At 64.3% G+C, this 110,677-nt stretch carries 113 protein-coding genes and 1 pseudogene (1 of these 114 cut by a window edge); 56 read left to right on the top strand and 58 right to left on the bottom strand.

The window, feature by feature from the left end:
* Both AC0L2F_RS23685 and AC0L2F_RS23680 read left to right on the top strand, forming a co-directional pair.
* Positions 1-725, top strand: partial view of a M23 family metallopeptidase gene (locus AC0L2F_RS23685; RefSeq protein WP_473250042.1) — the 3' portion only. Its footprint begins 634 nt before the window's first position; 725 of the gene's 1,359 nt are visible here — the last part of the coding sequence; the start codon falls outside the window, past its left edge; the stop codon is at positions 723-725.
* Positions 726-824: 99 nt separating this feature from the next.
* On the top strand, positions 825-1,310 hold the full coding sequence (locus AC0L2F_RS23680; protein ID WP_473250041.1) for a low affinity iron permease family protein: 486 nt from the start codon (positions 825-827) through the stop codon (positions 1,308-1,310).
* A 104-nt stretch (positions 1,311-1,414) separates the two neighbouring features.
* Here AC0L2F_RS23680 and AC0L2F_RS23675 read toward each other — a convergent pair whose 3' ends face one another.
* The 7 genes from AC0L2F_RS23675 to AC0L2F_RS23645 form a co-directional block, all read right to left on the bottom strand.
* Positions 1,415-2,650, bottom strand: a complete 1,236-nt coding sequence (locus AC0L2F_RS23675; protein WP_473250040.1) for an ABC transporter substrate-binding protein — start codon at positions 2,648-2,650, stop codon at positions 1,415-1,417.
* A gap of 106 nt (positions 2,651-2,756) precedes the next feature.
* Positions 2,757-3,668, bottom strand: a complete 912-nt coding sequence (locus tag AC0L2F_RS23670; protein WP_473250039.1) for a DMT family transporter — start codon at positions 3,666-3,668, stop codon at positions 2,757-2,759.
* Positions 3,669-3,806: 138 nt separating this feature from the next.
* Positions 3,807-4,688 (bottom strand): NAD(P)-dependent oxidoreductase, encoded by an 882-nt coding sequence (locus AC0L2F_RS23665; protein WP_473250038.1) that lies wholly within the window; start codon positions 4,686-4,688, stop codon positions 3,807-3,809.
* Positions 4,688-5,819, bottom strand: a protein-coding gene (prfB, locus tag AC0L2F_RS23660; protein ID WP_473250037.1) for a peptide chain release factor 2 whose coding sequence is annotated in 2 segments (ribosomal slippage) — positions 4,688-5,749 and positions 5,751-5,819 — 1,131 coding nt in all. Because the reading frame shifts where the segments join, the coding sequence is not laid out codon by codon here. Before prfB ends, AC0L2F_RS23665 begins: the two co-directional genes overlap by 1 nt.
* A gap of 111 nt (positions 5,820-5,930) precedes the next feature.
* Positions 5,931-8,435, bottom strand: coding sequence for a penicillin-binding protein 1A (locus AC0L2F_RS23655; protein ID WP_473250036.1), 2,505 nt, complete (start codon positions 8,433-8,435; stop codon positions 5,931-5,933).
* A 250-nt stretch (positions 8,436-8,685) separates the two neighbouring features.
* Positions 8,686-9,978, bottom strand: a complete 1,293-nt coding sequence (locus tag AC0L2F_RS23650; protein WP_063992553.1) for an N-acetylmuramoyl-L-alanine amidase — start codon at positions 9,976-9,978, stop codon at positions 8,686-8,688.
* A 616-nt stretch (positions 9,979-10,594) separates the two neighbouring features.
* Positions 10,595-11,530 (bottom strand): hypothetical protein, encoded by a 936-nt coding sequence (locus tag AC0L2F_RS23645; protein WP_473250035.1) that lies wholly within the window; start codon positions 11,528-11,530, stop codon positions 10,595-10,597.
* Here AC0L2F_RS23645 and AC0L2F_RS23640 point away from each other — a divergent pair.
* Together AC0L2F_RS23640 and AC0L2F_RS23635 are read left to right on the top strand one after the other, a co-directional pair.
* Positions 11,516-13,762, top strand: a complete 2,247-nt coding sequence (locus AC0L2F_RS23640) for an Rne/Rng family ribonuclease (RefSeq protein WP_473250034.1) — start codon at positions 11,516-11,518, stop codon at positions 13,760-13,762. The two genes, AC0L2F_RS23645 and AC0L2F_RS23640, sit on opposite strands and share 15 nt — an antisense overlap.
* 64 nt (positions 13,763-13,826) lie before the next feature.
* Entirely contained in the window at positions 13,827-15,059 is a 1,233-nt protein-coding gene (locus AC0L2F_RS23635) for an NAD(P)/FAD-dependent oxidoreductase (RefSeq protein ID WP_473250033.1), read from the top strand.
* A gap of 63 nt (positions 15,060-15,122) precedes the next feature.
* On the opposite strand, the gene AC0L2F_RS23630 is transcribed toward AC0L2F_RS23635, so the two are convergent.
* A complete protein-coding gene (locus AC0L2F_RS23630; protein ID WP_473250032.1) occupies positions 15,123-15,959 on the bottom strand; it encodes a helix-turn-helix transcriptional regulator in 837 nt (278 codons plus the stop codon).
* Between the two features lie 88 nt (positions 15,960-16,047).
* Here AC0L2F_RS23630 and AC0L2F_RS23625 point away from each other — a divergent pair, with 88 nt between their 5' ends.
* Positions 16,048-16,926, top strand: a complete 879-nt coding sequence (locus tag AC0L2F_RS23625; RefSeq protein WP_473250031.1) for an SDR family oxidoreductase — start codon at positions 16,048-16,050, stop codon at positions 16,924-16,926.
* Between the two features lie 28 nt (positions 16,927-16,954).
* Here the strand turns inward: AC0L2F_RS23625 and AC0L2F_RS23620 are convergent, their stop codons facing one another.
* The 3 genes from AC0L2F_RS23620 to AC0L2F_RS23610 all read right to left on the bottom strand — a co-directional run bounded on the left by AC0L2F_RS23620 (position 16,955) and on the right by AC0L2F_RS23610 (position 20,201).
* On the bottom strand, positions 16,955-18,289 hold the full coding sequence (locus AC0L2F_RS23620) for a dicarboxylate/amino acid:cation symporter (protein ID WP_473250030.1): 1,335 nt from the start codon (positions 18,287-18,289) through the stop codon (positions 16,955-16,957).
* Between the two features lie 83 nt (positions 18,290-18,372).
* The gene (locus AC0L2F_RS23615) at positions 18,373-18,927 is read right to left on the bottom strand and encodes a biotin transporter BioY (protein WP_063992558.1); all 555 of its coding nucleotides are present in this window, start codon (positions 18,925-18,927) and stop codon (positions 18,373-18,375) included.
* Between the two features lie 86 nt (positions 18,928-19,013).
* Positions 19,014-20,201 carry a pyridoxal phosphate-dependent aminotransferase gene (locus AC0L2F_RS23610; RefSeq protein WP_473250029.1) on the bottom strand — a complete coding sequence of 396 codons (1,188 nt, stop codon included), beginning with the start codon at positions 20,199-20,201 and terminating at the stop codon, positions 19,014-19,016.
* A gap of 220 nt (positions 20,202-20,421) precedes the next feature.
* Between AC0L2F_RS23610 and AC0L2F_RS23605 the strand changes: the two genes are divergently transcribed.
* The 10 genes from AC0L2F_RS23605 (at position 20,422) to aat (ending at position 30,337) form a co-directional block, all read left to right on the top strand.
* Entirely contained in the window at positions 20,422-21,822 is a 1,401-nt protein-coding gene (locus AC0L2F_RS23605) for a M48 family metalloprotease (RefSeq protein ID WP_063992560.1), read from the top strand.
* 126 nt (positions 21,823-21,948) lie between these two features.
* The gene (locus AC0L2F_RS23600; protein ID WP_473250028.1) at positions 21,949-22,716 is read left to right on the top strand and encodes a DsbA family protein; all 768 of its coding nucleotides are present in this window, start codon (positions 21,949-21,951) and stop codon (positions 22,714-22,716) included.
* A 209-nt stretch (positions 22,717-22,925) separates the two neighbouring features.
* Positions 22,926-23,774: a DUF1236 domain-containing protein gene (locus tag AC0L2F_RS23595; RefSeq protein WP_473250027.1), complete on the top strand. Its 849-nt coding sequence runs from the start codon at positions 22,926-22,928 to the stop codon at positions 23,772-23,774.
* 260 nt (positions 23,775-24,034) lie between these two features.
* A complete protein-coding gene (gene aroQ, locus AC0L2F_RS23590) occupies positions 24,035-24,502 on the top strand; it encodes a type II 3-dehydroquinate dehydratase (RefSeq protein WP_473250026.1) in 468 nt (155 codons plus the stop codon).
* A 37-nt stretch (positions 24,503-24,539) separates the two neighbouring features.
* Entirely contained in the window at positions 24,540-25,028 is a 489-nt protein-coding gene (gene accB, locus AC0L2F_RS23585) for an acetyl-CoA carboxylase biotin carboxyl carrier protein (RefSeq protein ID WP_007609736.1), read from the top strand.
* Between the two features lie 60 nt (positions 25,029-25,088).
* Entirely contained in the window at positions 25,089-26,447 is a 1,359-nt protein-coding gene (gene accC, locus AC0L2F_RS23580; protein ID WP_007609734.1) for an acetyl-CoA carboxylase biotin carboxylase subunit, read from the top strand.
* 105 nt (positions 26,448-26,552) lie between these two features.
* Entirely contained in the window at positions 26,553-28,070 is a 1,518-nt protein-coding gene (locus AC0L2F_RS23575; RefSeq protein ID WP_473250025.1) for a sensor histidine kinase, read from the top strand.
* Positions 28,067-28,507, top strand: coding sequence for a response regulator (locus tag AC0L2F_RS23570; protein ID WP_007609730.1), 441 nt, complete (start codon positions 28,067-28,069; stop codon positions 28,505-28,507). The genes AC0L2F_RS23575 and AC0L2F_RS23570 overlap by 4 nt, the downstream gene beginning before the upstream one ends.
* Positions 28,504-29,607 (top strand): sensor histidine kinase, encoded by a 1,104-nt coding sequence (locus AC0L2F_RS23565; RefSeq protein ID WP_473250024.1) that lies wholly within the window; start codon positions 28,504-28,506, stop codon positions 29,605-29,607. Before AC0L2F_RS23570 ends, AC0L2F_RS23565 begins: the two co-directional genes overlap by 4 nt.
* Before the next feature lie 49 nt (positions 29,608-29,656).
* Entirely contained in the window at positions 29,657-30,337 is a 681-nt protein-coding gene (aat, locus tag AC0L2F_RS23560; RefSeq protein WP_473250023.1) for a leucyl/phenylalanyl-tRNA--protein transferase, read from the top strand.
* A 35-nt stretch (positions 30,338-30,372) separates the two neighbouring features.
* Here aat and AC0L2F_RS23555 read toward each other — a convergent pair whose 3' ends face one another.
* Positions 30,373-31,416, bottom strand: a complete 1,044-nt coding sequence (locus AC0L2F_RS23555; protein ID WP_473250022.1) for a DUF2155 domain-containing protein — start codon at positions 31,414-31,416, stop codon at positions 30,373-30,375.
* A gap of 249 nt (positions 31,417-31,665) precedes the next feature.
* On the opposite strand from AC0L2F_RS23555, the pseudogene AC0L2F_RS23550 reads away from it, so the two are divergent.
* Both AC0L2F_RS23550 and AC0L2F_RS23545 read left to right on the top strand, forming a co-directional pair.
* Positions 31,666-31,803: pseudogene (locus AC0L2F_RS23550) on the top strand (alpha/beta hydrolase); the annotation flags it as partial.
* Between the two features lie 13 nt (positions 31,804-31,816).
* A complete protein-coding gene (locus AC0L2F_RS23545; RefSeq protein WP_473250021.1) occupies positions 31,817-32,833 on the top strand; it encodes a Na+-dependent transporter in 1,017 nt (338 codons plus the stop codon).
* Positions 32,834-32,894: 61 nt separating this feature from the next.
* On the opposite strand, the gene AC0L2F_RS23540 is transcribed toward AC0L2F_RS23545, so the two are convergent.
* Entirely contained in the window at positions 32,895-33,071 is a 177-nt protein-coding gene (locus AC0L2F_RS23540; RefSeq protein WP_007609723.1) for a hypothetical protein, read from the bottom strand.
* 129 nt (positions 33,072-33,200) lie between these two features.
* Positions 33,201-34,142, bottom strand: a complete 942-nt coding sequence (locus AC0L2F_RS23535) for a GlxA family transcriptional regulator (RefSeq protein WP_473250020.1) — start codon at positions 34,140-34,142, stop codon at positions 33,201-33,203.
* 91 nt (positions 34,143-34,233) lie between these two features.
* On the opposite strand from AC0L2F_RS23535, the gene AC0L2F_RS23530 reads away from it, so the two are divergent.
* On the top strand, positions 34,234-34,920 hold the full coding sequence (locus AC0L2F_RS23530) for a DJ-1/PfpI family protein (protein WP_473250019.1): 687 nt from the start codon (positions 34,234-34,236) through the stop codon (positions 34,918-34,920).
* A 488-nt stretch (positions 34,921-35,408) separates the two neighbouring features.
* On the opposite strand, the gene AC0L2F_RS23525 is transcribed toward AC0L2F_RS23530, so the two are convergent.
* Positions 35,409-35,816, bottom strand: coding sequence for an NADH:ubiquinone oxidoreductase subunit NDUFA12 (locus AC0L2F_RS23525; RefSeq protein WP_007591635.1), 408 nt, complete (start codon positions 35,814-35,816; stop codon positions 35,409-35,411).
* Positions 35,817-36,062: 246 nt separating this feature from the next.
* Here AC0L2F_RS23525 and AC0L2F_RS23520 point away from each other — a divergent pair, with 246 nt between their 5' ends.
* The 3 genes from AC0L2F_RS23520 (at position 36,063) to AC0L2F_RS23510 (ending at position 39,607) form a co-directional block, all read left to right on the top strand.
* Entirely contained in the window at positions 36,063-36,695 is a 633-nt protein-coding gene (locus AC0L2F_RS23520; protein ID WP_473250018.1) for a BA14K family protein, read from the top strand.
* 240 nt (positions 36,696-36,935) lie between these two features.
* Positions 36,936-37,358: a response regulator gene (locus AC0L2F_RS23515; protein ID WP_473250017.1), complete on the top strand. Its 423-nt coding sequence runs from the start codon at positions 36,936-36,938 to the stop codon at positions 37,356-37,358.
* The gene (locus tag AC0L2F_RS23510) at positions 37,355-39,607 is read left to right on the top strand and encodes a CHASE3 domain-containing protein (RefSeq protein WP_473250016.1); all 2,253 of its coding nucleotides are present in this window, start codon (positions 37,355-37,357) and stop codon (positions 39,605-39,607) included. Before AC0L2F_RS23515 ends, AC0L2F_RS23510 begins: the two co-directional genes overlap by 4 nt.
* Before the next feature lie 108 nt (positions 39,608-39,715).
* On the opposite strand, the gene AC0L2F_RS23505 is transcribed toward AC0L2F_RS23510, so the two are convergent.
* The 3 genes from AC0L2F_RS23505 to AC0L2F_RS23495 form a co-directional block, all read right to left on the bottom strand.
* Positions 39,716-40,012, bottom strand: coding sequence for a putative quinol monooxygenase (locus tag AC0L2F_RS23505; protein WP_007609699.1), 297 nt, complete (start codon positions 40,010-40,012; stop codon positions 39,716-39,718).
* Positions 40,013-40,079: 67 nt separating this feature from the next.
* Positions 40,080-40,748, bottom strand: coding sequence for a type 1 glutamine amidotransferase domain-containing protein (locus tag AC0L2F_RS23500; RefSeq protein ID WP_473250015.1), 669 nt, complete (start codon positions 40,746-40,748; stop codon positions 40,080-40,082).
* A 160-nt stretch (positions 40,749-40,908) separates the two neighbouring features.
* Positions 40,909-41,667, bottom strand: a complete 759-nt coding sequence (locus AC0L2F_RS23495; protein ID WP_084777290.1) for an alpha/beta hydrolase — start codon at positions 41,665-41,667, stop codon at positions 40,909-40,911.
* A 238-nt stretch (positions 41,668-41,905) separates the two neighbouring features.
* Here AC0L2F_RS23495 and AC0L2F_RS23490 point away from each other — a divergent pair, with 238 nt between their 5' ends.
* Positions 41,906-44,785, top strand: coding sequence for an ATP-binding protein (locus AC0L2F_RS23490; protein ID WP_473250014.1), 2,880 nt, complete (start codon positions 41,906-41,908; stop codon positions 44,783-44,785).
* 36 nt (positions 44,786-44,821) lie between these two features.
* Here the strand turns inward: AC0L2F_RS23490 and AC0L2F_RS23485 are convergent, their stop codons facing one another.
* Positions 44,822-45,718 carry a DMT family transporter gene (locus tag AC0L2F_RS23485; RefSeq protein ID WP_473250013.1) on the bottom strand — a complete coding sequence of 299 codons (897 nt, stop codon included), beginning with the start codon at positions 45,716-45,718 and terminating at the stop codon, positions 44,822-44,824.
* Between the two features lie 761 nt (positions 45,719-46,479).
* Between AC0L2F_RS23485 and AC0L2F_RS23480 the strand changes: the two genes are divergently transcribed.
* The 3 genes from AC0L2F_RS23480 to AC0L2F_RS23470 all read left to right on the top strand — a co-directional run bounded on the left by AC0L2F_RS23480 (position 46,480) and on the right by AC0L2F_RS23470 (position 52,928).
* Positions 46,480-50,244, top strand: a complete 3,765-nt coding sequence (locus AC0L2F_RS23480) for a vitamin B12-dependent ribonucleotide reductase (protein WP_473250012.1) — start codon at positions 46,480-46,482, stop codon at positions 50,242-50,244.
* A 160-nt stretch (positions 50,245-50,404) separates the two neighbouring features.
* A complete protein-coding gene (locus tag AC0L2F_RS23475; RefSeq protein WP_473250011.1) occupies positions 50,405-52,165 on the top strand; it encodes an AIPR family protein in 1,761 nt (586 codons plus the stop codon).
* 247 nt (positions 52,166-52,412) lie between these two features.
* Positions 52,413-52,928, top strand: coding sequence for a ParB N-terminal domain-containing protein (locus AC0L2F_RS23470; RefSeq protein WP_473250010.1), 516 nt, complete (start codon positions 52,413-52,415; stop codon positions 52,926-52,928).
* Positions 52,929-53,042: 114 nt separating this feature from the next.
* Here AC0L2F_RS23470 and AC0L2F_RS23465 read toward each other — a convergent pair whose 3' ends face one another.
* Positions 53,043-53,339 (bottom strand): HdeA/HdeB family chaperone, encoded by a 297-nt coding sequence (locus AC0L2F_RS23465; RefSeq protein ID WP_231170936.1) that lies wholly within the window; start codon positions 53,337-53,339, stop codon positions 53,043-53,045.
* A 124-nt stretch (positions 53,340-53,463) separates the two neighbouring features.
* Positions 53,464-53,823: a c-type cytochrome gene (locus AC0L2F_RS23460; RefSeq protein ID WP_473250009.1), complete on the bottom strand. Its 360-nt coding sequence runs from the start codon at positions 53,821-53,823 to the stop codon at positions 53,464-53,466.
* Between the two features lie 271 nt (positions 53,824-54,094).
* On the opposite strand from AC0L2F_RS23460, the gene AC0L2F_RS23455 reads away from it, so the two are divergent.
* Positions 54,095-55,108, top strand: a complete 1,014-nt coding sequence (locus AC0L2F_RS23455) for a hypothetical protein (protein ID WP_473250008.1) — start codon at positions 54,095-54,097, stop codon at positions 55,106-55,108.
* A gap of 55 nt (positions 55,109-55,163) precedes the next feature.
* Here AC0L2F_RS23455 and AC0L2F_RS23450 read toward each other — a convergent pair whose 3' ends face one another.
* The 6 genes from AC0L2F_RS23450 to AC0L2F_RS23425 form a co-directional block, all read right to left on the bottom strand.
* Entirely contained in the window at positions 55,164-55,382 is a 219-nt protein-coding gene (locus AC0L2F_RS23450; RefSeq protein ID WP_007609614.1) for a hypothetical protein, read from the bottom strand.
* The gene (locus AC0L2F_RS23445) at positions 55,376-55,594 is read right to left on the bottom strand and encodes a hypothetical protein (RefSeq protein ID WP_473250007.1); all 219 of its coding nucleotides are present in this window, start codon (positions 55,592-55,594) and stop codon (positions 55,376-55,378) included. The genes AC0L2F_RS23450 and AC0L2F_RS23445 overlap by 7 nt, the downstream gene beginning before the upstream one ends.
* 311 nt (positions 55,595-55,905) lie before the next feature.
* Positions 55,906-56,913, bottom strand: a complete 1,008-nt coding sequence (locus tag AC0L2F_RS23440) for an acyl-CoA desaturase (protein ID WP_473250006.1) — start codon at positions 56,911-56,913, stop codon at positions 55,906-55,908.
* 244 nt (positions 56,914-57,157) lie between these two features.
* Positions 57,158-57,433, bottom strand: coding sequence for a hypothetical protein (locus tag AC0L2F_RS23435; protein ID WP_473250005.1), 276 nt, complete (start codon positions 57,431-57,433; stop codon positions 57,158-57,160).
* Positions 57,434-57,683: 250 nt separating this feature from the next.
* On the bottom strand, positions 57,684-58,337 hold the full coding sequence (locus tag AC0L2F_RS23430) for a cell envelope biogenesis protein TolA (RefSeq protein ID WP_473250004.1): 654 nt from the start codon (positions 58,335-58,337) through the stop codon (positions 57,684-57,686).
* A 307-nt stretch (positions 58,338-58,644) separates the two neighbouring features.
* Entirely contained in the window at positions 58,645-59,181 is a 537-nt protein-coding gene (locus AC0L2F_RS23425) for a helix-turn-helix domain-containing protein (protein ID WP_473250003.1), read from the bottom strand.
* Positions 59,182-59,372: 191 nt separating this feature from the next.
* Between AC0L2F_RS23425 and AC0L2F_RS23420 the strand changes: the two genes are divergently transcribed.
* Positions 59,373-59,723: a zinc ribbon domain-containing protein YjdM gene (locus AC0L2F_RS23420; RefSeq protein ID WP_027569793.1), complete on the top strand. Its 351-nt coding sequence runs from the start codon at positions 59,373-59,375 to the stop codon at positions 59,721-59,723.
* Positions 59,724-59,881: 158 nt separating this feature from the next.
* A complete protein-coding gene (locus AC0L2F_RS23415) occupies positions 59,882-60,067 on the top strand; it encodes a hypothetical protein (RefSeq protein WP_275171869.1) in 186 nt (61 codons plus the stop codon).
* 22 nt (positions 60,068-60,089) lie between these two features.
* On the opposite strand, the gene AC0L2F_RS23410 is transcribed toward AC0L2F_RS23415, so the two are convergent.
* The 5 genes from AC0L2F_RS23410 to AC0L2F_RS23390 form a co-directional block, all read right to left on the bottom strand.
* Positions 60,090-61,010: a DMT family transporter gene (locus AC0L2F_RS23410; protein ID WP_063992611.1), complete on the bottom strand. Its 921-nt coding sequence runs from the start codon at positions 61,008-61,010 to the stop codon at positions 60,090-60,092.
* A gap of 56 nt (positions 61,011-61,066) precedes the next feature.
* Positions 61,067-61,213 carry a hypothetical protein gene (locus tag AC0L2F_RS23405; protein ID WP_167552239.1) on the bottom strand — a complete coding sequence of 49 codons (147 nt, stop codon included), beginning with the start codon at positions 61,211-61,213 and terminating at the stop codon, positions 61,067-61,069.
* Between the two features lie 244 nt (positions 61,214-61,457).
* Positions 61,458-61,712 (bottom strand): hypothetical protein, encoded by a 255-nt coding sequence (locus AC0L2F_RS23400; protein ID WP_007609605.1) that lies wholly within the window; start codon positions 61,710-61,712, stop codon positions 61,458-61,460.
* Positions 61,713-61,883: 171 nt separating this feature from the next.
* Complete coding sequence (locus tag AC0L2F_RS23395; RefSeq protein WP_063992613.1) at positions 61,884-62,087, bottom strand: hypothetical protein; 204 nt, start codon at positions 62,085-62,087, stop codon at positions 61,884-61,886.
* Between the two features lie 61 nt (positions 62,088-62,148).
* Complete coding sequence (locus AC0L2F_RS23390; protein WP_007609602.1) at positions 62,149-62,319, bottom strand: Flp family type IVb pilin; 171 nt, start codon at positions 62,317-62,319, stop codon at positions 62,149-62,151.
* A 334-nt stretch (positions 62,320-62,653) separates the two neighbouring features.
* On the opposite strand from AC0L2F_RS23390, the gene AC0L2F_RS23385 reads away from it, so the two are divergent.
* Entirely contained in the window at positions 62,654-63,964 is a 1,311-nt protein-coding gene (locus AC0L2F_RS23385) for a M15 family metallopeptidase domain-containing protein (protein WP_473250002.1), read from the top strand.
* A gap of 3 nt (positions 63,965-63,967) precedes the next feature.
* Here AC0L2F_RS23385 and pdxY read toward each other — a convergent pair whose 3' ends face one another.
* From pdxY to AC0L2F_RS23370, 3 genes are all read right to left on the bottom strand, one after another.
* A complete protein-coding gene (gene pdxY / locus AC0L2F_RS23380) occupies positions 63,968-64,780 on the bottom strand; it encodes a pyridoxal kinase (protein WP_473250001.1) in 813 nt (270 codons plus the stop codon).
* Between the two features lie 48 nt (positions 64,781-64,828).
* The gene (locus tag AC0L2F_RS23375) at positions 64,829-65,470 is read right to left on the bottom strand and encodes an FMN-binding negative transcriptional regulator (protein ID WP_007609597.1); all 642 of its coding nucleotides are present in this window, start codon (positions 65,468-65,470) and stop codon (positions 64,829-64,831) included.
* 101 nt (positions 65,471-65,571) lie between these two features.
* Positions 65,572-66,204 carry a TetR/AcrR family transcriptional regulator gene (locus AC0L2F_RS23370; protein ID WP_007609596.1) on the bottom strand — a complete coding sequence of 211 codons (633 nt, stop codon included), beginning with the start codon at positions 66,202-66,204 and terminating at the stop codon, positions 65,572-65,574.
* Positions 66,205-66,301: 97 nt separating this feature from the next.
* Between AC0L2F_RS23370 and AC0L2F_RS23365 the strand changes: the two genes are divergently transcribed.
* Entirely contained in the window at positions 66,302-66,967 is a 666-nt protein-coding gene (locus tag AC0L2F_RS23365; protein WP_473250000.1) for an O-methyltransferase, read from the top strand.
* Positions 66,968-67,146: 179 nt separating this feature from the next.
* Positions 67,147-67,491: a DMT family transporter gene (locus tag AC0L2F_RS23360; protein ID WP_473249998.1), complete on the top strand. Its 345-nt coding sequence runs from the start codon at positions 67,147-67,149 to the stop codon at positions 67,489-67,491.
* Positions 67,492-67,543: 52 nt separating this feature from the next.
* On the opposite strand, the gene AC0L2F_RS23355 is transcribed toward AC0L2F_RS23360, so the two are convergent.
* Both AC0L2F_RS23355 and AC0L2F_RS23350 read right to left on the bottom strand, forming a co-directional pair.
* The gene (locus AC0L2F_RS23355; RefSeq protein ID WP_473249997.1) at positions 67,544-67,888 is read right to left on the bottom strand and encodes a hypothetical protein; all 345 of its coding nucleotides are present in this window, start codon (positions 67,886-67,888) and stop codon (positions 67,544-67,546) included.
* Between the two features lie 100 nt (positions 67,889-67,988).
* The gene (locus tag AC0L2F_RS23350; protein WP_063992619.1) at positions 67,989-68,195 is read right to left on the bottom strand and encodes a hypothetical protein; all 207 of its coding nucleotides are present in this window, start codon (positions 68,193-68,195) and stop codon (positions 67,989-67,991) included.
* 110 nt (positions 68,196-68,305) lie between these two features.
* On the opposite strand from AC0L2F_RS23350, the gene AC0L2F_RS23345 reads away from it, so the two are divergent.
* Positions 68,306-68,497, top strand: coding sequence for a DUF3551 domain-containing protein (locus AC0L2F_RS23345; RefSeq protein ID WP_371449358.1), 192 nt, complete (start codon positions 68,306-68,308; stop codon positions 68,495-68,497).
* 87 nt (positions 68,498-68,584) lie between these two features.
* Here the strand turns inward: AC0L2F_RS23345 and AC0L2F_RS23340 are convergent, their stop codons facing one another.
* The 3 genes from AC0L2F_RS23340 to AC0L2F_RS23330 all read right to left on the bottom strand — a co-directional run bounded on the left by AC0L2F_RS23340 (position 68,585) and on the right by AC0L2F_RS23330 (position 72,113).
* Positions 68,585-68,812 (bottom strand): hypothetical protein, encoded by a 228-nt coding sequence (locus tag AC0L2F_RS23340; RefSeq protein ID WP_473249996.1) that lies wholly within the window; start codon positions 68,810-68,812, stop codon positions 68,585-68,587.
* 225 nt (positions 68,813-69,037) lie between these two features.
* Complete coding sequence (locus AC0L2F_RS23335) at positions 69,038-70,036, bottom strand: SH3 domain-containing protein (RefSeq protein WP_473249995.1); 999 nt, start codon at positions 70,034-70,036, stop codon at positions 69,038-69,040.
* A gap of 154 nt (positions 70,037-70,190) precedes the next feature.
* A complete protein-coding gene (locus AC0L2F_RS23330) occupies positions 70,191-72,113 on the bottom strand; it encodes an FAD-binding monooxygenase (protein WP_473249994.1) in 1,923 nt (640 codons plus the stop codon).
* 103 nt (positions 72,114-72,216) lie between these two features.
* On the opposite strand from AC0L2F_RS23330, the gene AC0L2F_RS23325 reads away from it, so the two are divergent.
* A complete protein-coding gene (locus tag AC0L2F_RS23325; RefSeq protein WP_247499413.1) occupies positions 72,217-72,681 on the top strand; it encodes a MarR family winged helix-turn-helix transcriptional regulator in 465 nt (154 codons plus the stop codon).
* A gap of 179 nt (positions 72,682-72,860) precedes the next feature.
* On the top strand, positions 72,861-73,289 hold the full coding sequence (locus AC0L2F_RS23320; protein ID WP_473249993.1) for a COG4315 family predicted lipoprotein: 429 nt from the start codon (positions 72,861-72,863) through the stop codon (positions 73,287-73,289).
* Positions 73,290-73,296: 7 nt separating this feature from the next.
* Here AC0L2F_RS23320 and AC0L2F_RS23315 read toward each other — a convergent pair whose 3' ends face one another.
* Positions 73,297-73,893 (bottom strand): L,D-transpeptidase, encoded by a 597-nt coding sequence (locus AC0L2F_RS23315; protein WP_473249992.1) that lies wholly within the window; start codon positions 73,891-73,893, stop codon positions 73,297-73,299.
* 376 nt (positions 73,894-74,269) lie between these two features.
* Here AC0L2F_RS23315 and AC0L2F_RS23310 point away from each other — a divergent pair, with 376 nt between their 5' ends.
* The 4 genes from AC0L2F_RS23310 to AC0L2F_RS23295 all read left to right on the top strand — a co-directional run bounded on the left by AC0L2F_RS23310 (position 74,270) and on the right by AC0L2F_RS23295 (position 76,728).
* On the top strand, positions 74,270-75,277 hold the full coding sequence (locus AC0L2F_RS23310; protein ID WP_473249991.1) for a hypothetical protein: 1,008 nt from the start codon (positions 74,270-74,272) through the stop codon (positions 75,275-75,277).
* 377 nt (positions 75,278-75,654) lie between these two features.
* Positions 75,655-75,885, top strand: coding sequence for a DUF6894 family protein (locus tag AC0L2F_RS23305; RefSeq protein WP_007591727.1), 231 nt, complete (start codon positions 75,655-75,657; stop codon positions 75,883-75,885).
* Between the two features lie 92 nt (positions 75,886-75,977).
* Positions 75,978-76,367: a hypothetical protein gene (locus tag AC0L2F_RS23300; protein WP_035974054.1), complete on the top strand. Its 390-nt coding sequence runs from the start codon at positions 75,978-75,980 to the stop codon at positions 76,365-76,367.
* A gap of 109 nt (positions 76,368-76,476) precedes the next feature.
* Positions 76,477-76,728 (top strand): hypothetical protein, encoded by a 252-nt coding sequence (locus tag AC0L2F_RS23295; protein ID WP_007609563.1) that lies wholly within the window; start codon positions 76,477-76,479, stop codon positions 76,726-76,728.
* A 13-nt stretch (positions 76,729-76,741) separates the two neighbouring features.
* Here the strand turns inward: AC0L2F_RS23295 and AC0L2F_RS23290 are convergent, their stop codons facing one another.
* The 5 genes from AC0L2F_RS23290 to AC0L2F_RS23270 form a co-directional block, all read right to left on the bottom strand.
* A complete protein-coding gene (locus tag AC0L2F_RS23290; protein ID WP_007609561.1) occupies positions 76,742-76,927 on the bottom strand; it encodes a hypothetical protein in 186 nt (61 codons plus the stop codon).
* A 176-nt stretch (positions 76,928-77,103) separates the two neighbouring features.
* Positions 77,104-77,385, bottom strand: coding sequence for a cell division topological specificity factor MinE (gene minE, locus AC0L2F_RS23285; protein WP_007609560.1), 282 nt, complete (start codon positions 77,383-77,385; stop codon positions 77,104-77,106).
* Complete coding sequence (gene minD, locus AC0L2F_RS23280) at positions 77,382-78,197, bottom strand: septum site-determining protein MinD (RefSeq protein ID WP_007591740.1); 816 nt, start codon at positions 78,195-78,197, stop codon at positions 77,382-77,384. Before minD ends, minE begins: the two co-directional genes overlap by 4 nt.
* Positions 78,198-78,215: 18 nt before the next feature.
* Positions 78,216-78,914 (bottom strand): septum site-determining protein MinC, encoded by a 699-nt coding sequence (gene minC, locus AC0L2F_RS23275; protein WP_473249990.1) that lies wholly within the window; start codon positions 78,912-78,914, stop codon positions 78,216-78,218.
* A gap of 194 nt (positions 78,915-79,108) precedes the next feature.
* The gene (locus AC0L2F_RS23270; protein WP_473249989.1) at positions 79,109-80,125 is read right to left on the bottom strand and encodes an ABC transporter substrate-binding protein; all 1,017 of its coding nucleotides are present in this window, start codon (positions 80,123-80,125) and stop codon (positions 79,109-79,111) included.
* Between the two features lie 101 nt (positions 80,126-80,226).
* Between AC0L2F_RS23270 and AC0L2F_RS23265 the strand changes: the two genes are divergently transcribed.
* The 6 genes from AC0L2F_RS23265 (at position 80,227) to AC0L2F_RS23240 (ending at position 85,437) form a co-directional block, all read left to right on the top strand.
* Positions 80,227-80,874 carry a TetR/AcrR family transcriptional regulator gene (locus AC0L2F_RS23265; protein WP_473249988.1) on the top strand — a complete coding sequence of 216 codons (648 nt, stop codon included), beginning with the start codon at positions 80,227-80,229 and terminating at the stop codon, positions 80,872-80,874.
* An 84-nt stretch (positions 80,875-80,958) separates the two neighbouring features.
* Positions 80,959-81,729: an ABC transporter permease gene (locus AC0L2F_RS23260; protein WP_007609553.1), complete on the top strand. Its 771-nt coding sequence runs from the start codon at positions 80,959-80,961 to the stop codon at positions 81,727-81,729.
* 30 nt (positions 81,730-81,759) lie between these two features.
* Entirely contained in the window at positions 81,760-82,797 is a 1,038-nt protein-coding gene (locus tag AC0L2F_RS23255; protein ID WP_473249987.1) for an NAD-dependent epimerase/dehydratase family protein, read from the top strand.
* Positions 82,784-83,605 carry a GNAT family N-acetyltransferase gene (locus AC0L2F_RS23250; protein WP_473249986.1) on the top strand — a complete coding sequence of 274 codons (822 nt, stop codon included), beginning with the start codon at positions 82,784-82,786 and terminating at the stop codon, positions 83,603-83,605. Before AC0L2F_RS23255 ends, AC0L2F_RS23250 begins: the two co-directional genes overlap by 14 nt.
* Before the next feature lie 6 nt (positions 83,606-83,611).
* Positions 83,612-84,667, top strand: coding sequence for a dihydrodipicolinate synthase family protein (locus AC0L2F_RS23245; protein WP_473249985.1), 1,056 nt, complete (start codon positions 83,612-83,614; stop codon positions 84,665-84,667).
* On the top strand, positions 84,655-85,437 hold the full coding sequence (locus AC0L2F_RS23240; RefSeq protein WP_473249984.1) for an ABC transporter ATP-binding protein: 783 nt from the start codon (positions 84,655-84,657) through the stop codon (positions 85,435-85,437). The genes AC0L2F_RS23245 and AC0L2F_RS23240 overlap by 13 nt, the downstream gene beginning before the upstream one ends.
* A 138-nt stretch (positions 85,438-85,575) precedes the next feature.
* Here AC0L2F_RS23240 and AC0L2F_RS23235 read toward each other — a convergent pair whose 3' ends face one another.
* From AC0L2F_RS23235 to AC0L2F_RS23225, 3 genes are all read right to left on the bottom strand, one after another.
* The gene (locus tag AC0L2F_RS23235; protein WP_354203819.1) at positions 85,576-86,667 is read right to left on the bottom strand and encodes a TRAP transporter substrate-binding protein; all 1,092 of its coding nucleotides are present in this window, start codon (positions 86,665-86,667) and stop codon (positions 85,576-85,578) included.
* Between the two features lie 145 nt (positions 86,668-86,812).
* The gene (locus tag AC0L2F_RS23230) at positions 86,813-87,070 is read right to left on the bottom strand and encodes a hypothetical protein (RefSeq protein ID WP_007609546.1); all 258 of its coding nucleotides are present in this window, start codon (positions 87,068-87,070) and stop codon (positions 86,813-86,815) included.
* A 95-nt stretch (positions 87,071-87,165) separates the two neighbouring features.
* Positions 87,166-88,116, bottom strand: coding sequence for a DUF2778 domain-containing protein (locus AC0L2F_RS23225; RefSeq protein ID WP_473249983.1), 951 nt, complete (start codon positions 88,114-88,116; stop codon positions 87,166-87,168).
* A 211-nt stretch (positions 88,117-88,327) separates the two neighbouring features.
* Between AC0L2F_RS23225 and AC0L2F_RS23220 the strand changes: the two genes are divergently transcribed.
* Together AC0L2F_RS23220 and AC0L2F_RS23215 are read left to right on the top strand one after the other, a co-directional pair.
* Entirely contained in the window at positions 88,328-88,768 is a 441-nt protein-coding gene (locus AC0L2F_RS23220) for a DUF1810 domain-containing protein (protein ID WP_473249982.1), read from the top strand.
* 87 nt (positions 88,769-88,855) lie between these two features.
* On the top strand, positions 88,856-90,937 hold the full coding sequence (locus AC0L2F_RS23215) for a methyl-accepting chemotaxis protein (RefSeq protein ID WP_473249981.1): 2,082 nt from the start codon (positions 88,856-88,858) through the stop codon (positions 90,935-90,937).
* Positions 90,938-91,042: 105 nt separating this feature from the next.
* Here AC0L2F_RS23215 and AC0L2F_RS23210 read toward each other — a convergent pair whose 3' ends face one another.
* Positions 91,043-91,633: an NADPH-dependent FMN reductase gene (locus AC0L2F_RS23210; RefSeq protein ID WP_085353019.1), complete on the bottom strand. Its 591-nt coding sequence runs from the start codon at positions 91,631-91,633 to the stop codon at positions 91,043-91,045.
* 50 nt (positions 91,634-91,683) lie between these two features.
* A complete protein-coding gene (locus tag AC0L2F_RS23205; RefSeq protein ID WP_473249980.1) occupies positions 91,684-92,631 on the bottom strand; it encodes an AraC family transcriptional regulator in 948 nt (315 codons plus the stop codon).
* Positions 92,632-92,933: 302 nt separating this feature from the next.
* Here AC0L2F_RS23205 and AC0L2F_RS23200 point away from each other — a divergent pair, with 302 nt between their 5' ends.
* From AC0L2F_RS23200 to AC0L2F_RS23190, 3 genes are read left to right on the top strand one after another with little or no spacing between them, the layout of a single operon-like run.
* Entirely contained in the window at positions 92,934-94,031 is a 1,098-nt protein-coding gene (locus AC0L2F_RS23200) for a DUF2336 domain-containing protein (protein WP_473249979.1), read from the top strand.
* The gene (locus AC0L2F_RS23195; protein WP_473249978.1) at positions 94,028-94,348 is read left to right on the top strand and encodes a PilZ domain-containing protein; all 321 of its coding nucleotides are present in this window, start codon (positions 94,028-94,030) and stop codon (positions 94,346-94,348) included. The genes AC0L2F_RS23200 and AC0L2F_RS23195 overlap by 4 nt, the downstream gene beginning before the upstream one ends.
* A gap of 50 nt (positions 94,349-94,398) precedes the next feature.
* Entirely contained in the window at positions 94,399-95,520 is a 1,122-nt protein-coding gene (locus AC0L2F_RS23190) for an HD-GYP domain-containing protein (protein WP_063992635.1), read from the top strand.
* 362 nt (positions 95,521-95,882) lie between these two features.
* On the opposite strand, the gene AC0L2F_RS23185 is transcribed toward AC0L2F_RS23190, so the two are convergent.
* Positions 95,883-96,560 carry a nitroreductase gene (locus AC0L2F_RS23185; protein ID WP_027517616.1) on the bottom strand — a complete coding sequence of 226 codons (678 nt, stop codon included), beginning with the start codon at positions 96,558-96,560 and terminating at the stop codon, positions 95,883-95,885.
* A 143-nt stretch (positions 96,561-96,703) separates the two neighbouring features.
* Here AC0L2F_RS23185 and AC0L2F_RS23180 point away from each other — a divergent pair, with 143 nt between their 5' ends.
* Positions 96,704-97,666, top strand: a complete 963-nt coding sequence (locus AC0L2F_RS23180) for an alpha/beta hydrolase (RefSeq protein WP_035974970.1) — start codon at positions 96,704-96,706, stop codon at positions 97,664-97,666.
* 4 nt (positions 97,667-97,670) lie between these two features.
* On the opposite strand, the gene AC0L2F_RS23175 is transcribed toward AC0L2F_RS23180, so the two are convergent.
* Complete coding sequence (locus tag AC0L2F_RS23175) at positions 97,671-98,138, bottom strand: cupin domain-containing protein (RefSeq protein WP_007609526.1); 468 nt, start codon at positions 98,136-98,138, stop codon at positions 97,671-97,673.
* Positions 98,139-98,344: 206 nt separating this feature from the next.
* On the opposite strand from AC0L2F_RS23175, the gene AC0L2F_RS23170 reads away from it, so the two are divergent.
* Positions 98,345-98,593, top strand: coding sequence for a hypothetical protein (locus tag AC0L2F_RS23170; RefSeq protein WP_473249977.1), 249 nt, complete (start codon positions 98,345-98,347; stop codon positions 98,591-98,593).
* Between the two features lie 222 nt (positions 98,594-98,815).
* The gene (locus AC0L2F_RS23165) at positions 98,816-99,907 is read left to right on the top strand and encodes a type II asparaginase (protein ID WP_473249976.1); all 1,092 of its coding nucleotides are present in this window, start codon (positions 98,816-98,818) and stop codon (positions 99,905-99,907) included.
* Positions 99,908-99,921: 14 nt separating this feature from the next.
* Here AC0L2F_RS23165 and AC0L2F_RS23160 read toward each other — a convergent pair whose 3' ends face one another.
* Positions 99,922-100,797, bottom strand: coding sequence for an MBL fold metallo-hydrolase (locus tag AC0L2F_RS23160; RefSeq protein WP_473249975.1), 876 nt, complete (start codon positions 100,795-100,797; stop codon positions 99,922-99,924).
* Between the two features lie 133 nt (positions 100,798-100,930).
* On the opposite strand from AC0L2F_RS23160, the gene AC0L2F_RS23155 reads away from it, so the two are divergent.
* On the top strand, positions 100,931-101,464 hold the full coding sequence (locus tag AC0L2F_RS23155) for an REP-associated tyrosine transposase (protein WP_473249974.1): 534 nt from the start codon (positions 100,931-100,933) through the stop codon (positions 101,462-101,464).
* A gap of 40 nt (positions 101,465-101,504) precedes the next feature.
* On the opposite strand, the gene AC0L2F_RS23150 is transcribed toward AC0L2F_RS23155, so the two are convergent.
* Complete coding sequence (locus AC0L2F_RS23150) at positions 101,505-103,127, bottom strand: ABC-F family ATP-binding cassette domain-containing protein (RefSeq protein ID WP_007609520.1); 1,623 nt, start codon at positions 103,125-103,127, stop codon at positions 101,505-101,507.
* A 122-nt stretch (positions 103,128-103,249) separates the two neighbouring features.
* Positions 103,250-104,857: a multicopper oxidase family protein gene (locus tag AC0L2F_RS23145; RefSeq protein WP_473249973.1), complete on the bottom strand. Its 1,608-nt coding sequence runs from the start codon at positions 104,855-104,857 to the stop codon at positions 103,250-103,252.
* A gap of 234 nt (positions 104,858-105,091) precedes the next feature.
* Between AC0L2F_RS23145 and AC0L2F_RS23140 the strand changes: the two genes are divergently transcribed.
* Genes AC0L2F_RS23140 through AC0L2F_RS23130 form a run of 3 tightly spaced genes read left to right on the top strand, consistent with a single transcriptional unit; the run spans position 105,092 to position 109,010 of the window.
* Positions 105,092-107,863, top strand: coding sequence for a xanthine dehydrogenase family protein molybdopterin-binding subunit (locus tag AC0L2F_RS23140; protein ID WP_473249972.1), 2,772 nt, complete (start codon positions 105,092-105,094; stop codon positions 107,861-107,863).
* The gene (locus AC0L2F_RS23135; RefSeq protein ID WP_473249971.1) at positions 107,860-108,384 is read left to right on the top strand and encodes a (2Fe-2S)-binding protein; all 525 of its coding nucleotides are present in this window, start codon (positions 107,860-107,862) and stop codon (positions 108,382-108,384) included. The genes AC0L2F_RS23140 and AC0L2F_RS23135 overlap by 4 nt, the downstream gene beginning before the upstream one ends.
* A gap of 8 nt (positions 108,385-108,392) precedes the next feature.
* Entirely contained in the window at positions 108,393-109,010 is a 618-nt protein-coding gene (locus tag AC0L2F_RS23130) for an Isoquinoline 1-oxidoreductase subunit (RefSeq protein ID WP_473249970.1), read from the top strand.
* Between the two features lie 138 nt (positions 109,011-109,148).
* On the opposite strand, the gene mhpD is transcribed toward AC0L2F_RS23130, so the two are convergent.
* Together mhpD and AC0L2F_RS23120 are read right to left on the bottom strand one after the other, a co-directional pair.
* The gene (gene mhpD, locus AC0L2F_RS23125) at positions 109,149-109,931 is read right to left on the bottom strand and encodes a 2-keto-4-pentenoate hydratase (protein ID WP_473249969.1); all 783 of its coding nucleotides are present in this window, start codon (positions 109,929-109,931) and stop codon (positions 109,149-109,151) included.
* Positions 109,932-109,942: 11 nt separating this feature from the next.
* A partial coding sequence (locus tag AC0L2F_RS23120) for an alpha/beta fold hydrolase (RefSeq protein WP_473249968.1) occupies positions 109,943-110,677 on the bottom strand: 735 nt, incomplete at its 5' end.

Below are 110,677 nucleotides of genomic sequence, written 5' to 3'. Positions count from 1 at the left end.
CCAAGAACCAGGGATTCGACAACGTCGTCGTTCGGCTCACGACCTCGCTGGACCAGGTCGAGCGCCGCCAGATGGCGGCACTCAACGCCGTCGAGGAAGGCATGGATTCGCGCATGCGCCGGATGCGCGGCGTCGTCAGCGATCTCGGCCTGAACCTCGCAAGTCTCGAAGCCGCCGTGCCGCGCACGGCGATGGGCGGGCCTTTCGTACCCGTAAAACTCACCGCCAGTTCGGGGCCGTTCGAGAAGCAGCTCTATCGCATCAACAGCACCCGCGCCGAGATGGACCGGCTCAATCGCACGCTCGCACTAGTGCCCTATCGCAAGCCCGTCATCGGCGAGGTCGAGTTCACCTCCGGCTTCGGCGTGCGCAGCGATCCATTCCTTGGCCGGCCCGCGATGCACACCGGGCTCGACTTCCGCGCCGCAAGCGGCGATCCCGTTCGCGTCACCGCCAACGGCAAGGTCGTCTCGGCCGGCTGGTCGGGCGGCTACGGCCGCATGATCGAGGTCGATCACGGCAATGGTCTTGCGACCCGCTATGGCCATCTCTCCGAGATCAACGTCAGGGTCGGCGAGATCGTGAAGATCGGCCAGGTCGTCGGTCTCGTCGGGTCGACAGGCCGTTCCACCGGCCCGCATCTGCATTATGAAACCCGCATCGACGGCGAAGCAGTCGATCCGCAGAAATTCCTGCGCGCCGGCGTGCGGCTCAGCGCGGGCTAGACTCGTTGGGAGCGCTCTCGCCTAGTCCGGGTTTACACGGCGGAACTTCGGAGTTCCCTCCGCGTTAGGTCGTTAGGTCCTCAATGGCGCGATCTTCTGATGCAAAAGACCGATACGAAAGCTCGTCCGGCCGAGGGCAAGGCGGACCAGCCACGCAACAGCGCGGCTCAACTCTTCAGCGATATTGCTAACCGAACATCTCAAGCTGCCGGGCGCGCGCTGACATTCATGATTGCCGCCGGCGTCGTCCTGGTTTGGGCGGTCACCGGTCCCGTCTTCCATTACTCCGATACATGGCAGTTGGTGATCAACACCGGCACCACGATCGTGACGTTCCTGATGGTCTTCCTGATTCAGAATTCCCAGAATCGCGACAGCGCGGCCATCCAGGTGAAACTCGACGAACTGATCCGGGTGAGCGCGGCGCACAATTCCTTCGTGGGAATTGAGCATTTGACCGACGACGAGCTCGACGAGATCCGCACCAAGTGTGAGCTTCGCGCCGAGGCCGAAAAGGTCGGAGAAGAGACGGTCAAGAATGCCGGGAAGAAGGCGAAACGCGCCGCCGATCTCGTCACCGAATAAGCTGGGGAAACACCGGAAAACGACGAGGCGCAGCTTCGTTCGGAATCGCACTGCTTCGGCAGGCTCTACTCGCCAGCGCCTCCCTTGTGATCAGCCAGCCTTGACTACTGGCCGCGCTCGTGGCCGACCTCACCGGTGATGACGTCGCCGAACAGCTCCCAGGCCTGCCCGTTGAAGCGCATCAGCTGCATCTGCTCGATCGGGAAGTAATCGTCGGCCGAGGTGTTGACCATGATGCCCGGCAGCATCAGGTCGGTGTGGAAGTCCTTCAGGTTCGTGGCCTGCTTCATCACGTTGTCACGTGTGAGGTTGTCGCCGCACTGCTTCAGCACCTGCGCCATCGCCTCCGCCTGGACGTAGCCATAAAGGTTGTTGGCGTTGGTCTTGTCCCCTTCGGGATAGTACTTGTCCATGAAGGTGCGCCACGCGATGACGGCCGGGTCCTTGTCCCAGGTCGGGTCGGTCGGATCCTTCAGATACGCGGTCGAGATGATGTCCTTGGAATAGTCGAGCCCGGCCGGCTTGAGCACAGAGGCAATCGACGTCGCCGTATTGGCGAGGAAGAATTTTGGCTTCCAGCCGAGCTCGCCGACCTTCCGGATCGCCTGTGCCGAGCCTTTCGGCGCGGCCCATGAGAAGAAGATGTCGGCGCCGGAATCGTGAAGCGCAACGATCTGCGAGTCGATCGAGGGATCGCTGACCTCATAGGATTTGTCGGCGATGATCATGCTGGCCTTGTCGCCGAGCCCGTCCTTAAGGCCCTTGAACTGGTCCTTGCCAGCGTCGTCGTTCTGCCAGAAAACCGCGATCTTGCTGTTCGGAAACTTGTCACGGATATATTTCGCGTAGATCCGCCCCTCGCTCTGGTAGTTCGGCTGGAAACCCATGGTCCATGGGAAATTCTTGGGGTCGCCGAACTTGGTGCCGCCGGAGGCGACGAAGAGCTGCGGCACCTTCTTGGCGTTCATATATTTCATGATCGCGGAATTCGAGGGCGTGCCGAGCGGCTGGAAGATCAGCAACACCTCGTCGCTTTCCACCAGCTTGCGCGCCTGCTCGATCGCCTTCGGCGGCGAATAGGCGTCGTCATAGCTGATGAAATTGATCTTGCGCCCGTTGATGCCGCCCTGATCGTTGATCATCTTGAAGAACGCGGCCTCGGTCTTGCCGATCACGCCATAGGACGATGCCGGCCCGCTATAGGGCATGATGTTGCCGAGCTTGATTTCGGTGTCGGTGACGCCGGGATCGTATTTTTTCTGCGCCAGGGCCGGTGTCGTGACGAGCACGCCGGCAGCAAGAATGGCGAGGGCAGCAAGGTTATTGCGACGACCCGGCATCGTTCTCTCCCCTGTTTTGTAGTCTTGTTTTGCCGAGAGTGTCGCAAGGCCGCCTGCAGCTGGCAAGCGCCGCGATTTTCCGTGAGGTGAAACGACGGCTTCGGAACTATGTGCCGCGCCGCAGCAGGTTCAGAACGCGCCCATCGATCACCAGCAACGCGCTGCCGATCACGATCGCGCCCGCGATCTCGCGCATGGAGATCGCTTCGCCCAGCACAAGCCATCCCAGAAGAACGGCGGTGACGGGAATGAGCAGTGTCACCAGCATCACATTGGTCGCGCCCGAGCGCCGCAGTATCTGGAAGAAGACGATATAGGCGAGCGCCGTTGACAGGCCGGCAAGGCCAAGCACCGCGAGCCAAATCGTCACGCCCGGCATCGGCAGACGCCACGGCTGCTCCATGGCGCCGGCGACGATCGCCATCATCACCGTGGAAGCCATCAGTTGAAACGCGGCCGTCCCCAGCGGGGCTGCGTCCTTCAACAACCGCCGCGCCGCCAGCGCCGCAAAGCCATAGCTGAAGGCGCCGCCGAGGCAGAGCAGGATGCCGAGTCCCTGCCCGGCCCGTGTTTCAACGCCCCATCCGCGCAGGATGATCACGCCGGAGAGGCCCAATGCCACGCCGGCGACGCGCCGCAGCTGTAGGGCCTCTTCGCCTGCCGCCGCCATCACGATCACCGTGAACAGCGGCGTGGTGGCATTCAGGATCGACGCCAGCCCGCTCGGAATGAAAGTCTGGCCGATCACGATCAGCGAGAACGGGATGACGTTGTTGAGGAGCCCGATCGCGACGAACGGCTTCCAGCCGGCTATGCCCCGGGGAAGACTGGTGCCCTGCATGCGGAGCAGCGGCAGCAGAAGGGCCGAACCAAGTGCAACGCGCAAAAACACCAGTGTGAGTGGCGGCAATTCCCGCAGCGCCGCGCCATTGAAAAAGAACGAGCCGCCCCAGAGCACCGAGAGCACAGCGAGCAGCGACCAGTCGCGCGCATCGATACGGTTGTCGTTCGGGGACATGGCATCTCATGACGGTGGCCGAGACAGCCGCCTAGGACAACACGGCGAACCGCGCCACCCGATTTCCGACGACGCACCCGTTTACAAGACTGATGCTCGAAGGAGGCGAACGAGGCTGCCCTGTGTCGATGTGATCCGCTAGGACGGCTTCTTCGGCCGCGACACCAACTCGATCATCTTACCTTCGTCGTCGTCAGGCATCGCGGCCTTCGCTTGCGCGTAGGCCTCCACCGCGGCGCGCGCGACCAGCGGCTTGTCGGCCAGCAGGCTCTCGGCGAGCTTCACTGCGTAGGCGGCATCCTTGTGCCGCAGCGCCGCCGTGAACGTCGCGCCGGAAAAATCGCGGGCGACCATGCGCCTGGAGTGACGCTGCACCTGCGGGCTCGCGGCAACGCCAGCCTGGATCGAGTCCAGCACGAGGTTCATGTCGAGCCCGGCCTGCTCGGCAATGGCAAGCCCCTCGGCGAGGCCCGCGATCTGGATCGCGCCCATCAGATTGTTGATCAGCTTGTAGACCGTGCCGGCGCCGACCGCGCCGAAATGGCGGATGGTCGAGCCGATCGGTGTCAGATAGGGCCGCGCGCGTTCGAGATCGGCGGCATCGGCACCAACGAGCAGCGTCAGCTTTCCGCTGGCGGCAGCATCCGGCAATCCCGTCACGGGGCAATCGATATAGATCAGCCCGCGCGCGTTCATTTCGCGGCCCATCTCGCGCGCATGGTCATAGGAGACGGTGGAACATTCGATCGCGATGGTGCCGGCCTTCGCCGTCTTGGCCGCGCCCTTCGGCCCGAGCCAGACCGCACGCGAGGCCTCGTCATCGGCGACCATGGTCACGACGGCGTCGGCGTCGATCGCCGCGTCCTCAGGCGAGGTCGCCCACTGCGCGCCGCGCGCGATCAGGTCTTCCGCCTTGGCCTTGCTGCGATTCCAAAGCGTCACCGTGAAGCCGGCATCGAGATAGCGCCCGGCCATGCCATGCCCCATCCGCCCAAGCCCGATGAAGGCGATGCGGGGCATCAGTCGACGTCCTCGATGTCGGCGCCGGGAGTGCCGAAGGCGCGCTGCGCCAGGGTCGCGGCCATGAAGTCGTCGAGATCGCCGCCGAGCACGCCTGATGTGTCGGAGGTCTGCACACCCGTGCGCAGGTCCTTCACCATCTGGTAGGGCTGCAACACGTAGGAGCGGATCTGGTGGCCCCAGCCGATGTCGGTCTTGGCGGCCTGGTCGGCGGCGGCTTTCTCTTCGCGCCGCTTCAGCTCGATCTGGTAAAGCCGCGCGCGCAGCATGTCCCAGGCCTGCGCCTTGTTCTTGTGCTGCGAGCGGCCGGCCTGGCAGACCACGGCGACGCCGGTCGGGATATGCGTCAGCCGTACCGCGGACTCGGTCTTGTTGACGTGCTGGCCGCCGGCGCCACCGGAGCGCATGGTATCGACGCGGACGTCGGATTCCTTGATGTCGATCTTGATGGTGTCGTCAATGACGGGAAACACGGCAACCGACGAGAACGAGGTGTGCCGCCGCGCGTTGGAATCGAATGGAGAGATCCGCACCAGGCGGTGCACGCCCGCCTCGGTCTTGAGCCAGCCATAGGCATTGTGACCGGAGACCTGAATGGTCGCGGACTTGATGCCGGCCTCTTCGCCCTCGGACTCTTCCAGCATCTCGACCTTGAAGCCGTGGGTTTCGGCCCAGCGCGAGTACATGCGGAGCAGCATCTGCGCCCAGTCCTGGCTCTCGGTGCCACCGGCGCCGGCATGCACTTCGAGATAGGAATCGAAACTATCGGCCTCGCCAGACAGCAGCGCCTCGAGCTCGCGCCGGGCAACTTCCTTCTTGAGGGTCTTCAGCGCGGCTTCGGCTTCCTTGACGACGCCCTCATCGCCCTCGGCTTCGCCGAGCTCGATCATGCCGATGTCGTCTTCGAGCTCCTGCTCGACCTTGCCGATGCCGGAGAGCGCATCCTCGAGCGAGGTGCGCTCCTGCATCAATTTCTGGGCTTTCTGGGGATCGTTCCAGAGGTTGGGATCTTCTGCGAGCTTGTTCAGCTCAGCGAGGCGCGCCGTCGATTTCTCGACGTCAAAGATGCCTCCTCAGCAGCCCGACAGACTGCTTGATCTCTTCTACCAACCGTTCGACTTCGGCGCGCATGGGATTCTCTGGTCTCGCGGAATTGTTCCGCGTCTCATGACAACGGGATGTAGCGGCGGCGGCTGCAAAGCGCAACCGCCGCGGCGACGAACGTCTGTCTTGTCCTAAGCCCTAGTACAGCCCGCCGGTGCCCGGCCGCATGAAGAAACCGGAATCCGGCTGCTGCTGCTGCTGTGACGCCGGCATCCGGCCGTCGGCATCGGCAACGCCGATGACGGAATAATTATCCGGCGGCGCCGTGCCCGGCTTGAAGGCTTCCAGGATGGTTCCGCCGGTCTCGCCCGGACCGGCGCGCATGCCGGTCTTGGCGACGACCCGCACCAGCTTGATGCCGGCCGGCACCTTGAACGGGACCGCCGGCTTGTCGGCGAGCGCCAGCTGGAGGAAGTCGCGCGCGATGGGGGCTGCGAGATGGCCGCCGGTCGCGGCGTTACCCTTGCCGAGCGGACGCGGCTTGTCGTAGCCCATATAGATGGCGACGGCGACGTCGGGCGAGAAGCCGACGAACCAGGCGTCCTTGGCCTCATTGGTGGTGCCGGTCTTGCCGGCGATCGGCTTGCCGACCTGCTTGACCACGGTGGCAGTACCGGCCTGGACCACACCTTCCATCAGCTCGGTGATCTGATAGGCGGTCATGGAATCCAGCACCTGCTCGCGGCGGTCGATCAGCTGCGGCTCGTTCTGGTTCTTCCAGCCGCCCGGCGCGTCGCAGCCACGGCATTCGCGCTGGTCGTGCTTGAAGATGGTGTGGCCGTAGCGATCCTGGATGCGGTCGATCAGGGTCGGCTTCACCCGGCGACCGCCATTGGCGAGCATCGAATAGGCCGTGACCATGCGCATCGCCGTGGTCTCGCCGGCGCCAAGCGCGTAGGAGAGATAGTTCGGCAGTTCGTCATAGACGCCGAAGCGGCGGGCATATTCGCCGATCAGGGGCATGCCGATGTCCTGGGCGAGGCGCACCGTCACCGTGTTGAGCGACTGCCGCAGCGCGTTGCGCAGCGTCACCGGGCCCTGGAATTTGCCCGAGGAGAAGTTTTCAGGCCGCCACACGCCGGCGCCCTGGCCCTGGTCGATTTCGATGGGGGCGTCGAGCACGACAGTCGAAGGCGTATAGCCGTTGTCGAGCGCGGCCGAATAGACGATCGGTTTGAACGACGAACCGGGCTGTCGATAGGCCTGCGTGGCGCGGTTGAACTGGCTCTGGTCGAACGAGAAGCCGCCGACCATTGCCAGCACGCGACCGGTCCAGGGGTCCATCACCACCATCGCGCCGGACACTTCGGGGATCTGGCGCAGCCGGTACTGGCCTTCGACAGGCTGGGCGTCCTTGTACAGCGGATCGGCGTAGATCACGTCGCCGGGCTGGAGCACTTGCGACACCGCACTCGCCGCCCTGCCCTTCGTGGCGCCGGAGGCCGACTTTGCCCATTTGATGCCGTCGAGCGTGATGAGGCCGGTCTCGCGCTGCTTGCTGACGGCGCCGCCGAGCTCGCGGCTCGGCTGGAAGCCGATGCGCGCCGACTGGTCGCTGGTCTCCAGCACCACGGCCATGCGCCACGGCGAGATATCGGACAGAGACTTGATCTCGGCGAGCTTCACGCCCCAGTCGCCCGAAATGTCGAGCTTGCTGATGGCGCCGCGATAGCCCTGTTGCTCGTCATAGTTCACGAGACCGGCGACCATGGTCTTGCGCGCCATGACCTGAATCTTGGGATCGAGCGTGGTGCGGACCGAGAGGCCGCCCTCGTACAGCTTCTTCTCGCCATAGCGCTCGAAGATGTCGCGGCGCACTTCCTCGGCGAAATATTCGCCGGCGAAAGTGTGGGCGCCGTTGGAACGGCTGGTAACGACCAGCGGCTCCTTGCGCGCCTTGTCGGCGTCGGCCTGCTTGACCCAGCCGTTCTCGAGCAGACGGTCGATCACGTAGTTGCGGCGCTCGATGGCGCGGTCGCGGTTGCGGACCGGATGCAGCGTCGCGGGCATCTTCGGCAGCGCCGCGAGATAGGACGCTTCCGCCACCGTCAGCTCGTTCACCGACTTGTCGAAATAAACCAGCGACGCGGCTGCGATGCCGTAGGCGCCGAGGCCCAGATAGATTTCATTCAGATACAGCTCGAGGATCTTGTCCTTCGAGTAGGTCTTCTCGATCCGCATGGCCAGCAAGGCTTCCTTGATCTTGCGGGCGAAGGAGACCTCGTTGGTCAGAAGGAAGTTCTTGGCGACCTGCTGGGTGATCGTGGAAGCGCCCTGCGGACGACGGTTGGAGCCGTAGTTCTGGATGTAGACCACGCCGGCGCGCGCCATGCCGGTGTAGTCGATGCCGCCATGCTCGTAGAAATTCTTGTCCTCGGCGGCGAGGAAGGCATTGATCACGAGTTTCGGCACCGCCTGGATCGGCAGGTAGAGCCGCCGCTCCTTGGCGTATTCGCCGAGCAGCGAGCCGTCGGTCGCGTGCACGCGGGTCATCACCGGCGGCTCGTAATCCTGAAGCTGAGAGTAGTCCGGCAAGTCCTTGGAGAAATGCCAGATCAGGCCTGCGACGGCACCGACCCCGACAAGGAACAACACCGTTCCCGCGGCGAACAGGAAGCCCATGAACCGCACCAGCAAGCGCATTATCTGTTTATCCGTTCAAACTCTGGATCAGCCCAAAGATCAGCCCAAGACCGGCTTAAGATCAGCCCTCGGCACCCGAAACAGGCACCAAACCATCGCGAATTCACCGGCCTTACTCAATACTATCAGTGCCGGACTCAAGACGCTTGCCGAGCGGGATTCTCGCCGATTCCGGAACCCCCTGCGGCGTTTTTATAAAGCGCCCGCTGTGGCCAAACTAGGGCTTTTGCGGCGGGACGGAAAATCACTCTCAATTCGAGGACCCGGCCGTGGCCATCCGCTTGGCCAAAAACCCGTCGATCGCCTGGGCCATCGAGCCCACGGCACGCGACCGCCATCCCTCGGAGACCAGATGCTCGAGATCGCCCTTGTTGGAGACATAGCCGATCTCGACCAAGACCGACGGCACGTCGGGCGCCTTCAGCACCCGGAAGCCGGCCGACTTCAGGGGATGCTTGTGCATCCGCACCGTCGACTTCATTTCGCCCATCAACAGGCGGGCAAAACGACTTGAAAAGGTGCGGGTTTCCCGCTGGGTGAGATCGATCAGGATGTCGGCGACATCGGTCGGCTCCTCCGCGAGGTTGAAGCCGGCGATGGCGTCCGCCCGGTTTTCCGCATCCGCCAGCCGCTGCGCCTCGGCGTCGGAGGCCTTGTCGGACAGCGTGTAGATGGTCGCGCCCTGCGCATCGCCCTCGGCGCGCGGCAGCGCGTCGGCATGGATAGAGACGAACAACGCCGCCTTGAGGCTGCGGGCGACTTTGACCCGGTCGTTGAGCGGGATGAAGGTGTCGTCGTCCCGTGTCATCACCACGCGATATTTGCCGGTCTTTTCCAGCCGTTCGCGCAACGCAAGACCAAAGGCCAGCACCAGATTCTTCTCGCTCTCGCCGCTCGACTGCGTGCCATTGTCGATGCCGCCATGGCCGGGATCGATAACGACCACCGCGCGGCCATCGGCCTTCTGCCCGGCTTCAGGATGTGCAGATGTGGGAACCGTCACGGGCGGCGGATCGGCAATTGCCGGCCGCAGCTCAGGACGGTTTTCCGGAGCCAGCGACGGCACGAAGGCGGTGCGCTCGACCTCCTCCATTTCGAGCACCAGCCGCGCGGGCTGACCGTTGGCAGCCTCCACCACGTAGGAATTGGCGATCTTGGCCGGGCCCGTCAGGTCGAACACGATTCGGGAGCCGCCGGGCATCACCAGCCCATAGCGGAAGGCCTTGACCAGTCCGCGTCCGCCGGCCCCGGTGCCGGCGGGAAGCTGAAAATTGACCTGGGGAACGTCGACCACCACCCGATACGGGTCGGCCAGGGTGACGGCGCGGAAGCTAACGGTCTGATCGATGTCGAGGACAAAGCGCGTTTGCTTGCCGTCACCGGCCAGCCGGGCGGCCGAGGCCGTTGGGAAATTCGCTGATGCAACAGCGGGTTGAGACTGACTTTCCGCGGCCTTCAGGCGCGAGGAATCAGCACACGGCAATGCCGCCGCGCAGAGCAGCACGCATCCCAGCAAGATCCTTTGATTTGCGCGGCTCGCCACCGATTCCGTGCCTCCGAGCAGCCTCTTTAACGCAATAGAACCACAGGGTTAAACGATCCTTAATGACAGACACGCGAAACTCGCTGACTGTGACCGCCGTGCGACGCTCCTTGCACGGATGGCCCAATCCACGTATGTACGGAATGCTGACGGCCGATATTTCCGGTTGTGTCGCATTCAGCCTCCCGGTGCAGCGCCGGAACTCTCAAGGTTTGGGAATTCCAGCGTTTTTCCGTTCCCCTCTAGGTCCAGCGCGGTGCGCGGCAGCGAGGTGGAGCGGGGGCAAGCCCCGGCGGCGGAACGGTCCCCGGTTACCACCACGTTTCCGGGACGGTTCTGACAGCGGTGCAACCCGTTACCCGGTCCCTTAATCCCAAGGGAGCGGTTCGTAATACCCAAGGCGAGCGCGCTCGCGCCATGCCTGGCCAACAGCAACTGATTGAGGGGCGGCCCCGCCGCCCAATGTTTCATACGGGCCGACGCTTGATGCGCCAGACTGTGCCGACCAATTCTGAAGGACCATTCGCGACGCTGCGGAGTGAAAATTCCGCGCGCCACTTTGGTCCTCCGGCTTCCGGTTCGGCAAGGCGCGAGAGACGGCGTTTCGGCCTTCCCCTCACCCCCGAATCAGGTGGACCGTCGCGTCACCCGGCAGCGCTGATGGCGCCCACGGTGAATCGCGCCCGCCGCCGCCAAGAGTTAAGACATGCCCAACAAGATGTTGATCGATGCCACCCACCCGGAAGAGACCCGGGTCGTCGTGGTCCGCGGCAATCGCGTCGAAGAGTTTGATTTCGAGACCGCGCAACGCAAGCAACTGCGCGGGAATATCTACCTCGCCAAGGTCACAAGGGTCGAACCCTCGCTCCAGGCCGCTTTCGTCGAATATGGCGGCAACCGCCACGGCTTCCTCGCCTTCAGCGAAATCCATCCCGACTACTACCAGATCCCGGTTGCCGACCGGCAGGCGCTGATCGAAGCCGAAGAGCAGGCCCATCGCGAGGCCGAGGAAGAGAGCGAGAACCGTTCCCAGGGCCGCCGCCGCTCCCGCCACCGCAATTCCCGCCGCCGCAGCCATGGCGAGCGCGTCCGCAGCGACGTCGTCGAAGGCAGCGATCCCGCGGCCCGACAGGTTCAGGGCGAGGCCCTGCCCGAGGGCGCTTCGCACGAGGGCGAGCACCTGCACGCCGGCGCAGAGCATCACGGCGAGCACGAAGGCCACGATCATCACGATCACGGCCACGAAGCACATGACCACCAAGGACATGATCATGACGATCATCATGCCCATGGTGACGATCATCACTCCCATGATCATCACGACGACGATCATCATGGCGAGCACGATCATCACGACCATGAACATGCCGACGAGACACCGGCGCCTGTCGCAGCAATCGGCGCCGAGCCCGCGGTCGCCACCGAGGCCGTCGCCGAGCCGGAGGAGTTTGCCTCCGACGCACACGCCCACGATCTTGCCGAGGCCGTGACATCGGCCGTCGAACCTGCCGACGCCGTGTACGCCCCCGGCGAGAGTGTGCAGGCTCCGCATCACGACTCCGATGCGACGGCCGAGGATGATGACGAAGACGAAGACGACGAGGAAGCCGAAGAGGACGTCGTTGAATCCGTCGGTGGCGACGATGTGCTGGAGGAAGTGCCGGAGCGCACCTTCCGTCCCCGCCGCCAATACAAGATCCAGGAAGTCATCAAGCGCCGCCAGGTGATGCTGGTGCAGGTCGTCAAGGAAGAGCGCGGCAATAAGGGCGCGGCGCTGACGACCTACCTCTCGCTCGCCGGCCGCTACGCCGTCTTGATGCCGAACACCGCACGCGGCGGCGGCATCAGTCGCAAGATCACGAGCGCGCAGGACCGTTCGCGCCTGAAGGAAGTGGTGCAGGATCTCGACGTGCCCGAGGGCATGGGGATCATTCTGCGCACCGCGGGTGCCGCCCGCACCAAGCCCGAGATCAAGCGCGATTTCGAGTACCTGATCCGGATGTGGGAGACGGTGCGCGACATGACGCTGAAGTCGCAGGCCCCGACCCTCGTCTACGAGGAAGGCTCGCTGATCAAACGCTCGCTGCGCGACCTCTACAACAAGGAGATCGACGAGATCTCAGTTGCCGGTGAATCCGGCTACCGCGAAGCGCGCGACTTCATGAAGATGCTGATGCCCGCCAATGTGAGCGCGGTGAAGCAGTATCGCGACGGCCAGCCGCTGTTCTCGCGCATGGGCGTCGAAAGCCAGCTGGATGCGATGTTCTCGCCGACCGTGCAGTTGCGGTCCGGCGGCTACATCGTCATCAACCAGACCGAAGCGCTGGTCTCGATCGACGTCAACTCGGGTCGTTCGACGCGCGAGCATCATATCGAGGACACCGCGCTCAAGACCAATCTCGAGGCTTCTGAGGAGGTCGCGCGTCAGCTTCGGCTGCGTGATCTCGCCGGCCTGATCGTCATCGACTTCATCGACATGGACGAGAAGCGCAACAACCGCGCGGTCGAACGCAAGCTGTCCGATTGCCTCCGGCAGGACCGCGCGCGCATCCAGGTCGGCCGCATCTCGCATTTCGGCCTGCTCGAGATGTCACGCCAGCGCATCCGCGCCAGCGTGCTGGAGTCCTCGACCGATCCCTGCACGCATTGCGGCGGCACCGGCCATGTGCGCTCGGTGTCCTCGGTTGCGCTCCAATTGCTGCGCGGCCTCGAAGAGATCCTGATGAAGGGCGCGACCCACAACCTCGTGGTCCGCACCCGCACCGACGTCGCGCTCTATGTGCTGAACCACAAGCGCGGCCATCTGCGCGACCTCGAGAACGGTTTCAAGGTCACGTTGTCGGTTATCGCCGACCCGAGCGTCAACGGGCCTCAGGCCTATCTCATCGACCGCGGCGAGCAGGTGCATACGCTGGAAGCCGCCAAGGCTCTGCTGGCGGCGCAGGCGGCCGCGAGCCCGCCGCCCCTGGTCGAAGAGGCCTATGACGACGAGGAGTTCGATCCGGAGACCGAATCCGAGGTTGAGACCGAGGAGACTGAAGGTCTCGTCGAGGAGCAGGCCGCAGGCGACGCCGCTACCGAGCAAGACAGCCAGCGCCGCAAGCGTCGCCGTCGGCGCCGCGGTCGCGGTGGCCCGCGCGACGAGGAGACGCGCGAGGATGGCGCTCCCGCTCTTGCCGAGACGGCCATGGCGGCCGCTGAAGGCGAAGAGGATGCCGAGGCCGAGCCAGAAGGCGAGGAAGGCGAGGAACAGGCAGCCCGTGGCGAGCAGCAGGGCAGCGCCGATCGCCGCCGCCGGCGTGGTCGCCGGGGTGGCCGCCGCCGTCGCGGTCCTGGCGAGGAAGGTCTCGCCGGCTCCATCGGCGACGAGCTCGCGGCCAGTGCGCCGTCGGAAGCGACCGATGCAGTTGCCGATTTCGATGGTTTTAGCGGCGAGGCTGCGCCCTCGATCGCACAGGCCGAGCACACGTCAGAACCTCAGGTCACCCAGCCTGAGCCGCGCGCCGAAGCACGGATTGAGGCAGTGGCCAAGCCTGAGCCGGCTCCTGCTGCCGCGGACGAAGAGCACGCCGACGACAAGGCCGCACGACGCCGTTCGACGGTTCGGGAAAAGGTGAGCTTTCTGTCGAGCAGCCAGAGTGAACCGGCACCGGTTACACAGGCGGCCGAGCCGGTTGCCCCGCCCGCACCGGCTCCGGAGCCCGCGCCCGCAGCGGCAAGCGAAACCTCGGCCGCACCGCGTCGCGCCGGCTGGTGGTCGCGCCGCTTCGGCGGCGGCGAATAGAGCAACGAGACAGTTGAAACCGCCCGGCCAAGCCGGGCGGTTTTGATTTGGCGAGGTCAGTTCAATGCAAAGCGTGATCGTCCTCGGCGGCGGCATGATCGGCGTTAGCGCGGCTCTGCACCTGCAGCAGCGCGGCTGGTCCGTCACGCTGATCGACCGCAGGGAGCCGGGCCGCGAGACCAGCTACGGCAATGCGGGGATGATCCAGGCGGAAGCGGTGCGCCCTTATCCGATGCCGCGCGACCTCGCCACGCTCCTGAAGATCGCGACCGGCCGCACCAACGACGTGCGTTACAGCCTGTCGTCGCTTCATCTCCATATCGAGCCCCTGCTCCGCTATTGGTGGCATTCGGCGCCGAAGCGGCATCGCGAGGCGATCGACGCCTGGGCGCGGCTGATCGCCTACGCGACGGCGGAGCACGACATCCTCATTCGCGAAGCCCACGCCGACAATCTGATCCGCCGCGCGGGGTACCGACACCTGCATCGCGACGCAGCTTCGTTCGATCTGGCCGTCAAGGCGGCGGAAGAAGACCAGCGCGAATTCGGCGTGAGGTTTCGCGCGCTCTCGGGCGCCGAGCTCGCCAAGGCCGAACCTGTCCTGCGCGACGATTTGCCCGGCGCGATCCATTGGCTCGACACCTGGACCGTGTCCGATCCCGGCGCGCTGGTCACGGCCTATGCCGATCTGTTCGAGCGCCTCGGCGGCGCCATCGTGCTCGGTGACGCCCAAAGCCTGCAGCAGACCGCCACCGGCTGGTCGGTCAAGACAGACCAGGGGCACATCGACGCCGCCCACGCCGTGGTGACGCTCGGGCCGTGGTCGCCCGATCTCCTGCTCAAATTCGGCTATCGCATCCCGCTGGTGCGCAAGCGCGGCTACCACATGCATTACAGCGGCGGCGCCTCGCTTGATCTGCCGCTGGTCGACAAGGCCGGCGGCTACGCCATGGGTCCGATGGCCAAAGGCATTCGCATCACCACCGGCGCGGAGCTGACCGGACCGGATGCGCTCGCGACGCCCGTGCAGCTCGCCAGCGCCGAAGCCTCCGCGCGCGAGCTGATCGACCTCGGCAAGCGGGTCGAGCCCGACCCATGGTTCGGCACCCGCCCCTGCACACCCGACATGCTGCCGGTGCTCGGCCCTGCCCCACGCCATCCCGGCCTCTGGATGAACTTTGGCCACGGCCACCAGGGCTTTACGCTGGGCCCCGCAACCGGGCGCCTGCTCGCCGAGATAATGAGCGGCGAAACGCCCGCGATCGATCCGACGCCATACCGGCCGGAGCGGTTCTAGCTTCGGCTTTGGCAGCGAGCGCTCCGCCAGATGCGCCTTAGACGCGCGAGCGCGCAAATTCCGTCAGTCAGCGCGCTCGGCGAGCAGTGTCCTGATGCGGTCGGCGTCTTCGGGAGTCGCGGGGTTGTAGACGATCATGCTGAGATCGGAGCGGCCTTCGACATTGAAGCTCGAATATTCGAACGACATCGTGCCGTGAACAGGGTGCCGCAGCCGCTTGGTGCCGTCGCCGTGGTGACGTACGTCATTGTCGCGCCAGAGCGCGGCGAATTCCGAGCTGGTCCGGCACAGCTCGTCGACAAAATCGGCGACATGCGAGACCGCGCCGGCCCGCGCGGCGTCCGCCCGGAACGCCGCGACCACGAAGCGCGCCACGCTGTCCCAATCGTATTGCGCGGCGCGCACGCGCGGATCGCAGAAGATGAAGCGCAGGATGTTGCGCTGTCCCGGCGGGATCGCGCCGTAGTCGGTCAGCACGGCGCTTGCGGCACGATTCCAGGCGACGACGTCCCAGGTCACGGTCCGCACCAGCGCCGGGCTGAACGCGAACGCATCGAGCACGCGCTGCAGCCGCGGCGAGACGCCTTCGCTCGCCTGGTAGCGCACCTCGGGTGGGCGGCCGAGTCCGATCAGGAACAAATGCTCACGCTCGACATCGGTCAGCATCAGCGCTCGCGCGATGCGGTCGAGCACATCGGGCGACGGTGCGCCGCCGCGGCCCTGCTCGAGCCAAGTGTACCAGGTCGGGCTGATATTGGCGCGCTGCGCCACCTCCTCGCGGCGGAGTCCCGGCGTACGCCTGCGGCTACCCGCGAAGCCGAACGCGGCGGCGTCGAGCCGGGTGCGGCGGTCCTTGAGGTAGGCCCCGAGCAGGTTTTCGGCTGAAGCGGTCTCGCTCATCCTGTTAGCTATTATACCCCGATAATGTCACTACTTTACCCGGATAATCCTAGCGCGGATGGTCGTCTCCACAACCCTGGAGATCCTGATGCGTGTTTTCGTCACTGGCGCCACCGGCTTCGTCGGCTCCGCCGTCGTCCGCGATCTGATCGCCGCCGGCCACCGGGTCACGGGCCTCGCCCGCTCCGACGCGGGAGCCGCCGCGCTCGCCGCGATGGGCGCCGATGTCCACCGCGGGTCGCTAGAGGACCACGCGTCCTTGCGCAGCGGCGCCGCTGCAACGGATGGCGTCCTGCACCTCGGCTTCAACCACGATTTCTCGAAATTCGCCGACAATTGCGAGCTCGACCGCCGCGCGATCCTGGAGATCGGCGAGGAACTCAAGGGCTCCGGTCGCCCTCTCATCGTCACCTCCGGCGTCGCGCTGCTTGCGCCCGGCCGCCTCGCCACCGAGGATGATGTGTCGGCGCAGCGCTTTCCGCGCGTGTCGGAAGCGACCGCGCTGTCGCTGGCCGGCCTCCGCGCCGCCGTTGTGCGTCTTCCGCCCTCCACGCATGGCGAGGGCGACCACGGCTTCGTCCCGATCCTGATCAACCTCGCGCGCCAGAAAGGCGTATCGGCCTATGTCGGCGATGGCAGCAACCGCTGGCCCGCCGCGCACCGCTTCGACGCCGCGCGCGTCTACCGGCTGGCGCTGGAGCAAGGCGCAACCGCGAAGCACTATCACGCGATCGCCGAGGAAGGTGTGCCGTTCAAGGCGATTGCGGAAGTGATCGGCCGGCGGCTCGGCGTGCCCGTGGTGTCCCAATCGCCCGAGGAAGCGACCGCGCATTTCGGCTGGTTCGCACAGTTCGCGGCCGCCGACGTTCCGACCTCGAGCGCGTTGACGCGTGCTGCTCTCGGCTGGTCGCCGCAAGAAAAAGGGCTGATCGAGGATCTCGACCAGCCCTGCTATTTCAAGACCTGACGGCGCGCCGTCGGTGACAGCTTGCAGATCAGTCCGTCGTGAGCGCCGTTTCCATGTCGGTCGGATCGATCTGCTTGGCGAGGTTGGCGTTGAGCTTGTCGCGATCGAGTTCGCCCTCCCACCAGGCGACGATCACGCAGGCGACGCCGTTGCCGCATAGGTTGGTCAGCGCGCGGCACTCGCTCATGAACTTGTCGATGCCGAGCACGATCGCCATGCCCGGCACGAGGCGCGGATCGACCACGGCGAGCGTCGCCGCCAGCGTGATGAAGCCCGCGCCCGTGATGCCGGAGGCGCCCTTTGAGGTCAGCATCGCCACCACCAGGATGGTGAGCTGCTGGCCGAAGGAGAGATCGAAGCCCAGCGCCTGCGCAATGAACAGCGTCGCCAGTGTCATGTAGATGTTGGTGCCGTCGAGATTGAACGAATAGCCCGTGGGCACCACGAGGCCGACCACCGATTTGGAGCAGCCGAGGCGCTCGAGCTTTTCCATCAAGGACGGCAACGCGCTTTCCGAGGACGAGGTGCCGAGCACGATCAGCAGCTCATCCTTGATATAGGCGAGGAACTTGAAGATGGAGAAGCCGGCGAAGCGCGCGATGATCCCGAGCACGACGAACACGAACAGCGCCGCGGTCAGGTAGAATGTCGCGATCAGGCCGATCAGGTTGAGGATCGCCCCGGTGCCGAACTTGCCGATGGTGTAGGCCATCGCGCCGAAGGCGCCGATCGGGGCTGCGCGCATCACGATGGAGATGACGCCGAACACCGCATGCGCGGCGTCGTCGATGAAGCTGCGGATGGTGTGGCCGCGCTCGCCGAGCCCCATGATGGCGAAGCCGAACAGCACCGAGAATAGCAGCACCTGCAGGATCTCGCCTTGCGCGAAGGCGCCGACGACGGTGTCCGGAATGATGTGCAGCACGAAGTCGACCGACTTCTGGCCTTCGGCCTGCTTGGCGTAGTTGGCGACGGCCTGCGCGTTGGCGGCGGCGCCGCCGAAGCCCGCACCCGGCTTCACCAGATTGCCGATGATAAGTCCGATCACCAGCGCGAAGGTCGAGACGATCTCGAAATAGACCAGCGCCTTGACGCCGATGCGGCCGACCTTCTTGGCGTCCTGGATGTGGGCAATGCCCGAAACCACCGTGCAGAAGATGATCGGCGCGATCACCATCTTGATCAGCTTGATGAAGCCGTCGCCGAGTGCCTTGATCCACTCATTGGTGGCGACTGACGGCCAGAGCCAGCCGACGATGGCGCCGAGCACGATCGCGATCAGCACCTGGATATAAAGCACCTTGTACCACGGCTTGGCGGCGGGCGGCGCGACCGGCGCCCCCACCATCGTTGTCGTCGTCATTGTTTCACTCCCCCTCAAAACGCCAGGCCAGCCAAGATCAACTTGGCCGGCCCTGTCAATCGGAACTGCTCGATGTTGCGCCTTTACCCGCGATCGACCACCCGGCGTATCGCCGGCATCAACGTCGCGCCCAGCGCGTTCTTGACCAGCGACGCCGCAACGAACGGCATCAGGCCGACCTGCCACGCCTTTGCGGCGCCAAGGCCGAGCCCGAAGGCCAGCCAGCCAAAGCCCGCGGCCAGAATGAGGATGTGGCCGACAGCCATGGCCGCAAACAGCAGCATGACGCTGCGATCCCAGCCGCGCTCGGCGAGCCAGCCGGTGACGAAGGCGGCGCCAATGAAGCCGAACAGATAACCCGCGGTCGGGCCGACCAGCGGTGCGATTCCACCAACAGGACCGGCGAACACCGGCAGGCCCATCGCGCCCTCGGCGAGGTAGGCGATCATGGTTGCGCTGCCAAGCCGCCAGCCATAGGCGGCGCCGATCATCAACACGACCAGCGTCTGCAATGTCATGGGCACGTAAGGCAGCGGCAGGTTCACCTTGGCCGACAGCGCCATCAAGGCGGTGCCGAGCGCAATCAGCACGACAGCGCGCAAGGCGCCGACGGTTTCACCCGGCCGGACTGGCCACATCAATGCGGCGAGAGGAGAATGCGTGGCGGTAGACGGGACGGAACGGTCAGGCAAGTTGCACTCCAGAAGACTTTCGAAACTCGCGGCTATTTAAGCCAGTGAGCGATCCGGTCAACTGCTTCCCGCATCTCCGCCGCCGAACGCGCATAAGAGAGCCGTATGAATGAACGACCATGGATGGGATCGAAGTCGAGGCCCGGCGTGACCGCGACCTGGGCCTGTTCGAGCATCTGCTTCGCGAACTCGAAACTGTCGGAGGTGAAATCCGAGACGTCCGCATAGAGATAGAACGCGCCGTCGGCCGGCAGAAACCTGGTCAGGCCGGCCTTGGGCAATCCCTCGATCAGGATGCGCCGGTTTTCCTGATAGCCGTGCTTGATCTCCTCCATCTCGGCCGCGCCGTCGAAGGCCGCTTCGGCCGCGATCTGCGACAGCGACGGCACCGAGATCGACAGGTTCTGCTGCAGCCGCTCGATCGGCCGCACCAGAATCTCGGGCACGACCATCCAGCCGACGCGCCAGCCCGTCATGCAGAAATACTTCGAGAACGAGTTGATCACGAGCGCGTGGTCCGACCGCGCCGCAGCCGTCACTGCGGGAAACGAATAGTCGAGCCCGTGATAGATCTCGTCCGAGATGAAACGGATACCTGCGTCTTCCGCCGCAGCGATCAGGCCGGCGAGCGCCTCGCGGGACATCATCGTCCCGGTCGGATTGGCGGGACTGCCGACCAGCACACCCTTCAGCGGCGCCTTGCGATGGGCGGCCAGCAGCGCCTCGCCGGTCAGCGCATGGCGCGTCTCGTTTGTGGTCTCGATCAGCACCGGCTCGCAGCCGAGCGCGGTGAGGATATGACGGTACGGCGGATAGCCGGGCACTGTCACGGCGACACGGTCGCCCGGCTCGAACATCGCGAGGAATGCCAGAACGAACCCGCCGGAGGAGCCGGTGGTCACCACGACCCGCTCGGGGCTGACGTCACAGCCATAGGCATCGCGATAATGCCGCGCGATGCGATCGCGCAAGGAGGGGATGCCGAGTGCTGAGGTATAATCGATCCGCCCTGCCTCGAGCGCCGCATGGGCGGCGGCAATCGCGGTCTTCGGCGCGCCGGCGGCGGGCTGGCCAACCTCCATGTGGATGACATGGCCCCCGGCGGCCTCGATTCGGGCCGCCGCGGCCATGACGTCCATCACCATGAACGGGGGAACATCGCTGCGGCGGGAGGGCGCGAGCCACTGCCCCAACCGGTTCCTCAAGGTCGCATCCTGCATCGATTTCTGCTATTTCGCTGGCGGGCCGATCCGTCCGACCCGGAGAAACGGGGTGCTTGCGCCCCAGACTGGCCGCATTGTACGGCTCATAAGGGGTACGGCTCAAAGGGGCATATCGCGTATCCGGTCCGCCGCCAATCGCCAAAACCAATCACCAAACTGCTTCACCAAGAATGCTTGAACAAGCCTGCTGACAAGACCGTTTGACCCAGACCGTTTGATGTTGTTCCAGATCGCATTGCGCAAGAAGGCCACCGCCCTCACCTCCCTCGTCGCGGCGGCTGCGATCGCGCTGACGCCGTTCTCCGCCGCGAACGCGCAGGCCAAGGGGCCGCCGATCTTGCGCGACACCGAGACCGAGCAGCTGCTGCGGGAATATACGCGCCCGATCCTGCGCGTCGCCGGTCTGGAGAAGCAGAACATCCAGATGGTGATCATCAACGAGAGCTCGTTCAACGCCTTCGTCGCCGACGGCCGCCGCATCTTCGTCAATTACGGCGCGATCCTCCAGTCGGAGACGCCGAACCAGATCATCGGCGTGCTTGCGCACGAGACCGGACATCTGGCTGGCGGCCATCTGTCCAAGCTGCGCGAGCAGCTCGCCAATGCCCAGACCCAGATGATCATCGCCATGCTGCTCGGCGCCGGCGCGATTGCCGCAGGCAGCGCCCGTGGCGGCAATTCCGGCAACAACGGTCTCGCCAATGCCGGCGCGGCCGCGATGGCCGGTCCGCAGGAGATGATCCGCCGGTCGCTGTTGTCCTATCAGCGCCAGCAGGAAGAGAATGCCGACCGCGCCGGCGTGAAATTCCTGACCGCGACCCAGCAATCGCCGAAGGGCATGTACGAGACCTTCAAGCGCTTCACCAGCGAGAGCCTGTTCGCGGCGCGCGGCGCCGATCCCTATCTCCAGTCGCACCCGATGCCCGCCGAGCGCGTCGCTTCACTGCAGGAGTTCGCCAGCGCCAGCCCTTATTGGGACAAGAAGGACGATCCCGCGCTTCAGCTGCGCCACGACATGGTGCGCGCCAAGATCTCCGCCTTCATGGAACGGCCGGAGACGGTGTACCGCCGCTACCCCCTGACCAACGACAGCCTGCCGGCGCGCTACGCCCGCGCCATCAGCACCTATCTGCATGGCGATTTGCGCAGCGCGCTCACCCAGATCGACGCGCTGATCCAGATCCAACCCAACAATGCGTATTTTTACGAGGTACGCGGGCAGGCCCTGCTGGAGGGCGGCAAGCCGGCCGAGGCAATCCCAGCCCTGCGCAAGGCTGTCGCACTTTCGCACAACGCGCCCCTCATCGAGATGTTACTTGGGCAGGCTCTGGTTGGGTCCGATAATAAGGCCTACACCGATGACGCCGTTCGGATTCTCCGGGCCGCGGTGGCACGGGAACCGGAGGCTGTGCTCGGCTACATGCAACTCGCGATGGCCTATGGCCGGAAGGGCGACTATGCCGAGGCCGATCTGGCGTCGGCACAGGCCGCTTACCTGCGCGGCGACAACAAGACCGCCCGCGAGCTTGCGACGCGCGCGAAAACCCGTTTCGCCGTCGGCACGCCCGGATGGGTCAAGGCCGACGACATCGTGGCGTCGAAACCGCCGCGCAACTGACAAGACCAAGACGACCTTACACCACGACGCCTTACGCCACGACGCCTTACGAAACGACGTCACGACACCGAGCTTAAGTCCGCCGGGACGTTTTCCGAAACCTGCTTTGGATAAGAGGATTTGCCTATGCCTTCGCTGCGCCTGCTTGCTCCCGCGCTGTTTGCGCTCGCCATGTTCGGCGCAGCCGCGCCCGCGTCGGCCGACAGCTTCTCCGATGCCCAGCGCACGGACATCGAGGCGATCGTCAGGAACTATCTCGTCACCCATCCCGAGGTGCTCGAGGAAGCGATGGCCGAGCTCACCAAGCGCCAGGCTGCGGCCGAGACGCAGAAGCACGAGGCCAGCGTCGCGCAGAATTCCGATGCGATCTTCAACTCGCCGCGCCAGGTCGTGCTCGGCAACAAGGACGGCGACGTCACCTTCGTCGAGTTCTTCGACTACAATTGCGGCTACTGCAAGCGCGCGATGGACGACATGCTCACCCTCATGAAGGCCGATCCGAAGCTGAAGGTGGTGCTGAAGGAGTTTCCGGTGCTGAGCCAGGGCTCGGTCGAAGCAGCCCAGGTCGCGGTCGCCGTGCGGATGCAGGATCCCTCCGGCAAGAAGTACCTCGACTTCCACCAGAAGCTGCTCGGCGGCCGTGGCGCGGCCGACAAGGCGCGCGCGCTTCAGGCGGCCAAGGAAGCCGGCCTCGACGTCGCGAAGATCGAAAAGGACATCGGCAGCGCCGAGGTACGCAGCACCATCGAGGAGAACTTCAAGCTCGCCGAAGCAATGGGCATGAACGGCACGCCGAGCTACGTGATCGGCAAGCAGATCGTTGTCGGCGCCGTCGGCGTCGATAGCCTGAAGGAAAAGATCGCTTTGGCCCGCTGCGGCAAGGCGACCTGCTGACAAGGCGATCCGCTGATTAGGTCTACAACTCACGCATGCAAAAGGCCGGCTGAAAAGCCGGTCTTTTCATTGCGCCGAAATCTGGCGCGCGCGTTCATCTGCCGTTCAACAAACAAAAGCCTCGGAACCACCAAAGTTCCGGAACTACTCAAATCTCCTTTCGTTGTCGGCGCGGGCAATGACGCAAATGAACACGTGAGGAGAATTCCATGTCTAACCGCTTTATGATCTCGGTTGCTACACTCGCGCTCGTCGCGGGCACCGGTCTGGCGAACGCACAGGGCACCATGAACCGCGACAGCGGTGGCGGTGCCGGTGGTGCGCAGATGCAGCATTCGCAGCCTTCCGGCGGCGCCGCCGAACGCGGCGGCTCGATGGGTAAGGAATCCGCCCATGAGAAGGGCACCGTCGGTCAGGCTGGCGGCTCCAGCAGCATGAAGTCCGGCGGAGCAGCCGAGGAGAAGTCGTCGGGCGGGATAGACAAGTCCGGCGCGATGAACAAGAACGCGACCGACGAGAAGACCGGCGCGGCGAAGGGTGAGCACGCCCAGGGCGCGCAGGATAAGTCCGCGCAAGACAAGTCCGCGCAGGACAAGTCCATGCATGACAAGTCAGCGCAGGACAAGTCGAAGAGCACGATGGACAAGTCCCAGACGGACAAGTCCAAGAGCACGGAGACTGACACCAAGAGCGGCAACATGAACGCCCAGACCAAGGGCGCAGACAGCCAGACCAAGGGTGCGGACAACAAGGCTGCCGATACCAAGTCTCAGACCACGACCGGCACCGCGTCTGCGACCGCTTCTGCACCGCCCCCCGAGAAGCGGACCGAGATTTCATCCGCGATCAAGTCGACCAAGATCGAGGAAACGACCAATGTCAACTTCAACATCTCGGTCGGCACGACAATCCCGGCCAGCGTTCATTTCCATCCGCTTCCCCCGCGGATCGTCGAGATTTATCCGGAATGGCGCGGCTATGATGTGATCTTGGTGCACGGGCGGTACGTCATCGTTCGTCCGCAGACGCGCGAGATCGTGTACATTATCGAAGGCTAAGTCGCTTCGCTGAAGCTCCAAATGAGCCCTTGCCGAGAGATCGGCAGGGGCTTTTGGGTTGCCGGGCGGCGTCTTCCCGCACACGCCGGCCGGCAGCCATGCTTCGGACTGGTTAACAAGCGATTTCCGTAGCTTGCGCACAGGTTTTTGCACCTGGGATGAGCTATCTGAAGCCACCTGGGAGGTCCTTCAAGGCTTCCCCTCACGCGCTTTGTTACCTATAACCCCCGCCACGCCGAAGCACCTCTTGCGGGATTGGAATGGCCGAACCAGCAACCGACACGATCCTTGTCCTGAACGGGCCGAACCTCAACATGTTGGGGACGCGCGAGCCCGAGAAGTACGGGCATGCGTCGCTGCCCGACGTCGAGGCGCTGTGCCGGGAAACGGCGGCCACGTTCGGCCTCAAGGCCGACTGCCGGCAGTCCAACCGCGAAGGCGAATTGATCGACTTCATCCACGAGGCATACGCCCGCAAGATGAAGGGCATCATCATCAATGCCGGCGGCTATTCGCACACGTCGATCGCGCTGCACGACGCGCTGCTCGCTGTGCAGATCCCGACGGTCGAAGTGCACGTCACCAACATCCACGCCCGCGAGAATTTCCGTCATCACTCCTACACCGCGCGCGCGGCCTTCGCCTCGCTCTGCGGCTTCGGCATCGAGGGCTACCGCCTCGCCATCCAGGGCCTTGCCGCCAAGCTCGGCATCAAGCCCAAAGCCTGACGCTCCCCCTTCACACAGAACATTCGGATCAAACAACATGGCGCGCCAGCCAGACGACAAAGCAGCCGCAAAGTTTTCCAGCGAGGACTCCGCCCTCGTCCGTGAGCTTGCCTTGCTGCTCGATGAGACCAGCCTCACCGAAATCGAGATCGAGCGTGCCGGCCTGCGCCTGCGCGTCGCCCGCAACATCAGCGTCGCCGCGACCATGCCGATGCAAATGGCGGCCGCCCCCGCCGCCCTCCCCGCGGCCGCAGCCGCCTCCGCGCCTGCCGCTGCCGACCTGTCGAAGCATCCCGGCGCCGTGACCTCGCCGATGGTCGGCACCGCCTATTGGGCGCCAGAGCCCGGCGCCAAGCCGTTCATCGAGGTCGGCAGCAAGGTCTCGGTCGGCCAGACGCTGCTGATCATCGAAGCCATGAAGACCATGAACCAGATCCCCTCGCCGCGCGCCGGCACGGTGACGCAGATCGTGATCGAGGACGGCCAGCCGGTCGAGTACGGCGAGCCGCTCGTGATCATTGAGTGACGATCGAGGGCGGTCTCATCGCCCTCGCCGCTTTCCGCGCGTCAGTCCAATAAGGACACCATGTTCGACAAGATCCTCATAGCCAATCGCGGCGAGATCGCCCTTCGCATCCTCAGGGCCTGCAAGGAGCTCGGGATCGCGACCGTCGCCGTGCACTCCACCGCCGACGCCGATGCCATGCATGTGCGCCTGTCGGACGAGAGCGTGTGCATCGGGCCGCCGGCGTCCAAGGACAGCTATCTCAACGTCCCCGCGCTGCTCGCGGCCTGCGAGATCACCGGCGCCGATGCCGTGCATCCCGGCTACGGCTTCCTGTCGGAGAACGCGCGCTTTGCCGAAATCCTCGCCGAGCATAATCTGCATTTCATCGGCCCGAAGGCCGAGCACATCCGCCTGATGGGCGACAAGATCGAGGCCAAGAGGACGGCCAAGAAGCTCGGCATTCCCGTGGTGCCCGGCTCCGACGGAGGGGTCGGCCCCAACGACGACGCAATGGCGATCGCCAGGAAGATCGGCTTCCCCGTGCTGGTCAAGGCCGCGGCGGGCGGCGGCGGCCGCGGCATGAAGGTGGCCGAGAGCGAGGCCGATCTTCAGGTCGCGCTGTCAACGGCCGCCAACGAGGCCAAATCCGCCTTCGGCGATGCCTCCGTCTACCTCGAAAAATATCTGCAGAAGCCGCGCCACATCGAGATCCAGATCCTCGGCGACGGCCGCGGCGGCGCGATTCATCTTGGCGAACGCGACTGCTCGCTGCAGCGGCGCCACCAGAAAGTCTGGGAGGAAGGCCCCTCGCCCGTGCTGACCGCGGCGGCCCGCGCCAAGATCGGCGAGACCTGCGCCAAGGCGATGCGCGAGATGAAATATCTCGGCGTCGGCACGATCGAGTTCCTGTTCGAGGACGGCGAGTTCTACTTCATCGAGATGAACACGCGCATCCAGGTCGAGCATCCCGTCACCGAGAGCATCACCGACATCGACCTCGTGCTGGAGCAGATCCGCATCGCCGCCGGCGGCGACCTGCCGGCGCGGCAGGAAGAGGTCCAGGTCATCGGCCACGCAATCGAGTGCCGCATCAACGCCGAGAATCCGCAGACCTTTCGTCCTTCGCCCGGCCGCATCACGCAATATCACCCGCCCGGGGGGCTCGGTGTGCGGATCGATTCCGCCGTCTATCAGGGCTACACGATCCCGCCTTATTACGATTCGCTCGTCGGCAAGCTGATCGTGCACGGCAAGACCCGCGGCGAGTGCCTGATGCGGCTGCGCCGGGCGCTGGACGAGATGGTGGTCGAGGGCATCGAGACCACCCTGCCGCTGTTTCGCGCGCTGGTGCGCGAGGACGACATCATCAACGGCGACTACCACATTCACTGGCTGGAACAATATCTCGCCGGCAAGGCGGAACCCGCCCCGAAGTAGCCGTCCCTCCGCATGGAACCCTTTGGCCCTAATCGCGTTTAGGACGTGGGGACAGTTCCGAGGGGGCGTTTTGAAGTCCGGCAAGCCTGATCGAGCGAGACCGTCGTGACCGCTGACGCGCAGCGACGGCGTACGTTTTGGCAGATCCTGCTGTTCGCAGCGGGACTTCTGGTGCTGACCGTGATCAGCGCCGGCTCCGTCTACCTCGTCAACAAGGCGAGAGACGACAGCAAATGGGTGGTTCACACCATCGAGGCGGAGAATCAGATCAACGCCCTCCTGCTGGAAATCCGCCGAGCCGAGAGCACCGCCCGGGGCTACCTCCTGACACGAGGCGAGGATTTCAAGGTCGACCATGACAAGGCCGTGGCGGCCGTCGTCCCGGCTCTCGACAAGCTCACGCGCCTGACCGGCGACAATCCGGCGCAACGCGAGAACATCGAGAAGCTGAGCGCGGCGATCGAGACCCGTCTCGGCCAGTTCGCGCAGGAGATGGATTTCCTCCGGCGGGGTGAGCCGGAGAACGCCGCAGCGCTGGTCCGCGAGGTTGTCTCCACGGACGCGACAGCCGCAATCGCCAAAGTCGCGACCGAGATGATCCAGGAAGAAGAACGGCTGTTCCGGCTCCGAACGGTCAATTCGGACCGCAGCCAGACCCTGGCCGCGTCGATGACCGGCATCGGCTCGGGCCTCGTCGTGCTGCTGGCGCTGATCTCGATCTGGCTGGTGCGGCGCTCGGCCCGCGCCCGTGACGATGCCGAGGCCCGCCTGCGCGATGCCAATGTCAATCTGGAGGCCGTGGTCGACGAACGCACGGCCGATCTGCGCGAAGCCAATAACGAGATCCAGCGCTTTGCCTATATCGTCAGCCACGATCTGCGCTCGCCACTCGTCAACATCATGGGCTTCACCAGCGAACTCGAAGAGCTCGGCGGCGACATTTTCCGCCGTATCGGCGGCCTTACCCACGTCCCGGCCGACGGGCCGCCGCTGCCGGACGGCGAGATCGCGCTCGAAGGTCCCGACAAGCAGCTCTCAGCGGATTTTTCCGAAGCGCTGGGCTTCATCAAGTCGTCGATCGCCAAGATGGACCGCCTGATCTCGGCGATCCTCAATCTCACCCGCGAGGGCCGGCGCGAGTTCCAGCCCGAAAAGATCGACACCGCCGAGCTGATCGAAGCGATCGTATCGACGCTGGCGCATCAGGCCGCCGAGGCGCAGGCGGAGATCCATGTCGCCCCCCTGCCCAATCTCGTCAGCGACCGCCTGGCGCTGGAGCAGATATTCTCCAATCTGATCGACAACGCCATCAAATATCTCAAGCCCGGCGTCCCCGGCGAGATCAGAATCCGCGGGCGCACCAAGCTCGGCTACGCTATCTTCGAGATCAGCGATAACGGCCGCGGCATCGACCCCAAGGACCACCAGCGGATATTCGACCTGTTTCGCCGCGCCGGAACCCAGGACAAGCCCGGTCAGGGCATCGGTCTTGCGCATGTGCGTGCACTTGTGCGTCGCCTCGGCGGCACCATGTCGGTATCATCGGAACTGAATACGGGCAGTACCTTCACCATCACGCTGCCCATCACCTGGAACGCCAGCAACCGGAACGCGGATCAATGACTCAACCCGTCAGCATCATCATGATCGAGGACGACGAAGGACACGCGCGGCTGATCGAGCGGAACATCCGAAGGTCCGGCGTCAACAACGAGATCATCTCCTTTGCCAACGGCACGGACGCGATGAAACACCTGTTCGGACCCGACGGCAGCGGTCTCGTGCAGAAGGGCAATGCCCTCCTGATCCTGCTCGATCTCAACCTGCCCGACATGACCGGGATCGACATTCTGAAGCAGATCAAGGAGAACAAATATTTGAAGGCCTCGCCCGTGGTGGTGTTGACCACCACCGACGATTCCCAGGAAATCAAGCGCTGCTACGAGCTCGGCTGCAACGTCTACATCACCAAGCCCGTGAACTACGAGAATTTCGCCAATGCCATCCGGCAGCTCGGCTTGTTCTTCTCGGTCATCCAGGTTCCGCCCGCCGCCCCATGAACCAGCGCATGCCCACACTGCTCTACATCGACGACGACGGGGCGCTGGCGCGCCTGGTCGATCGCGGCCTGACACGGCGCGGCTACAAAGTCGTTCACGCCGTGAGCGGCGAGGAAGGCCTCGAGCACATCCGCCGCGCGGGCACGACCGGCGGCATCGACGTGGTCGCGCTCGACCAGTACATGCCCGGCCTCGACGGGCTGGAGACGCTGGAGCAGATCATGGCGATCCCGGGCGCACCGCCGGTGGTGTTCGTCACGGCGTCGCAGGATTCCAGCATTGCGGTGACGGCGCTGAAGGCTGGCGCGGCCGATTATCTCGTCAAGGACGTCAAGGGCGACTTCATCCCCCTGCTTCACGTCGCGGCCGAGGGCGCGCTGCGCCAGGCCGAATTGCAGAAGGCGCGCGAGGAAGCCGAAGCCGAGATCCATGCCTCGCGCGACCGCTACGCAGCGCTCGCCGCCGAACGCGAACTGCTGCTGCGAGAGGTCAACCACCGCGTCGGCAACTCGCTGCAGATCATCGCTTCCCTGCTGCATCTGCAGGCAAGTTCCGCCGCGCAGGACGAGGTCAAGGCTGCGTTGACCAATGCGATGGGCCGCGTCGCCGCGGTCGCGCAGGTGCACCGCCGCCTCTACACCTCGCAGGACCTGAAGAGCGTGGTCCTGAACCAGTATCTGGACTCGCTGCTCGAGGATCTCAGGCGCTCGGCCGAGGGCAACCGGATGTCGCGCCTGACGCTGCAGGCCGAACCGATCGAGATCGATCCGGACCGTGCGGTCGCCGTCGGCATCATCGTCAACGAACTGGTGATGAACGCGGTGAAATACGCCTATCCCGACGGCGCCGGCCCGATCCATGTCGAGCTGACCTCGCATGGCGACGATCTCCTGCTGTCGATCAGCGACGACGGCGTCGGCGACAACGTCAAGGCCGATCCGCGCTCCACCGGCATGGGCCAGCGCATCGTCGCAGCCATGGCCACCAAGCTCGACGCTTCGGTCGAGCGCGATCCCACCCATTCCGGAACCCGAATCATGTTGAGGTTCCGCCGTGTACCGGCAGCCGATAACAAGCCGGCTGCTGCGGCAGCGAACTGACCGCACCGCCCATCGCAACCGCATTGCGATCCTGCTAATGTGGCGAGCCATGACTTCGCGCGACTCTGCCCCGTCTGAAATCACGCCGGCCGTTCTGCTGCGCGCCTATGCCTGCGGCATCTTTCCGATGGCCGAAAGCGCCGATGATCCGACCCTGTTCTGGGTCGAGCCGGAGTTGCGCGGCGTCATCCCGCTCGACGGATTTCGCGTGGCCTCCCGGCTCGCGCGCACCGTGCGTTCGGATTCATTCCGTGTCACCGTCAATACCGCGTTCAAGGCTACGATCGCCGGCTGCGCCGCCCCCCAAGCCGGGCGCGAGGACACCTGGATCAACAAGCGCATCCGCGACCTCTATGGCGGGCTGTACGAGCTCGGCCATTGCCACAGCGTCGAGGCCTGGCAGGGCGAGGACCTCGTCGGCGGCCTTTACGGCGTCAGCCTGGGCCGGGCCTTTTTTGGCGAGAGCATGTTCCACACCGTGCGCGATGCCTCCAAGGTCGCGCTGGTGCATCTGGTCGCGCGGCTCATCCATGGCGGCTTCGAGCTGCTCGACACCCAATACGTCACCGAACACCTGAAGAGTTTTGGCGCGGCCGAGATTTCGCGGCGGCGCTACACGGCGCTGCTCGACAAGGCGCTCGCGGGCGAACCCGGGGATTTCCTGAGGCTCTCCGCCGGCGAAGCGATCCCGGGCGCACGCGCCCTCGAGATCATCGCCGCGCGGCAATAGTCAGGGATATTACCGGCCGAACCCGGGGGAGTGGCCTAGCGGCCAAACCCGGGGATACCGAACAGACCCGGTCGCTGCTCGGGCGGCGGAGGTGGCGGCGGCGGTGCCGGCTGCTGCTGCTGGATCGGCGGCAAGGGCTGCGGCGGACGCTGCTGCACCTGCTTGGGCGCGGCCTTCTTCTGCGCTGGCGGCGGCGGTGGCGTCGCCGGCTTGGTGCCGGGATCCGGTGCCGCGGTCGCGATCGTTTGCTGCGGCTCTTTGCAGTCGGTGAGCCAGATATCGTAGATCGGGTGCTCGACGCCGTGCAGGCCCGGACTTGCCGCGTACATCCAGCCGGAGAAGATGCGCTTCACCTCACCCTGCAAGGTGATCTCGTCCACCTCGACGAAGGCGTCGGTGTTGGCGGCCTCGGTCGCGGGCCGCGTGTAGCAGGCGTCGGTCTTGACGCGCAGCGCCCCGAACTGCACGGTCTCGCCGATCTCCTCGTCGAAATTGATGATGCGACCGGTGATCTTGTCGAGGCCGGAGAAGGTCGCCTTCTTGTTCACGATCTTCTGGGCCGGCGGCTCGGTGACGACCTCGTCGCCGGGCTGAAGGCTCGCCGGCGTCTGCGGGACTGCGCCGCCCGGCCCGCCCTTCTGCTGTGGCTGGCGCTGACCGGGCGCGCCCGGGGCCCCTTGCGGATTGGACGGAGCGACCGCGACGGGCGGCGGCTGGTTTGGCGGAGCGGCGCTCGAACCGGGCGGCGGCGCCAGAGGCTGGCTCTCGACCGGCCCCGGCATCACATTGCCCTGCCGGCCCGGCGGGGGCGCCATCGGGCGCGACGGCAGCACACGGCCTTGCGGCGGCAGCTCCGGCACTTCTTCATCGTCGTCGGGGATCTGCGGCTGCGGCTGGCCACGCGGAATGTTGCCGGGCGGCCGCAGCGGCGGCGGATCGGAGAAGATCGTGCCGATCTGCGCCTGCGCCGGCGTTGCAGCCGTCAGTGCGGTGGCGGCCAGAAGCGCCGCAAGGCCTGTCAGGGTAAATGTTCGAAACATCTCGCGCGGCTTCAACAGCGAATCGGGCTTGCTGGACATTCTACAGGGGATACCGCCGCTCGCAGGCCATCCGGTTAACACGGCGAATACGGCGGGGGAAGGGCGGCATCCCTGCCCTTCCCGCCCCGGTCTGGCCAGATCGGCCCCCGGATGGGATAGTCGAGCACCTTTCCCGGCGGCTGAGGCGGCGCCGACCCAAAACGAACTCCAACCATAACTAAAAGACCCAGAGGTCGCTCCCCCATGCCCGTCGTGCTCGATCCCGATGCCGCCGCCGTCTGCAAGGCCGTCCAGCAGGCCGGCGCGCCCGTGGTTACCAAGCATGATCCCGGCCAGTTCCACGGCTTCTTCACGATCGGAAAATTGCTGCGAGAGGCCAATATCGCCGTGAGCGAGATCGGCGCGTGGCTGAAAGGACTGGGCTGAAACGCCAATCCCGATGCCGCCGGTTCTTCAAAGCATATTCGCCCTCCCCCTGCGCGGGCTGACATGGCTTGGCGGCCAGGGCACCCGCGCGGTGGCCGCCGTCGTGTTCATCGCGCTCGCGGTGCCGCCGCTCGGGGCGTTGCTGCGCCCCTACGTCACCGAGGCGATCTTCGTTCTGCTCTGCATCTCCTTCATGCGGGTCGACCTCGCCGCGCTCTCAGGCCATCTGCGCCGGCCGGCGCTGGTCGCGACCGCGACCGTCTGGACCATGATCGGCGTGCCTGTGATCGTCGGGCTGGTCGTCCACGTCACCGGGCTCACGGCGCGCGCGCCCGACCTTGCCCTGGCATTGATGCTGCAGAGCATGGCCTCTCCGATGATGGCCGCGCCGGCGCTTGCCGCGCTGATGGGCCTCGACGCCACGCTGGTGCTGGTCACGCTGGTGAGCGCGACCGCGCTGGTGCCGTTCACGGCATCGCTGTTCGCGAGCCTGTTCCTCGATGGCATGCTCAGCATCTCGCCGCCGGCGCTGGGGCTGAAGCTGCTCGGGATCCTCGCGGCATCGCTGCTGGCCGCCACCGTGATCCGACAAGTCTGCGGCGCGGCCGCGATCCAGCGCCACAGGCAGCCGATCGACGGCTTCAACATCGTCATTCTGCTGGTCTTCGCGACCGCGATCATGGGCGACGTCGCGAGCGATCTCGTCGCCCGGCCAGTCTCCACCCTCGGCTTCGCAGCGCTCGCCTTCGCGATCTATTTCACCCTGCTCGCCGTCACCACGCTGCTGTTCCGCCGCATCGGCTATGAGCGCGCGCTGGCGCTCGGGCTGATGGTGTCACAGCGCAATCTGGGACTGATGCTCGCCGCGACCGCCGGCGCGCTGCCGCCGACGACCTGGCTCTACTTCGCGATGACGCAGTTTCCGATTCACCTGGCGCCCTACATGCTGATGCCGATCGCGCGGCGCTTGACGGCGCGCGCACAGGCCTCGGGCGCCGCGGCGACCGGCGGCAAGGCCGCATCGGGCTGACCAATACGCAAGTCTTGCCCGCTCTGCCATCGCGAGGCCGTTGGTCACCAAGCGAATGTCGTCACGCGGCGCGCCAATGTCCCTTGTGAATATCGAACTTCACAGCGCCTTCGTCACGCATCTTCAACAGGAGCGACTGGCAGTCGTCCTGATTCTTGATGTTCACGCGCTTCATGACCTCGAAAATTTTCAGAGGTTTTTCGCGAAGAGCAATCAGAATCTTTTCTCGATCAGTCATTGGGGTTCCTTGCATCGGTATCGGCGACGGCACGTGGTGTACACATCGTCTGCAACGGGTGAAGCAAGGCCGCGCACTATGCAAGTCTGTTCACCCGCTAAAGCGGCCTCTCCAATTGATCAATTCTCCCTACCCGGCCCTTGCCGCGCGCCGCAGCGCCTGCGGCGGCTGGCCGAAGGCGCGGATAAAGGCGCGACGCATGCGCTCGGGATCGCCGAAGCCGGTCGTCTCTGCAACGAGCTCGATCGCCTCGCGCGAGGACTGCACGCGCTCGCGCGCAACCTCGATGCGCAGCCGCTCGATGGCCTTCGAGGGCGTCGTGCCGGTCTCGGCGGCAAAGGCGCGGGCAAAATGCCGCGCGCTCATGCCGGCGCGGTCGGCGAGGTCTTCCACCGTCAAGCGGGCATCGAGGTTCTCGCGCGCCCAGGACAGCAGCGCGCCGAAGCGGCCGTTCGGCGTCTTCAATTCCAGAAGTGACGAGAACTGCGACTGGCCGCCGCTGCGGCGATGATACAGTACGAGCTGCCGCGCGGTGTCCTGCGCGATCTGCTCACCATGATCCTCCGTCACCATCGCAAGCGCAAGGTCGATGCCGGCGGTGATGCCTGCCGAGGTCCAGACATTGCCATCGCGGGTGAAAATCTGGTCCGGCTCGAACTTCACCTTGGGATAGCGCGCGACGAAATCCCGCGTGCGTCCCCAATGCGTGGTGGCGCGACGCCCGTCGAGCAGACCCGCTTCGGCCAGCACATAGGCGCCCGAGCAGACGCTCGCGACCCGCACGCCGCGCCGCGCCAGCCGCTGCACGAAGGCGCGCGTGACCTCGCAACGCGCGGCGTCCGTCACGCCCGCGCCTCCCGCCACGACCAGCGTCGTGATCGCATTCGCCGACTTGAAGTCGCGCGCCATCATCTCCACGCCGGACGAGCTGCGCACGGGCCCCGCGTTCACCGCCAGCACGCGGATCCCGGTCGTCGTCTTGCCCGTGCAGCGCGCCGCGATCTCGAACACGGAGATCGGGCCGGCCGCATCGAGCAACTGGAAGTCCGGGAAGATCAGGATGCCGATCATGGTCATGTCCGAAAGCGAGGGAAATACGCCATTTTGGACGGAAGGGCATCATGACAGGCTGCGTCCGTCAAGCTCATAGTTGGAGGCTCTCATGTCGTCCCCGCTCCAGATCGGTCTCTTGGTGTTTCCGCGCGTCACCCAGCTCGACTTCACCGGTCCCTTGCAGGTGTTCTCCTCCGTGCCGGGCGCAAAACTGCATTTGATCTGGAAACGGATCGAGCCGGTTCCGAGCGATTCCGTGCTGACGCTGACGCCGACGACGACATTCGCCGACTGCCCGCAGCTCGACGTGATCTGCGTGCCCGGCGGCGGCGGCACCAACGACCTGCTCAATGACGAGGAGGTGCTCGGTTTCCTGCGCCGGCAGGCCGAGGGCGCCAAATACGTCACCTCGGTCTGCACGGGATCGCTGGCGCTCGGCGCCGCCGGCCTCTTGAAGGGCTACCGCGCCGCCACGCATTGGAGCGCGATGGAGATGCTCGCTCAGTTCGGCGCGACGCCGACCAAGACGCGCGTCTGCATCGACCGCAACCGCATCACCGGCGGCGGCGTCACCGCCGGAATCGATTTCGCGCTGACCCTGGTGTCGATCATGGTCGATCGCACCACCGCGGAGGCGATCCAGCTTCAGCTCGAATACAATCCGGCCCCGCCGTTCAATGCAGGCTCCCCCGACACCGCGCCGGCGGAAGTGCTGGCGCTGCTCAAAGAGCGTGGCGCGCAGGGCCAGGCCCGGCGGCTAGAGGCGGTGAAGCGCGCGGCTGAAAGGATGATGTAGTTGCTCGCGTGTCCCGGACGCGGCGCGGCACGCAGTGACGCTCCGCAGAGCCGGGACCCAGCAAGCCACGCGGGTGCTGATGCTTGGGCCCGGGCTCTGCAGCGCACCGCTGAAGCAGCGCAGCGCTCGGAGCACGAGACATCCACAAGCCCGAACAGAAAAAGGCCGCCCGGTTTCCCGAGCGGCCTTTCCTGTCTTACGGCGGCTGCACATTTCATCGGGCGATTTCGGAGCTTCCAGACCGGGGGCCTATCTCCCGATCGAGTCCTGGTCGGCGGCCGCTGCATTTCGGGACAGTCGCGAACTGTTGCCCGAACCGAACGCGATGGTCTCCCATCTCCGTAAGATGCGACCATTGAGCCGCATCCCCCGCGTGGCCGCAACCGGCGCGCAGGGATCATCCCCGCTGTTCCCGTTGTCCACAGCAAAGCGCGGCGGATGCGGGTGCATCCACTCCCACGACAAGGATTGAGACGGGGATCGGAAGCCTAGCTGGGCGTCCAGGGCTGATAGTCGCCGGTCGCCTTCGGCCGCTTGCCGCTGGCGAGCGTCGAGCCTGAGGGACGGTAGGCGTTCGCCGTGCCCGTGAGATTGGGCTGGTGCGGCTTTTCCCACTCGCGCGGCTGGTAATTGTCCTGCGTCGGCGGCACGTCGACGGTGTGGTGCATCCAGCCGTGCCAGGACGGCGGGATACGGCTGGCCTCGGCATAGCCGTTATAGACCACCCAGCGGCGCTCGAAGCCGAGCGTCGGGTCGATCACCCCGCCACGGGTGCGATAATAGAGGTTGCCCTGCTCGTCCTGGCCGACCAGCTCGCCATAGCGCTTGGTCCAGAGTTGGGTGCCAAACGTCTGGCCATTCCACCAGGTGAAGAACTTCAGGAAGAATTGTTTCATGCGGCAAGGGCCCTGCTTCGTCGGGTCGTGATGCCATCCGGACGGCGAAATGTCCAGTTCGGCGCGGGCGGCGGTGCCCTGCTGCAGATGCGGTCTCCCGGCACGGAACGCTGCCGCAAATCGGACGCGATCCGTTCATGCCGGATACAGCGTGGCCATGAAAGCTTGTCCTCGCACGCAAACCGCCGTGATCCCAGGAACTACGGCCCTTTCATGGGGTTTGCTTCTGGGAAAAGGAGTTTGATCATGAAAAGTCTGAGAGTGTTGAGCGCGGCTGCGGCCGTGGCACTGGTTCTCCCGTTGGCGACGCCGAGCTTCGCGCAAGGTCCCGGACATGGCGGTGGCGGGGGTGGTGGGCATTTCGGCGGAGGTGGCGGTGCCCACTTCGGCGGCGGCGGTGCTCACATCGGTGGCGGCGGTGGCGCTCACTTCGGTGGCGGCGGCGCTCACTTTGGCGGTGGCGGCGCACGCATGGGCGGCGGCGGTAACTTCGCAGCAGGTGCAGTCGCGCGTCCCAGCGGCGGAGCATCCTTCAACGGCGGCGGCGGACGAAGCTTCGCAGCAGCCGGGGGTCACCACTGGAATGGCGGCGGCGGTCATTGGCACGGCGGCGGCTGGCGCCATCACGGTGGCGGCTTCTGGCCCGGTGTCGCGGCGGGTGCTGCGATCGGCGGTCTCGGCTCGTACGCCTATTACGGCGGCGGCTACTATGACGACCCATACTACTACGGCGACAGCTATTACGATGAGCCGTCAGTGGCCGTGGTCCCCGATACCGGCGGCGACTCCACGGCGTACTGCGCGCAGCGCTACAAGTCCTACGATTCGGCGTCCGGCACCTATCTCGGCTATGACGGCCAGCGTCATCCCTGCCCGTAAGACGACCTGCAACACTTGGAGAAGAAGGCGTCGCAGCGATGCGACGCCTTTTTCATTCAGGCACCTCACCCTGTTTCGCTCGCCTCGTATTCGTCATCGGCGATGCCGCGCGCAACCGATGCGAGTGGACCTCTATTCACCGCACCGTGCATATCTACCCTTATCCAATCCCAAATTGACCCGACGCGCGATTCACCTGTATCAACTTGGCTGTGGGGACTTCGATGACTGGGAAGTGTCATGCCGCGCATTCTCGTGGTTGATGACGATCCGATGGTCGGCGCGACCATCGAGGTCCTCCTCCAACGTCAGGGCTTCGACGTCACGTTGACTGACGGCGGAGAAACGGGTTTGGCTGCGCTCGAAACACAGAAGTTCGACGTGATGCTGGTCGACATCTTCATGCCGCACATGCGCGGCTTCGAGTCCATTCGCATCTTTCACGAGCGCGCGCCGGCGGTTCCGCTGATCGCGATGTCCGGCTACGCCTTCGCGTCGTCCGCCTCGCCCTCCCCCGACTTCCTTCGGATGGCGCTGGAACTCGGCGCCACCCGCTGCCTGCGCAAGCCGTTCACGCCGGACGCGCTGCTGACCACGATCCGGGAATGCATCGCCGCGCCGGGCGATGGCTCGCAGCCGAAGGACAAGAAAGAAGCCCCTTGATCCCAACGCAGCGCGTCATTCTCGGTGCTGGACTTGCCATCCTCCTGATCATCACCGCAGCCTCGATCGGCCTCGACGTCAAGTCACGGTCCGACGCGGCCTGGGTCAATCATACCGTCCAGGTGCTCAAGAAGATCTCCGACCTGCGCGTGCTGATGCGCAGTGCCGAGAGCGCCGCTCGCGGCTACGAGATCTATCGCAACCCGAGCTTCAGCGAAGAATTCCAGGCGGTGCACGCCCGGATCGCACCGGCACTCGCCGACCTCAAGCGCAGCGTGCGCGACACTCCCGAACATGTCGCGCTGCTCGAGGGCACCGAGCCGCTGGCGCTGCGCCGGATCGAGATCGCCGCCGAAGTGATGCGCCTGCGCGCCGGAAACGATCAGGCCGGCATTGCCGCGGTCCAGGGCAAGGGCGAGGGCCGTGGCCTGATGGACACGGTGATGGGCAATTTCGATCATTTGAGCGCAGAGGAAGAACGATTGCTCGCGGCGCGCTCCCAGGATTCGCGCCGCACCGGCATCGTGCTGCTCGGGATCGACGTCGCCGGCGCGCTGGTGATCCTGCTGCTGGTCGTGATGATGATGCGCGAGAGCCGGCGCAGCGAGGGCGCACTCAAGAGCACGCTGTTGGAGACCACGGCCGCCAATCAGCAGCTCGAGGCCGCGGTGGCCGAGCGCACCGAGCATCTGGTCAACGCGCATGACGAGCTGCGCCTGTCGGTCAACGTGCTCCAGAGCACCTTTCACAGCATGGCGGAGGCGGTGTTGGTCATCGATGCCGAGGGCAACGTCCTTCTGTCCAATCCGGCCGCGGAGCGCATGCTGCTGCACCGGACCGGCATGAACCTGCGCAATCTGCGCGCGATGTCCAGCGTGCTTCACGGCGACGGCGTCACCCCGCTCAAGCCCGACGAGCTGCCGTCGGCACGCGTGCTGCGCGGCGAGCCGTTCGAGAACATGGAGATGATCGTCCGCCCGCACAGCGGCAATCCTTCCCGCCATCTCATGATCAGCGGCCGGCCGATGCTGGACGGGCAAGGCAACGTCTCCGGCGCGGTGCTGGTCTATCACGACGCGACCACCTCGCGCGAGACCGAGCGGCAATTGTACCAGTCGCAGAAGCTGGATGCGATCGGCAAGCTCACCGGCGGCGTCGCGCACGACTTCAACAACATGCTGACCGTGATCTCCGGCAATACCGAGACGCTGGTGGCAAGCCTGAAGCAGCAGCCCGACCTCCAGCGCGTGGCGCGCCTGATCGACGAGGCCGCCGAACGCTGCGCCGAGCTGATCCAGCATCTGCTCGCCTTCGCGCGCAGGCAACCGCTCCAGCCGCGCAACGTCGAGATCAACGCCGCGGTCGCGGACATCGCGAAACTCCTGCGCCCCACCCTCGGCGAGCAGATCGAGATCGAGACCGTGCTCGAACAGGGGCAGATGACCGCGCACATCGATCCGTCCCGCCTCACCAATGCCCTGCTCAACATGGCCATCAACGCCCGCGACGCCATGCCGAACGGCGGCAAGCTGCTGCTCGAGGCCCACCGCGTCGTGCTCGACCAGGCCTATGCGCAAAACAATCCCGACGTGCGGCCCGGCCCTTACGTGATGCTCGCCGTCAGCGACACCGGCACCGGCATGCCGGCCGAGGTGCAGCAGCAGGCGTTCGAGCCGTTCTTCACCACCAAGGAGGTCGGCAAGGGAAGCGGCCTCGGCCTCTCCATGGTCTACGGCTTCGTCAAGCAGTCCGGCGGCCACATCAAGATCTACAGTGAGGAAGGCCACGGCACCACGATCAAGCTCTATCTGCCGCCGGGCGAAGGCATGGCCGAAGTGGCCCCCACCACGACGCCGCCGGCGGAAGGCGGGGCCGAGACCATTTTCGTGGTCGAGGATGATCCGCTGGTGCGCAACTTCGTCACCGTGCAGCTCCAGAGCCTCGGCTACCAGACCGTCGCCGCGCCCGACAGCAAGGCCGCGCTGGAGCTGATCCGGGCCGGCCAGCCGTTCGATCTGCTGTTCACCGACGTCGTCATCCCCGGCGGCATGAGCGGGCGCGAGCTCGCCGACAAGGTGGCGACGATCCGCCCCGGCCTTAAGGTGCTCTACACCTCCGGCTATACCGACAACGCCATCGTCCACCACGGCAAGCTCGATGACGGCGTCATGCTCCTGACAAAACCCTACCGCCGCAACCAGCTCGCCGAGATGATCAGGAAGGCGCTGGGAGGCGGGGTGGCCGGTTAGTGTTTCTGGCTCGCGCGCCTTGGTCGAAGTCCCACCTGGAAACGTCGGTGTGGTAAACGCGCACGGCCATTACGAATGGCGATTGGGCCATTCGCGGCGTGATCCCCATCATCCAACATCCACGGCTTTCGCGATGACTGCCGTACGTTCCGCCAGTTCGGGAACCTTGGCCAAGTAGGCCTGATAGTGCTGCGAGGTTCGGTGCGCTTCGACCGCCGCGGCGTCCCGGTAAAGCTCATCAAGGACGTAACGATGATCGTCCGAACTGTCGCGCCAGACGTCCCAGCGCAGATTGCCGGGTTCGGCCCTGCAATGCGGCGCCAGACCAACAAGCAGTTCTCTAAGCTCAACGCTCTTGCCCGGGTGAGCAACTAAAATGGCAGTAATCTTCGACGGCATTGTCATCGACTAGGCCTTTTCAGGGTGACTGCGGCGTTCAGGTCAGCCAGGCGATGGCTCGGCTGCCTGTTCTTTATTTTCTGAGTGCCGCCAGCAACTCCTTGGCCATGGGCCCGGCCGAGGCGGGATTCTGGCCAGTGATGAGGCGTCCGTCAACGACGACGTGAGGCTGCCAGTTTGCTGCGGACGTATACTCGGCACCCTCTGCCCGCAAGGCATCTTCAAGTTCGTAAGGAACGTCTTCGCGCGCGTAGTCGTACTCTTCCTTCTTCGAGAACGATGTGAGCTTCTTGCCCTGCACGAACGGCTTGCCATCGCCCAGGTCTACCCCGAGCAGCGCGCACGGACCGTGACAAACGGCAGTTACAAACTTCCCAGTGCTCCAGGCGCGCACGACTGAATTCTGAACAACGGGGTTACGCTGAATGTCGACCATCGGTCCAAGACCGCCTGGCACGAAGATGGCTTCGTAATCGGCAGCATCCACCTCAGCTAGTTTGCGACTGCGATTCAAGCGGCGAAAGGCCTTGCTCTCGAGAAAAGCCTTCTGCGCAGGATCTTTCTCGTCGTAGGCATCATATGGCGTCCATCCGCCCCTTAGAGAGGCGAACTCAACGGCAATGCCCGCCTTGTCCAGCACATCGAACGGATGCGCGACCTCGGCGAAAAAGAAGCCCGTCTTACGATTTTTCGGACCGATCACGGCTGCGTTGCTGACGATAACCAGGACGTGCTGAGTCATGATATTCTCCTTGAGTCTTGCGAAGGCACTAAGCCCAAATGTCGTCCTATTGCCGCCAACCTGGCGCTGGGCAGCTGGGGCTCCCGCACCGTAGAGCGGGCCGCTGAAGAAAGGACAACAAGCCTATTCAAACCGGCCCTTGTTTAGAGTGACGGTGATATCAATCTGCTTCTCCGGCCGCGCTTTCGACGAAGGCTGCAACTTCCCGCGGGTGGGAGAGCATCGCGGCATGGCTGCTCGACAGCTCGGTAATTTTTGCTTTTGCTCGCGAAGACATAAAGCGCTGTGTGCTCGGCGGAATCATGTGATCTTGCGTTGTCAGCATGTAGTGTACGGGTTTGTCTTTCCATGCTGCGCCAACGATCTTGTGTTCGACCGCTTTGAGTCCCCACGGAACTTGTGCTGCGGCCATGAAGGCGGTGATGGACGGATCGACATCCTGCGCAAACGCACTCGGAAACTTCGCCGGATCAACCAGAATAAATCCGCCGCTCGGCGGCAACAATGGTGCTCCAGCCTCGCCCGGAGTAGGACGCGTCGCGAGCTCGTAGACGGATTCTCCGACGTCTGGCGCGAAAGCGGCAATATAGACGAGCTTGCGAACCTTAGGATCGCTTCCGGCCTCGGTGATGACGGCGCCGCCATACGAGTGGCCTACCAAAATGACCGGCTTTCCCGCCTTGCGTATGACCTCCCGCGTTGTCTCGACATCACCGTCGAGCGTTGCAGTCGAGTTCTGGACGACCAAAACCTCATAACCGTCGCGGGTGAGAATGTCGTAGACAGCCTTCCAGCCCGAGCCGTCAACGAAGGCGCCGTGTACGAGAACGATCGAGACGGGCTTGCTTGCGGGCGTCTGCGCGAACGAAGGAAGGGTGGCCGCCATGGAGAGGAGTGCTCCCAGGATCAGGTGTTTCATTGCGATACCTTTCGGACGGACGAAACTTCGATCCGGCGACTATAGTCCGGTGAGCGGTGCGGGTCGGTTAAATCAGGTAAATCTGTCGTTCGCGGCAGGGCCCGAGCGAAGCTGAAGGAACGCTTCCGATCCTGCGACAAAATGCTGGCTGCGATCGTGCTTTTTCAAAATCGCGGTGTTCAGCAGCCTTGCGACGCATGATATTCCAGCGGATTGTCGCGTCGTTTGGCAGTGAAGAATGCGGGCTACCACGGAGACATTGCAGACAGGCCGGCGTCGAGAGGAACTCACGTTTTCCTTTGGGCCATTCCAACTCGTTCCGCGCCGCCAGCTTCTTCTTTTCGATGGCCACCCGGTCAAAATGGGCGGCCGCGCCTTTGAGCTGTTACAGCTGCTGGTGCAGCGTCGCGGCGAACTCGTCAGCAAGAATGAGCTGATGGAGGCCGCTTGGCCCGGCACCTTCCTCCACGACAGCAATCTCAAGGTCAATATGTGGAGCTTGAGGCGCTCGCTGGGCGACACGCAGGTTGAACCCGTCTACATCGCAACGGTGGCGCGGCGGGGTTACAAGTTCATTGCGGATGTGCAAGCCAGCATCGGCGAGATCGGGGACGAACTTGCGCATGCGGAGCCGGCCAGCTTGTCGAGGCCGCCCGTGGTGCGAGGCATCGTTGGTCGCGAAGCCGAAATCGCCGATACTGCCCAGGCGTTGATCGGAAATAGGCATGTCACGCTGACAGGCGCGGGCGGCATCGGCAAGACGACGGTCGCCATCGCAGCAGCACAGGTCTTCGCGCCCCGCTGCCGTGATGGCGTGTGCTTCGTCGATCTCGCGACAATTGCTGATCCCATGCTCTTCGGCGCTGCGCTGGTAACGGCCTTGGGGATCAGGGGCAATCCGGACAACAACATGACTGCCGTCCTCGATTATCTGAGGTCGCGCCAAATGCTGGTGGTTCTGGACAATTGCGAACATGTGTTGCCTGCCGCCATCATGTTTGCCGGCAGGTTCATGACCGACACATCGTCTTCCAGGCTGCTGGCCACCAGCCGCGAGCCGCTCGGCACCCCCGCTGAGCATCTGATGCGGCTCGGTTCGCTTGGCTCGCCCAGGCCCGGCTCCGCCCTTACAATCGATCAGGCCATCAAATTCCCCGGGGTGCAGCTGTTTGTCCGCGCCGCCGCAGAGTGGTCGGACTATCAGTTCGTCGATGACGACTGCGAAGCGGTCGCCCGGATATGCCACGCGCTCGACGGCCTTCCTCTGGCCATTGAATTGGCGGCAGCCCAGCTCGGCAGGTTCACGCCTCGCCAACTGGTGACGCTTCTCGATCAAAACCTGGGTTTTCGCGCCCCCGGTATCGACGGCGCGACGCCGCGTCATGAAACCCTGATGGCGACGATCGACTGGAGCTTCAAGCTCCTGTCACAGAGGGAAGCCAGACTGTTCGGTTTGCTGTCGGTGTTCAGTGGCGCGTTCGACGCCGAGGATGCCGTTTTTGTCGCGGAGGCTGCGGGGCTCACACCGGTCGACGTCGTCACCGGCCTCGGCGGCCTGGTGACCAAATCGTTGTTGAACGCGCAAGTGCAAGGAGCCAGCCTTCGCTATCGGCTGCTGGACAGCACACGGCATTATGCAGCGGAGCGCCGGCTGGCTGATGCTGCATCCCGCCATGCTCTGCACCGTCACGCACAGCGGGTGCTCGCTCTGTTCGAACAGTCCGAGGAGGAGTGGAACTGGCGCGAACCCGCCGATTGGACGCACCGCTACCTTGCTCGCATCGCGGACTTGAGGGCAGCTTTGTCATGGGCGTTTGGCGAGGAAGGGGACCCTGCCCTCGCGATCAGGCTGGCGGTGGCCGGCATCACCTTGTGGTCGGAGACGTCGATTCTTTCGGAGGCGCAGGCACGGTTGGAGACCGCGCTCAGCTTGGCCAAGTCCATTGCATGTGACGATCTGCTCCGTGCAAAACTCGCCTGTGCGCTGGGATGGAGTCTGTTCTACGCGCGCAAGCTCTCGAACGAGAATGCGCTTGCATGGCTCGATGCTATTGCCTTCGCAAGGCGTGCCGGGGATGTCGAGTATCAGCAACGTGCATTGGTGGGGTTTGCCTTTTACCTGCTGCAGATCGGTCAAATCCCGCGTGCGATTACCCATCTTGAAGAAGCAACGGCGCTGGCCGATCGGGACCGTGACCTGACGGCAACGTCCGAAGCCGATCGCGCTTGGGCATGGGCTCACGCCTTCGCCGGCGAATTGGGCAAGAGCCGCCTGGTTCTCGATCGCCTCGCGGCGACCTATTCGCTGGCCGAAAGCCGTTCGCGGAAGGATGCGAACGAGGTTTATCGTTTCATCACCGTTCGTTTCAATCTGCCTTTCGTGGCCTGGATGCAGGGGCAAGCCGAATATGCGGCGAAGCTGGCCAACGATGCCGTCGAAGCTGCGGATCGCGGCGGTCACTGGGTGTCGCAGTCGAATGCGCTAGGGCTCGCCGCGCTTCCGATCTCACTCGAAAACGGGAATTTGGCGGCGCTCGAGCATTACACGGAGCGGCTGCGTCGCAATCTGGATCGAGAGCGCATCTCGCGCTGGATTCCGGTCGAACGCTATTTCTCGGCCTGCCTGCGCGATTTGCGCGGAGATCTTGCGGCAGTGGAGGACATCCGTGCGGCGATCGAGGAGCTGATCGACTGTCGCTTCGTGATGCGGATCGGCAGCTATCTCGCCGTCCTCAGCCGCGCCTATCTGCGACAAGGGCGGATCGAAGAGGCACGAAAGGCGATCACAAGGGCTATTCACCATCAGGAAGATCAGGGAGAGCGCTGGTGTCGTTCGGAGCTTCAGCGGGTCGAGGCGTCCGTACTCCTTTCCGAAGGTGAGCCGCGTCTTGCCGAAAGCCTGTTACAGCAGGCACTGGACGAGGCGCGCGCGATAGGGGCGAAGACCTTTGAGCTGCGCGTAGCCACCGATCTTGCAACGCGCTGGATAGCGGCCGGGCGCCGGCCGAAGGCCGTCCGATTGCTCACTTCGATCTACGAGCAGTTCAGTGAAGGGTTCGAAACTCACGATCTGCTCGCAGCCGCGTGCCTGTTGGAGCGCGCGCGAGCGTCCGCTTAGGACATCAGGCGGCCAGCCCCTTCATGACTACACGTGCTACCGCGTCGCCAGCACCACCGCCGCCAGCGTGAAGATCAGCGCGGCGATCTGCCCCGCTCCCAGCGGCTCGTGCAGCGCGATCGCGGACGCCACGACGCCGATGACGGGCACTGCCATGGTGCCGATCGCAGCAACCGAGGCCGGCAGGCGCGCAAGGGCTGCGAACCAGCTGACATAGGCGATGCAGAACTGCACCACGGTCGAATAGACCAGCAGCCACCAGCCGACCGGCGTCACCAGCTCCAGATGCGTGGTCTCGACGGCGAGGCCGATGATCGTGATGGGCAGGCAGCCGATCCCGATCTGCCAGGCCGCGGCCGTGATCGGCGGCAGGCGGATCGGGTACTTCTTCGAAAACACCGTGCCGAGCGCGAAGCCGAGCGCGCCGCACAGCGCCATGACGATGCCCGGCAGCTTGTCCGCGGTGGCGGCAAAGCCGTTGCCGCCCATGATCGAGGCGAGGCCAGCAAAGGCCATCACCAGCGCGATGGTCCGCAACAAGGTCGGCCGCTCGCCGAGCACCGGCCAGGCGATCAGCGAGGCCCAGACCGGCATGGTGTAGGCGATCAGCGCCGCTTCGCTGGCCGGCAGCCACAGCAGCGCCAGGCCCATCAACACCATCCAGCCGGTGACGTTGAGGATCGCGGCGGTCACGAGCCGCGGCCAGATCTCGCGCGGGACCCTGAGGCTGTCAGCGCGGATCAGCGCCAGCGCCGCCAGCAGCACCGCGCCCAGCACGCCGGTCACCCCGCGCAAGGTCAGCGGCGGCAGCTCGGAGAGCAGGAACTTCGTCACCGGCCAGTTGAAGCCCCAGCCCACCGAGGTGATGGCGAGGAACATCAGGCCGGCCGGGGCGATGCGCGGTCGCAGCACCGGGCGAGTCGAATCAAGCATGTGGGTAGTCCGGCAAAATCTGACCGAGCTTGGCGCGGATTCGGGCCTGCCACCACCACCCCGGCGGGCATGCCTGCCCTTACCTACCGTAGCCCTACGTGAGTCCCCCGGAGGCAAGCCCGCGACTTAAAAATATACCTGCCCTGTGAACAGCGGGGTGAAGCCTCAGCAGGACCCCAAGATGCAAATTTTTTCGGTTGGGAATCCCTGAGGACTCACTGATACTTGGCTCAACAACAGGCGCGGGCCTGCCCCCTGTTATCCCCCACAATCCACCATATTTAGTATTTGATTCAGGAACTCGCACTAGTTCTTGACGGGCGCAATGGAGAGTCCTAGTTTTCGATCCGTTCGGCGCGAGTGTGTTTGCGTCCCGCCGGCACTCCCCCAAAGGGTCTGCAAAACAGCACTCCGCCAAGCCAGACAAAGGCAGCGGGATACGGGCTTGTCTGCCCGGCGAGCGGACTTTTCGGGCGCCTGAACGGGCTGGAAACAGGCCCGGATGGCAATGGTTGAAGACGTGACGTTGTGGGGCGTTGAACGCATGTCGGGCTCATCCCTTTGGGGCGGATGGGTCTGGACGTGCCGGCGGGTGATCGGTGCGCGCATCGAACAATCGCGTCGGGAGAAAAATGGGCCGGGTCCACCGGCTGAGCTGCGTTGCCAAGGGGCCCGACCGCCCTCAAGCACCGCGAAATGAAATGATGACCCGGCACGCCTGAACGGAGGCGGTCCGGTCAAAGATAGGACGGGGCAAGACCATGCGGATTGAGCGGCGCCACACCACTTCGGGACAGTCACCTTACGCCGGCATCGAGTTCCGGCTGACCACGTCGGAGATCAGGAATCCCGACGGCTCGGTCGTGTTCAAGCTCGACAATGTCGAGGTCCCGACCGCGTGGTCGCAGGTCGCCTCCGACGTCCTGGCCCAGAAGTATTTTCGCAAGGCCGGCGTTGCCGCGCGCCTGAAGAAGGTCGAGGAAGAATCCGTCCCCTCCTTCCTGTGGCGCTCCGTGCCCGACACCGAGGCGCTGGCCCTCCTGCCCGAGAAAGAGCGCTTCGTCAGCGAGCTCTCGGCCAAGCAGGTGTTCGACCGTCTCGCCGGCTGCTGGACCTATTGGGGCTGGAAGGGCAAGTACTTCTCCTCCGACGAGGACGCCCAGACCTTCTACGACGAGCTCCGCTACATGCTGACCATGCAGATGGTCGCGCCGAACTCGCCGCAATGGTTCAACACCGGTCTGCACTGGGCCTACGGCATCGACGGCCCCGGCCAGGGCCATTATTACGTCGACCCCTTCACCGGCAAGCTGACCCGCTCGAAATCCTCCTACGAGCACCCGCAGCCGCACGCCTGCTTCATCCAGGGCGTCGGTGACGACCTCGTCAACGAGGGCGGCATCATGGACCTCTGGGTCCGCGAAGCCCGCCTGTTCAAATACGGCTCCGGCACCGGCTCCAACTTCTCGCGCCTGCGCGGCGAAGGCGAACGCCTCTCCGGCGGCGGCCGCTCGTCCGGCCTGATGAGCTTCCTCAAGATCGGCGACCGCGCCGCGGGCGCGATCAAGTCGGGCGGCACCACGCGCCGCGCCGCCAAGATGGTCGTCGTCGACGTCGATCACCCCGACATCGAGACCTATATCGATTGGAAGGTGAAGGAGGAGCAGAAGGTCGCGGCTCTCGTCACGGGATCCAAGATCAACCAGAAGCACCTCAAGGCGGTGCTCAAGGCCTGCGTCAATTGCGAGGGCTCGGGCGACGACTGCTTCGATCCCGAGAAGAACCCGGCGCTCCGCCGCGAAATTAAGCTCGCGCGCCGCAGCCTCGTGCCCGACAATTACATCAAGCGCGTCATCCAGTTCGCCAAGCAGGGCTACAAGGACATCCAGTTCGACGTCTACGACACCGACTGGGATTCGGAAGCCTATCTCACGGTGTCCGGCCAGAACTCCAACAATTCGGTCTCGCTGAAAGACGACTTCCTGCGCGCGGTCGAGACCGACGGCGACTGGAATCTCGTGGGACGCACCACCAAGAAGATCACCAAGACCCTGAAGGCGCGCGACCTCTGGGAAAAAATCGGTTACGCCGCCTGGGCGTCGGCCGACCCCGGCCTGCACTTCAACACCACCATGAACGACTGGCACACCTGCAAGGCGTCCGGCGACATCCGCGCCTCCAATCCGTGCTCGGAATACATGTTCCTGGACGACACGGCGTGCAACCTCGCCTCCGCCAATCTGCTGACGTTCTACGACATCCCCTCCAAGCGTTTCGACGTCGAGGGCTACGAGCATCTCTGCCGGCTCTGGACCATCGTGCTCGAAATCTCGGTGATGATGGCGCAGTTCCCGTCGAAATCGATCGCCGAGCTCTCCTACGAGTTCCGCACGCTCGGCCTCGGCTACGCCAATATCGGCGGCCTCCTGATGACCATGGGCCTGTCCTATGACAGCAAGGAAGGCCGCGCGATCGCCGGCGCGCTGACCGCGATCATGACCGGCATCACCTACAAGACCTCGGCCGAGATGGCGGCCGAGCTCGGCACCTTCCCCGGCTACAAGAAGAACGCCGCGCACATGCTGCGCGTGATCCGCAACCACCGCCGCGCCGCCCATGGCCAGTCCAACGGCTACGAGGCGCTCAGCGTCAACCCCGTGCCGATGGACCTGGTGTCGTGCCCGCAGACCGACCTCGTGACGCATGCGCAAGCCGCGTGGGATGCGGCGCTCGAGCTCGGCGAGAAGCACGGCTATCGCAACGCCCAGACCACGGTGATCGCGCCGACCGGCACGATCGGCCTCGTCATGGATTGCGACACCACCGGCATCGAGCCTGATTTTGCGCTGGTGAAATTCAAGAAGCTCGCCGGCGGCGGCTACTTCAAGATCATCAACCGCGCGGTCCCGGCCGCGCTGCGTGCACTCGGCTATCGCGAGAGCGAGATCGCGGAGATCGAGGCCTACGCCGTCGGCCACGGCTCGCTCTCCAACGCGCCCGGCATCAACGCCTCGACGCTGAAGGCCAAGGGCTTCACGGATGAGGCCATCGCCAAGGTCGAGAAGGCGCTGCCGACCGCCTTCGACATCAAGTTCGCCTTCAACAAATGGACCTTTGGCGAAGACTTCATCCGCGACCAGCTCGGCATCGGTGCCGAGGCCATCGCGGCCCCCGGCTTCGACCTGCTCCAGGCCGTCGGCTTCACCAAGCGCGAGATCGAGGCGGCCAACGTCCACATCTGCGGCGCGATGACGGTGGAAGGTGCCCCGCACCTCAAGGCCGAGCACTATCCGGTGTTCGACTGCGCCAATCCCTGCGGCAAGGTCGGCAAGCGCTATCTCTCGGTCGAGAGCCACATCCGCATGATGTCGGCCGCTCAGCCCTTCATCTCGGGCGCGATCTCCAAGACCATCAACATGCCGAACGACGCCACTGTGGAGGACTGCAAGTCCGCCTACATGCTGTCGTGGAAACTCGCATTGAAGGCCAACGCGCTCTACCGCGACGGCTCCAAGCTCAGCCAGCCGCTCAACTCGCAGCTCATCGCCGACGATGAGGACGAGGACGATGCGATCGAGCATCTCTACGACAAGCCGATGGCGGCACGTACCGCCCAGGTCTCGGAAAAGATCGTCGAGAAGCTGGTCGAGCGCATCATCGTGATGCGCGAGCGCGAGAAGATGCCGGATCGCCGCAAGGGCTACACCCAGAAGGCGGTCGTCGGCGGACATAAAGTCTATCTCCGAACCGGCGAATATGACGACGGCCGCATCGGCGAGATCTTCATCGACATGCACAAGGAAGGCGCGGCACTGCGCTCCTTCATCAACAACTTCGCCATCGCGGTGTCGCTGGGCCTCCAATACGGCGTGCCGCTCGACGAATATGTCGACGCCTTCACCTTCACCCGCTTCGAGCCGGCGGGCCCCGTGCAGGGCAACGACAGCATCAAATACGCGACCTCGATCCTCGACTACGTCTTCCGCGAACTGGCGGTGAGCTATCTCAGCCGCTTCGACCTCGCCCATGTCGATCCCAGCGAGACCGGGTTCGACGTGCTCGGCAAGGGCGTCGAGGAAGGCAAGGAGCCGGATGATCACGGCCAGCGCGCCTCCAAGCTGGTGTCGCGCGGCCTCACCCGCTCCCGCACCGACAACCTCGTGGTGATGCGCGGCGGCTCGACCGCGGTCGCGCAAGGCAACGACAGCGCCCCGGCCGGCGGCTCCAAGGTCACCTCGCTCGCCTCGCACGGCGCAGGCCGTGCCGGCGACGTCCTGGAAGGCGCGGTCGCGCTGAAGCAGGAAGTCGCCCACGACCTCTCGCCCACCGAGAAGCTGGAGGCCCTGCAATGGAGCAAGGCCGGCAGCGCGCAAACCGCAGTGCCCAGCAAGGCCGAGCGCCGCGCGGAAGCCAAAGCCAAGGGCTACGAAGGCGAGATGTGCTCGGAGTGCGGCAACTTCACGCTGGTGCGGAATGGCACCTGCATGAAGTGCGATACGTGCGGAAGCACGACGGGGTGTTCGTGAGAAGGTAGATAAAGAAGATCGTGAGGCCTGGATTCAATCCAGGCATCCAAAAAGGGCAGCCGAGAGGCTGCCCTTTTTTGTGTGGTTGTTTTGATGCACCATTGCGCGCTTCGAGGGAATATCGCACAACTGCTCAGGGCTCTAACGGCTGGGGAGATGAATGTACGACCTTATCAAAAAACAAATTTCATCTGACTATTTTCAAACGCGATTCAGCAATGACGGGCAAAGGTTCGTTGCTTGGTATCTTCGGAACATTCTCTTCCGAGATATGAATGAGACGCGGGACGACATCACCGACGGAGGCAACGATAAACAGATTGACGCAATTGTCGTCGACGACGACAAGGCCTTAATTCACATCGTACAGGGAAAATTCGTCCAAAATGGCGTCGTCGATGCAGAACCGCTACGAGAGGTTTTGTCGGCTTGGTTGCAAGTAAAAGACCTCGCGCGCCTGCAAAATGTCGCGAATGGCAGACTGCAGCGTAAACTGTCTGAGCTGGCGACGGCGATCGATGATGATTATGAGATTTCCTTCGAACTCATCACCACCGGAGTACTCACAGAAGCTGCGGCCGCTGATCTTGAAGCCTTCCAACAAGAGCTAGCGAAAATTGGCGAGAGGGACGATATAGACGCCACCATTCATGTTATCGACCATGACGAGCTGCGTCGCAGATACGAATTCGCGATCGAAACGGACAACCCAAGCGTCAACTATACTCTGCAGCTGACTGGCAGCAAGTATATGTACCACGAGATCGCTGGCACGCCTGTCTTGATTGCAGCAGTTCCACTCAAAGAATGCATCAAGTTGCCCGGCATAAAGGATGGAACGCTCTTTCAAAAGAACGTCCGGCAGAGTCTAGGAATAAGCAACACTGTAAACAAAGGAATTCGGGCCACCCTTCTTGGAGACAAACGGGCTGACTTCTTCTTCTTTCATAACGGAGTGACCGCCCTTTGCAATCAGATGCGACTGGAATCGGATACGCTAAAACTGACTGGACTAAGCGTTGTCAACGGCTGCCAATCGCTAAATACTATTCTTTCATGCAGCGAAACCGTAAAAAAACACGAAGACGCATTCATCCTGTTTCGCTTCTATGAAATTCCGCAAAGAGACCGCGCCGATAAGATTTCCATTTACACAAACTCGCAAAGCGCAGTTAAAGCCAGAGATCTTCGCAGCAACGACAAGCGCGTTTTGGCGATCAAGAGGGCTTACGAGCTCAAGTATCCGACTGGGCACTTCCTGTGCAAGCGCGGCGAGAATGCTCCACCCGAGAAAGACGAAAGTCTGATCGTCGAGCTGTCAGGCCTAGCAAAGAATCTGATCGCCTGGCATTCACAACGCCCCAATCTTTCGTATGGAGAGACGAAGATATTCGACAAATATTTTGAGACGCTGTTCAAGAATAAGGACTATCCACCAGAGAACGTATTTGCTCTAAATACCTGGATGAAGGCAGTTTTGAACACCTGGGTTGGCTCGAATCCGCTTAGCCTCAATGAAACGCTTTTGGCCATGAAGGCGTACGCTCCCTATCATCATCTGTATGCCGTCGGCATGTGTTTCTCGATTCTAAATAATCAGTCCGAACGCGTTCCGATCCCGAGCCGCGCGTACACTGTGGCGTCGGCAAATGGAATGGTCGAAGAAATCGTGAAGATTGCTGGGATCAGCCTCAACGCAGCGCTTGAGACAGCCGCGAACGAGCCGCAGCCAGCCAATCGAGTATTCAGTCCACAAAACTGGGTCAAGACAAAGACTTGCCTAGCTGGCATTAACGGTGCAATCCGCAATTACTCAAACATGCTGCAAATGATGCCGGGCGGACCGGACATCAGGCGCAGGCTTACCGCAGCCACGCAACTGAGCCCCAATGATTTCGAATATCGGTGGTCAGCTGATTGAGACGACTTATAATTACGGTGACAGTGCACCAAATTTACTCGCTCCGTCCTGCCGATCTGCGGCTTCGGCTGGCGTTGGTGAACGGCGTCAATCAAGTGCACTGTCACCGACATCGAGACTGGTTCCAGCTTCGATGCTCATCAATGTCCGACCGCCGAAATTACCTTTGCGTTCGCGCCCTTCCCTCCTAAACTCCGACCACCATCGGCATCGGTTCCGACGGGCCCGGTAGACGCGGAGTCAGATTATGCCCAAACCGGAAAGCTTCCAGATCGAGAAGATTTTCGTCCCCACGAAAATGAAAAAGGCGATCAAGCCCGAGATCGTCGGGGAGATCGCGGAAAGCATGCTGGACATCGGACAACAGGAACCCATTTCCGTCCGGCTCGACGGAGACCGCCTCGTTCTGGTCGAGGGACTGCATCGGCTCGAAGCCTGCAAGGCGCTCGGCGAGACGACCATTATCGGTGTCCTCGTCCCGGCGGAGCTTGCTCAACACAGGCCGCTACTGTCGGAGCGACCCGAAGTCGAGGCAGAGCGCCTCAAGATGGCGCGATTGAAACAGTTGCGCCTGGAGAAGGAAGCCGCAGAGGCATCGATCGCTGGCTCGAAGGGCGTCAACGCAACGGAAGCGCCGCGCAGCCGTCCGGCGAAAGGCGTCCGCGACAATCCGAAGGCATCACCGGGCCGGACCGTGGCATCGACACCGAAAACATTGTCGGACTGGATCACGCAGCAAAAGGGCCACGGCGGCCGCTATTGATGGCCGGCGATGACGGTGCCAGTGCACTTCACCTGTCGATGTAGAGTCAATGCACGTCGCCGTAATCCGCGAAATGGTCAGGCCGACACGGCCGCAAACGCCCGCGCCCCCCTCCTACTTCGTATTGGCCTCGACCGCCTCCAGCAGCGGCATCTCGCGATGCGACTCGCAGAAGCGCGAGAGCTTGTTGCCGTTCTTGTTCAGCGCTTGCGTGTCCACAACGGGATTGTTGCGGCGGCCGGCGTAGAACCCGGCGAGCCAGACGTTCACGGTCTGCATGTGGGTAATGCGCTGGGTGATGTACTGGTCGCAGCTGATCTTGGAAACGTCGACCAGCACCTGGGCCTTGGCCGGCACGATCAGCAGCAGGGCCGCGAAGGCACCAAGGACGGTCGCTCTTGTCTGAACCATGTTTTCCTTCCGATGAATGTTTGCACGGTGGAGGTGGTCGGGCGCTGCCTGCTTGATCCAGATCAAGGGGCGGCCCGTTGCCTCCCCCGCAGCCCATCCCCGCATCTCATCCTGGGAGCTGCGGCTAACCGTTCCTCAGGCTCAGGATGTAGCTCACCAGCGCATCAGCCTGATCGGGCGCGATGATCAGATTCGGCATGTTCTGGTGGCTGGTCTTCAAGAACACTTTCAGCGAAAGCGCGGTGGTGCCGTTGCGGTTCGCGATGGCTTCGAAGCTCGGGGCGGTATCGAACAATCCGGCGATGCCGGGCTCGACCGCGTGGCACGTCTGGCACCACGCTTGCGCAAGACGATGCCCCTCCGATGCCGTGCGCACGGCTGCCCTTGATGCTCCGCCGGCGCTGTGGACGATCATGACGAGAAACAGCCCCGACAACGCGATCAGGATGGCGAGGCCGACATAGCTGCGAATGCTCCGCGACATAGCCGTACCTCGCCATTGCTTGGCAACTTCGCGAGCGTAGGCCGGCGCGAGCAGACGGAATTGATCCCGATCAAGAATTGCGAGCTACGGCTGACAAGGCGCTCATCCGGGCCAGGAGCACTTCGATGTCGGGCCTCGATCCGACCTACCCCCAAGCCCGCCATAATTTCTCCTTCGCACGCGCGTTGTGTGGGACGGCGGCGAGTCCTATCGTTCCAACGATCGAACTGCCGTACTCCCATTGACGCCCGACTGGAGCGAGAGCGCATCGGTGCCCGAGACGAACGACCCCAAACCTGACGACCACAAGCCGGACGCGGCGCGCGCCGACGGCGGGCTGGCGCGGGCCTACGACCGGATCAAGAGCGCGGAGCAAGACCTTGCGCGGCTGGACCGGCTGGTTTCCGGAATGGAACGCGGCAGCGAAGGCCCACGGGTCTCGCGCGCAAGCGCCGGTGCGGAGGCTGTCCAGCCTCCCAAGGACAAGGCTCCCGAGGACAAGACTCCCAAGAGCACGGCGCTGGCGCCGGCTAGCACGGTTCGCACCCAAGGCCTGAAGGGAGATCGGCCCATGCTGCGCGCTCTGGTCGCTCTCGTGCTGGCGATCGGCGTTCTCGGTGTCGCCTTCGCTTCGCAATATCGCGACGAGGCCAGGTCGATGACCAAATCGATCATGGCGCGATGGGCTCCGCCGGCCGCGAGCGAGCCTCCGCGAGCGTCCGCGGTTGAAAGTCCGGCGCAACCGCCGGCCGTGCAATTGGCTGCCGCGGACGAGCCCGGCACCGTGCCCGCGCCGCCGGCCGGCAAGGACACGGAGAGCAATGCAGGGTTTGACGCTTCAAGATCCGACGCTTCAAGAGCTGGCAGCACGACGCCTGACCCCTCGTCGTCTGATCTCGCGCAATCGCTCAAGACCATCACCAGCGAGCTTGCGAACATCAATGGAAAGCTCGAGCAACTGAAGAGCCGCAACGAGCAGGCGCTGCGCGAGCAGACCGACACCATTCAACAGCTCAAGGCGGCGCAGGAGAAGGATGCGGCGGCCAATGCGCGCCTCGCCGCACAGGTCCAGGCGCTGCAAAAGGAGCTGACGACGTCATCCGCATCGTCATCCGCACCTGCATCCGCGAAACCCGCCGCGCGGAGCGCGATCAGCAACGATGCCGCCGCGCCTGCACGGCCGCATGTGCAAGCGGCCGCACCGCGGCGACCCCGGCCGTCGCGCGGGCCCTGGATGCCCCCGCCCTATATGGTCGATCCCTACTACGGCGATCCGGATTGGTGAGCCCGCAGGGCAAAGCGAGCGCTTCTGCGCCGGCACACAAGCTGGCGGGCCGGCATCAATCCCGCGGCGAGATCTGAAGCTCCATCAACGCCATGCGCTCCAGCACAGCTGGGTCTCGCTCGCCCTCCTTCGCCGTGCGAAGGATTGTCTCCGCGATCGACCTGACATGCGCAGAGCTGACCGGGGCCGGCAGTGACGCAACCGCCGTGTCCAGCGCGGTTTTCATGATGCCGATGGTTTCAGGCGTAAAAGATGCATTGGAAAAGTCTAGCATGCAGGATCCGATCTGGAGGTCATCACGAGCGTCGCTTGTTTCGAGTGACTGCTGATCTGCGCAATCCGGTCGACCAGGGCCGTCAGATGTCGCGGTAATGGGTCGTGCTCGCCGCCAAGCTTGCTCCGCAGGCGGTCGCCTATTTCATCGCAGATCGCGAGGCTGGAGCCGCGGTCGATCTCAATGGCATTGCGAACATCAGGGCTGTTCATGAAGGTTTCCGGTTGATACGCACGGAGGACGCATCGCGCCGAGCCGCTCTCACAACGCGTCTGCGGTCTTGTTCAGGCGAGGATCGGAGCTTCGATCTCGCTGCGCTCGGGGATCACAGGCTCAACGGCCCCATCGGGCCAGAGTTCCCTCCGAACACAACTTATGTTTGGATTTCACGGAAGCGGCAGTTTCTGCGGCTTGCGGCGGTTAAGGACCGTAGCCCGGATGGAGCGAAGCGAAATCCGGGATCTCGCGCCAAGCCACGCTGGTCCCGGATTGCGCTACGCTCCATCCGGGCTACAGGCCTCCATCAGACCATCGCTTCGTTATCTGCCACAGGACGCTTTCCGTCCTCTGAATCTTCGGAGCGAGCAGTCCGGCTTCCCGCCGCGAAAATGTCGTGCACCAGCCCGAGCTTTCCGAGACCGAGAATGATCAGGCCGTTGATGTCGATCTCGTACCAGGCGTGCGAAATGTAGGCGTCGCGCGGAAACCGGTGATGGTTGTTGTGCAGGCCTTCGCCAAAGGTGAGGATCGTGGTCACGAACTCGTTGGTGGTGCCGTCGTCGAGATCGAAGCGGCGGTAGCCGTAGCGGCCGTCGCTGTGGCAGACCGAGTTGACCAGCGATGTCGCCATGGTCATGAGGTAGCTGCGGAACAGGCCGGAGAACAGGATGCAGCCGGTCATCGTGTGCACGCCGCCAAAGGCGTAGCCGATCGCGCCCGGAATGATCACGGCCGAGAGCGCGTACCAGTACCAGCGCGTCCTGGTGAAGAACATGGCGATCGGGTCGGCCAGGATATCCTTGGCGTAATATCCGGCATCGGTGGTGGCCTGGTCCCACACCCAGCCGCCTTGCGCATGCATCATCCCCTTGGCGAAGGTGACATAGGGGTTGCCGTCGCCGTCATAGTAAGGGCTGTGGACATCGCCGGGCTTGTCGGAGTGCAGATGATGCCGGCGATGATTGCTCACCCATTTCAGGATCGAGCCCTGCACCGCCATGGTGGCGACGGCCGCGAACAACGTGCGCATCACCGGACCGCAGCGGAAGCTGCGGTGCACGAAGTAGCGATGCATGAAGCCGATCCCGACCGTCGACAGCGCGAACGTGCCGGCGAAGACCGAAACCTCCACCCAGCCGATGCCTTGCCAGAAGGCCCAGACCAGCGCCGCGATCGACCCTCCGATCATGATGACGAAGGAGATGTAGGAATCGCGAAACTTGGCGTCGACCACCGGACCTTCGACCAGCACGCCCGGCGGCATTTTCCGCTCCGCAGCTTCCGCCAACACCACGCTTTCAATGACGGTCATTCCAGCCGATCCATTCACACAAAATTAACCCTGTTGCGGCGCACAGTACAACCTCGGGTTATTTCCATCAAGGATACAAGCTGCCGTGGGAGTACGGAGCGGCGGCTGCGGCTTGCGGCGGATGACGGATAAGAACGTAGCCCGGATGAGCGCAAGCGAAATCCGGGATTCGTGCCACGCGGGCCGTCACGCGCTGCGGACGGTCCGGCCCCGGATTACGCTTCGCTCCATCCGGGCTACGGGATCACCACCAATACGGCCACCGCCAGCCCTCGTAGCGGACATACGACGACACCAGCGGCGGGCCGTAGGGATCGACCCGGTCGTCTTCCGGGCGATAACGATAGCGCGGAGCGATATTGTAATCCCACGGCGTCGGCCTGAGCACGGGGACATCCACCCTCAGCCGCTGTTCATCCACCACGCGCGCCTTCCGCGTCCGGGCTTCGGCACCCGATATCCCGACGTTCCACAGCACCAGCGCCGTTCCGAGCGCACACGCGACAGTCATGATCTTCATGCGTTGGTCTCCTTGTCCCCAGAGTGCAAAAGGACGCCAAGCAAGGCAAGCGAATTTGCGATCAAGCTTTGCCGGAATGACCGACGCTGGCCGCCCCGCCATCATTGCGAGCGAAGCGAAGCAATCCAGACTCTCGGCGGAGGGACTCTGGATTGCTTCTCGGAGCCTGTCATCGGGCCGCGCTTCGCGCGGACCCGTTGGCTCGCAATGACGAAGAAGTGACGGCACGACGCGCTTCTGACCCCGCCCCCTACTCCCGCGCGCGCCGCACCGCCTCCGTCAGCTTCATCCTCTGCTTGTCCCACCGGCTCTGCTCCGCCTCGGCGCGTTGATCGAGCGCGGCGCGCTCCGCTTCGATCGCCTCCGACCGCGATTCGTGCTGCCGCCTCGCTTCGTCAAGCGCCGCCTGCGCGCTCGCGACCGCCTTGTCGCGGCGCGCGCGCTCTTTGGCGCGGGCCGCCTCTTCCTTGCGGCGCTCGGCTTCCCGCCGCCGCTCTTCCTTCTCGAACGCCGCGGCGGCCTTGCGCGCCTGTTGATCGTCGAGCTTGCGCGATGGTTGCTTTGCCGCCTTTGAAGGAATCTCTTTCGGCTTGGATTTGGCTTTCGACTTGGCCTTGCGCTTCGGCGTGGCTTCGTCGTCAGCGAGATCGGTCGGCAAACCGGAATGCTCGGTGAACGGGCCGTCCGATCCGACCGGACGCCTGAGCACCACGCCCGGCTTCTCCATCGTCGCCGCGACGATGTCGGGATCGTCGGTCTCCTTCGCGGCGCCCTGGTGAAACAGATTGGACCTGGCGCCCCAGGCGTCCAGCGCCGCCTTCATCGAGGGCGCGGCGATCGCCTGGTCGTAGAAGCCGAGCGAGGTCTGGTAGGTCTTCAGTTTTCTTTTTGGTGTCTTCGGCATGTCGCCCCACGGCCCGGCGCGGCACCATCACGCGAACCTTCGCCCACGATGACATCATGCCCCTGTTTTGCCCGACGAGTCAAATGAATTTCGGTATCGCCGAAGTCGATGCAAGCCCCCGTAGCCCGGATGGAGCGAAGCGTAATCCGGGACGGTGCCCGCCGCAGGATTCCCGGATTGCGCTTCGCTCCATCCGGGCTACGGTCCATTGTCACCGCTTTTTCGGATTTCCAACACACTGAAATCCCTCGGGATTTCTACTGTGCATGGGGTTGTTTTCGACGTTTTTGTTTTGGCGGGTCGCCACCTACGCCGCGTCGACATCCTCGGGCGCCGGCCCCGCGACGAGCCCGTCGAGACCGACCATCAGGAGATCGGCGATGTGCATGAGCTGATACAGCGGAATGTCCGCCTCGCCCTGCTCGGCCAGCGCCACGAAGGCCGGCGTGGCGCCGATCAGCTCGGCGAGCTGGGCTTGCGTGTAGCCGCGCTTTTCGCGGGCAGCCTTGAGGCGCGCGCCGATCCCGAGGCGGTGCCGGGACTGCTCGTCCGCGGTCATCATCACGGCCTGCTCGTCCGCGCTCGCATAGCCGTCCACGAACGCGCCGCCGATCAGCCTGCCTTTGCGCCACGCGACCCGGCAGTGCTTGCGCAGTCCGCTGCTGAAGACCAGCGTGAACTGCTCGGCGACCCAGAGCGAGGCGTTGAGGCCGAGCCGCGCGCCGGTGCCGGAGACATCGCGGATCGTGCAGGGCGCGCTGATGATCTTGCCGGTGCCGTTGTCGAACTCGACAATGCCGGTGCGCAACGTGCGATGCCTGACTGCGGCGCGATGCTCGCTCATGACGGGACGTTCCTCCCGCGGCTACGTCGCAGCCGCAAATTCCGGACCTCGATACCGCAGAGTTTTTCCCGAACTCCTAAATTTCCAAGGGTTCCACCAGGACTGAAAGCCATGGTAAAGGATTTGCTCCCAATCCATCTTTTTCCGGCGGAAAGCGTGCGGCGCGCCCGTGACGGGCGACGAGGCAAACGATGACCGACGCGATGAAATGTCCGACCTGCAACTCCGAGCACGCCTATCAGGATCGCGGCCTCTGGGTCTGCCCGGAATGCGGCCATGAATGGAGCGGCACGGCGGAGGCCGCCGCCGACGCCGCGCAGGAGGCCGGCGTGCGCGATGCCAACGGCAATGCGCTCACTGATGGCGACAGCGTCATCGTGATGAAGGATCTCAAGGTCAAGGGCTCCTCCTCCGTCGTCAAGGGCGGCACCAAGGTCCGCAACATCCGCCTGCAGGACGCCACCGACGGCCACAACATCGCCTGCAAGATCGACGGCATCGGCGCGATGAATTTGAAATCGGAGTTCGTGAGGAAGGCGTAAGCCGAGGCCAAGCCGTATGTCGCAATGTTCAGAAGTGGACATACGCAGCTGCGCCAGAGCGGTACCCATCAGTCAACATCCGAACGAACGATTTTTGGGAGGCCGCTCTGCGAGGACCGCCAACAGGGGACGCGACCTGGTCAAACCCGACCGATGACATGTTCGACAATCTGAGCGATCAGGCCGTCTTGCGATTGTACGAAAACATCCGGCATCAGGTTGCCGCCGACAAGGCGCTCGGAGGCAGGTATCGACTGCTCGGAAAATCCGCCAGCGAACGCGCCGAGCGGCTCGGGCGGGAGCTGACCGGCCGCGGCGTCAAGTTCACCGCCATCGAATGGTAAGCGCCGTTTTGAGGCTTGCGATCTATCGCTGCCGCTGCGCCAGATAGAATCCGCACAGCACCGTCACCAATCCCGCCGTCTGCAATAGGGTCGGCGGCTCGCCGAGCAGGAGCCAGCCGGTGAGCACCGTCAGCGCCGGCACGCAGGCGGGGACGACGGCTGCGCGGGCGACGCCGAGGCGCTGGACAGAGACGGCGAACAGATAAAGCGCAGCCGGGCCCGCAAGCACGCCCTGCGCCAGCGCCTGGATGGCGTTCTCACCGATGCCGATCGCCGCGATCCGCGCCAGTCCGCCGGTCATGAGGTAGATCGGCAGCAGCAGCAGCGACAGCACGTTGATGACGAGCGCAGCCGACACGGCGGAGACACGCCAGTGGCGCACCAGCGCGCCGAAGCCTGCGAACATCAATCCGGTCAGCACGAAGGTCAGATCGCCGAGCACGCCGTCGACGCCGATATGGCCGATCGATTCCGCGCCGATCACGCCGAGCCCGCCGACGATGACCAAGGCGCCGGCGATGCGCGACGCGGAGACATGCTCTTTCAGGAACAAGGCCGCGAGCAGCAGGCCGCCGAGCGTCGCGCAGGAGGGCTGAATCACGCTGCCATGACCGAGCGGCACGAACAGAAATCCAGTGTAGGAGATCAGCGACATCACCGGGCCGCCGAGCACCATCAGCGCAAGGCCCCTGCCCCAGCCGATGCCGCAGAGGTCGGAGATTCCGCCGCGTATCACCAGCGGCAGGAACGCGATGCCGGACCAGACATAGCGATGCACCAGCAAATCGACCGGCGTGAAGCCGACCTTGAGCCCGTGCCGCGTGCCGGCAAAGCCGAGCGCCCAGAACAGCGCCGCGGCGAGGCCGCAGAGCACGCCGACAAGCGCCGACGCCGCATCGTTCTTTTGAGTGAGAGCGTCGGCGCCGCTCGTCCGCTGATCCATAAGCAAGGCTTATGTCAGCGCGCGACGAGGCTCAACCCACGCGTTTGCAGATCTGGCTAGAAAAATCCAGGGCTGAGATCGAGCCCATAGGTCAGGCTGAGCACGAACACGAACAGCGCGGCGGCTGCGAACAAGGCGAGATGCCTGAGAATGAACGCGCGCGGCGAGACGCTTGCAACAACCGCTTTCTGTGCAACAGGCATGACTACTCCATTATGAAAATGATTCTTGGCTGCTCAATAAGCGGCGCCCGCATCAAGCGCCGCGATCTGCAAAGCAACTATTAAAGAGATCACACTCGCTTTGAACGGCCGTACACAACCGGCACGTGATCATGACTCGCTGCGAAAAAAAACCGCGCTCCCGAAGGGGAACGCGGTCTTGGCAGGCTCGCAGAAAGCGAGCCTGCATGACGTTGACTTGACGTTGGCGTGTAGCGTCCCCAGATCAGCGGGCGCTGCCCGTCGTGACATCAGCCGTCTTCACCTTGCGCGGCGACAGAACGCGGACCTGGTGGACCGAAGCGATCGTGGTGGGCGCCGAGGCCTGCTGCTCGACATGCGCGGCACCGAGCACGCGCACCTGCATCGGGGAAACCGGAAAGCCGTTGGCCTCATAAGTCGGCAGCTCGGCGGCGAAAGCCGCGGTGCTGCCCGCGATCGTCAGGATGGCCGCGGCGATCGACAGAGTCTTCTTGTTCATTGGTGATGCTCCTGATGGAAGGTTCGGAGCACATCTAAGCGCATTTTGCTGCATTGCGACATGCGTTGCTGCATTGCAACAACGCGCCCGGCGCATGGCAATATGTTTAATGCGCACAAGGCTTTGGCCGAATCACCGCCGGCTGCGACATGACACTTTTATGAGTGGCGATCAGCCGCCGAGCACATGGCCCCAGCCGTCGAAGACGTACGCCCTCCAGATCACGGTTCCGCCCTCGCCCGGCCGGCTGGCACGCCTGAAATCGTCGGCCTGCTCAGCGGTCCAGGTGATGATCGTATCGGAGAGTTGGTCGTGCAGAATGGCGGGCTCGTTGGGGTCGAAGGCATCCATGGGACGAAGCGAGGAATGCGTCATGGGCGCCTAACGCTCCAGCCGGCCCAAGGTTGCGAAGCGCCGGGGCGCCGCACCACACAGCTCATTTCAGCGCTGTCGCCAGCGATTGCAGCTTTGCGACGAGGTTGGTGCCGAGGGCGTAGATGATCTCGATGATCGCGAGCGCGATGCCGGCTGCGATCAGGCCGTATTCGATCGCGGTGGCACCGGATTCATCAGCGGCGAATTCAGCCCATTTGCATTTCAGCTTCATGCGCGTGTCCTTCCCAACTCTGCCGAAAATCGCCGGCGCGGGAGACTTGCACGACCACAATCCAAGATTGAGTAAGCTCAACCGCCTCAACTTGACGACAATGAAGGCTGCATTTGCAGGCTCTTTCGGCTGCGGCACCCTTGGAACCGAATGGAACCCGCGTTGCCCCAGCGCAACACCCGCTCGAAAAGCCCGCTTTCGCCGAATTGCGCCATTGCGCCGCCACACCGTCCTCCGAACAATCGACGCGCGGCATGCCTTTTCGTGCAAGATTGTCTGGTCAAGACTGTTCGGAGAAGACGAGGTTCGACAGAACCGTTTGGAGGCAGGGATCATGAATGATCGGCGGTCTCTTCTGGTGGCGGTCTCCTGCCCCTCGGCGGTTCTCGCCGGCTGGCTGGCGCTCTCTTTGTCCGCCTATGCCCCTGCCCTCATCGAGAACAGCGGCGCCAATGCTTCCGCCGTCTCGCGCGCGAAGGATCTCAGCCGGCTCGACCTCGCCGACATCCCGCACGCTGCGGCCATCGAGGACGGCGTCGCCCTGACCGCGGATATCGCGGCCGCCGTGGCTGCGACACCAGGATTGGTCACCGCCGAAGCGGCAGCGCCCGAGGCGCCAGCTCCGGCCATCCAGCTCGCCTCGGCCGACCCGGTGCTGATCTTGCCGACCGAAGCGCCGCTCGCACCGCAGATTTCGCCTGACCCGATACCAGTCGCCAGTGAGGTTGCTCCGGCTCCGGCGTCGGAGCCCGTGATAAAGCTCGCATCCGCCGATCCCACCGAGATCGAGACGACGGACGCACTGTCGCCCGCGACGATCGCGACCGGCCCGGTGCCCGCGGCGAGCAAGGCCTCGCCGTCTGCGGACACGACCGCGGTCCTCGACGAATGCTACGTGATGGAAGCCTGCATCGACCGTTATCTCTGGGCGCTCTACCAGCGCACACCCAAGGAAGACTCGATCAAGGTCGAGGATCGCCGCGCCGTCACCGTCAAGCGCAAGGGCAAGATGGTGACCGTGATGCGCAGCTTCACGAAACTGGTCGACGAGGACTTTGGCTGGAAGGATCCGAAGGCGGCCGACCGCGCCGGCATGTCGATGATGGACTACGTCATCGGCGGCATGGACAAGAGTTTCAAGAAAAAGCTGTTTCGCACGCTGCTCGCGGCCGAGGCCGCCGGACTTTCGCCTGGTATCACCAGCGCGTTCCGCGACGACTATCGCCAGTCGATCGCGAGCGGCCTGAAGGCCGCCTCCGACCGCTCCTATCACGGCGGCAGCACGCGCGGCGGCTACGGGCACGGTATGGCGGCCGACATCGTCAGCACCAAGGGCGACAACCGCGCGCAGCGCTGGGTCTCGACCGAGGTGCTGTGGAAGTGGGTCGATGCCAATGGCAAGGCGCTCGGCATCGGCCGACCCTATCTCGGCCGCGATCCACCGCATGTCGGCCCGGTCGACGGTACGGAATACGTCTCGCGCCGAGGCACGTCGGACCGCAAGGAAGCGAGCGTCAAGCCGAGGAAGGCGCGGGCCGTGGCAAGCGCGAAGCTGCCAAAGGCGAAGGCACAGGCGACGCGCGAGCAGAAGGTCCCTGCGAAGCCGCAGAAATCAGCGCAATCGGCCGCGAAGCGCGCGACCTGAGTACTACCGTCCCGGCGTCGGCAGCGGCACGAGCCGCATCTCCGCGGTGCCGGCCTCCTGCGTCCGCACCAGCACTGCAAAGATGGTTTCGACTGCGAGCCGCACCGCCGCCTCCGTCGCTGTGCCCCTGGCCAGATGCGCCGCGATCAGGCCGGTGAGAAGATCCCCGGTGCCTGAGGGGCGGATCGGCAGGCGCGGCGTCGCAAAGCGCGACAACTGACCGTCGGCGCACAGAATCGTTTCCACCTGCCCTTCCGCCGTATCAGTGAGCGTGCAACCGGTGGCGACCACGTCGATGCGGCCGGTCCCGGCCAGCACCGCGCACGCCGCGCGCAGACCCTGCGCATCCGAGATGTCGAAGCCTGCGAGCAGCCCGAGCTCGAACTGGTTCGGCGTGGTCAGATTGGCGGCCGGCAGCAGCCGGTGCCGCACCACGTCCAGGATGCCGTCAGCGACGTAGACCCGGCCGTCATCGCCGATCACGGGGTCGCAGAGATAGACCAGCTTTGAATTGCGGGTCAGCGCCCGCTCGACGAAATCGGCAATGACAGCTGCATTGCCGGGCGAACCGAGATAGCCGGTAACGAGGACCGCGGCCTCGTCGACGAGATCGCGCTCCTCGACGCCTCTCAGCAGATCTGCAACGAGCTCTGTCTCGAGCACCCGCCCGCGCACGCTCGGATAACGCGGATGGTTCGACAGCAGCGTTGTCGGCACCGCCGCGACATTCACGCCTTCCGCCTGCATGGCATAGGCGGCGGCGCTGTTGCCGACATGACCGTGGACCACCTGGCTCTGAATGGAGATGACGAGCATGACGAGGTTCGTAGGAGTAAACGTCGAGCGAGACAAGGGTCGCGCGGGTCACGAAAACTCGTATCCAAGCCCGGGCCGCAGCGCCTGCATCTTCCGCGCCAGCCGCCGATGCCCGGTCTCCTCCGACCGCGCCAGCCGGTCCACGACCGCGACATGATCTACATCGCTCTTGTGCTGGTTGAGCTTGGCCTGCCCCTCGACGGTATCCACCACGAGATCGATGACGCGGATCGCGGCCAGCATGCTCTCGCGCTTGTCCGGCTCCATCTGCGCCAGGTCCCAGGGCGCCTTCGGCAGCCGCGCTTCCGAGACCGCGAGTAGTGCATCGCCGTGCCCGCGGTTCTCGTCGAGCCCGCGCAGATGCGCTACGCCCGACATGTGCACGGCCTCGTAAAGCCAGGTCGAGACGTTGTCGCGCGAAGAATACCAGTCGTTGGAGATGTAGGCGTCGTCGCCGGCAACGATCAGCAGGAAGCGCCGCGCGCCATCCGCTAGCGGGACAAGCGGATTCCTGGCGGTGAGATGGATCTGGACGATCGCACGCCCCTCGCGTTGCTCCAGCACGAACGGCACGTGCGAGGCGCGCGGCCCGCGCTCATCCGCCGCCACGATCATGCCGAAGCCGCGCTGGGCTGCGAATTCCAGCGCACGCTGCTCCTCGATCTGGAACTGGGAACGAAGGACATGCATGGCGCGGCACTCAAGCTCGACGAAGACGATGCGAGGCTAACCCATCATCGGGCGAAACCCGAAACGATATTGGGCCGCAAACGCAGATGTCAGGAATGATCTCAGCGACGCGCCAGCTCGCCGAGATAGGCGCAGAACATGTCAGCCATTCCGTCGGAATAGCGCGCGATCTCGGCCTCGCTGCGCGGTGTTTCCGAGAACCGCTTGCCGACCTCGCTCAGCGTCGTCTTGATCAACTCGCCGGCAAGCTCCCGCGTCGCATCCGGCGCCTTGGGCAGCGCCTCCCGCATGAAGGCTGCGACGATGCCCTCGCCGGCTGACCGTGCGTCCTGCGCCTCGGGCGCGTCGCGATAAAGTGGTGCGGCGTCATCGAGCGCGCCACGGATCGCAGCCTCCTCGCACTCGGAACGAATGAAGGCGCGGACCAGCGCGCGCAGCCGCACCAGTGGCGGTTTCGCCCGGTGCGCCAGGATGCCGCGCAGAAGCTCGCTCGTGCGCCGCCACTCGTCGCTCTGGAGGCGGAACAGGATCGCCGCCTTGTTCGGAAAATATTGATAGAGCGACCCGACGCTCACCCCGGCCCGCTCGGCCACCCGCGCCGTCGTGAAACGCTGCGCCCCCTCCTTGGCCAGGACCTGAACAGCCGCGTCCAGAATGGCCGCCACCAGCTCGTTCGAACGGGCCTGCTGCGGCTGTTTTCGTGAGGAAACTGAACGGCTTCGGCGATCGGCCATGGCGCCCTCGGGCAATGCGAATAGTGAATGCGACGAATTAGTCGTATTTCAACTCTCACGCAAGCACTCGCCTCACGGCGACCACTGGAGACTACACATGACCACCTCGACCATCATATCACTTGCACCACTGCTCGATCGTCTGTTCGACCAGGACGAAGCGGCGCGCGGCGCGATGCGAGCCGCGTTCGCCGATGTGACTGACGCCGACCGCACACGGATGATGCGGAGCAAGACCGCTTACCGCGACCTCTACGGGCGGCTGAAGGACGCACCGCTCGCGGTCTCCCGCGAGACCGGTCACCTGCTTTACATGCTCGCACGCAGCTCCCGCGCCAAAGCGATCGTCGAGTTCGGCACCTCGTTCGGCATCTCGACCCTGCACCTTGCCGCGGGCTTGCGCGACAATGGCGGCGGTTGCCTCATCACCACCGAATTCGAACCGTCCAAGGCGGCCCGGGCGCGCGAGAACCTCGCGGCCGGCGGGCTGCTGGACCTCGTCGAAATCCGCGAAGGCGACGCGCTGAAGATGCTTCAAGTCGACCTGCCCGACACGATCGATCTCGTGCTGCTCGACGGTGCCAAGGCGCTCTACCCCGATATCCTGGACCTGGTCGAAGGCCATCTCCAGCCGGGCGCGATCATCGTCGCCGACAACGCCGACGACAGCCCCGACTATCTGGCGCGCATGCGCAGGCCCGGAAGCGGCTACATGTCCACGGCCTTTGCCGAGGACGTCGAACTCTCCGTGCGGATCAACTAACGCCCCATCGAACCGGCGCGACACCAATGAGCCGCCGCGCGAACCATCGCGCGGCGGTTTCGTGCTGCGCTCCGCCGTGTCGCAGGCTCGTCACTGACACGTGATAGCTGGACCCGGGCAAACGTCATATTCCCCGTACCGCGCGGTATCTTTCTTTGCACAACACGCCCGAGCCCGTGATGACTTCCGCCTTCAATGCCCACGCAGCGCTTGCCCTCGCGATCGTCCTGGAGGTCACGGCGTCCGCCTTCCTCCAGCAATCCGTGCAGTTCACGCGGCTGTGGCCGACACTGGCGATGGTGCTGTTCTATGTCGCCTCGTTCTATGCGCTGTCGGTCGCGATCCTGGTCATCCCATTGAGCATCGCCTATGCGATCTGGGGCGGGGTCGGCATCATCCTGACGGCAACCGTCTCTTTCGTGCTGTTTCGCCAGATGCTCGACGCTGCGGCCTTCGTCGGCATCGCGCTGATCGTGTCCGGAGTCGTGGTCATTAACCTGTTCTCGCAGACGACGGTGCATTGATGCCGGCAAGGCCTTCGGCTTCGCGACGCCCTCTCGGGCCGCTGGCTCACGCCTACTGGCTTTGCGACGGCTTGGGAGCACGCGGCCCGGATCGCTTCGGCCCAGGCTTGGCCGCAGCTCGCGGTGGCGCCGTATCGACCGATTCCAGATAGGCGGCAAGCGCCTTGGCTGTGTCCGAACTGGTTGCGTAATGGTCCTTCAGGAACCAGGACAGCGTCAGGTTGAAGCGCCCTTTGGCAAGGCCGCGCGGGCTGCGATGGCAGGTCGCGCACCCATCGGCGAAGAGCTTTTGCGGCGACTTGCCGGCATCGAGATTTTGCGCGACGGCAAATGTCGCCGTCAGGACGGCCGCGGCTGCAAGAATCGTCGTTGCAAGAGTCGTCGTTGCAAGAGTCATCGTTGGAAGAGTCATCGTTGGAAGAGTCATAAGGGGCGCGATCACGCCGCGCCCCGGTCGAAATAGCGAAATCAATGTCGTCCCCTGCCCCGTCTTGCGGTTAGGCCGCCAATAGTTGATCGAAGTCGGGCGGCGCATAGGCCTTGCCGTCCTGGTCGGTGATGACGACCTTCCACCCCTCACTTGCCCAAACCTTTGCCTTCGCCACGATGAGCAAACGGCTCTCGCGGGCAAAACTGCACTTCTCATTGTCGCGTTCTGCGATCATCTTGTAGGCCAATGCACATCCCCTAGCGTTGCCCTGCACCCGCTCTCGTCGTGGCAGCGGGCTTTGGCGGCAATTCGCCGGGAGCGTGGCAATTTGGTGCCATCCGCAGCAGTATTGTGCCTGGTTCCGATCGCGAAAGGAGCTTGATCGTGCGCCTGCTTGTCGTGGGCTGGCCTGGTGCGGGCCTGCTCGGCGCGGCGCCCACAGCGGCGCAGACCTACGATCCGCGCCATCCCGTCTGCATCGAGATCTACACCATCGACGGCCGCTGCATCGATTGCAGTTTTGCGACAGTCGCGCAGTGCGCCGCCACCGCCTCCGGGCAGTCCGCCCAGTGCTAAGCCAATCCCTATGCCACCAGAGCCGGCAGCTGAGCCTGGTTCCGTCGCCGCCGCGACGAAGCCGATGGCATCAGGTCTGCGCTCCGATCAGTGGACGCGAATGATGTGGGGACGGCCTAGATCGATCAGTCCTTGCACCGCCGAGAGGCGGTCATCAAGGGCTGCAATGGTCAGCAACAAATTGTTGCGGCGTTCGTCGAGAAGACCCATCTCGGCGCCGGAGAGTTTGGTGCTCGACCGCTCCTTTTGAATGACCTCGAGGGATTGGCGCAATCCGGCAATCAGGCCGGACAGCTGCTTGGCCTCCTTGGTCATCGACCGCTTCGCGACATTGTGGCGGCGCGTCTCCGCCTGGTTCTGTCTCATCGTCGTCATCCTCCCGTGCCCCGCTGCCCCGAGTGGAATGCTTACAGCTTTGAGTAGACATATTACGATCGATGAAATCTGCCCGCGAAGAACTTCCTTAAATTATACGCGCCGGGAACCCGCTCCCGCCCAAGCAGAAAGCCCGGCGTGAAGGCCGGGCTTTCGTTGGCAACTCTAGTGCTTTTGGTGGCCGCCACCGGGACCGCCGGCCGGCGCACCGCCGCCGTGCGGCGCGGCGTTGATGTGAGGTGCGCCGCCGCCACCGCCATGAGGCATCGCAGGCGCAGCCGCGCGCGGCGCAGGCATTTGGGCATGAGCGTTCATCGGGGAGCCGTGGCTCACATTGGGTTGGGCCACATGCGGCATCGCGGGCCGGCTCGCGGGTGCCGCTGATATACGCGGCGCCTCATGCGGGCGCGCCATCGGCTGCGCACGCACAGCCGCGCGGTGTGCGGCCTGCTCGTGCATGATGTGGGCTTGTGCATCGCGCGGATTGCGGCCCTGAAGATTGGTCCGCTCATGCGCGATGCGCTCGCTTCGTCCCGCACGGCTCCGATCCGTCGTCACTGCAGTCTGGTGCCTGGCCATCGCGGCGTCGTGTCGTGAAGTTATGGCATCACGGCCGGAGACCGCAGCCGCGCCCTTGACACTTTCCTTCGCATTTTCCCTGACATTCGCACCGTTGCGCCCGAGTGCGACCGCCGCATCGCGCGTTGCCGCGCGGCCGATGCGAGCCGCGCGCGGATCGATCGTCATCCGCATCGCGTCGCGCTGATGCGAAGTCCAGTAGCTATTCCAGTGGGCATGCCGCCGATACCAGGGCCGCCCCTGATAATAGCTCGACCAGTACGAGGTCAGCACGAAGGGGACGATTGGCACGTCGATCTCGTCGACATAGTCGGGGAGATAGACGTAGTGATGGCGGTAGAGATATTCGAGATATTGCGACGACACCCAGCCACGGTCGTCGGAGAAGCTCACGTCGCACCAGGCGTTGCCGCGCAGGCAACCATGGATATCGACGCGAGCGCCCTCGGGGATGCGATCGACCAGCGGAAAGCCCGGACCCGGCCCGGCGCGCAGGCCGGTCGAGACGGTGACCATGCCCGGTGCGGCCAGCGCGGCCGTCGGGGCGAGCAGCAATGCGGCTAACAACACGCTTCGGAATTTCATGGCGTAGTCCTCCTCTTTGGAGTCGGAACGCGCAGACAGAACGGGCGTTCCGCGTAAGAAGGCCTCATCCGTCAAAAGATCGAGACGGATGCCGCGCGCGGTTCAATATTCATTCGCCGTTCATCGACACAGCGCGCAAGAGCACTGCCAGCCGTCAGTTCACTTGCAGCATGAAGCCGTCGAAGTATGCAGCAAGCGCAGCAAAATCATCGAGCGGCAGCACGGTCGCGACGTACTGATCCGGCCGCACCACGACCATGCAGCCGGCCTTCCGATCGATACCGCGCATGGTGAAAACGTCCTGACCATTCTTGAGGTCCGGACAGAACATCTTCTCGTAATCGATCAGGCCGTACCGGCCCTTGCGCGGAAGCAGCAGCGCGGGCATCGCCTCGACGACGAGTTCGCGATGATCCTGCTGGAAGACCGCCCGCAGATCGATCACGCTGTCGATGTCGGCGGTCGCGGGCGTGAAACGCCTGACGGGCGACTCCCGCGCCTCGGAGAGAAAACGGCACAAGGCGCGAATGGCCGAGCCGGCTGCTGCCGGATCCTCAGCGCCGGAGAAAGCGTAGATGCGGAAGCGGCCATCCGCCGGCGCAGCATGACCGAGATGCACCGGCTTGGCATCCGCAAACCGGATCACCGGCGCGGAATGAAAACGCGTGCCGATGACGAAGCCTGGCGCGAGCTGCTGGTGGGACGTCGCTCCGGTCAGAACCGACGGGCGGTAATGCGTCGCCGTGCCCGCGGTGTAGCGACCGTGCCTCACGAAATAGTCCTGCGTCCTGGCGGCATCGGCGCCGCCGACCTTGGCGGCGGATGCAAGAATCCCCGCCCATTCGCGGTCGAAATCGATCAGCTCTTTCGCAACTGCCTGGCGCTCGGCCGAATAGGAATGCAGCAGGCTCGGCGCGGACTGCTTCCGCAAAACGGCAGCGAGCTTCCAGCCGAGATTGAAGGCATCCTGCATCGAGACGTTCATGCCCTGCCCCGCCTTCGGGCTGTGGGTGTGGCAGGCATCGCCAGCGATGAAGATCCGCGGCAGACGCGTAGCGATCTCGGTCTCCGGCACGTCGTCGAACTTGTCGGTCAGTCGCTGGCCGATCTCGTAGACCGACCACCACGCGATCTCCTTCACATCGAGCGTATGCGGCTTCAGGATCCGCTGCGCCTTCGCGATCACGTCATCGGCGGTGATGTTGCGATTGGCGACGCGCTCGCCGATGTCGAGCTTGGCGAGCTCGACATAGAGGCGGACCATGTAGCCGCCCTCGCGCGGAATGATCAGCAGGCTGCCGTCCTTTGCCGACTGGATCAGGGCCTTGAAGCGGATGTCGGGAAAATCGGTCACCGCCAGCACGTCCATCACGCCCCAGGCATGATTGGCGGAATCGCCGAGTAGCTCGCGGCCGATCGATTTGCGCACCATGCTGCGGGCGCCGTCGCAGCCGACGACATAACGCGCCTTGATCGTCTCGACCTTGCCCTCGTTCCCGGCATCGACCCGTTCGAGCCGGGCCGTCACGGCATGGTTGGCGGGACCCGCGGCCGGATCGACCTGAAGGTCGAGCAGGCGCCGGCTGTAATGGGGCTCGAGCCTGGCCGGTGCTTTGCGCATGACGTCGAGAAAGCCGTCATGGACGCGCGCCTGGTTGAGGATGACATGCGGGAATTCCGACAAACCGTCCTCGACATCCTGCACCCGGCCGCTGCGGACGATATGTTCCGGCACCCGCTCGTCCGGCTTCCAGAACGTCGTCTCGTTCACCCAACAAGCTTCCTTCAGGACGCGCTCGCTGAATCCGAAGGCGTGGAACATCTCCATGGTGCGGCAGGCGATGCCGTCGGCCTGCCCGACCAGCAAGCGGTCCGGCTTCTGCTCGACGATGCAGGTCTTGATGTCGGCAAACTGCGCAAGCTGGGCCGCGAGCGTCAGGCCCGCAGGGCCACAACCGACGATGAGGACGTCGACCTCGTCAGGCACGGCGCCCGTTGCGCCCGAAGCCTGAATGCGCGCGGCGGGATCGGCGATCTCAGGGTCGCCCGGCTGAAATCCATTGAGATGGAATTGCATGAGCACCTCTCCCGGAAACGTTCTGTTTGGATATTGCTCAGTATGCTGACTATCAGTATACTTGTCAACGATCCCGGCCGTCCTGCGCCAACGGAGAAATTCGGTGAAAGACAACAACGACATGCCCGGACATCTGGCGCGCCGATTCCAGCAGATCGCGGTCGCGGTGTTTCTGGCCGAGGTCGGGGACGCCGGCTTCGACCTCACGCCGGTGCAATACGCCGCGCTCGCGACCATCAAGGCCAATCCAGGCCTAGACCAGGTGACGCTCGCAGGATTGATCGCCTACGACCGCACCACCATCACCGGCGTAATCGACCGTCTCGTGCAGAAGGGGCTCGCGGAGCGCCGCGCCTCGAGCCGCGACCGTCGTGCCCGCGAGCTTGAGATCACCGACGAAGGCCGCCGCACGCTGCGCAAGATCACGCCCGCCGTCGAATCCGCGCAACGCATCATGCTGCGCGGCCTCAGCGCAAAGGAAGGTGAGGATCTGATGCGCCTCCTGCACAAGGCCATCGCCGCCGGCAACGAGCTCAGCCGCGCCCCGCTGCGCGAGGTGCAGGCATAGAGCGTTTTCGAGCGAAGTGGACGCCGGTTCGCGTCAAGAAAACGCGCCAAGACAAAAGCCCCCGTAATTCTACCAGTAATTGTCGCAGATCCGCGAAACCAGGAACTAACCTTCGCCTGTTACGGTCGGCCGCATTCGGCGTTTAACGCGCGATTAACTTTGCCGGTCTGGAGTTTCGGATGTTCAGGTTTCTCATTGCGGCGACGGCGATCGCGCTCTCGACCGCTCCGGCGCTCGCGAACGGCCATGGCGGCGGCGATGCCCCTCCTCCGCCGAAGCCCGCGACCTCACCGGCGAAGGTCATCCTGACCAAGCAGGGTCCGACGCTCGTCGACCTCAACGGCATGACGCTCTATTATTACGAGCGCGATACCACCGGCAAGACGTCGAACTGCAACGGCAAATGCGTCGAGAGCTGGATTCCGCTATCCGCCACGGCGGATGCCAAAGCGATCGGCGATTTCACTGTGATCAGCCGCAACGACGGCAGCAAGATGTGGGCATATCGCTATCGTCCGCTCTACACCTCGCCGGCCGACAAGGCGCCGGGCGAGGCCAACGGCAATGCCACGACGCTGCAATGGCGCGTTGCCCGTCCCGAGAACTAGGGCGACCTCACCCGCGCCAGCTGGGCCGCGCCTCGACTTGCGCGTTCTGTCCGGGCGGCAGCACCACGACCGTTGAATTGAGCTTCACCCGGTCATAGAGATCGATCACGTCCTCGTTGCGCATCCGGATGCATCCCGACGAGATCGCTTGCCCAATATATTCCGGCTGGTTGGTGCCGTGGATGCGGTAGAGCGTGTCCTTGTTGCCGGCATAGAGATAGATGCCGCGAGCACCCAGCGGATTGGCGGGACCGCCGGGCACGCGCGACGGATAGGGTCCGAGCCGCGCCTGGATGTCCGCCGTCGGAACCCAGTCCGGCCATTCCGCCAGACGACCGACCCGCGCGACTCCGGAGAACGCCATGGCTTCCTCGCCGACCGCGACGCCATAGCGGATCGCCTTGCCGTCGGGCAGCACGAAATAGAGATAGCGCGCATCGGTATCGACCAGGATCGTGCCCGGCTGCTCCTTGCGCGGATAATCGACGATGTGACGAAGATATTGCTCGGGCACGTTCGCCTGCGCGTACGGCGTATGCGCGAGCAACTGCCGGTCGCGCGGCGTCATGCTTGCGTCCGTCGATGGCGAAAGCGTCGTCTGCATGCAGCCGCCCAACGGAAGCATGGCAAGGACGAATAGAACGAATAAGGATCTTGGCACCGCCGGCCCCGATAGCGATAGCAGCACCCCCAGCGACCCCAGATGCTGCCAAAATCGTGCTGAAAACAAGGCATGGCGGAACAATTGCGCGTGTTTTCTGAGGCGGGTTCCATCACCACAAACGGCGCAAGAGCGTCGCACAGTCTCCATCCCCTCGCCTTGCTTTGGTCAAACCCGGCTGGACTCGTGCGCCATGTGCTTGGGCCTCGGGGAATTGGATGGGCTCACCTCACGGATCTGCTCGCGCGAATGCGGACGGCCAACGCTTCAACTACTCAACACCTGGGCTTCAAAACACCCAGGCTTCAAAGGAGCTGCGATGCTCGCGACGCTGAACTCTCGCCAAATCGTCGATGAGATCGTGAAGGACACGGTCACGAACAACGACCCGCACGACGCCGTGCAGATTTCGCCTGACATCGTGCTCGCCTCGCGCCCTCTCAGCGTCGCGCCCGCGCTCGCGCCTGAGATCACAGCCCGTCCGAAACCCAAAATGGATCCGGCGTTCACGCTGAAGCCCAGAATGGATCCGGAGCCGAAGTTCAGTCCCGTCGCGGAGCCGCAGGCGGCAGCGCCCTCGGTCGACACCGCCGTGCGCGTCGCGGCCGATGATGGCCTCAGCCGTCAGAAGCGCTCCTCGGCTGGCAAATGGCTGCGTGGCGCGTTCGTCACGATGCTGTTTGCGGGCGGAAGCGCGGCCGCCACTGTCGCGTGGGAACAACATGGCGACACCGCAAGACAGATGCTCGCCGAATGGACGCCGGCATTGGCGTCGCTGCTGCCTTCGACCTCGCAGACGGCACCGGCCGCCGCCGCACAGGCCGCGCCGCCTGCGGACCAGGCCGCAACGGACCAGGCCGCGACAGATCAAGCGGTCGATCAAGCTGCGGCTCCGCCTGCCACTCAGGTTGCAGCAGCGGTGCCCACGGCAACACAATCCGATCCTGTACAATCGGTGCAGTCGATGACGCGCGATCTCGCCGCGATGGCGCAACAGATCGAGCAGCTCAAGGCCAACATCGCCGAGTTGAAGGCAAGCCAGGAGCAGATGGCACGCGAGATGACGAAGCCGCCCGCGCCGAAGCCGGTGGCCGATGCGAAGCCGCGCGTCGATCCGCGCGCGCAAACGTCCGCGCTGCCGCCGCGGCCCGCGGCGCCGCCGGTTCGCAAACCCAAGCCGGTCGTGTCGCACACCTACATGCCAGCTTATTCGCCCCCGCCGCCGCAGGCCGCGGCGGTCTCACCGCCAGCAACCCCCGTGACGACGACCCAAGCCGTTGCCGACGACGACGGACCTGTCGTGCGCCCGCCAATGCCGCTGCGCTGAACGATCGCCACGCGATGACACGAAGCGTCGCGCCAGCGATGCTGTCCGAGTCGATGTGATGCGTTGACTCCGGATGACTACGGGAAGCGATGCTTCGATCGTTTTCCTTCAAGAGAAAAGGCCGTCGGGATCTATGCCGGCGGCCTTCTCTTGCAGCTGCCGGTTCCCGGAGCCCGGTTCTGCTGCAATTCCATGCCTCATGATCACGTCGACATATTTAATAAAATCTTAACACGCTTGAATGTTGCACATCATTTCTGCGCCATAAGCACAGAGATTGCGCGCGCCGTTCATTCGATAAACATCGACTCAGTGGTACCATCGGTCATGTGTTGAATGTCGACCCTAAGCTCCATTCGTCATACCGGGGAATTCGGATGCCTTACTATTCCTTCGATCTCGTGGTTGGTGAAGAGTTCAAGAATCAGGGCGGTATCATCCTCGAAGACATCGAGGTCGCCTCCGATCGCGCCGTCCAACTGGCCACCGAGCTGTCGCAGGTGAAGCCCGAGTTGCAAAGCAAGGGTTGCGCTGTGCGCGTCACCGACCGCGATCACAAAGAGGTCTATCGCACGCCGCTCGATCCCGTGCCGGCCTGGCGGCGCTAACTCGACGGCCGGCTTCGCGGCCGCACGCCATCCCCATTGCGGAGCGGCGCGCCAGCCGCTAGCCTTCCCGAAAATTCGGGGAGGTACCAAGGATGCGCACTGGTTTTCTGATGACGGCCCTGTTGCTGCTGGCGGCGCCGGCCCAGGCGGCCGACCATCCACGTTCGACCTATGTGACGTTGGTCTTGCAGGCCTTCGCCGCCAAGGTCGAATGTCCGGGCACCGATATCGTCTACCAGGATCTGGTGCAGAAGGCGGAGCAGATGCAGCTGCCCGAAGGCACCACCGAGAAGGTCCGCAAGGCGATCGCCTGGATGCACACCGGCGGCAAGATGGGCGAGAAGCAGGACGACGATCTGATGGCCGAGGTCGCAGTGGCCACCCAGGCGACCGACCTCAACCAACGCCGCCTCGGCATGCCCAGCTGGTGCGAGGCCCAGAAGACCAACCTCGCCGGTCTGATCCGCAGCAAGGGCGGCTAGCGTGATCGCGCGCCGTTAAGCACGCCGCGCCGGAACTTTCGCTTCGGCCAATAATCGTCACAATTCTCGCCAGCATGCGGCTCTCTTCGAACTCGAACAGGGGAGCCCCATGCGGATCAACCATGTCCTCCTTGCCGTGGCGTTTGCCGTCGCCACGATGCTGACTGCGCCTGTGCTGGCGAAGAATTCCGATGCCCAGAAGGGCGAGGACAAATCGACCTCGTCGTCATCGTGCAGCGCCTATCAGCAGGCGCCGGATGGCTCGTGGGAGCCGCTCCCCTGCAAGGAGACGGGCGAGCGCTCCCAGCCGCAGACGCAGCATCGCACGTCGCCGCAGGGCACCGACCGAGGGGAGCGTTGAACGCGCGGGAGTGTCAGCTCTGGTGCGGACCGCGGATGATCTTCATCGCGTCGGCGATGTGACGCCACTCTTTGGCGTCATCGGCCTCGCCGCGGCCCTCGCAAGCCCTGGCCTGTTCGGCGGCCTTCGCGATCGCAGCAAAACCATGCTGTTCCAGCATCTGGCGCGCGACGGTGTGGACCTGGACCTCGGTCATCATGGGCGTTCTCCCGTTTGACGAAACCGCGGTGCATCGCGCCGCCGCGGGTCTTTCACAACGATTGAGCCCCGGACCTCGTTCCGCAGCGTTCACGTCGACGCGCAAAAGGCGGCCCGCTATGCCCAGCGGACCGCCTTTTCACCCACCCCAAATTTGAAGCGTCGCGGCCGAGGTCCCTACCCGGCCGCCGCGCGCCTGCGCTCGAAATCGTTGGGCACCTCGATGTCGACCTCGAGGGTCGAGACCTCGTCGCCGCGATCGAGTCGGACGATGACCTTGGTCGGGTCCAGCGTGACATGCCTGGAGACCACCGCGAGAATTTCCTCACGCAGCACACCGAGCAGATCGGGCTGGCCGCGCAGTCCGCGTTCATGAGCAAGCAGGATCTGCAACCGTTCGCGCGCGACGGGTGCAGAGGCCTTGTTGCCGCGGAGAAGCCGAAGCAGACCCATGCTCATGCGGCCCTCCGTCGCAGCAGGCGGTCCATGAAGCCCTTGCGCTCGGTCGGCACCTGCATCGGCACGGTGTCGCCGCAGAGCCGCCGCGCCGCGTCGATATAGGCCCGCGCCGGTGCGCCTTCCGCGTTCGACAACGTCACGGGCGTGCCGACGTTGGAGGCGCGCAGCACGTCCTGGCTCTCCGGAATGATGCCGAGCAAGGGCGTTGCAAGAATTTCGAGGATGTCCTCGATGGTCAGCATCTCGCCGCGGGCTGCGCGCGAGGGATCGTAGCGGGTGATGAGAATGTGCTTCTCGACCCGCTCGCCCTTCTCGGCCCGCACCGTCTTGGAATCGAGCATGCCGATGATGCGATCGGAATCGCGCACCGAGGAGACTTCGGGATTGGTGACGATCACGGCTTCGTCGGCAAAGCGCATCGCCATGGAGGCGCCGCGCTCGATGCCGGCCGGGCTGTCGCAGATCACCCAGTCGAAACGGCTGCGCAGATCGTCGATGACCTTGCCCACGCCCTCTTCCGTCAGCGCGTCCTTGTCGCGGGTTTGCGAGGCCGGCAGCAGCCAGAGGTTCTCCAGCCGCTTGTCCTTGATCAGCGCCTGCGGCAGCTTTGCGACGCCCTGCACCACGTTGATGAGGTCGAACACGACGCGGCGTTCGGCGCCCATCACGAGGTCGAGGTTGCGCAAGCCGACGTCGAAATCGACGACCACGACCTTTTCGCCGCGTTGCGCAAGCGCAGCCCCCAGTGCGGCGGTCGTCGTCGTCTTGCCGACGCCTCCCTTGCCTGACGTCACGACCAGTACCTTGGCCATCTCAAAATCTCCTTCTGGTCAGTTCAGCGCAGTAATTCGCATGGTGTTGCCCTGCAGCCAGGCCTGAGCCGGCTTGCCGCGCAAGGCGCCGTCGATATCGTCGGCGGTCTGGTAAAAGCCATCGATTGCAAGCAGTTCGGCCTCGATCTTCTGACAATAGATGCGTGCGCTCGTGTGCCCGTTCACGCCCGCCATGGCGCGGCCGCGCAGCGCGCCGTAGATGTGAATGGAGCCGCCGGCGACGACCTCGGCGCCGGAGCCGACCGAGCCCAAGATGGTGACGTCGCCTTCGGGGAAGATCACGGTCTGGCCCGACCGCACCGGGCTTTCGAGCAGCAAGGAGGTCGGCTTGGTCTCGACCTTCGCCTCGGGCTTCTTCGGAGCGCTCGGTTCGATGACGCAGCTCCGCCCGCCCGAAAGTAGCGGCGGCATCATGGGGGTCAGCCGGCCCTCATTCACGCCTTCGATCCCGAGCACGCGGATGTTGCGGTCCTGAAGGCTGGTGAGCAGATGGCCGATGCCGGATTGGCTGAGATCGACCGAGGACAGGTCGATCACCACGGGGCGGCCGGCGAAGAAGCCCGGCGAGCGCGCGATGGTGGTGTCGATCTCCTGCAGCCAGTCCTGGATGGGAACCGTCGGCACGAACACGAAGGCCACATAGGAGCGCCCGCGCAGGCGAACCATTTGGCGTTGAGGTTTTACTGCAGCCTCCATAGCGGCCGACTCGTTCCCTGTTATTGAATGGTTAACGATGCCGCCGATATGGTTAATGGCCGGTTAATTTCTCCGTGGGGTTACGTGGGGGGGGGGCTGGTCGGCCCGCTCGTGTCCCGGACGCGCTGCAGCGTGCAACGCTGCTGCGCAGAGCCGAAGAGGCGCTGCGCTGCGTCCGGGGCACGAGAGCCCCCCTACTTCTTCACCTTGCTCGCGTCCATCTTGATGGCGGGGTCGAGCATCCTGGTCGTGAACGCCGTCGTGACGTCGAACGGCTTCTCCATGCCGAGATAGGTCTGGACCAGCTCGTAGTCCTTCTTCATCCGCTCGCCGTCGATCCAGCCGAGCGCCTTCGTCGTCGTGAATTCGTCCGTCATCAGGAATTTGATGCGCTCCCACTGGCGCTCCTGGTTCTCCTTGTCGAGACCGGAGACCTGGTCGAGCAGCGCCTTCAGGCAGGGCGCGGCGTCTGCGACGCAAGTCGCGAACGCCTTTTGCGTGACCCGCACGAACTCCTCGACCAGCTTCGGGTTCTTCTGCAGATAGCCGCCGTTGACGATCAGCGAATTGCCGTAAGGATTGAGCCCAATGTCCTTCCAATTGACGTAGCCGAGATCGGCTCCGAACTCGATCACCTTCAAATCGTGCTCGTTGTAGAAGTCGCTGATGATGTCGACGGTATGGCTCTTCAGCGCGGCGATCTTCGCCGTCGGCCCGACATTGACGAAGCCGACCGAGTCGGGCGCAAGCCCTGCAGCCTTGGCGAAGGCCGGCCACATCACACGCGAGGCGTCCCCGGGCGGATTGCCGATCTTGTGGCCGGCAAAATCCTTCACCCCGTTCACGCCGTAGCTCTTCAGCCAGTAGAAGGTCTGTCCGGTGTTGGCGTAGACGCTCATCACGGCAACGGCGTCAGCCCCCTTGCTCTTCGCGACCAGCATGGTGGCGAGATCGGCGACGCCGAAGGGCGAGCCGCCGGAGCCGACCTTGGCGGCGGAGACGCCGGAGCCCTTGCCGACCTCGATGGTCAGATCGATGCCCGCCTTCTCGTACCAACCTTGTGCCTTGGCGTAATAATAGGGCGAGTGATCGGCCGTCGGTGCCCAGTTCAGGATCAGATTGACCGCCTCGCCCGCGGTCGCGGGCACGACTGGTGATCCGAGCATCAGGGCCACAGCCAGGGCCAAGCCCGCCGCCTGCAAACGCTTCATCGCATCTCTCCTCATTGCCCGCGACCCGGCTTGTCGCTCTCCCCCTGTGAGGATACCAATGCAACAAGGCCGCCCTCCACTTGTCAACTGTTTGGTTGGAAATGCTCGCAAAACGTTCAGGCGACACCGTGCCGCAGCGGCGCGACCCGGTCGCCACCCGCAAGAAGCTGCTCACCGCGGCGCGCGAGGAGTTCGCCCGGCACGGCTTTGCCGGCGCCCGCGTCGACGAGATCGCGGCGCGCGCCGGCGTCAACAAGCAGCTCGTCTACCATTACTTCGGCGACAAGGATGCGCTCTATCTTGCTGTCCTCGAATGGGTTTACGCCGATATTCGCGAACAGGAGCGCCAGCTCAATCTCGAAGGCCTGCCGCCGGAAAAGGCGATCCGGAAACTGATCGAGGCCTCGTTCGATTACCTCGCAACAAACCCCGATTTCATCGTGCTTCTGAACGACGAGAACCGCGGCGGTGCCCGCCATGTCCGCGGCTCGACGCGGCTGGAGGCGATGCATTCGCCGCTGGTGAAGAGCGTGTCCCACATCCTTCACGAGGGTGTCCGCGCCGGCATGTTCCGCAAGGGGATCGACCCGATCCAGCTCTATATCTCCATCGCGGGCCTCAGCTATTTCTATCTCTCGAACACGCCGACGCTGTCGGCGATCTTCGGCAAGGACCTGTCGAGCCGGGCCGCGCGCCGCGCCCGCCGCCGGCACGTCGCCGATCTCGTGCTGCATTCGCTCCGGCCGTAATCAACCAACTGGTTGAAACTTCGTTCGAGGCCGGTTAGGCTTGGCGACCAGCGGCAAGGTGGCCGCTGCAACAGGGAGCAACCGGTGACAGGAGACGGCGCCCGCAATACGCGCAGCTTTGCGATCGTCCTGATCGTGCACCTCGCAGTGCTCGTGCTCTGGCAGGTCCTGGTCGATGCCTTCCACGTGCCGAAGTTCATCCTGCCCTCGCCGCTCGCGACAATCCAGACGCTGGGAACCGCGAGCTACGCCTGGGGCGCCAATACGCTGGTGACGGCGATCGAGATCCTCGGCGGCTTTGCGCTCGGCGCCTTCGTCGGCGTCGCGTTGGCCGTCATCTTCAGCTGGGCACCGTTGATCAGCCTCGTGCTGCTGCCGCTGTTCGTCACGCTGAACATGATCCCGAAGGTCGCGCTCGGCCCGCTCCTCATCGTCTGGTTCTCCTACGGCATCGTGCCGAACATCCTGATCGCCTTCAGCATCTGCTTCTTCCCGATCCTGCTCACCACCGCGCGGGGCTTGCGCGAGGTCGAGCCGGATCTGCTCGACCTCGTCAAATCGCTGCGCGGCTCGCGCTGGACGCTGTTCCGCAAGATCCAGCTGCCGGGATCGCTGCCTTACATCTTCTCCGGCATGAAGGTCGGCGCCATCCTCGCGGTCGCCGGCGCCATCGTCGGCGAGTTCATCGCCTCCGAGCGCGGGCTCGGCTACCTCATGATCCAGGTGCAGTCGTCGCTCGACACGCCCGCGATGGTGATGGCAGTCGTGCTGCTGACGCTGCTCGGCGTCGCGCTTTACGGCTTCGTGCTCGTCCTCGAACGCATGTTCGTGGTCGGTGACGCAACACCGACTTGAACGGCAAAGCCAAGACCAAGGACCACAACCATGCTGCTCACCCGCCAGACACTGCCGAAGACCATCCCCGATATCGCCGCCCTCGACGATCTCCTGTGCCGGCCGACGCAGGCCTTGATCGACGACCTCGCCAGGGTCGAGGGCGACATCATGATCCTCGGAGTCGCCGGCAAGATGGGGCCCACGCTGGCGGGGCTTGCCAAAGCCGCAGCGCGCGATCGCCGCGTCATCGGCGTCGCCCGCTTCAGCGACGCCGGCGTCAAGGACTGGCTGCACGCGCGCGGCGTCGAGACCATCAATTGCGACCTGATGGACGAGACCGCGATCCAGGCGCTGCCGAAGGCGCCCAACATCGTCTTCATGGCCGGCCGCAAATTCGGCGCGGAGGGCGATCTGTCACTGACCTGGGCGATGAATGCGCACGTGCCGGCGCTGGTCGCACAGGCCTTCCCGTCGTCGCGGATCGTGGCGTTCTCGACCGGCTGCATCTATCCTTTTGTCCCGGTCGACGGCAAAGGCTCGAACGAGGACATGGCGCCCAATCCGCCCGGCGAGTACGCCCAGTCGTGTGTCGGCCGCGAGCGCATGTTCGAGTATTTTTCGCGCAAGTTCGGAACGCCCGGGCGGCTGTTCCGCCTCAATTACGCGATCGACATGCGCTATGGCGTGCTCCACGATATCGCATCGAAAGTGCTCACGGGCACGCCGATCGACGTCAGCATCGGCCATGTCAATGTCATCTGGCAGGGCGATGCCTCGTCCCAGGCACTGCGCTGTCTCGCGCATTGCACGGCGCCAACCTCGCCGATCAATGTCAGCGGTCACGAGATCTTGGCGGTGCGCGATCTCGCAGCGAGATTCGGCGCGAGGTTCGGCCGTACGCCGGTGCTGACGGGAAACGAAGAGCCGACGGCGTGGCTGACCGACACGTCCAAGGCCGTCGAGCTGTTCGGCCTACCCGTCGTCGACACCGAGCAGCTGATCGCCTGGACGGCGGATTGGGTGTCCCGTGCCATGCCGAGCCTCGGCAAGCCCACCAAATACGAGGTGCGCGATGGACGCTACTGACGCTCCGGCCATCATCAAGCTCGGCGTCGACGATGCGATCGCCGGGCTCGTGCTGTCGACGGAAGCACACTGGAACCAGACCGAGGAGGACTGGCGCATCTTCCTGCACGATGGAATCGTGTTCGGCATTCGCGACGGCAGACGGCTGGTGGCAACCGCGGCCCTGCTGCCCTACTCCAGCAAAAGCGCCTGGATCAGCATGGTGCTGGTATCAGGCACCCATCGCCGCCGCGGCCTTGCAACGCGCCTCGTCGATGCCTGCCTGGAAACCGCCCGCAGGAACGGCCTGACGAGCTGGCTCGACGCAACACCCGACGGTGCTGCCGTCTATGGGCCGCTCGGGTTCACGCCGACCCTGCAATTGCGCCGCCTCAGGCTGGTGAAATCACCTTCCGCGTCCGGGCAGGCCCCTTCATCCGCGACGCTCGACGCGCTCTGCGCGCGTGACCGGCGCGCCACGAGCCTCGATCGAACCGCCCTGCTCTCCAACTTCGCGCAGCGTCCCGGCTCACGCATCGTCTCCGCGAACGGCGCCATTGCGCTGGTGCGCGACGGACGCACCGCCCGCCACATCGGCCCGCTGTTGGCCGACGACGCGGCAGCCGCGCTGACCCTGGTCGATGCCATCGCGCAATCGGAGACCGCGCCGCTGCTGCTCGATGCCGTCGCGTCGCAAGCCGCGTTCCCTGACGGATTGACCGCATCGGGCTGGAGCATCGAACGGCCGTTCCAGCGCATGCGGTTCGGCCCCGCCACCGCCGCGGGTGAGGACATGCCATTCGCCGTCGCCGGCCCTGAATTCGGATAGGACATCATGCACCACAGCCAGATCAACAGCGAGATCCGCAAGCTGATCGCCGACGGCACCGTGCTGCCGGCACATCCCCTCGCGCTCACCGCAGAACGCCAGCTCGACAAGACGCATCAGCGCGCGTTGACGCGCTATTACATCGACGCGGGCTCCGGCGGCCTCGCGGTCGGCGTGCACACCACGCAGTTCGCGATCCGCGATGTCGGCCTCTATCGTCCCGTGCTCGAGCTCGCCGCCGAGACGGCGGCGAACTGGACCAAACGTCCGCTGGCGATGGTCGCGGGCCTCGCCGGTCCGACCAGGCAGGCGACCGCTGAAGCCCGCACCGCGCGCGACATTGGCTACCACGCAGGGCTTCTCAGTCTCGCTGCGATGAAGGGTGCGTCCGAAGACGAGATCATCGCGCATTGCGAAGCGGTCGCCGCCGAAATTCCGCTGGTCGGCTTCTATCTTCAACCGGCCGTCGGCGGCGTCGTCCTGTCGAGCCGGTTCTGGCAACGCTTTGCCTCGATCGACAACGTCATCGCGATCAAGATCGCGCCGTTCAACCGCTACCGGACCCTTGATGTTCTGCGCGGCGTCGCGGCGGCCGGCGCGCTCGACCGCGTTGCGCTCTATACCGGCAATGACGACCACATCCTGCTCGATTTGATGCTGCCGTTCGACCTCCGCGACAACGGAATCACCACGCGCACTTATTTCAAGGGCGGCCTGCTCGGCCATTGGTCGGTGTGGACGGCGAGCGCGATCAAGCAATTCGAGCGCTGCAAGGCGGCACGGCACAAGGACAGCGTCCCGGCCGATCTGCTCGCGCTCGATGCCCGCGTCACCGATTGCAACAGCGCCTTCTTCGACGTCGCCAACGATTTTCACGGCTGCATTGCCGGCTGCCATGAGGTGCTGCGACGGCAGGGCTTGATGCAGGGCCTGTGGTGCCTCGATCCGAACGAGGGCCTCAGCCCCGGCCAGAAGGACGAGATCGAGCGCGTGTACCGCGAGCATTCCGACCTCAGCGACGACGCGTTCGTGGCCGCAAACTTGGATAAATGGCTGGCATGAGCTCAAACCCCTTCATCAGCCTGCAAGGCGTCCGCAAGGTCTATCGCAGCGGCGGCGCCGAATTCCTGGCGGTGTCCGACGTCACGATGGACGTGCAGGAGGGTGAGCTGGTCTCGCTGGTCGGCCCGTCCGGCTGCGGCAAGACCACGGTGATGAAGATTTTGGCCGGCCTGCACGGCGCCGACGGCGGCACGGTGAAGATCGGCAATGCCAAAAGCCCGTTCGATCCGACCCGCGACATCGGCATGGTGTTCCAGCAGGCGCTGCTGCTGAAATGGCGGACGATCCTGGACAACGTGCTGCTGCCGGCGGAGATCGTCGGGCTGCCGATGAAGGCCGCGCGCGAGCGGGCGCGCGATCTGCTCAATCTGGTGGGGCTTGCCGGCTACGAGCAGAAATATCCGCGAGAGCTGTCCGGCGGCATGCAGCAGCGCACCGCGATCGCGCGCGCCTTCATTCACGACCCGAAACTGATCCTGATGGACGAGCCGTTCGGTGCGCTCGACGCCTTGACGCGCGAGCAGATGAATCTGGAGATGCTGCGGATCTGGCGCGAAAGCGGCAAGACCATCATCTTCATCACGCACTCGATCCAGGAGGCCGTGTTCCTGTCCTCGCACTGCGCCGTGCTGACCGCGGGCCCGGCGAAGATGGCCGATTATTTCCCGATCGACCTGCCCTTCCCGCGGGCTCTGCCGCTGAAGACGACGGACGCGTTCGGCGCCTATGCACGGCGGATTTATGCGAAGTTAGGCCTCAGCACGGCGTAAGGTTTCATGAATCGGTAGCCCGGATGGAGCGCAGCGCAATCCGGGGCACTGCCCTTGACGTGCGAGACCCCGGATTACGCTTGCGCTCCATCCGGGCTACGAAGCCGGGCGCGGCGTGAGCACCGCGCCCTCTTGTGATCAAGCCTTGTTGCGCATCTTGCCGAGCAGGTAATTGTCGTAAAAATTCTCCGCGATCTGCGTGTAGAACAGCAGCTCCTTCATATAGGCGTCGTGGCTTTCCTTGGTGCGCTTGAACAGGTCGCTCTTGGTGGCGAGCTCGTTGAGATGCTCCTGGGTCGCGGCGTAGCAAGCCTCCAGCACGGGTTGCGGAAACGCCTTCAGCTCCGCGCCATTGGCGATCAGCCGCTTCAGCGCCGCCGGATTCACGCTGTCGTATTTCTCGAGCATCCAGGCGCCCGCCGCCGACGCGGCCTGGTTGACGATCGCCTGGTACTGCTTCGGCAGCGACGCCCACTTCTCGTCGTTGACGATCATGTGCAGCATCGCGCCGCCCTCCCACCAGCCCGGGAAGTAGTAGTATTTGGCGACCTTCTGGAAGCCGAGCTTTTCGTCGTCATAGGGGCCGACGAATTCGACCGCGTCGATCGTGCCCTTCTCCAGCGCCGGATAGATGTCGCCGCCCGCGATCTGCTGTGGGACCACGCCGAGCCGCGCCAGCACATGACCGCCCATGCCGGCGATGCGGAATTTCAGGCCCTTGAGATCGTCGACGGTCTTGATCTCCTTGCGGAACCAGCCGCCCATCTGGGTGCCGGAATTGCCGCAGAGGATGGCATGCGCCTTGAACGGCTTCAGCGCCTCGTTGGTGAGGTCGGCGCCGCCGCCGAAATGCCACCAGGACTCCTGATGGCGATGGTTCATGCCGAACGGCGCGCCGGTCGCATAGGCCAGCGCCGGCTCCTTGCCGATGTAGAAATAGAGCGGAGTCTGCGCCATGTCGACAGAGGCTGTGCTGACGGCATCGAGCGCCTGCAGGCCGGGGACGAGCTCGCCGGCCGCAAAGGTCTGGATCTGGAATTTGTTGTCGGTGGCCTCGGCAACATATTTCGCGAAAGTCTGAGCGGTGCCGTAGATGGTGTCGAGCGATTTCGGGAAGCTCGACGTCAGGCGCCATTTGATCTCCGGCGCGCTCTGCGCGATCGCAGGTGCAGCAACCAGCGTCGTCGCGCCGGCAACCGCGCCGCCCTTGAGGAATGTACGGCGTTTCATGATGGGTCTCTCCCTGAATTATGTTTCAATGTATCGGCTTGAAGGCGACCTCGCTGTCCCTATAGCGGAGTCCAAGCCGTGAGCGGTAGCCCGGATGGAGCGCAGCGCAATCCGGGAATCCCCCCAAATATCTACCGCGTCACGCTCAGAGCAGCTTGGCGCTCACGAACAGCGCGCGCACGGCGTTGGTCGCCTGCACCACGAGCATGGCGTTCTCGGCTGCGCCCTCGAGCGCCGCGACCGCATCTTCATGCAGCGAGCGGAATTCCATCCACTCGACCGATTTGAAGTTGGTGAGGAATTGATAGGCCTGGCCGACGGTCGCGATCGCCAGCGTGTCGCCGTTCAGCTTGATCTTGAACGTCGTGCGCAGCGGGGTCTCGGAACTTTGCGGATCACTCACTTTGCGGATCACTCATGGGCTGCTTCTGGACGATGACGGCTTAACGAAGGGAAAACGGCAGCCCCGCCGTGGCAGGCAAATATCCGGAGCAGATATCAGGACTCGGTGCTCGCGCGCTGCGAAGCGGTCGCCGATGGGGTCAGCCGCGGCACCACGACCAGACGGTTGAACTCACCGTTGTCGTAGGCCTTCATGAACCGATCATAGTCCTTGATCGACACGCAGCCGTTGGAGTCGCCACGAGGCCCGAGCATGTAATTGTGGGTGAGCAGGCCGACGCGGCCGAGCGCGCTGGTGCCCTCGGTGGGCGTCAAGCGCAGTGCGCGGACGCCGTGAAACAGCTTTTCGCGCGGCTTGAGATCGTAGGTCGCGGGCGGGGTCGCGCCAACCATCCGCTGGTCGACGTGCTCCGGGTCGTCCATCAGCGCGCCCATGCCGGAATGCGCTTCCAGCGCGAGGCCGCTCGGCAGGTAGAGCGCCTTGGCCGAGATGTCGTAGACCGCGGTGCGCGAATCGTACCCGAGCGCGGCGAGATCCGGCGCCTTGCCGAACAGGCCGCTGTCGGGCGTGAGCGAGGCCAGCCTGATCTTGTCGGTGAATTTTTCGAAGAAGTTGCGGTTGTCGACCCGCGGATTGGTCTCGGCATAAGCCTGGCTTGAGGCGATCTGGGCGGAGATGTCGGCCTGGGGCGGGCGCGAGCGCGGCATCGGGATGGCGTCGGCGCGCTGCGAGAGTCTCGTCTCCTCGGACATGTGCCGGTCGTCGTCGGTCAGGCTGGATCGCCAGTCGTCGCCCTGGAGCTTCTGGGCGAGCATCGCCTTGGCATCCCGCAATTTGAGCTGGACCGCCTTTAACGCGGAGCGCTCCAGCGTCCGCAGGCCGAGCTCGCGGGCGGGCGGGTTGCTCGACGCCGAAGCGAAACGATCATCGAATGAAGGCGCATTGGCCGGCGGCAGTGCGGCGGTGACCAGCGAGGCGGAACCGCCGATATCCGCCACCCAGGCGGCGGCGCCCAGTGCCAGCGCGACGGCGGCCAGAGACAGCAATATCGTCTCGGCTCGCCCAATACGGCGGCGCGACAATAGCCTCTCGGCTTGTGCCCGGTCGGAAACCATCAGCTCCCCAAAATCGACCCCGGGGGGACCCACCCCCACCCAGAGATTCTATACCAGCTACCACATTGGGAGCCAAAAGTTAGGCATAATCGCGGCCGGCAAGGGTCCGGCAAGGCTCCGGCAGGCCATTCCAAGGTATCTTATGACCGATCCTTTCGATCTCAAACGTTTTGTCCGGGCCCAGGACCCGGTCTATCGGGACATCCAGGGGGAGCTGACCCGGGGCCGAAAGCAGAGCCACTGGATGTGGTTCGTCTTCCCCCAAATCGCCGGTCTCGGCTCCAGCGCCATGTCGCAGCGCTACGCCATCGCCTCCCGGGCCGAGGCCAAGGCCTATCTCGCCCACCCCCTCCTCGGTCTGCGCCTGATCGAATGCACGAAGCTCGTGCTTGCCGTCGAAGGCCGGTCCATCAACGCCATCCTCGGCGCGCCCGATGACGCCAAATTCCGCTCGTCGATGACGCTGTTCGACGCGGTGTCCGATGAGCCCGTTTTCGACGAGGCGCTCGCCCGGTATTTTTCGGGCGGGCGTGATCAGGCAACGCTCGATATCCTCGCGGCCCTTGACCGACAGCCCAAGTGACCGCGGCCGCCAGCGTAAACCCGGGATTAACATCGCCTGCCTATTGTCCGTGCGAATAATTTCCCGCGCCAGTTGCCGGACAGAATCATGAAAATCGGTACGCTCCTGACCACCGCTATCGTCTCGCTCTCGACCGTGGGCGGCGGCCTCGCCGTCTACGTCGCCGTGACGAAATACCACACGATGGAGCGGATCACCGAAGCCCAGGGGCGGCTGGCGATCGTTCGCGCCGTCAGCGACATCCCGCGCTACCTCAATCCCGAGCGCGGCTTTTCCACCAACATCCTCTATGGCCCTCCCGCCGTCGACCCGGCGATGCTTGCCGAGCAGGGCAAGCTGCGCAAGCAGACCGATGCCGCCCGTGACAGGATGAACGCGCTGCGCAAGGACCTGCCCGGCCCGTTCGACGACGGCAACACCACCGGCGGCAACATCGACGCCATCAATTCGAAATTCACGTCGCTGCGCGAGGCCATCGACAAGGCGATGTCGGGCCCGCCGGAGGCGCGCAAGGACGCGGCCAAGAAGATCGTCGCCGACAACGCCGTGCTCAACGCCGGCGTGACCGCGCTGCTCAACGAGCAGGTTCGCCGCATGGCGATCCTCAACGGCGACGCCTACCGGCAGGCCAGCTACGCCAACATCGCGATGACGCTGCGCGACGTCGGCGGCTTCAATTCGAGCCTGCATAAGAATCTCGTCGGGGGCAAGAAGCCGGCGACCGACACCGAGAAGGCCGAGATCAGCCGCTCGCAGGGCCGCAACGATCAGATCGTGATGTCGCTGCTGGAGTTGCGCGGCAATCCCGCAACGCCGGCGAACGTCGCCGCCGCACTGGAGAAATTCAACGCGATCTACATCGAGGAGTTCGGCCGCGAGCTCAAGCTGGTGAAGGAGGGTGCGGTCAGCGGCAAGTACGAACACGACATGGACACCTATTACACCGCCACGCAGCGCGGCCTCAGCACCATCATCGAGGTCCGCGACGCCTTTTACGACAACGCCGAGCAGATTCTCGCCGGTGCCTCGGCCGCCGCCCACACCAGCTTCACCGTCGCACTCGCGGGCCTCCTCGCCGTGCTGATCGCCAGCGCCGGCCTCATCGTCACGGTCCGCCGCCGCGTCTGCGCCCCGATCGTCAACCTGACGACGCGGATGTCGCGGCTTGCCGACGGCGAGGTCGCGGAAGAGATTCCCGGTGCCGAGCGTTCCGATGAAATTGGCGCGATGGCCGCGGCTGTCCGGGTCTTCAAGGACAACATGATCCGGGCCGACAGCCTCGCGGCGGAGAAGCAGGCCGAGAACGACGGCAAGATGCGCCGCGCACAGGCGCTCGACGGGATCACCCGCGCGTTCGAAGCCAAGGTCACCGAGCTCGTCGGCGGACTGTCGAAAGCCTCCTCCACCATGGAGAGCACGGCGCAGTCGATGACCTCGACGGCGGCCCAGACCAATAGCCAGGCCGCGGTCGTCGCCGCCGCCTCACAGCAGACATCGAGCAACGTGCAGACCGTCGCAAGCGCCACCGAAGAGCTGACCTCCTCGATCTCGGAGATCGGCCGTCAAGTGGCCCAGTCCACCGAGATCGCGGCCCGCGCCGTCGACAACGCCCGCCGCACCGGCGACACCGCCCGTGCGCTGGCCGAGGGCGCGCAGAAGATCGGTGACGTCGTGACGCTGATCCAGAGCATCGCCGAGCAGACGAATTTGCTGGCGCTGAACGCGACCATCGAGGCCGCCCGCGCCGGCGATGCCGGCCGCGGCTTTGCCGTGGTTGCTGCCGAGGTGAAATCGCTGGCGGGCCAGACCGCCAAGGCGACCACCGAAATCTCCGAGCAGATTTCGGCGATCCAGGCCGCGAGCGACGAGACCGTGACAGCGATCCGCAACGTCGCCGACGTGATCGGCGAGATCGACCAGATCGGCACCGCGATCGCGGCCGCGATCGAGGAACAGGGCTCAGCGACCAAGGAGATCGCCCGCAGCGTCCAGGAGGCCGCGCGCGGCACCCAGGAGGTCAACACCAACATATCTGGCGTGCAGCGCGCCGCCGACGATACCGGTACGGCCGCGAGGGAGGTGCTGGGCGCAGCCGAACAACTCTCGTCGCAGTCACGCGATCTCGCCGGACAGTTCGATCGCTTCCTCGGTGAGGTCAGGTCGGCCTAGCACTCCACATTCGTAGTCCGGATGGAGCGAAGCGTAATCCGGGAATCGTGCCGCAAACACCGTCGGCCCCGGATTGCGCTGCGCTCCATCCGGGCTACGGGACCGTCAATAAGGCGGCGCCTTGCGCGCCCGCTGCGCCTTGGCCGCCTCGATCCACCAGGCGAGATCGTCGGCGAAGCGCGGGAACGAACGTTCGAGCGCCTTGCCGCCCTCGCCGATCGGTTCGCCCGCCTCAGACAGCGTCTGAGCGATCGGGCCGACGCCGATGGTGCTCGACACCACCACCATGCCCATCTCCGACAACGTGCCATGCCAGGCAGTCGAGGCACGCGCGCCGGACAGGCGGCCGGCCGAGTAGCTCACGATCGCGGCGGGACGCCAGAACCACTCCTCGAGGAAGTGGTCGGTGAGATTCTTCAGGCCCGGCTGAATGCCCCAATTGTATTCGCCGGTGACGAACACGAAACCGTCCGCGCCGCGGATCTCTCCGGCCAGCTTCTCCAGCGCCTCGGGTGCGGAGCCCTTGGGATATTCCTTGTACATGCGATCGAGCATCGGCAGGCCGATCGCCTTGGCGTCGATGAACACGACGTCGTCGCCGCGGGCGCGCAGGCGATCGATGACGAAATTCGCGAGGCGGATGCCCATGCGGTCGGAACGGTAGGAACCGTAGAGGACGAGGATGCGATTGCTCATGGCCGGTAGTATAGCACGGATCATCAGACCGGCCGCAACGTTTTGACGCCCTAGTTGCGCCGTCCGCATTCAAGCGTTTGCGACGGTGTCTCGCCGAACTGGTCACGATAGCTTCTGGAGAAGTCGCCGAGATGCCAGAAGCCGAACGCCAGCGCGACGGCCTTGACGCTGTCGGCACCGGCGAGCAGCCGCTGACGCACCAGCCACAGCCGCCGCAGGCGTAGATAGCGGTGCAGGCTCATGCCGCGATAGCGGCGGACGACGTCGTGCATGGTGCGAACGGACAAGCCGAGCGTGCGCGCGATCTCGTCGCTGTAGATGGGCTGCGAGAGGTCGTCGGAAAGCAGCGCGCGGATGTCCTGAAAGACCTTGAATTTCCGCTCGTCATTGGGGCGCAGGGTCCATCGCGCAGGAACGATGCTTTCGAAAATTGCGTCCACAGCGCCGAGCAGGGTCTCCCTCATGGCGGCAGCCTTCAGCGGCACGTCGGGCGCATCGACCGGCTCCGAAGCGGCTGCCAGCACCTCCCGAACCACACCGCGGAGCCGGTTCAAGCCCGCGGCGGTCGTTTCGAAGATGTTGAAGCAGAGGGCTGCTTGTGGCCAGCCGCGATCCGTCACTTCCGGCCTGAACACCACCGAGGCGATTTGCCGCTGCACCTCCTCGATGGTGGTGTAAGCCGCGCCGCCGCTGCCGATGACGATGACGGGTCGTGTGCGCTGCGTGCCGTTGAATCGCACCGGCACGTCCAAATCGTCCATCGTGAATCCGATCGCGGTACAATTCTCGACGAGCTGTGCGTCGACGACCCGCGGAAATGCCCGCGTCAGATTCACGTCGCAGCCGGGCAGCGACAGAATGGTCTGCTCGGCCGAAATCCTCCGTACGAAAGGCGTGAACTCGAAGTTCAGGCCTCGAATGGCACTTCGAAAGTCATCGACGTCGGTGAAACGAAATACCTTCGGCGCCAGCGTCGGCGCATCATCAGTTCTGTTCATGGCAAATGTGAAACTTCGCGTCGCAACACACGCGCGTCCAGCGACGATGCCGGCCCAACTTCCCCGTTCCGGTGTCCCTTAAGTCTGAAAGAATCACTTCGAACTATGTTGACCAGTTGGCGAGCGTCGAAGTCCAAGGACAAGCCGGCGCATCAAATCTCGCCAATTTTCGATAGCGTTTTCCGTGTACCCAGCGGTGCACATATACCTAGACGAGCAAAATCCAAATTTCAAATTAACGTCTGTCGAGCGGAATAGGCGCAGTTCTATAGTCCAAATTAATTTTAGGTCAGGCTCCTGCCATGATGGCAAATTCGCCTGCTGATATTCTTGCTGAATTGGAAGAGACGGTCGCAACGTGCCCGGCGGAGCGTTGCGCACGCATTCTCTCCGGCATGGTGCAGTTGCTCATTGGCAGCCGTGACCAGTGCCGGGAATTGCTCAGCAACGTGGTCGACGGTGTTCTGCTGCGATTGACGGAACGGGTCGAGACCAGCGCACTGGTTCAGCTCAGCACGGCGCTCGCCGAGCTTGACATCGCCCCTCCCGAAACATTGTGGCGTCTCGCCTCGCACGATAATCCGGACGTGGCATGTCCTGTGTTGCTCAGGTCGCGCGCACTTTCCGCAGCAGATCTCGAGGCTGTCATTGACTCCCGTGGCGAGTGGCATCGACGCGCAATCGCCGCCCGCAGCGACATCGCGCCGACCGTGACCGAAGCGTTGATCAAGCACGGCGGCCCGATCTGCCTTGCCCTGATCAAGAACCCGGGAACGAAATTCTCCGACGCAGCCTATGCAGCGCTGATTGCCAGGGCCGACCGGGACGGCGAGATCGCGAAGGCGCTGGTGCTCCGGCCCGGTACGCCCGACCTGGTCGTGCGCAAGCTGCTCTCCGCCCCCCCAGCCCGGAAGGCACCGGCCCCGTCCGCCGCGGCGTCGGTGCCGGAAGCGGAGCCGGCTCCGCCAAAGCGGCCTTGCCGGGCCGAGTATGCAAGCGCGAGGCCGGAGATCGTCGCCCTCAACCGCATCGGCAAACTCAACGATTCCACGGTGAACCGTTTTGCGATCCGTGGCGAGACGGCCAATCTGTTCACGGCACTGTCGGTGCTTTCAGGGGCGCCGCTCGAAATCATCGAGCATGTCGTGAGCGATGACGATTGCGAGGGGCTGGTCATGGCGTGCCGGGCGTCGCGGCTGAACTGGCAGACCACCCTTACCATCCTGAGCAACCGCAGCGGAAAAAGGCTCTCCTATTCTGAACGCGAGCGCGCGCAACGGATCTTCGAGACGCTGCTTCTGTCCACCAGCCAATGGACAGTGCGATGGGGGCAAATAGCGGCAAGCGCCAACACGAGCGATCCGGCAAATTGCGGCGCGAAGATGGGGGTTAGCCGATGAAGTTCGACGGTCGCAAAGCGCAGCGCGTGAAAATGGATCACAAGCAGCCCGTCAATCTGATGGGCTCGGACGGCACTTGGCGGCGCAGTTGCGTTTTGCTCGACATATCGCAAAGCGGTGCGAAGATCGAGGTCGAGGGCACGCTCGACGTGCTCCAGGCCAAGGAATTCTTCCTGCTGCTGTCCTCGACGGGGCTCGCCTACCGGCGCTGCGAACTGGTCTGGATCGACGGCACCACCGCCGGCGTGCACTTCGTCACCGCAGACGGCAAGAAGAAACCGGCAGCCGCTGTGCAGGCTGCCGCTCAGAGCAAATAGGCCCAAGGATTCATCAGCCCTAATTAACTCCAACATGATTCAGGTCAACCGTGCAGAACGCGCGAACTATATCCCGCCCCGTCAAAGGCGACGGCGGCATCCGAGAGAAGGAAGCGGCACGCCCGTTCGTGCATGTGCTGGCTGATTCCTCGGACAAATTATCGAGCGTCTGTTCGATTCTCGAGCAACGGTTTGCCGTCGCAGGCGAACGGCTCGACGCGGAAGCCAAGCTGTCCCAGGTGCCGTTCGCGATCGTCATCCGTGCGGAATTGCGTGACGTCCACACCATTGCGGCCATCAAGAAACGAGCCGTAAAGCTCGCGAAGGCAACGAAGCGCATCTTCCTGGTCGAGCACGCCTCTCACATGAGTATCTCGCAGGCTTACGCGCTCGGGGCCACGCTCGTCCTTCCCGGGACGATCGACAAGATCAAGCTGCTGGCGGCGCTGGTTGATCCCGCCGAAGAGGCGTCTGCATCCTCAGGTCACGCGGCGCAGTCGGACAATGCAGTCGAGACCGCGGCGACCGCCATCGCGTCGATGTTCACCTCGGTGACATCGGGCCAGCCGGTCGACGTCAACGGCGCCAGAGAAGCCGGCCGCCAGATCGCCGATCGCATCAGCCAGCATGGCCTGTCGGAATGGCTCACGACGGTGCGGCGCCATCACGAGGGGACCTATCAGCATTGCCTCCTCGTCACCGGCGTCGCCATCGATTTCGGCCTGAGCCTCGGCGTCGGCAGGTCAGATCTGGAGCGGCTATACACGGCGGCCATGTTCCACGACATCGGCAAGGCCCGGATCCCGCTTGCCATCCTCGACAAGCCCGGCCGTCTCGATCCGGAGGAACGTGCCATGATCGAGACTCACCCGGCAGCGGGCTACGATTTTCTGAAAGACCACGACGATATCTCGCCGGAGATCCTCGATGCCGTGCGGCATCATCACGAATATCTCGACGGCAGCGGCTACCCGGATGCGCTCGGGGCCGAGAGCATTGGCGACATCGTGCGGATTCTCACGATCTCGGACATCTTCGCGGCCCTGATCGAATATCGGCACTACAAGCCGACGCTGCCACGCGGCGAGGCCTATGAGATCCTATGCGGGATGAGCGGAAAGTTGGAGAAGGCGCTGCTGACCGCGTTCAGGCAGGTCGCGCTCACGAGGTGATCGCAGCGACCCGTCTCGACCCCAGTCTAGTGCGCGGCGCGATGTCTGGTGCGGCGCGGAACAGTTCGGCAGGCGAGCCCTTCGGCCAGCAGCTTCATGTCCTCGTGCCGGCCGCTGCGGATCATCCGGCCGAACTCTTCGGGTGTGAAAGGAAGACTTGGATCATCATCGATCGGTCGCCGCACTCGCGGGCCGAAGAACCGTCGAACCAGGCTAGCCAGCCGCCGCATATCAATTCCCTCGCGCCAGCATCAAACCTTTCAGTCCGCACATTGTTCCTCCTGCACGATCGAGATTGCAAGAGGCCGCCGAGCGGTCCGCACCAAAAAAATTCGGCGAGAGAATAATCTCCTCTGCCTGCACTACTCGGCGAATCCGACGTAGCGCACGAAATCGTCGTTACCCTCGCGATCGGAGCGAACGGCGTTCGCGGCAAAGTTGTCGTCGGGATAGCCCATCGCGACGCAGGTCATGATCACCTCGTCCTCCGGAATGTTCGCAACCTCGCGCACGATGTCGGAGCGCATGATGCCCTGCCCGTTGATCACCGAGCCGAGCCCGCGGTCCCAGGCCGCGAGCACGATGCCGTAGCAGAGCGCACCCAGATCGAAATGGCAGACCGCGCCGGGATCGAGCACGCGGTCATAAGTCAAGACCAGCGAGACCGGCGCGTCGAACTGGCGGAAGCCGCGCAGCACCCAGTCCTGCCGCATCGGTTTGTCGTCGCGCGCGATCCCCATCGCGCCGAATAGTTTCTTCGCCACGTCGACTTGCCGCGTCCGGTGCACGCCCTGGTACTCGCCGTGGCTGACGATGTCGCGCTTGACCTTGGCGCCGGCAACCATTTCCTCCATGTTGCGTCGGCGCAGCTGTTCCAGCGGACCGCCTGTGAGCACGTGGACGTGCCAGGGCTGAGTGTTCATCGACGACGGCGCACGCTTGGCGCTGTCGATGATCGCCTCGATCACCGCGCGCGGCACCGGCTCGTTCCTGAAGCCGCGCACGCTGCGGCGCGACTGGACCAGCGTTTCGAATTCCACCTTAAGACCTCCCTGCCCGTTCATCCCATGGCATTGCATTCCCCGACATTCCACATGCGAGCGGTTGCCGATGGGGCGCGTAATATTTATGCTAACCCGCAAGCAAGACCAAGAACCCTGTGAGGATCCCCATGAAAGCCAACATGGCCGCGCCGCTCGACCCCGTCATCGCCCAGATCATTCCGCTGCTGCCGATGCGCGATGCCACGACCATGACGCCACAGAGCGCACGCGATTCCTTGCGCGCACTGGCTGCCTCGCGCGCGGCCATACCGCCGCCACCGGTCGACATCGTCGCGGATATCAAGGTGAAAGGCGGCGCCGGCCCGCTCGATGCACGTGTCTACCGGGTCGGCACCACGCCGGCGCCGACCGTGGTGTTCTTCCATGGCGGCGGCTGGGTCGCGGGCGACCTCGAGACCCACGACCGGCAAGCACGCAACCTTGCGATCGAGACCGGCGCGGTCGTCGTCTCCGTCGACTATCGGCGCCCGCCCGAAACACGCTTTCCCGGCGCGTTCGAGGACGCCTTTGCCGCAGTCAGCGACGTGTTTGGCCGCGTCGCGGAATTTGGCGGCGATGCAAAACGCTTCGGCGTTGCCGGCGACAGCGCCGGCGGCAATCTCGCAGCCACCACCGCGATCGCCTGCCGCGACGCCGGAATCAAGCTCGCCGCGCAACTCCTGGTCTACCCCGTGACCGACGTCCTCGGGAGTTATGCGGACGCGCGCGAGAACGCACGCTTCCCCTCGCGCGCCGAGAATGCCGAAGGCTACTTTCTCTCACGCGCGGTAATGGAGTGGTTTTGCGGCCATTATCTCGCCGATCCCTCGCACGCGACCGACTGGCGCGTTTCACCGCTGCGCGCGACTTCGCTTGCCGGCGTCGCGCCCGCGATCGTCACCACCGCCTGGTTCGATCCCCTCCGCGACGAGGGCACAGCCTATGCACGCGCGCTGGAAGCCGCCGGTGTGCCGGTGAAGCATCATGAAGGTCCCGGCCTGATCCACGGCTATTTCGGCCTCGGCGACGCCTCCGAGGTGGCGCGGGCTGAAGCGCAGCACGCACGCGCGGACTTCAAGGCGCTTCTCGCGCGGGGCGTATGATCGGCTAGGCGCTCCCCGCCCGTTGCGCGTCGGTGTGCCCCCAAGTCTGGTCCCAATCCTGACCGGCGGCATCGACGACCCGGCCGTCGGCTTCGAAGAACTTGTTCGGCACCTGGAAGATCGCCAGGATCAGGGCGCCCTCCGGGCACCAGGCCGCATGCCGGCTGCCCGCCTCGCGCCAGATGAATTCGCCGGCCTTGCAGGCAATCCCCTTGGCCGGCCCCTCGTTGTCGACGAGAGCGCCCTCGATGACATAACTCTGCTCGACGCCGACATGCTCGTGATCGGGCAGCACCGACCCAGGTGCAAAGCGCATCAAGGCCGTCATCAGACCGCTGTTGCGATCGAACAGCAGCGTTTTGGCCTCGCAGCCGGGAAAGCGCGTCTTCTGCCATTCCATCTCTTGCGGTCGAACCAGGTGAGAATGCCGGTCAGAAGCGGCATCCGGCAAGTTCACGATCAGGGTCTCCATCACGATGCTCCCTCCGGCTAAACTCGCCCGAAGCTAGCAGCATCGGCCGTCCCGGTCAGCGAGCAGTGCAGCAGGCGCCGCTGGCCCTGTCGCACCCGCGTCCGAAAAATCGCCAGGAAGACCGGCCGGCAGGCGCTCATCCAGCTTGATTGCGCCACGATTCCCGGCTCCAATCCGCGCGCCATTTCTGGTTTAGGGAGACAATTATGATGAAGCGGATTTTCCTGGCTGCGATCGTTGCCATTTTTGCAGCGGGTTCGGCCTTCGCGGACGACACCTGCGAAAGCAAGGCCGTCGGCAAGGACGGCAAGGCCTTGGCTGGTGCCGCCAAGACCTCGTTCATGAAGAAGTGCAAGGCCGACGCCTGCGCGCCCAAGGCCGTCAGCGCCGAGGGCAAGCCGCTCGCCGGCGCCGCCAAGAACAGCTTCATGAAGAAGTGCGAGATGGGCGCGTAAGGCGCCGCGAATTCGCTGCTGCTTTAGCGAGCAATCGCCAGACGAACACTGTTATGGCCGGGCTTGTCCCGGCCATTCGCGTTTGTGCTTACAATGCCGGCGTCCAGACCAAATCATCCGAAAGCAGCGTCGCCCTAGACAGGAGCTCTCGACTGACCGATCATGCGGTGCTGAGCGAAGCGGGGCGCATCGACAAGGCTTTCTGGGAAAGGGAACGTCAAGATGTGGCAACCTCGAGTGCGTCATCACTTCATCGCGGCAATGAGCATGCTCTTCGCGCTGCTCATCGGACTTGAAGCCGCGAACGCGCGGGGCCCGGGACTGCCCAACGTCATGGTGCTCGCAACCGGCGGCACCATCGCCGGCAGCGGGGCGAGCAGCACCACCGTGGTCGGCTACACCGCCGCCACGGTGGGCATCGAGACCCTCCTGAACGCCGTCCCCGAACTGAAAACGGTGGCTAACGTCAAAGGCGAGCAGGTTTTCCAGATCGCCAGCGAGAACATGAACAATGACTACTGGCTCAAGCTTGCCAAGCGCGTCAACACGCTGCTCGCGCAGGACGACGTCGATGGCATTGTGATCACGCACGGGACCGATACGATCGAGGAAACCAGCTATTTTCTGGACCTCGTCGTCAAGAGCAAGAAACCTGTCGTCGTCGTCGGCGCGATGCGGCCGTCAACGGCGATCAGCGCGGATGGGCCGATCAACCTCTTTAATGCGGTGATCCTCGCGGGTAGTCACGAGGCCGTCGGCAAGGGCGTGCTCGTTGCTCTCAACGATCAGATCAACGCGGCTCGCGACGTCACCAAGAACAACACCTCGACGGCGGACACCTTCCGCACGCCGGAACTCGGCTTTCTCGGCTACATGCAGGGCAACAAGCCATACTTCTATCGTCAATCGACGCGCCGGCACACCGCGGACTCCGAATTCGACGTCTCCAGCCTCGATGTCCTGCCGCAAGTCGACATCGTCTACGGCTACGCCAACATGAACCGGGTTGCGATCGACGCGTTTGTCGCCGCCGGCGCCAAGGGGATCGTGCATGCCGGCGTCGGTGACGGCAGCCTGGCCCGGCCCGCGGTCGAGCCAGCGCTCGATGAGGCCCGCAAGAAGGGCGTCGTGATCGTGCGCAGCAGCCGTGTCGGAAACGGCATCGTCGCGCGCAACGGCGAGGCCAAGGACGACGAGCACGACTTCGTCGTCTCGGATACGCTCAATCCTCAAAAGGCGCGCATTCTGCTGATGCTGGCACTGACCAAGACGACCGACACCAAGGAAATCCAGCGGATGTTCTACACTTACTAGAGCGTCCGGTCGCCCTACTCCCGTTTGAAACGGTAATCAAAGGCGGCGCCGAGCGGCTTGATCAGCCCGACCGTCGGCGCCGGAAAATGGACAGGCAGGATCAGCGTGTCGGTGTCGGCGACGGAAGCAAAGAACTTTCGCCGCGACACGGCCGACTGCTTCGCATCCCAATCCGGCTTGGCCGACCAGTCCGGCTCGCGGCACTGGATCTGGTGATGCATGAGGTCGCCGGCGACCACCGCGCGTTGCCCCTTCGAGAAGATGTTCACGCAGCAATGGCAGGGCGAATGCCCCGGCGTCGGCGTCAGCGTGACGGTGTCGTCGAGCGCGTAGTCGTCATCGACCAACAGCGCCTGTCCGGCCTCGACGATCGGCAGGCAATTGTCGCGAAACACGGTGCCGGGCGGGTTGCTGCCCTTGGCGTGCTCGGCCTCCCAGGCCGCATATTCACCCTTGTGGAAGACGTATTTCGCATTCGGAAAATTCGGCACCCAACGGCCGTCGCGCAAGGTCGTATTCCAGCCGGTGTGGTCGATGTGAAGATGCGTGCAGAAGACGTAGTCGATCTGCTCGAAAGAGATGCCGAGCGCGAACAGCTCGTTGCGCCAGCGCTCCTTGCCCGGAAAATCGAACGGCGGCGGATGGCCCTTGTCCTCGCCGGTGCAGGTGTCGACCAGAATGGTGTGGCGCGGCGTGCGCACCACGAAGGTCTGATAGGTGATCACCATCATGCCGCGCGCGGCATCGAACACCTCCGGCTCCATCGTCGGCAGATGGTGCCCGAACACACCCTCGTCATAGGCCGGAAAAAAATCCTGCGGCCGCCGCCACGGCCCCTCCCGCTCGATCACCGCGTCGATGGTGATGTCGCCGATGCGCAGTTGTTTCATGATTGCTTTCGCTCCCTTTTTTGAGGAAGCGTAGCGGCAGCACCCTCAACGAGCAAGCGAGCGAGCACATTGCAATATACATAATTTGGTTGTAGCCCGGATGGAGCGAAGCGTAATCCGGGAAGGTGCTCGCGTGGTTCGCTATCGGCGCAATCTTCTTCCTGGCAGGACCTTCTTCTTCACGGTTTTGCTGTATGATCGACGATCGTCCGCGTTGGTCGATCATGTAGACAAGCTGCGCCACGCGTTCCGAACGGTGCGCGCTGAAAGGCCGTTCGAGATCGAAGCGGTTGCGGTCCTGCCGGATCACCTGCATGTCATATTGACGCTGCCCGATGCAGACTCCGATTTCTCCGGCCGATGGCGACGCATCAAGAGTATCTTCACGCATCAACTGGCCACTTCAGGCGCTCCCATCACCCGCAACCATCGAGGCGAGTTCTCTCTGTGGCAACGGCGATTTTGGGAACACACCATTCGCGACGATGCGGACTTTGAACGCTGCGCCGACTACATCCATTTTAACCCGGTCAAGCATGGCCTCGTCGCGTCGCCGGCAGACTGGCCACATTCATCGCTCCATCGCTACGTCCGCAAAGGGGTGCTTCCGCCCGGTTGGGGAGGATCTGGAGAGATTGTTGGCACCTTCGGTGAACGCGAAGACTGACCCGGATTGCGCTGCGCTCCATCCGGGCTACAGCCCATCGCTACGACCGCAACCCCGGCGCTTCCTGCCCTGTGCGCGCGACATATTCGGTGTAGCCGCCGCCAAACTGGTGGATACCCTCGGGCGTCAGCTCCAGCACGCGGTTCGACAACACGCTAAGAAAATGCCGGTCATGCGAGACGAACAGCATGGTGCCCTCGAAATCCGACAGCGCCGCGATCAGCATCTCCTTGGTGGCGAGATCGAGATGGTTGGTCGGCTCGTCCAGCACCAGAAAGTTCGGGGGATCGAACAGCATCTTCGCCATCACCAGGCGCGCCTTCTCGCCGCCCGACAGCACGCGGCAGCGCTTCTCGACGTCGTCGCCGGAGAAGCCGAAGCAGCCTGCGAGCGCGCGCAGGGAGCCCTGCCCCGCGGTCGGAAACGCATATTCGAGCGACTCGAACACCGTCTGCTCGCCGTCGAGCAAATCCATCGCATGCTGCGCGAAATAGCCCATCTTGACGCTGCCGCCGACCGCCACGGTGCCCTCGTCCGGCTCGCTCGCACCGGCGACGAGCTTGAGCAGTGTCGATTTTCCGGCGCCGTTGACGCCCATCACGCACCAGCGCTCCCTGCGACGGATCATGAAATCGAGCCCGTCATAGATCCGCTTGCTGCCGTAGCCCTTGAACACCTGCTTGAGCGCAACGACGTCCTCGCCCGAGCGCGGCGCGGCCGGAAAGTCGAACGCCACCGTCTGGCGGCGGCGCGGCGGCTCGACCCGCTCGATCTTGTCGAGCTTCTTCACCCGGCTCTGAACTTGAGCCGCATGAGAGGCGCGCGCCTTGAACCGCTCGATGAACTTGATCTCCTTGGCGAGCATGGCCTGCTGGCGCTCGAACTGCGCCTGTTGCTGCTTCTCGCTCAGCGCCCGCTGCTGCTCGTAGAACTCGTAATTGCCGGCGTAGGTGGTGAGCGATCCGGAATCGATCTCCACCACTTTCGAGATCACGCGGTTGATGAACTCGCGGTCGTGCGAGGTCATCAGCAGCGTGCCTTCGTAATCGTGCAAGAACTTCTCCAGCCAGATCAGGCTTTCCAGATCGAGATGGTTGCTGGGCTCGTCGAGCAGCATGACGTCGGGACGCATCAAGAGGATGCGGGCGAGCGCCACGCGCATCTTCCAGCCGCCGGAGAGTTTTCCGACGTCGCCGTCCATCATCTCCTGGCTGAAGCCGAGGCCGGACAGAGCCTCGCGCGCACGGCCGTCGAGCGCGTAGCCGTCGAGCTCCTCGAACGCGTGCTGCACCTCGCCGTAGCGCGCGATGATCTCGTCCATCTGGTCGGCCTTATCAGGGTCGGCCATCGCGGTCTCGAGCTCGCGCAACTCGGCCGCCACCGCACTCACCGGTCCCGCTCCGTCCATGACCTCGGCCACGGCGCTGCGGCCGGCCATCTCGCCGACGTCCTGGTTGAAATAGCCGATGGTAATGCCGCGGTCGGTCGAGACCTGCCCCTCGTCGGGCAGTTCCTCGCCGGCGATCATCCGGAACAGCGTGGTCTTGCCCGCGCCGTTCGGGCCGACGAGCCCGATCTTCTCGCCCTTGTTGAGGGCGGCGGAGGCTTCGATGAACAGGATCTGGTGGCCGGCTTGCTTGCTGACGTTGTCGAGGCGGATCATGGGGTCTTTTTGGGGGATTGTTGCGTTGCAGCGTCAATAGGCCATGCGGGCCGCCAGGGGAAGCCCGGCCGCGCCCGGATCAGCCCTGTCCGCCGCCAAATTCGCGCAATTCGACCCGCAGCTTAGGCTTTGTAGACCTCCACGGTCTGCATCATGCCCATCTCCTCATGGTTCATCATGTGGCAGTGGAGCATGTAGACACCGGTGAAATCGATGAAGCGCGAGCGGAACACGATCACTCCGCCCTTGCGCTCCACGATCACGGAATCCCGCCATTCCGGCACCGCCAGCGCCTTACCATTGGCCGATATCACCTGGAACGGGTTGGTATGGATGTGGAACACGTGGTCGTCATGCTCATGCGTGTTGACGATGGTCCACTCCTCGACCGCGCCCAACTTGACCCGCTGATCGATGCGGGCGGGGTCGAACTTCTTGCCGTCGACGAAGAACGCGAATTCCTGCCAATGGCCGGCGGCGTCGGCCTCGGGCGCGGTCGCCGACAGCACCACCTTGCGGCGGTTGGTGATCTCGGAATCCTTGATGGTCGCGAGCGGCGCCGGCGGCAGGGCGCGCGGCAGCTTCATGTCCATCGGCGCGCCTGAGACCACCACGCGCGCCAGCGGTCCGACCGGCGACGGATGGCCCTGGTCGTAGGGCGCCGCGTTGAAGGCGTAGGCGCCGGGGCTGCCTGCCTTCACCAGAATATCGGCGCGCTGGCCGGGCGCGATCAGGACCTGCTTGAGCGGCTGCATGGCGCCGAGCTGGATGCCGTCATAGGCGATCGCATGCAGATCGTGCTTTTCCAGGTCGAGCAGCATGTCGTCCTGATAGGCGGCATTGAGGATGCGCCAGCGCTGCACCTCGCCGGGCCGCATCTCGATCATTGGCCGGCGCTGGCCATTGATGGCGAGAAAGCGCGTCGCAGTCTCGGGAAACAGCGTCTCGAAATTTTCGACCATGCCGCTGGAATCGTAGACCACCTGGGTCAGCACCATGAGCCGTTCGCGGGCTGTGGCGATCTCGGGGACGTCGGCGAAATCACCTTCGATGACGACGGCGCCCACCATGCCGGAGGACATCTGGATGTCGGCGCTGCCGTGGTGATGCGGGTGATACCAATAGGTGCCCTTGGTGTGATCCGCCGGCAGGGTGATTTCGATGTTGTAGCTGCGGCCCGGCGCCATCGAGCGCATGACGTTGTCGGAAATTCCGCTCGGGCTGGTATGCGCGCCGTGGAAGTGGAAATTGGTGTTGTTGAACTGGTGCGGATGGCTGATGTCGGCCGGCAATCCATCGCGGTTCGGCGGCAAATCGTTGATCATCTTGATGCGCAGGGTTTCGCCGGGCTTCATGCGCAGGGTCGGGCCGGGGCTGCCGCCCTCATAGGATCTGACATAGAGCCTGACGCCGCCGATCTGGCGATAGGCGTAGCCGACCCGCAACGTCGTGCTCAGCACGCCATTGACGGACCGCCGCACCTCCGGCTCGACCAGCGCTTGGTCCATGGCAGGAACGGGCGTTTCAGCGACCAGCCCCATGCTCGGCGACATGTCCGCGCTGTGGGACGTGCCCGCATGGTCGTGCACGGCGTGCTGGGCATTCGCCGCACCTGCGAACAGCGACAACGCGCCGGCTTTGAGACCGCAATCCAGCAATTGGCGGCGCGACAATGTCGTCGTGCCCATTGCGCCGGTTGCTGAAGACGCACCGTTCGGATCCTGCTGCATTTGAATTGCGCCCCCTGTTGCCGGACCGTCTTCCGTTCGATTCGAGTTTAAAGCAAGCACGAACCACAATTCGAAGCGCAAGAGCACCACATTCATTGGTTGTAAAGGTTCTCGCTCCTTCTATCGTCGCATGATGCATCGTGACGGATTCGCGCTGGCGCTCGCCTATGCCCTCCGGACATCGCATGCCGGCCGCATCCCGATGTTCTCGAAACTCTGTACAAGGATATGATCATGGGGCCTTCGCGACGTGAGTTCGTGAAGTGGTTGTCGGCGGGAGGCATCTCGGTCAGCCTGTCACATCTGGCATCAGCAGCGGGCGTTCCCTTCGCAGCCCACGAGACGCTACCCGGACGCGGCAAGTTCAATCCCGCGACAACCGGCGCCGGCCGTGTCGACGGCGTCGCCAAGGTCACCGGCGCAAAGCTTTACGCCTCCGACTTCCGGGCCAACGACCTGCCGGGTTGGCCGCAGGCCACCTCGCACGCCATCCTGGTCCGCGCCAACGACGCCACGCATGTCTATACCGGGCTGGACCTCGCTCGCCTTGGAGGCGCGCTCAAGCCGTCGATGGTGGTGACTGCCGCCGATCTCGACCGGATCGGGACGCAGGTGCCGGAATTCTATGCGGGCGACCTGTTCTGTCCGATCGGCAAGACGCCGCTCTATCTGGGACAGCCGGTCGCGCTTTTGATCTTCGAAAAGTTCGACGCCTTCGACCGGGCGCGTCTCGCGCTGCGCGACGGCACGTTCGTCCAATTCGGCGAGGAGACCGGCCCTGTCGTCGTCCCCGATTACGGGGCCTTCCGCTTCACCCGCGTGGCAGGTCCCTCGCCTGACAAGCCGGATGTCTATTCGCCGCTCCAGGCCGGCTGGGTCTCGCCCAAGAAGGTGCAGAGCGCGGCGCTGCCGGTGTGGTCGCCGCTCGCCAAGGACATGCCGGCGGATTACGCCAAGGCGGCGAAATATGGCGAGCAGATTCGTGCCGAGCTTGCAGCGGATGACGCATCCATGCTGGTGCTCGACCGCGAGTTCGAGACGCAGTCGGTCGACCCGATGTTCCTGGAGCCGGAATGCGGGCTCGCCTGGTACGACGGCAAGGGCGGCAATCTCGAACTGCTGCTTGGCGTACAGTCGCCCTACGAGGCGGCGGAGTCGATCGCGCATCTCTTGGCCAAGGCCCGGGCGCCCTACAAGCCAACGCACATCAACGCGCAGTTCGCCCATGTCGGCGGCGGCTTTGGTGGCCGCGATCACACGCCTTTCATTCTCTATGTGGCGCTCGCGGCGATCTGCTTTCCCGGCAAGCCGGTGCGGCTGGCGCATGACCGCTACCAGCAGTTTCAGGCCGGCATCAAGCGCCATTCGATCAAGATGCGCTCGCGCATCGGCATCGATCGCGCGACCGGCAAGATCAAGGCGTTCGCCGCCGATCACGTGCTCGACGGCGGCGGGCTCGCCCATTTCTCGGCCAGCGTCGCCGTCGTCGCGGCCACCGGCGCGATCGGCATCTACGACATTCCGAAGGTCGACGTCAGGACCGTCGCTGTGCACTCGCGCGGCGTGAGCGCGGGCTCGATGCGCGGCTATGGCATCCTGCAAGCCATGACGGCGCTGGAGGTCCTGATCGACGAAGCCGCGTCCGAGCTCAAGCGCGATCCGATCGAATTCCGGCGGCGCAATGCGCTGCCGCAGAACGGTCGGACCATGACCGGCAATCCCTACATCGTCTCGGTGCGGACGCCCGAAATCCTCGACAAGCTCGAGAAGCACCCGATCTGGCAGCAGCGGGCGCAGTTCAAGCAGACCTCGTCGGATCGGCTGGTCGGCACCGGCGTCGCCTGCGTGACGAAAGACTATGGCTCCGGCGCGGACGGCTCGCTCGGCCGTGTCGAGCTTGCCCCCGACGGCAGGATCGTGATCTTTTGCGATCATGTCGAGATGGGCAACGGCATCGGGACGGCGCTGGCCAACCGCGTCGCCGGCCATCTTGGCGCCATCGCCGACGAGGTCTCGGTCGCCCGCGTCGACAGCTATGACGTGCTCGGGCTGGTCACGTCGGGCGATCCCTCCACAATGGACCAGAAGACCCAGGATGCCGCGGAGAAAAATCCGCGCTGGGTGCCCGCGATCAGCTCGCCGACAAGCTCCTCGATCGGCGCCCATGTAGGCACGCATTCCGCCGCGGAAGCCGCCCGCGTCATCTTCCGCCTCGGCCTGTGGCCCGCGGCGCTTGAGCTGTGGCGCATCGCAAAGACCGATCCGCGCGCGGGACAATGGGCCGCCGCAAGCTGGCAGAAAGGCCAGCTCACCATGCCCGGCCTCGAACCGCTCGGCCTCCCTGCGCTCGCGGCAACGGCTCATTCGCGCGGCTTCGTCACCGGTGCGGTTGCGCACAGCTTCTCGCGCTGGGAGTGGTCGCGGGCACGCTTCCCGCTGTCCGGCGAGCAGTACCGCGCCGATATCGACGCACTGGCGATCCGCAAAGGCAACGGCAAGTTCGAGCGGATCAACCGCACCAGCGTCAAGTTTCCGCCGACCGACAACAACCGGATCGGCACCGCCTACACCTCGATGTGCGGCACGGTCGTCCGCGTCGAGATCGAGCGCGCAACCGGCGCGCTTCGCATCGCCAAGGCCTATAGCGTTTTCGAATGCGGCACCGCGCTGGTGCCGGAAGTCGTGATGGGTCAGGCCCAGGGCGGCTTCGCCATGGGAGTCGGCTACGCGTTACTCGAAACCCTGCCACCGTTCGAGGGCGGCCCCGGCAACGGCGAATGGAATCTCGGGCGCTATCTGGTCGCACGCGGCTCCGACCTGCCGCTCCGCGATCTCGAAATCGAGATGCTGAAGCCGCAAACGGCAGACGAAGCGCCGAAGGGCATGGCGGAGGTCGTGATGATCCCGATCGTGCCGGCGCTGATCAACGCCATCCACGACGCCACCGGCCATCGCTTCCGTGCGCTGCCGGTCACCGCAAGCCTATTGAAGGGAGTGCTCGCGTGACGACCCTCAGCCTCACCATCAACGGCCAGAAGCACGGTCCGATGGACGTCCGCGACGATCTCTCGATGAATGATTTTCTGCGCGAGATGCTGGGCATGACGGGCACCAAGTTCGGCTGCGGCGCCGCGCAATGCCTGAGCTGCGCCGTCATCGTCGACGCGCCGGACGGCACCAGCACCACCAGCCCGACCTGCGTCGCGCCCGCCGTGAATTTCGACGGCAAGTCGATCCGCACCGTCGAGGGCCACGCCAGGGACGGCGAGCTCTCGACCCTGCAAAAGGCCTTCATCGCGCATTTCGCCTTTCAGTGCGGCTATTGCACCGCCGGCTTCCTCAATGAGGGCCAGGTCTTGCTGGAGCGCCTGTCACGGACACCGGTCGAGCGCGAGGCGCTGGAGCAGACCATCGCGGATACGCTCGACGGTCATCTCTGTCGTTGCACCGGCTACATCAAATATCACGAGGCGGTGCGCGACGTGATCCTCGCCGACTCGAAGCGCTACCTCATGGCCACCAAGTGACACGCATCATGATCTCCGACGTGCGGTTCAAGATCATTGCCGTGGTCGCCGCCCTCGCCGGCAGTCTCGGTGCGGGCTACGCGGCGTCGGAGACGGCAAGCCACGCCCTCGCCTCGCCCGAGAGCTTTGCCTCGATCGGCGACACAGAGAAGCGTTCGGCGGCAATCTTCACCGAGCTCGGCAAGGTGCTGACGCATCCGCGCTGCACCAATTGTCATCCGGCCGGCGACAGGCCGCACCAGGGCGACAATGCCCGCCTGCATCAGCCGCCGGTCACGCGCGGCGCTGACGGCCATGGGCTCGAGGCGATGCGCTGCAACAGTTGCCACCAGAAGGCCAATTTCGAGCCCGGCCGCATGCCCGGCCATCCCGAATGGCATCTCGCGCCGCGCGAGATGGCCTGGGAGGGCAAGACCGTCGGGGAGATCTGCGAGCAGATCAGGGATCCCGCGCGCAATGGCGGGCGCAAGGTGGAGGACCTGATCGACCACATCGGCAAGGACACCCTCGTCGGCTGGGCCTGGAAGCCCGGCTTCGGCCGCTCGCCCGTGCCGGGCACGCAAGCGCAGGCCGGCGCGCTGGTGGAGGCGTGGGTGAAGACCGGAGCGGCTTGCCCGGCGCCGTGACGACATCGAAGCGTCCGTCCCGCGACGGAGTCCAATCGAACTTGTGCGCCGAGCGGCATCACTTCGATAGCGCTGCTTGATCGTTTCCGACGGCACCGCTGCCACCCGAGGAGTTCACGACGCATACGGCTCGTGTGGCTAGGCGAATCGCGCCGAAACGGTCCCGAGCCCGGCGATGTTGGCCTCGAATGCGTCGCCCGGATTCACGGGCACCATCGGCCCCAGCGCTCCGGAGAGAACGACGTCGCCGGCGCGCAGTGGCCGCTTGCGACGGGCCAATTCGCCGGCGAGCCAGGCCATCGCGTTGAGCGGATTGCCGAGGCAGGCGGCGCCCGTCCCCTTCGAGACCACCTCGTCCTTCCTCGTCATCTGCATCTGGAGCGAGCGGAGATCCAAGCCATCCAGCCGTCTGACGGGTCCTCCAAGAACGAAGAGCCCCGACGAGGCGTTGTCGGCGACGGTATCGACGATTCCGATATCCCACTTGGTGATACGGCTGCCGACGATCTCGAGCGCGGGCATCGCATAGGCCACTGCCCGCACGACGTCGGCCACGGTCGGCGTTTCGACCTCGACGTCGCGGTCGAGAAGGAAGGCTACTTCCGCCTCGATCTTCGGCTGCAGGACGCGCCCCGCGGCGACGGGCTCGTCTTCTCCCACGATCATGTCGGCGAAGAGGACGCCGAAGTCCGGGCGATCGACGCCGAGCTGCTTCTGGACCGCGCGCGAGGTCAATCCGATCTTGCTTCCGACGACGCGCCGCCCCTCCTTTTCCCAATGCGCAGTGTTCTCCTGCTGGATGGCATAGGCCGCATCGACATCGAGCTCTGCCAGTTGCGTCCGGATGGGCGCGATCGGGTTGCCGGCGTAAGCTGCTCGGATCCGGGCGGCGAGCTCGCCGTACTTGGTTTGCTGGTTCATCTGAACGATCCTTACTTGCCGGTCCGGAGGAATTCGATGTGGAGGCGATTGAACTGCTCCGCGTCCTCGAACTGAGGCCAGTGGCCGCAGCGGTTCATGACGACGAATTTCGAACCCGGAATCATGTCCGCGATCTGCTTGCCTTCCTCGGGCGTGGCGGTCGGATCATGCGAGGTCCACACGACCATGGTCGGAGCCTTGATCGACCGGTACTGGTCGGCGGTGATCATGTTGGGCCGACGAATTTCCATGTCCTGCAGACACATGATCCGCTTCATCGTGTCGGCGAATCCCGGCTGCGCGTAGATCGCACGACGGGTCTCGATCAGGTCGTCCGAGACCATGCTCTTGTCGCACATCAGGAATTCGAGGCGCGTCTTGATCCGCTCCCATGAGGGATCGGAAGCAGCCTCGTTCGACAGCTTCTTCAGTCGTTCCATCACCTGCGGGTGCGCGGTCCAACCGCCGGCGGTGTTGAGGACCAGTTTCTCCACCACGGCGGGACGATGTACGGCGAGATAGGTCGCGACCCATCCACCCAGCGATTCACCGCTGATCATCGCCTTGTCCCTACCGAGGGTCTTGAGGACGGCGAGCACGTGGCCGGCGTAGTCCTTGACCTGGTAGTCGATCGCGGGCTTGTCGGTCCAACCGTGTCCCAGCATGTCAATGGCAACGAACCAGAAGCTATCGGCATGAGGGCCGAAATTCCTCGAATATGCCTCTGCATGGCCCCCGACGCCGTG

It is taken from the genome of Bradyrhizobium sp. Ken64 (assembly GCF_055807555.1).
This window is presented reverse-complemented; position numbering and strand designations above follow the sequence as displayed.

Excerpts from the sequence above, each read along its gene's own strand:
- AC0L2F_RS23530 (WP_473250019.1), top strand. The coding sequence starts at position 34,234 with ATGTCGTCCCCGCTCCAGATCGGTCTCTTGGTGTTTCCGCGCGTCACC.
- AC0L2F_RS23240 (WP_473249984.1), top strand. The coding sequence starts at position 84,655 with ATGGCTGGCATGAGCTCAAACCCCTTCATCAGCCTGCAAGGCGTCCGC.
- AC0L2F_RS23445 (WP_473250007.1), bottom strand. The coding sequence starts at position 55,594 with ATGAACAGCCCTGATGTTCGCAATGCCATTGAGATCGACCGCGGCTCC.
- AC0L2F_RS23675 (WP_473250040.1), bottom strand. The coding sequence starts at position 2,650 with ATGCCGGGTCGTCGCAATAACCTTGCTGCCCTCGCCATTCTTGCTGCC.
- AC0L2F_RS23210 (WP_085353019.1), bottom strand. The coding sequence starts at position 91,633 with ATGAGCAATCGCATCCTCGTCCTCTACGGTTCCTACCGTTCCGACCGC.
- AC0L2F_RS23330 (WP_473249994.1), bottom strand. The coding sequence starts at position 72,113 with ATGCAATTCCATCTCAATGGATTTCAGCCGGGCGACCCTGAGATCGCC.
- AC0L2F_RS23165 (WP_473249976.1), top strand. The coding sequence starts at position 98,816 with ATGTGGCAACCTCGAGTGCGTCATCACTTCATCGCGGCAATGAGCATG.
- AC0L2F_RS23470 (WP_473250010.1), top strand. The coding sequence starts at position 52,413 with ATGCCCAAACCGGAAAGCTTCCAGATCGAGAAGATTTTCGTCCCCACG.
- AC0L2F_RS23145 (WP_473249973.1), bottom strand. The coding sequence starts at position 104,857 with ATGCAGCAGGATCCGAACGGTGCGTCTTCAGCAACCGGCGCAATGGGC.
- AC0L2F_RS23200 (WP_473249979.1), top strand. The coding sequence starts at position 92,934 with ATGATGGCAAATTCGCCTGCTGATATTCTTGCTGAATTGGAAGAGACG.
- AC0L2F_RS23415 (WP_275171869.1), top strand. The coding sequence starts at position 59,882 with ATGTTCGACAATCTGAGCGATCAGGCCGTCTTGCGATTGTACGAAAAC.
- AC0L2F_RS23465 (WP_231170936.1), bottom strand. The coding sequence starts at position 53,339 with ATGGTTCAGACAAGAGCGACCGTCCTTGGTGCCTTCGCGGCCCTGCTG.
- AC0L2F_RS23615 (WP_063992558.1), bottom strand. The coding sequence starts at position 18,927 with ATGTGGCCAGTCCGGCCGGGTGAAACCGTCGGCGCCTTGCGCGCTGTC.
- AC0L2F_RS23420 (WP_027569793.1), top strand. The coding sequence starts at position 59,373 with ATGACCGACGCGATGAAATGTCCGACCTGCAACTCCGAGCACGCCTAT.
- AC0L2F_RS23390 (WP_007609602.1), bottom strand. The coding sequence starts at position 62,319 with ATGAAGCTGAAATGCAAATGGGCTGAATTCGCCGCTGATGAATCCGGT.
- AC0L2F_RS23655 (WP_473250036.1), bottom strand. The coding sequence starts at position 8,435 with ATGCGCTTGCTGGTGCGGTTCATGGGCTTCCTGTTCGCCGCGGGAACG.
- AC0L2F_RS23625 (WP_473250031.1), top strand. The coding sequence starts at position 16,048 with ATGCGTGTTTTCGTCACTGGCGCCACCGGCTTCGTCGGCTCCGCCGTC.
- AC0L2F_RS23365 (WP_473250000.1), top strand. The coding sequence starts at position 66,302 with ATGACCACCTCGACCATCATATCACTTGCACCACTGCTCGATCGTCTG.
- AC0L2F_RS23220 (WP_473249982.1), top strand. The coding sequence starts at position 88,328 with ATGACCGATCCTTTCGATCTCAAACGTTTTGTCCGGGCCCAGGACCCG.
- AC0L2F_RS23485 (WP_473250013.1), bottom strand. The coding sequence starts at position 45,718 with ATGCTTGATTCGACTCGCCCGGTGCTGCGACCGCGCATCGCCCCGGCC.
- AC0L2F_RS23630 (WP_473250032.1), bottom strand. The coding sequence starts at position 15,959 with ATGAGCGAGACCGCTTCAGCCGAAAACCTGCTCGGGGCCTACCTCAAG.
- AC0L2F_RS23385 (WP_473250002.1), top strand. The coding sequence starts at position 62,654 with ATGAATGATCGGCGGTCTCTTCTGGTGGCGGTCTCCTGCCCCTCGGCG.
- aroQ (WP_473250026.1), top strand. The coding sequence starts at position 24,035 with ATGGCCGAACCAGCAACCGACACGATCCTTGTCCTGAACGGGCCGAAC.
- pdxY (WP_473250001.1), bottom strand. The coding sequence starts at position 64,780 with ATGCTCGTCATCTCCATTCAGAGCCAGGTGGTCCACGGTCATGTCGGC.
- AC0L2F_RS23515 (WP_473250017.1), top strand. The coding sequence starts at position 36,936 with ATGCCGCGCATTCTCGTGGTTGATGACGATCCGATGGTCGGCGCGACC.
- AC0L2F_RS23360 (WP_473249998.1), top strand. The coding sequence starts at position 67,147 with ATGACTTCCGCCTTCAATGCCCACGCAGCGCTTGCCCTCGCGATCGTC.
- AC0L2F_RS23480 (WP_473250012.1), top strand. The coding sequence starts at position 46,480 with ATGCGGATTGAGCGGCGCCACACCACTTCGGGACAGTCACCTTACGCC.
- aat (WP_473250023.1), top strand. The coding sequence starts at position 29,657 with ATGACTTCGCGCGACTCTGCCCCGTCTGAAATCACGCCGGCCGTTCTG.
- AC0L2F_RS23255 (WP_473249987.1), top strand. The coding sequence starts at position 81,760 with ATGCTGCTCACCCGCCAGACACTGCCGAAGACCATCCCCGATATCGCC.
- AC0L2F_RS23645 (WP_473250035.1), bottom strand. The coding sequence starts at position 11,530 with ATGCGGAGCCTGCACACTCTCGCCGGGGGCGTACACGGCGTCGGCAGG.
- AC0L2F_RS23505 (WP_007609699.1), bottom strand. The coding sequence starts at position 40,012 with ATGACAATGCCGTCGAAGATTACTGCCATTTTAGTTGCTCACCCGGGC.
- minE (WP_007609560.1), bottom strand. The coding sequence starts at position 77,385 with ATGAGCATGGGTCTGCTTCGGCTTCTCCGCGGCAACAAGGCCTCTGCA.
- AC0L2F_RS23170 (WP_473249977.1), top strand. The coding sequence starts at position 98,345 with ATGATGAAGCGGATTTTCCTGGCTGCGATCGTTGCCATTTTTGCAGCG.
- AC0L2F_RS23595 (WP_473250027.1), top strand. The coding sequence starts at position 22,926 with ATGTCTAACCGCTTTATGATCTCGGTTGCTACACTCGCGCTCGTCGCG.
- AC0L2F_RS23395 (WP_063992613.1), bottom strand. The coding sequence starts at position 62,087 with ATGACGCATTCCTCGCTTCGTCCCATGGATGCCTTCGACCCCAACGAG.
- AC0L2F_RS23495 (WP_084777290.1), bottom strand. The coding sequence starts at position 41,667 with ATGAAACACCTGATCCTGGGAGCACTCCTCTCCATGGCGGCCACCCTT.
- accC (WP_007609734.1), top strand. The coding sequence starts at position 25,089 with ATGTTCGACAAGATCCTCATAGCCAATCGCGGCGAGATCGCCCTTCGC.
- AC0L2F_RS23290 (WP_007609561.1), bottom strand. The coding sequence starts at position 76,927 with ATGATGACCGAGGTCCAGGTCCACACCGTCGCGCGCCAGATGCTGGAA.
- AC0L2F_RS23665 (WP_473250038.1), bottom strand. The coding sequence starts at position 4,688 with ATGCCCCGCATCGCCTTCATCGGGCTTGGGCGGATGGGGCATGGCATG.
- AC0L2F_RS23565 (WP_473250024.1), top strand. The coding sequence starts at position 28,504 with ATGAACCAGCGCATGCCCACACTGCTCTACATCGACGACGACGGGGCG.
- AC0L2F_RS23150 (WP_007609520.1), bottom strand. The coding sequence starts at position 103,127 with ATGATCCGCCTCGACAACGTCAGCAAGCAAGCCGGCCACCAGATCCTG.
- AC0L2F_RS23535 (WP_473250020.1), bottom strand. The coding sequence starts at position 34,142 with ATGATCGGCATCCTGATCTTCCCGGACTTCCAGTTGCTCGATGCGGCC.
- mhpD (WP_473249969.1), bottom strand. The coding sequence starts at position 109,931 with ATGAACCAGCAAACCAAGTACGGCGAGCTCGCCGCCCGGATCCGAGCA.
- AC0L2F_RS23370 (WP_007609596.1), bottom strand. The coding sequence starts at position 66,204 with ATGGCCGATCGCCGAAGCCGTTCAGTTTCCTCACGAAAACAGCCGCAG.
- AC0L2F_RS23525 (WP_007591635.1), bottom strand. The coding sequence starts at position 35,816 with ATGAAACAATTCTTCCTGAAGTTCTTCACCTGGTGGAATGGCCAGACG.
- AC0L2F_RS23320 (WP_473249993.1), top strand. The coding sequence starts at position 72,861 with ATGTTCAGGTTTCTCATTGCGGCGACGGCGATCGCGCTCTCGACCGCT.
- AC0L2F_RS23400 (WP_007609605.1), bottom strand. The coding sequence starts at position 61,712 with ATGAACAAGAAGACTCTGTCGATCGCCGCGGCCATCCTGACGATCGCG.
- AC0L2F_RS23175 (WP_007609526.1), bottom strand. The coding sequence starts at position 98,138 with ATGGAGACCCTGATCGTGAACTTGCCGGATGCCGCTTCTGACCGGCAT.
- AC0L2F_RS23195 (WP_473249978.1), top strand. The coding sequence starts at position 94,028 with ATGAAGTTCGACGGTCGCAAAGCGCAGCGCGTGAAAATGGATCACAAG.
- AC0L2F_RS23425 (WP_473250003.1), bottom strand. The coding sequence starts at position 59,181 with ATGAGCGAGCATCGCGCCGCAGTCAGGCATCGCACGTTGCGCACCGGC.
- AC0L2F_RS23250 (WP_473249986.1), top strand. The coding sequence starts at position 82,784 with ATGGACGCTACTGACGCTCCGGCCATCATCAAGCTCGGCGTCGACGAT.
- AC0L2F_RS23440 (WP_473250006.1), bottom strand. The coding sequence starts at position 56,913 with ATGACCGTCATTGAAAGCGTGGTGTTGGCGGAAGCTGCGGAGCGGAAA.
- AC0L2F_RS23305 (WP_007591727.1), top strand. The coding sequence starts at position 75,655 with ATGCCTTACTATTCCTTCGATCTCGTGGTTGGTGAAGAGTTCAAGAAT.
- AC0L2F_RS23610 (WP_473250029.1), bottom strand. The coding sequence starts at position 20,201 with ATGCAGGATGCGACCTTGAGGAACCGGTTGGGGCAGTGGCTCGCGCCC.
- AC0L2F_RS23140 (WP_473249972.1), top strand. The coding sequence starts at position 105,092 with ATGGGGCCTTCGCGACGTGAGTTCGTGAAGTGGTTGTCGGCGGGAGGC.
- AC0L2F_RS23160 (WP_473249975.1), bottom strand. The coding sequence starts at position 100,797 with ATGAAACAACTGCGCATCGGCGACATCACCATCGACGCGGTGATCGAG.
- AC0L2F_RS23235 (WP_354203819.1), bottom strand. The coding sequence starts at position 86,667 with ATGAAACGCCGTACATTCCTCAAGGGCGGCGCGGTTGCCGGCGCGACG.
- AC0L2F_RS23335 (WP_473249995.1), bottom strand. The coding sequence starts at position 70,036 with ATGAAATTCCGAAGCGTGTTGTTAGCCGCATTGCTGCTCGCCCCGACG.
- AC0L2F_RS23270 (WP_473249989.1), bottom strand. The coding sequence starts at position 80,125 with ATGAAGCGTTTGCAGGCGGCGGGCTTGGCCCTGGCTGTGGCCCTGATG.
- AC0L2F_RS23500 (WP_473250015.1), bottom strand. The coding sequence starts at position 40,748 with ATGACTCAGCACGTCCTGGTTATCGTCAGCAACGCAGCCGTGATCGGT.
- AC0L2F_RS23310 (WP_473249991.1), top strand. The coding sequence starts at position 74,270 with ATGCTCGCGACGCTGAACTCTCGCCAAATCGTCGATGAGATCGTGAAG.
- AC0L2F_RS23300 (WP_035974054.1), top strand. The coding sequence starts at position 75,978 with ATGCGCACTGGTTTTCTGATGACGGCCCTGTTGCTGCTGGCGGCGCCG.
- AC0L2F_RS23555 (WP_473250022.1), bottom strand. The coding sequence starts at position 31,416 with ATGTCCAGCAAGCCCGATTCGCTGTTGAAGCCGCGCGAGATGTTTCGA.
- AC0L2F_RS23475 (WP_473250011.1), top strand. The coding sequence starts at position 50,405 with ATGTACGACCTTATCAAAAAACAAATTTCATCTGACTATTTTCAAACG.
- AC0L2F_RS23520 (WP_473250018.1), top strand. The coding sequence starts at position 36,063 with ATGAAAAGTCTGAGAGTGTTGAGCGCGGCTGCGGCCGTGGCACTGGTT.
- AC0L2F_RS23545 (WP_473250021.1), top strand. The coding sequence starts at position 31,817 with ATGCCGCCGGTTCTTCAAAGCATATTCGCCCTCCCCCTGCGCGGGCTG.
- AC0L2F_RS23430 (WP_473250004.1), bottom strand. The coding sequence starts at position 58,337 with ATGCCGAAGACACCAAAAAGAAAACTGAAGACCTACCAGACCTCGCTC.
- accB (WP_007609736.1), top strand. The coding sequence starts at position 24,540 with ATGGCGCGCCAGCCAGACGACAAAGCAGCCGCAAAGTTTTCCAGCGAG.
- AC0L2F_RS23410 (WP_063992611.1), bottom strand. The coding sequence starts at position 61,010 with ATGGATCAGCGGACGAGCGGCGCCGACGCTCTCACTCAAAAGAACGAT.
- AC0L2F_RS23245 (WP_473249985.1), top strand. The coding sequence starts at position 83,612 with ATGCACCACAGCCAGATCAACAGCGAGATCCGCAAGCTGATCGCCGAC.
- AC0L2F_RS23295 (WP_007609563.1), top strand. The coding sequence starts at position 76,477 with ATGCGGATCAACCATGTCCTCCTTGCCGTGGCGTTTGCCGTCGCCACG.
- AC0L2F_RS23375 (WP_007609597.1), bottom strand. The coding sequence starts at position 65,470 with ATGCATGTCCTTCGTTCCCAGTTCCAGATCGAGGAGCAGCGTGCGCTG.
- AC0L2F_RS23315 (WP_473249992.1), bottom strand. The coding sequence starts at position 73,893 with ATGCAGACGACGCTTTCGCCATCGACGGACGCAAGCATGACGCCGCGC.
- AC0L2F_RS23355 (WP_473249997.1), bottom strand. The coding sequence starts at position 67,888 with ATGACTCTTGCAACGACGACTCTTGCAACGACGATTCTTGCAGCCGCG.
- AC0L2F_RS23490 (WP_473250014.1), top strand. The coding sequence starts at position 41,906 with ATGCGGGCTACCACGGAGACATTGCAGACAGGCCGGCGTCGAGAGGAA.
- AC0L2F_RS23600 (WP_473250028.1), top strand. The coding sequence starts at position 21,949 with ATGCCTTCGCTGCGCCTGCTTGCTCCCGCGCTGTTTGCGCTCGCCATG.
- AC0L2F_RS23450 (WP_007609614.1), bottom strand. The coding sequence starts at position 55,382 with ATGCTAGACTTTTCCAATGCATCTTTTACGCCTGAAACCATCGGCATC.
- AC0L2F_RS23340 (WP_473249996.1), bottom strand. The coding sequence starts at position 68,812 with ATGACCAAGGAGGCCAAGCAGCTGTCCGGCCTGATTGCCGGATTGCGC.
- AC0L2F_RS23180 (WP_035974970.1), top strand. The coding sequence starts at position 96,704 with ATGGCCGCGCCGCTCGACCCCGTCATCGCCCAGATCATTCCGCTGCTG.
- AC0L2F_RS23605 (WP_063992560.1), top strand. The coding sequence starts at position 20,422 with ATGTTGTTCCAGATCGCATTGCGCAAGAAGGCCACCGCCCTCACCTCC.
- AC0L2F_RS23435 (WP_473250005.1), bottom strand. The coding sequence starts at position 57,433 with ATGAAGATCATGACTGTCGCGTGTGCGCTCGGAACGGCGCTGGTGCTG.
- AC0L2F_RS23205 (WP_473249980.1), bottom strand. The coding sequence starts at position 92,631 with ATGAACAGAACTGATGATGCGCCGACGCTGGCGCCGAAGGTATTTCGT.
- AC0L2F_RS23670 (WP_473250039.1), bottom strand. The coding sequence starts at position 3,668 with ATGTCCCCGAACGACAACCGTATCGATGCGCGCGACTGGTCGCTGCTC.
- AC0L2F_RS23570 (WP_007609730.1), top strand. The coding sequence starts at position 28,067 with ATGACTCAACCCGTCAGCATCATCATGATCGAGGACGACGAAGGACAC.
- AC0L2F_RS23620 (WP_473250030.1), bottom strand. The coding sequence starts at position 18,289 with ATGACGACGACAACGATGGTGGGGGCGCCGGTCGCGCCGCCCGCCGCC.
- AC0L2F_RS23680 (WP_473250041.1), top strand. The coding sequence starts at position 825 with ATGCAAAAGACCGATACGAAAGCTCGTCCGGCCGAGGGCAAGGCGGAC.
- AC0L2F_RS23460 (WP_473250009.1), bottom strand. The coding sequence starts at position 53,823 with ATGTCGCGGAGCATTCGCAGCTATGTCGGCCTCGCCATCCTGATCGCG.
- AC0L2F_RS23130 (WP_473249970.1), top strand. The coding sequence starts at position 108,393 with ATGATCTCCGACGTGCGGTTCAAGATCATTGCCGTGGTCGCCGCCCTC.
- minC (WP_473249990.1), bottom strand. The coding sequence starts at position 78,914 with ATGGAGGCTGCAGTAAAACCTCAACGCCAAATGGTTCGCCTGCGCGGG.
- minD (WP_007591740.1), bottom strand. The coding sequence starts at position 78,197 with ATGGCCAAGGTACTGGTCGTGACGTCAGGCAAGGGAGGCGTCGGCAAG.
- AC0L2F_RS23265 (WP_473249988.1), top strand. The coding sequence starts at position 80,227 with ATGCTCGCAAAACGTTCAGGCGACACCGTGCCGCAGCGGCGCGACCCG.
- AC0L2F_RS23635 (WP_473250033.1), top strand. The coding sequence starts at position 13,827 with ATGCAAAGCGTGATCGTCCTCGGCGGCGGCATGATCGGCGTTAGCGCG.
- AC0L2F_RS23215 (WP_473249981.1), top strand. The coding sequence starts at position 88,856 with ATGAAAATCGGTACGCTCCTGACCACCGCTATCGTCTCGCTCTCGACC.
- AC0L2F_RS23405 (WP_167552239.1), bottom strand. The coding sequence starts at position 61,213 with ATGCCTGTTGCACAGAAAGCGGTTGTTGCAAGCGTCTCGCCGCGCGCG.
- AC0L2F_RS23540 (WP_007609723.1), bottom strand. The coding sequence starts at position 33,071 with ATGACTGATCGAGAAAAGATTCTGATTGCTCTTCGCGAAAAACCTCTG.